Here is a 114,563-nt window from a genome sequence, read left to right on the forward strand (position 1 = left end):
GCCTCTGCCCCGAGGCTTGTGGCGGCGCCGGGGCAGTCGCAAACTTGTTGATATGCGCGACCGCGAGACCATCGACGCAGAGTTGCGGCGCATCGCTGCGCGCCGCCGCTCGGTGCGTGAGCAGGGCGGTCGACTGTCATCGCAGGAGGTCGACGAACTGCTCGACGAGCTCCTGGCCCACAACACCGGGGTGTCTTTCAGCAACTCGGTGGAGGCGCCCGAAGCCGGGGTTCGCGCCGACAACCGGTCGCCGGGCGGCAGAACCGGTCGCGGGGCACGCCGGGCCAAGCGCCCGCTGCTCCGCCAGGGTCTGTCCGCGGCGATGCCGCTGTCTCTGGTAGCCGTCGCCGCCGCGCTGATCGTGGTGGTGTTCACCGTCCACCGCCAGGATCCATCGGCGCAGCGGACCGAAGCGCCGACCGAAACCGCGCCCTCGGCCGCGCCGCCGTCCCCTCGAATGGCACCGAAAGCGCCCGCTCCGCGCGTTGACATTGCCGACACTGCGTTGATCACCGCGTTGAAGCATCAGGGCGTACCGGTTCCCAGCCAGGACTACGTGATGGCCCAAGGCCACGCGGTCTGCGACTTCCTGGCGCGCCGACCCAATTTCGCGGACGCGGTCCAATTCGTGCAGCGGTCATCGGTCTGGGACGCCGATCAAAGCGCGCAAGTGACGGCGGGGGCCATTGTCTCGTATTGCCCTCAATCTCAGCCCACCGCCGCGGACCAGATGCAGCCCGCCTATCAGAACACCCTCTCTGACCTGCAGGCCATCCAACGGCAACTGGACGGCATCCAGGGCGACCTGCGAGGCATCCAGGGCAGCTTGGACGGTATCCCGGGCCATCCGTGATCCAGGGTCGGCCCGCTGGGCCGGCGGGGGCACCGAAACTCGGAGCCCCCTGTCAGGATTGAACTGACGACCGCTCGCTTACAAGGCGAGTGCTCTACCACTGAGCTAAGGAGGCGGGGTCAAGCGGGGTTTAGCCTAATCGGTCACTCGCCGGTGTCGATCATGCGCGTTGAGCGCACCGCCCGCGACGACGGACGGCGCCGGCCCGGCAGCGGGATGCGGTCGGCGATGTTGCTCAGCGGGTTGACCACCATGGTCAGCGCGACGACGGCATCCTGCAGCGTGGCGATCGCCGGCTCCAGCGCCTCCATCCCCGGCGTCAGCCGCGCCAGGGTGTCGGCGACGTCGGCGAGCTGATCCAGCGGCCCGTTTCTCGCCGTCAGCTTGTCGACCAGGCCACCGTCGGCCAGCAGCCGATCGGCCAGCCCATCCTCGGCCAGCAGCCGCTCGATCAACCCGTCCTCTGAGACAAGCTGATCGGCCAGCCCGCCGGGCTGCAGCGTGCGGTGCAGGCCGCCGCCCTCGGCGGTCAGGCGGTCCAGCAGACCGCCATCCGAGGTCAGCATGTCGACCACGCCGCCCGGGCGCAGCAGCCGGTCGATCGGTCCATCCGGCGCCACCGCCCGCCCGAGTGGCGCGTCGTCGTCGAGCAGCCGGGCCAGCCGGTTGGCGCGAACGATCGCGTCGTCGATTCCGAGCATGGACGTCATGGCCGTCGTTCCGGCGGTACCGCCGTCACCCAGAGCCCGCTTCGCCACGCCCACCGCCGCGCTGGCGACGGTCAGGCTGGCGTCCGCGGCCGCGAGCCCCACGCGCGCCGGGGCGGTCGCGGCCGAGACGATCCGTGCGGCGAGATTCATCCCACGAGTTTATTCGCGACGCGACCACGTCAAGCTGCGCAGGTCCACGCCGCCGCCGCGATTCCTGGCAGACTACTATCAGAGTGTTGGCACTGAGCTTTCAGGAACCACACAATCTTTACATAGCTAACGTACAACAAGGGGCAGAAGAACCTGATGACCACGGCAACCCCAAGCGAAACCAAACCGGAGGCTCGCGTCCTTGTGGTCGACGACGAGGCCAACATCGTCGAGCTGCTCTCGGTGAGCCTCAAGTTCCAGGGGTTCGAGGTCTACACCGCGACCAACGGTGCCCAAGCCCTGGACCGGGCGCGGGAGGCCCGCCCCGACGCGGTCATCCTGGACGTGATGATGCCCGGCATGGACGGGTTCGGGGTGCTGCGCCGCCTGCGCGCCGACGGTATCGACGCCCCGGCGCTGTTCCTGACCGCCCGTGACTCCCTGCAGGACAAGATCGCCGGCCTGACCCTGGGCGGCGACGACTACGTGACCAAGCCGTTCAGCCTCGAAGAGGTGGTTGCCCGGCTGCGCGTCATCCTGCGGCGCGCGGGCAAGGGCGGAGCGGAGCCCCGCAGCGCCCGCCTGACCTTCGCCGACATCGAACTCGACGAGGAGACCCACGAGGTGTGGAAGGCCGGTGAGCCGGTCTCCTTATCGCCCACCGAGTTCACGCTGCTGCGTTACTTTGTGATCAATGCCGGCACTGTGCTCAGCAAGCCCAAGATCCTCGACCATGTGTGGCGGTACGACTTCGGAGGTGACGTCAATGTCGTCGAGTCCTACGTGTCGTACCTGCGGCGCAAGATCGACACCGGGGAGAAGCGGCTGCTGCATACGTTGCGCGGGGTGGGCTATGTCTTACGGGAACCGCGCTGACCCCGCGGCCGGTCAGCGATAGCGAAGCGTCGCCCCCGATGGCCAAGCAGTATCGACGTGGATTGCCGCTCCGGGTGGGGCTGGTCGCCGCCACGCTGGTGCTGGTGGCGTGCGGCCTGGCCGTGTCGGGCGTCGCGGTCACGTCGATCCTGCGGCACAGCCTGGTCTCCCGGATCGATCAGACGCTGCTCGACGCGTCGCGCGGCTGGGCGCAGGCCCCGCGCAAGCAGTCGCCGCCTCCCTACGAGGGCCCCGATCCGGGCCGCCCGCCGTCCAAGTTCTACGTGCGCGGAATCAGCAGCAGCGGCACCCCGTTCACCGCCATCAACGACCGCAACTCCGAACCGGCGTTGCCGCCGAACAACGACGTGGGCCCGAACCCGACGACGCTGCCGTCGGTCAACGGGTCGGACATCCAGTGGCGCGCGGTGTCCGTGCGCGGCCCGCACGGCCTGACGACCGTCGCGATCGATCTGTCCGACGTCCAGCACACGGTCAGCTCCCTGGTGTGGTTGCAGATCGGCATCGGGGTGGCGGTGCTCGTCGTGGTCGGCATCGCCGGCTTCGCGGTGGTCCAGCGCAGCCTGCGGCCGCTGTCCGAGGTCGAACAGACCGCGGCGGCGATCGCTGCCGGCCAGCTGGATCGCCGTGTCCCGCAACGCGATCCGCGCACCGAGGTGGGCCGGCTGTCGCTCGCCCTCAACGGAATGCTCGCACAGATCCAGGAAGCCCTGGCGTCCTCGGAGTCATCAGCGGAGAAGGCGCGCGGTTCCGAGGAGCGGATGCGGCGGTTCATCACCGACGCCAGCCACGAGCTGCGCACCCCGCTGACGACCATCCGGGGCTTCGCGGAGCTGTATCGCCAGGGCGCCGCGCGCGACGTGTCCATGCTGTTGTCGCGCATCGAGAGCGAAGCCAGCCGGATGGGGCTGCTGGTCGACGACCTGCTGCTGTTGGCCCGCCTCGATGTGCAACGGCCGCTCGAACACAACCGGATCGACCTGCTGGCGCTGGCCAGCGACGCCGTGCACGACGCGCAGGCGATGGATCCCAAACGCAACATCGCCATGGAGGTGTTGGACGGCCCGGGCACCCCGGAGGTGCTCGGTGACGAACCGCGGATCCGGCAGGTGCTGAGCAACCTCATCGCCAATGCCTTGCAGCACACCCCGACCAACGCCGACGTCACCTTGCGGGTCGGCACCGCCGGCGACGATGCGGTGCTCGAGGTGGCCGACAAGGGACCCGGCATGACCGAGCAGGACGCGTCGCGGGTGTTCGAACGGTTCTATCGCACCGACTCGTCGCGGGCGCGCGCCAGCGGCGGTACGGGGTTGGGGCTGTCAATCGTCGACTCGCTGGCGCGGGCGCACGGCGGCGCCGTCACGGTGACGACCGCACCCGGCGAGGGCTGCTGTTTCCGCGTCACGCTGCCGCGCTTCAGCGAGGTGCCGGCGCAGGAGCCGGTTCACGTCAACTGAGCCAGGGCCGCCTTGATCTTGGCCTGCGCCTCGTCCAGTGATTCCGGTGACGGGTTGCGGTCGACGTTGGCGAAGCCGAAGTCGCTGAGGCGGCGGGTGGGAAACACGTGCACGTGCAGGTGGGGCACCTCCAGGCCGGCGATGATCACCCCCGCACGCTCGGTCTTGAAGGCCTTGCACACGGCCTTGCCGATGAGCTGACTCACCGCCATGATCCGGGCGAACGTCGCGCCGTCGATGTCCTGCCACTGATCGATTTCGGCCCGCGGCACGACCAGGGTGTGTCCCTGGGTCATGGGCTCGATCGTCAAGAACGCGACGATGTCGTCGTCCTCGTAGACGAAGCGGCCGGGAAGTTCACGGTTGATGATCTTGGTGAAGATCGACGCCATGGCCCCAGCATAGGGGCGGCTGCCCGACGAGCCTCGGGCAGCGGGCCCCTCACTCCTCCTTGCCGAACTGCATGAGGTCGAGGTTCCAGTACCCGCGCATGTTGGTGATGAGCCCGGCCTCGTCGACCGCGTAGGTGAACACGCCGCGGACCGAGCTGGTGAAGCCGCCCTCGAACTTGCTGTTGAGCACCAGGATGTGGGCGATCTCACGCGGCGAACTCGACGGGAAGGTCTCCTCGCAGGTGATGGACAGCTGATTGGCCGCGATGTTGGTGTCGAAGAACGCGCCGACGGCCTCCTTGCCGCGGACCCCGGTGCCATCGGGGTTGGTCACGGATTTGCCGATCGGGTCCTCGATGACGACGTCGTCGGCCATCAGGGCCAGCCAGCCCTCCCGGTCGTGCGCTTGCACGCACCGCCACGAGGCCCGCGAGGCGGCCAGCGCCGGCGTCACCTGCGATTCTTCGGTTTGGGTCATTTGCGTTCTCCTGTCACTAGATTGCGCACGCGGCGCGCGCGCCTTCCTCGGTGGCCTTGCGGATCAGCCCCAGTCCTGTGCAGTCGCCGGCGGCATGCACCTGCGCGTCGGGCAGGGCGGCGACCAGCGCGTCGAACAACGTGGTGTCGGGTTCGACCGCGCCGGCCAGCACGACGTTGTCGGCCGGCAACTCTCGTACGGTGCCACCGGCGGGGGTGAACAGCACCGCCTCGGTGGTGATCCGCTGCACGCTCGCCCGGACGTGCACGGTGACGCCCAACCGGTCGAGTCGGTCCATGTGCTCGGTCTTGCGTTTGTTGCCCACCTCGGGCGCGAGGTTCTTGCCCGATTCGAGTACCGACACCAGCCGGCCCCGGTTCGCCAGGAATTCGGCCAGCTCCAGGGCGACCAGATCGCCGCCGACGATGACAACTCGGCGCCCCAGCGGCATCCAGGCGCGGCTGGCCAGCCGGATCGCGGTGGGCCGCACCAGCCGCTGCCGCCAGCCGCCCAGCGCGGCCGCCCCCAGGCGCTGCCAGGCCTGGCCGCCGGATTCGGCTCGCCCGCCGAGCAATTCGCGTAGCCCGGGCCCGGTGTGCACGTGCGATAGGTCGGAGCCGGGGAACCGCGGCACGGCGACCCGGCCGCCGGTGGCGACCACTACCGCGTCCGGTGCGGATTGGATGATGTCTTGGGCCGAAACATCCTGTCCGAGAACGACGTCCGTGCGGCTCCGGTTGATCTCGTCGCGCAGGTAGTGCAGGAACGGTTCATTCTCCGGGTGCAGGACGGATGCCCAGCGCAGGGCCCCGCCCAGTGCGGCGCTGCGCTCGAACAGGGTCACGCGGTGGCCGCGTTCGGCGGCCACCCGGGCGGCCTCCAGCCCCGCGGGTCCGCCACCGATCACCACCACGCGCTTGGCCCGTGCGGCGGGAGCCGCGGACAGTTCGCGCTCTTTGCCGGTGCGGGGATTGACGGCGCAGTCGACGGAGAAACGCTGTTCCATTGCGTCGATGCAGTTCTCACAGGAGATGCACCGGCGGATCCGGCGCACCTGACCGTTGCGGAGCTTGCTCGGCAGTTCGGGGTCGGCCAGCAGGGGGCGTCCCATCGCGATGAAGTCGGCCCGCCCGTCGGCCAGGATGCGCTCGGCCCTCACCGGGTCGTGGATGCGGCCGACGACGATCACCGGCACGTCGACCACCTGCTTGATCGCCGCCGCGGCGCCGACGTTGAGCTCGTCGCCGTCGTCGGCGCCGTTGACCATCCCGGTCACCAGCCGATCGATCACCCCGCCGCTGACGTGGAACGCGTCGACGCCCGCGGCCACGAATTCCGGTGCCAGCTGAGCGGTCTCGAAAATGGGCCGTCCACCGGCGACCCGTTCGTAACCGGAGATGCGCAGCGTGATCGGCAGGGTGTCGCCGATCTCGGAGCGGATCGCGGCGAGCGCGTCGAGCACCACTCGCGCCCGCCCCCGCGCCGAATCGCCGCGATAGTCGTCGGTGCGGCGATTGCGTTGCGGGGCAAGGAACGAGCCCAGCAGCATGTAACCGTGCGCGGCGTGCAACTCGATGCCGTCGTACCCGGCCTCGACCGCACGCCGCGCCGCGGTCCTGAACAAGTCGAACACCTCGCACAACTGCTGCTTGCTGATCTCGACCGACGGGCGCCCGGTGAGGTAGGACGGGATCACCGACGGACCCAGCGACGGGACACCGAACATCTCGGGCCCCAGGCCGTCGGGCCCCGCGTGCACGAGCTGGGGCTGGATCTTGGCGCCGTGCTCGTGGACCACGTCCACCAGTGCCCGATGCGCGTCGACGGCCTCGTCGTTGGCCAGGTGCAGGCCCCCGGGCGTCTCGGGGTGGTGGTGGTCGATCCCGGTGGCGCCCAGCGTGATCAGGCCGACACCGCCCCTGGCGCGCGCGGCGAAGTAGTCGCGGGTGCGTTGCGACGGCAGGCCGTCCGGCGTGCCGTACATCGTCTCCATGGGAGACATGACCACGCGGTTGCGCACCGTCATGGCGCCGATCCGTCCCGGCGCCAGCAGATGCCCGAACCCCGTCATTCGGGACCCAGCGGGTGGCTTACCGGTCGGCGTCCGTGTACCGGATGACGCCGCGAATGTTCTTGCCGTCCAGCATGTCCTGGTAGCCCTCGTTGATCTGCTCCAGGCGGTACTGGGTGGTGACCATGTCGTCCAGGTTCAGCTTGCCGGCCTTGTACATCGACAGCAGCTGCGGGATGTCGTACTGCGGGTTGCCGCCGCCGAAGATGGTGCCCTGCAGGTTCTTCTGCATCAGGGTGAGCATCGCCAGGTTCAGATTCACGTTGGTGTCCAGCAGGCTACCGATGGCGGTCAGCACGCAGGTGCCGCCCTTTTGGGTGATGTTGAGGTAGTTGTCGACGTCGGCGCCGTGCAGTTCGCCGACCGTGACCACGACCTTGTGCGCCATCAGGCCGTAGGTGACCTCCATGATGCCCATCAGCGCCGCGTCGATGTCCGGGTAGACGTGGGTGGCACCGAATTTCAGCGCCTGATCCCGCTTCCATTCGACGGGGTCGATCGCGAAGATGTAGCGCGCGCCGGCGGTGACGGCGCCCTGCAGCGCTGCCATGCCGACCCCGCCGACGCCGACGATGGCGACGTCCTGGCCCGGCCGGATGTCGGCGGTGCGGACCGCCGAGCCGTAGCCGGTGGTCACGCCGCAGCCGACCAGGGCGGCTACCTCGAACGGGACCGACGGATCGATCTTCACCACCGAGCTGCGGTGCACCACCATGTACGGCGAGAAGGTGCCCAGCAGCGTCATGGGGAAGACGTTCTGTCCGCGGGCCTGGATGCGGAACGTGCCGTCGGAGACCGCGGCACCGCCCAGCAGGCCGGCCCCCAGGTCGCACAGGTTGCGCATGCCGGCCTGACACGTCGGGCACTGCCCGCAGGACGGAATGAAGGACAGCACCACGTGATCGCCCGGGGCGATGTCCTCGACGCCCGGACCGACCTCGGTGACGATGCCGGCGCCCTCATGCCCGCCGAGCACCGGGAATCCTGCCATCGGGATTCCGCCGGTGACGAGGTGATGATCGGAGTGGCACATGCCCGCCGCTTCCATCTGGATCTTGACCTCGTGTGCCTGCGGGTCGCCGATCTCAATTTCCTCGATGGACCACGGCTGGTTGAACTCCCAGATCAGTGCGCCTTTTGTCTTCACGATGGTCCTGACCCCATTTCGCCTTTGAATCGATCAGAGCTGCCCGGCCCCTTCACGCCGGACAACTTGGTGACGGGCGCCACAGGCACCCTTGTCGCGTCAGCATAGCGCGTGGAACAAATCAAATGCTTGGTTGGTCCCCGGCCCTCGGGCGCCGCTACCAAATCGGCACCGGTGCCTGGCCGAGCGGGTAGTAGCCGGGTAGCTTCTCGCCGGCGATGCTGCGCTCGATCCGCTTCTGCATGCCGGCACTCAGGTCGCCCGACTCGATGAGGTTCGCGAACATCTTCGCGACGTGACCGAAGTCGAAGAAGTCCCGTTGCCACTCGATGAGGTTGTCGGCGTTGAGGCGGAACCAGCTGCCGCCGATGCCGTAGATCTCGTCCTGGGTGCCGTCGGACTTGTTGACGATCTGCTTCCAGAAGCCGACGATCTCGCCCTGCTTCTCGTCGATGAGCACCTTCTGGTACTCGTACACCCAGTTCTCCAGGCCCTCCATCTCCAGCCCGAGCGCGATGTCGCGGATCTCGTCGACGCCGACGCACATCACGTCTTCCTTGGGGCCGATGTTCCAGCCGTAGGTGGCGTCGGGGGCGTAGAAGTCGGCCAACGGCCGCCAGTCACCGGCCTTCTCGCAGTCCCTGTTGGCCTGCAGCCAGCGGTCGACCCATGCCTCGAGTTCTTCCCGTGACGCCATCATTGGTCTTCTTTCTCTTTGATGAACAGTGCATGCGTTGGGCACATATCGACCGCGCGCTCGACTTCGTCGCGGGCGTCTCCGGACGGTTCGGGGTCGAGGATCTCGACCTTGCCCCGCTTGGGCACCCGGAAGTAGTCGGGCGCCTCCAGTTCGCACATGGCGTGGCCCTGGCACAAATCCAGATCCACTTCGATTCGAAACCCCATGGCCTATCCGGCCTTCCGCTTGCGGTAGCGCACCCGCGCCGGCCGCGCGAGCTGGACGACCATCTTGGAGTGGTCGTTGTGATAGCTGTCTGCCGGCTGGGCCATTTCGAAGTCGTACTCGCGCAATAAAACCGAGAAGATGGCCTTGATCTGCATCTGGGCGAACGCAGCGCCGACGCAGCGATGCCGTCCCGCGCCGAACGGAATCCAGGTCCACCGGTTGACGATGTCGGCCTGCTCGGGCTTGTTGTAGCGATCCGGCTTGAAGGCATCCGGGTCGGGGAAGTCCTCGGGAATCCGATTCGAGATCGCCGGGGAGGCCGCGACGAAGTCGCCGGCGTGAATCGGGAAGCCCTCGACCTCGAATTCGCCCTTGGCGACCCGCATCAAGATGATCAGCGGGGGGTGCAGCCGCAGCGTCTCCTTGACCACGTTGTCCAGCTTCGGAATCGACCGCAGCGCATGGAAACTCACCTCCTGACCGTCGGCGTACAGCTCCTCGAGCTCGGCCAGCACCTCGGCGTAGACATCGGGATGGCGAATCAACTCGATCAGCGTCCACGCCGACGTCCCGGAGCTGGTGTGGTGCCCGGCGAACATCAGCGAGATGAACATCCCGGTGACCTCGTCGGCGGAGAAACGCGGATTGCCGTCCTCGTCCTTGATCGAGACCAGCACGTCGAGCATGTCGCGATCGGCCTTGTCCTTCGGCGGGTTGGCCAGCCGCTGGTCCATGATCTCCTGCACCAGCGCGACGAGCTTGACGCGCGCCTCGTCCCGCAGCCGGAAGCTCTCGATCGGCAGGTAGGGATCGACGTAGCACAACGGGTCGGTGCCCCGCTCCAGCATGTGGTAGTACTCGGCGAACCGGTGGTCGAGCTGCTCGCGGAACTTCAGCCCGATCAGGCAGGCCGTCGAGGTGTAAATGGTCAGCTCGGCGAAGAAGTCGAGGAGCTCGATCTCGCCCTCGTCGCCCCAGTTGGCGATCATCTTCTTGACTTCGCCCTCGATGGTGGCGGCGTGGCCCTTCATCTGTTCGCCCCGCAGCGCGGAGTTGTGCAGCATCTCCTTGCGACGCTCGGGGCTGGCGTCGAACACCACGCCCTTGCCGAAGATCGGCGTCATGAACGGGTACGCCTCGGCCTGGTCCAGATCCTCGTCGGCGGAACGGAAGAAGAACTCGTTGGCCTGCGCCCCCGACAGCAGGATGACGTGCTTGTCGACCAGCTGGAACCAGCCGACATCTCCGCACTCGTCCCGGACGCGCTGCATCAAACCGATTGGGTCGGTGCGGAACTCCTCCAGGTGGCCGTGCTCTTCCTCGCCGCCGGAAACCCGCGGCACGATCGCTGTGGTCATGTGCTCACTCTCCCCCGCCGAGCGGGAGGCGCCCCCACCTCGCCGCGCGTAACCGTGCGCCGCATCGTCGTATCGCGAAGTCATGAAGGCATCCCCTCTTCGCCGAGTGCGAGCTTCTGGCGATCTTTCTTGTCGGCCAACGGCGCTTCGGGCTGAAGCTCCATGTTCGCGATGAAGCCACCGCGCGGGGTCTCCGCGACGAACGTGATGGCGCGCGCCAGATCCGCCGCGCGCAGGAAGTAGTCGTGGCGGGCCTGGCCCCACTTGGCCCAGTCCTCGAGCGCGGGGCCGATCTTCTCGGCCGGCAGGCTCCAGCCCATCGACGTCTTCGTCGGGCCGGGATGCACGATCGAGGCCCGCACGCCGGTGCCCTCGAGCTCCATCTGGAAGTTGGTGACCATCGCAACCAGAGCGGCCTTGGCCGCGCCGTAGGCGCCCATGTGCGGCCGCTGGCGCAGGGCCACATCGGAGCCGACGAAGATCAAATCACCGCGCTGGCGCTCCAGCATGCCGGGCAGCACCGCGGCGGCCAGCCGGTTGGCGCCGACCAGGTGGATCTGCAGCTGCGACTCGAACTCGTCGGTGGTGATCTCGGCGAGTTTGCCGAAGTAGGTGTCTCCCGCGCCGGCGACCAGGACCTCGATATCGCCGAGCGCGTCGATCGATTGCGCGACAAAGGATTTCACCGAATTAGGGTCGGTGACGTCCAGGTGGAACCCGACCGCCTCGCCGCCTTCGGCGTTGATCTTGCCGACGATGTCGTTGAGTTTCTCGACCCGGCGGGCGCCGAGGGCGACCGGGAAGCCGTGCGCCGCGAGTTCGATGGCGGTGGCCTCTCCGATGCCGGAGGAGGCGCCGGCCACGATCACCGGTCGGCGTTCGGGCAGGGGGTCAAAGCGGGGCATTCAGCGGACCTCCACGGTCATGGGTAGGTGAGCGAATCCGCGGACATTGCTCGAGTGGACGCGGACGGCGTTGGCCTCGTCCACCTCATATCCGCGGATTCGCTTGAACAACTCGGTGAGCGCCACCCGGGCTTCCATCCGGGCCAGATGTGCGCCCAGGCAGAAGTGTGCGCCACTACCGAAACTCAAGAGCTTGGGGCCGATTTCGCGCCCGATCACAAAGTCGTCGGGGTTGTCGAACACCCGCTCGTCGCGGTGGCCCGAACCGGGCAACAGCAGCAGGACGTCGCCCTCGGGAATCGTGGTGTCGTAGAGGGTGAGTTCCCCGGCCACGGTGCGGGCGAGGATCTGGCTGGACGTGTCGTAGCGCAGGGTCTCTTCGACCCACAGCGGCACCCGCGACAGGTCCGAGTAGACCGGCGTCAGTTGGTCGGGATTCCTGTGACCCCAAAACGCGGCATTGGCAAGGAGTTTGGTGGTGGTCTCGTTACCGGCGATCACCATCAGGAACATGAACCCGAGGACTTCCTCGTCGGTGAGCCGGTCGCCGTCGATCTCGGCCTCCAGCAGGGCCGAGGTCAGATCGTCGGTCAGCTGCTTGCGCCGTTCGGCCACCATCCCCTGGTAGTAGACGATCAGGTTGATGGAGGCCTCGACAGCCTCCGGCGGCACGTCGGTGACGCCCTCCTCGCGGTGCATCACCCCGTCGGCCCAGGCCCGGACCTGGGCGCGGTCCGGCTCGGGGACGCCCATCAACTCGCTGATGACGTCCATGGGCAGCTTCCCGGCGAACTCGTCGACGTAGTCGACGGTGCCACCCTTGGCCCGCTCCAGCATGGTGTCCAGGTGCTGCGTGGCGATCTCCGTCACGCGCGGCTCGAGCTCGCGAATCCGCCTGGGGGTGAATCCTTTTGACACCAGGGTCCGCAGCCGCAGATGCGCGGGATCGTCCATCGCCAGAAACGACATGGTTTTGGACGCGTGCGGCCCGCGCGATGCCGGATCCAGCGAGACGCCGTACTTGTTGGACAGCGTCGTGCTGTTGCGGAACCCCTGCAGCACGTCTTGGTGCCGCGACAGCGCCCAGAACTTGAGGTCCTCGTTGCGATACAGCGGGGCCTCGTCGCGCAGCCGCTTGTAGTACGGGTACGGATCTTCGTGGAAGTCGTAGTCGTAGGGATCGAGGACCAACTCGTGGTCGCCAACGTGAACGGTCATTCGGTGCTTTTCTCCTGGCTTGTCTCGCCCGCGCCGGTGAGGATCAGCCGCACCACGTAGGCCAGCCGATCGGCGATCTCGCGGTAGGTGAATTCGCCGCTGCCGGCCTGCACCAGCGCGCCGAAGAAGGACATCTCCAGCGCGGATACGGCCGTGGGGTCGGCGTCGGGGCCCATGGCCGAGGTGATGCGGCGGTGGATCTCCGCGCCGATCCGGTCCCGCGCGGCGGCCACCGCGGGCTCGGCGCCGCCGCTGAGCAACGCCGTCGTACACGCGGCACTGACCTCGGGCTCGTCGGCGACCACCAGGGCCAGGTGCCGCAACACCTGTTCCACCCGGTTGGGCATCGGGTCGTTGACGTCGGTGAAGTAGGGGACCTGCCGTACCAGGTCCAGGTAGACCTCGGCGATCAGGTGGTTCTTCGACGAGAAGTAGGTGTAGGCGGTGGCCGGGGCGACTTTCGCGCGGGCCGCCACCGCGCGCACCGTCAGGTCGGCGTAAGACTTCTCGCGCAGCGTCTCGATGCCGGCGGCGAGCACCTTGCGGAAGGTCTCCTCCTGGCGGCGGTTGCGCGCCGGGCGACCGGTCTGGAGCTCGGCCTGCGACGTGATCGCCACCAGTGCATCGCTGGACACATGTCCAAGCTATCGGACTGACTCGGACCGAAGCAAGCCCGATCAGTAAACATGCCGGTTAATGTGCCGTTTTGCGAGTCCATACCGCAGTCGGCGAGATCGGCCCTTGCACCGCCGACGGCCCGGCGGCTATGGTTCCATCGGAGAATATCGGACAACTGTCCACTGAAATGTCCGTTGGAATTCGGGTATTCGATTTGGTCCGCACAGACGGGAGCGGGAGATGGCCTTGCTGGCCGACGGCGTGAGCGCACTCTTCATCGACGGCAAGATGTCGCCCGGCAGCGCCGGCACCTTCCCGACGATCAACCCGGCGACCGAGGAAGTGCTCGGGGTCGCGGCCGACGCCGACGCCGACGACATGGGCAGCGCCATCGACGCCGCGCGCCGCGCTTTCGACGAGACGGACTGGTCACGCAACACCGAGCTGCGGGTGCGATGCGTGCGCCAGCTGCAGCAGGCGATGCAGCAGCACCTCGAAGAGCTGCGCGACCTGACCATCGCCGAAGTCGGCGCGCCCCGGATGCTCACCAGCATCGCCCAGCTCGAAATCCCGGTCAGCGATCTGGCGTTCGCGGCGGACACCGCCGAATCCTACGTTTACAGCCAGGATCTCGGCCTAGCGTCACCGATGGGGATCCCCACCCGCCGCACCATCGCCCGTGAGGCCGTGGGCGTCGTCGGCGCCATCACGCCGTGGAACTTCCCCCACCAGATCAACCTCGCCAAGATCGGGCCCGCACTGGCCGCCGGTAACACCGTCGTCCTCAAGCCCGCCCCAGACACCCCCTGGTGTGCCGCCGTGCTGGGGGAACTCATCGCCGAGCACACCGACTTTCCGCCCGGCGTCGTCAACATCGTCACCTCCAGCGATCACAGCGTGGGTGCGCTGTTGGCCAAAGATCCACGAGTGGACATGATTTCGTTCACCGGGTCGACGGCCACCGGCCGCAGCGTGATGGCCGACGGCGCGGCGACCATCAAAAAGGTCTTCCTCGAACTGGGCGGCAAGTCGGCGTTCATCGTCCTCGACGACGCCGACTTGAGCGGTGCCGTGGGCGTGGCCGGATTCTCGGTCTGCATGCACGCCGGGCAGGGCTGCGCGATCACCACCCGGCTGGTGGTACCGCGGGCACGCTACGACGAGGCCGTCGCCATCGCGGCCGCCACCGTGGGGGGCATCAAGGCCGGGGACCCCACCGACCCCGGAACCATCTGCGGGCCGGTGATTTCGGCGCGCCAGCGCGATCGGATTCAGGGCTATCTGGACTCGGCCCTCGCCGATGGCGGGACATTCGCGTGCGGAGGCGGGCGGCCGGCCGACCGTGACGTCGGCTTCTTCATCGAGCCGACCGTGATCGCCGGCCTTGGCAACGATGCCCGCTGCGCGCGCGAGGAGATCTTCGGCCCGGTCCTGACGGTGATCCCGCACGACGGCGACGACGACGCCGTGCGCATCGCCAACGACTCGCCGTACGGGCTGTCGGGCACGGTGTTCGGGGCGGACCCGGACAGGGCGGCGAGCGTCGCCGCGCGGGTCCGCGCGGGCACGATCAACGTCAATGGCGGCGTGTGGTATTCGGCCGACGCGCCGTTCGGCGGTTACAAGCAGTCCGGAAACGGCCGGGAGATGGGCCTGGCCGGTTTCGAGGAGTACCTGGAAATCAAGACGATTGCGACAGCGGTCAACTAGAGGGGTTTGAAGCATGCGATTCGAGAACAAAGTCGCCATCGTCACCGGCTCCGGCGGCGGCATCGGCCAGGCCTACGCGGAGGCGCTGGCCCGGGAGGGCGCCGCGGTCGTCGTGGCCGACATCAAGGTCGAGGCGGCCGAGGGAGTGGCCAAGCAGATCGTCGCCGACGGTGGCACCGCCCTGGCCGTTCCGGTCGACGTGTCCGACCCGGCGTCGGCCAAGGCGATGGCCGACCGCACGCTGGCCGAATTCGGCGGCATCGACTATCTGGTCAACAACGCGGCGATCTTCGGGGGCATGAAGCTGGACTTCCTGCTCACCATCGACCCCGAGTACTACAAGAAGTTCATGAGCGTGAACCTCGACGGTGCGCTGTGGTGCACGCGGGCGGTCTACAAGAAGATGGCCAAGCGCGGCGGCGGGGCGATCGTCAACCAGTCGTCCACGGCCGCGTGGTTGTACTCGAACTACTACGGCCTGGCCAAGGTCGGCGTCAACGGGCTGACCCAGCAGCTCTCCCGCGAGCTGGGTGGCCAGAACATTCGGATCAACGCGATCGCGCCCGGGCCCATCGACACCGAGGCCAACCGGACCACCACGCCGCAGGAGATGGTCGCCGACATCGTCAAGGGTTTGCCCCTGTCGCGCATGGGAACTCCCGAGGACCTGGTGGGCATGTGCCTGTTCTTGCTGTCCGACGAGGCGTCGTGGATCACCGGGCAGATCTTCAACGTCGACGGCGGGCAGATCATCCGGTCATGACTGAGCACGCGAAGCTCGGCTACATCGGCCTGGGCAACATGGGGGCGCCGATGGCCACGAGGATGACCGAATGGCCAGGCGGGGTAACGGTTTACGACATCCGGCCAGAGGCGATGACCCCCCTGGCCGAGAAGGGCGCCGGCTTGGCAGACAGCGTCGCCGACGTCGCCGCCGCGGACATCATCCACGTCACCGTCTTGGACGACGCCCAGGTGCGCGAGGTCGTCGGCGAATTGGCGGCCCACGCCAAGCCCGGCACGGTCATCGCGATCCACTCGACCATCAGCGACACCACGGCCGCGGAGCTGGCCGGCCATCTGAAACCACGGGGCATCCATATCGTGGACGCACCGGTCAGCGGCGGCGCGGCCGCCGCCGCCAAGGGTGAGCTCGCCACCATGGTGGGGGCCGATCGCGAGGTGTACGAGCGGATCAAGCCGGCGTTCAAACACTGGGCGGCCGTCGTCATCCACGCCGGTGAGCCCGGTGCCGGCACCCGAATGAAGTTGGCCCGCAACATGTTGACTTTCACGTCCTATGTGGCAGCGTGCGAGGCCATGAAACTGGCCGAGGCGGCGGGACTGGATCTGCAGGCGCTGGGCCGGGTGGTGCGTCACACCGACGCCCTCACCGGCGGGCCGGGAGCCATCATGGTCCGCGACGACATGAACGACCTTCCGCCAGAACACTTCCTGTACCAGCCCTTCATGCACACCCGCGGTCTGGGGGAGAAGGACCTGAGTCTGGCGCTGGCGCTGGGCGAGGCCGTGTCGGTGGACCTGCCGTTGGCCCGGTTGGCCTACGAGGGGCTGGCGGCCGGCCTCGGGGTTCCGCACAAAGAGAAAGAGGCGTGATGGACGAAATTCGCCGCAAGGGCCTCGAGAAGATGAACGAGGTGTACGGCTGGGAGATGCCCAACATCGAGGGCGACGCGTACTTCGACCTGACCGTCGACCACCTGTTCGGCAGCATCTGGACGCGGCCGGGTTTGTCGATGCGCGACAAGCGCATCATGACGCTGACGGCGGTGACCGCGGTCGGGAACCGCGACCTGGCCGAGATCCAGATCAACGCCGCGCTGCTCAACGGCGAGCTCACCGAGACCGAGCTGAAGGAGATGGCCGTCTTCCTCACCCACTATCTCGGGTTCCCGCTGGGTTCGGCGCTCAACGGCGCCGTCGACGCCGTCGTCGCCAAGCGCAGGAAGGCCGCGGCCAAGGGCGCCGCCGAGGACAAGAAGGCCAACGTGGACGCCGCGCTGAAGATGCATTCCGGCGACAAGGACTGATCCGAATACGGGTGCCGTGGGCGCGCGGCGTTTTCCCGGGCTAGTCTGACGTGTCGTGCGAGTCCTGGTAATCGGTTCGGGCGCCCGTGAACATGCGCTGCTGCTGGCGCTTCGGAAAGACAAGCAGGTCACGGGACTATTCGTCGCTCCCGGCAATGCGGGCACCGCCCGGGTGGCCGAGCAGCACGACGTCGACATCAGTTCGGGCGACGACGTCGTCGCCCTGGCCCGTGACGTCCGGGCGGACCTGGTGGTCATCGGTCCCGAAGTGCCGCTGGTGTTGGGTGTGGCCGACGCGTTGCGCGCCGCCGGCATCGTCTGCTTCGGGCCGAGCAAGGATGCCGCCCGGATCGAGGGGTCGAAGGCGTTCGCCAAGGAGGTGATGGCCGCGGCGGGCGTGCGTACCGCGGCCAGCGAAACCGTCGACAATCCCGCCAATTTGGATGCGGCCCTGGACCGGTTCGGGCCTCCGGCGGGCGACCCGGCCTGGGTGGTGAAGGACGACCGGCTGGCCGCCGGCAAGGGCGTGGTGGTGACCGCGGATCGCGGCGTCGCCCGCGCGCATGCCGCCGCACTGCTCGAGGCGGGCCACCCGGTGCTGCTGGAGTCGTACCTGGACGGTCCCGAGGTATCACTGTTCTGCGTGGTCGACGGCGAGACCGTGGTGCCGTTGTTGCCCGCGCAGGACTTCAAACGAGTCGGCGAGGGCGACACCGGGCCCAACACCGGTGGCATGGGTGCCTACGCGCCGGTTCCCTGGCTTCCCGACGACGTATACCGGGACATCGTCGGCAACATCGTCGAACCCGTTGCGGCCGAGATGGTTCGGCGGGGCAGCCCGTTCTGCGGCTTGTTGTACGTCGGACTGGCGATCACCCCCGACGGGCCGGCCGTCGTCGAATTCAACTGCCGGTTCGGCGATCCGGAGACCCAGGCGGTGCTGGCCCTGCTGGAATCGCCGCTCGGGCAGCTGCTGTACGCGGCGGGTACCGGCAGGCTCGCCGACTTCGAAGACCTGCGTTGGCGCGCGGGCGCGGCCGTCACGGTGGTGTTGGCCGCGGAGAATTATCCCGGCCGCCCCCGGGTCGGGGACGTGATCGCCGGCTCGGAAGCCGAGGGGGTGTTGCACGCCGGTACGGCGCGGCGCGAGGACGGCGAGGTGGTGTCATCGGGTGGCCGGGTGCTCTCGGTGGTGGGCACCGGCGCCGACCTCGCCGCGGCCCGGGCACAGGCGTATGACCTGATGAGGTCGATCCGATTGCCCGGCGGCCACTTTCGCGGTGACATCGCGCTCCTGGCCGCCGAGGGCAAGATCAGCGTTTAGCACCCCGCGGCCTGGCCGTCGCGACGCGGATCGCTCGCCGCACAGTAGCCGGCATCGAGCCGCCAGATCGCCTGGCAGCTGCCGAACTGGTTGTAGTCGTCCACCGCGACCAGGTCGTGCCCGCGGCGGCGAAGCTCGTCGAGCGTCGCGGGTGGGAAGCCTTTCTCGCAGGCGACCTGCAGGCCCTGCACCCAGCGGAAGCGTGGGCCGTCACAAGCGGCCTGGGGGTTCTGCCCGTGGTCGGCGATGCGCACCATCACCTGGGTGTGGCCCTGAGGTTGCATCGTTCCGCCCATCACGCCGAAGCTCATCACCGGGGCGCCGTCTTTGGTGACGAAGCCGGGGATGATGGTGTGGTAGGGGCGTTTGGCGGGCCCCACCCGGTTCGGGTGTCCTTCGGCCACAACGAAATTCGCGCCGCGGTTCTGCAATGATATGCCGGTGCCGGGCACTACGACGCCCGATCCGAACCCCATGTAGTTCGACTGGATCATCGACACCATCATTCCTGCGGCGTCGGCGGCGGTCAGGTACACGGTTCCCCCGCTCGGCGTGCCCGCCGACGCCGGCTTCGCCCGCGCCCGATCGATCAGGGCCGCGCGCTGCCTCAGGTAGTCGGCATCGAGCAGGCGTTGTGGGTCCAGCGGCATGTGCTCGATGTCGGCGACGTAGGCCTGCGCGTCGGCGAAGGCCAGCTTCACCGCCTCGATCTGAAGGTGCACGCTGTCGGCGGAATCGGCTGCCAGCGAAGCCATGTCGAAGTGCTCCAGGATGCCCAGGGCGATCAGGGCCACGATCCCGTGGCCGTTGGGCGGGATCTCGTGCACGGTGTAGCCGCGGTAGGTGCCGCTGATGGTGCCCACCCAGTCGGCGCGGTGAGCGGCGAGGTCGCCGGCCCGCATCGCGCCGTCGTTGGCCGTTGCGTGCGCCTCCAGTTGGGCGGCCAGCTCCCCGCGGTAGAACGCCTCCCCATTGGTCGCGGCGATCTTCTCGAGCGTGGCGCCCTGGTCGGAGAAGCGGAACCGCTCACCGGGTTTCGGTGCCCGCCCGTCGGGCATGAACGCCGCTGCGAATCCGGGTTGCTTCTCGAACAGCGGTACCTGTGCCTTCCATTGGTACGCGACGGTCGGTGATACCAGGAAGCCGTTGCGGGCGTAGCGGATTGCGGGCTCGAAGAGTGCGTCGAACGGGAGCTTGCCGAACTTGGCGTGCAGTTCGGTCCATGCCGACACCGCGCCGGGCACGGTCACCGCGTTCCAGCCGAGCGCGGGAACGGCTCTGCCGCCGAAGTATTCCGGTGTCCAGGCGGCGGGCGAACGGCCAGAAGCGTTCAGCCCGTGCAGTTGCCGACCATCCCAGACGATGGCGAAGGCGTCCGAGCCGATGCCGTTGGACACCGGCTCGACGACCGTCAGGGCGATGGCGGTGGCGATGGCCGCATCGACCGCGCTGCCACCGTCGGCGAGCATTCGAAGGCCCGCTTGGGCGGCCAGCGGTTGTGACGTGCACACAACGTTTTCCGCCAAGATCGGCGTCCGCGGCCAGGCGTAGGGGAAGTTCCAGTCGAATGGTGCGGTCACCCTGCGATCGTCGCACGAGCCTTCGACTGCACCCAAGGCGGAAGCCCGGCGAAAGGCATTGTGTTGCCGCCGGATCTGATATCGCCCGCGCTATCAAATCCGAGCGTCGCACGGTGCCAGGGTCATGGTGTTGGAGTGACTCGTGGGGCGCGGGGTCGACGCAACATGCTCCTAGGCCGTCAGTAGCGGCGCCATCCAGGTCAGCTCGGCCGGCAGCTGCGAGCTCCAGAACTCTCCGTTGTGTCCTCCGGGCGAGAACCCGCCCGCGGGCGGGTGGGGCAGTTGCGCGATGAACTGCTTGGTCGCGGCGTAGAACGGGTCGCTGTCGCCACAGTCCACCCGGATCGGGATCGACGCCAGCGCGGGCATGCCGAACACCGAGTTCGCGGCGAAGTCGTCGGGCCCGTCGAACGCGCCCGGCGCCGCCGCGCCGGGGGAGAGCCACAGTGCGGGACTGACCGCGCAGATCGCCGCGGTGCGTGCCGGACCCAGCCGGCCGCCGAGCAGCAACGCGCCGTACCCGCCCATCGACCAACCCAGAAACGCCACCCGCGAGGTGTCCAGGTTCTGGCCGCCGAGCATCGGAATGAGCTCGTCGAGCACCATGGCCCCGCTGTCCTCGCCGGAAGCCCGCTTGTGCCAATAGCTGCCGCCGCCGTCGACGGCGACCACCGCAAACGGCGGCAGCCCCGCGTTGACGGCCTGCGCCAGACCCTGTTCCACGCCGCCGGCCATCACCGTGGAGGCGTCACTGCCCTTGCCGTGCAGCGCGACCACCGGCCGCAGCGCCTTGGTCTGGCCGGGCGGGCGCGCGATGGCCCAGTTGGTGTTGATCCCGCCGCGCGCCGCCGAGACGAAGGAACCGGTCACCATGGTGGGCGCGGGTTGTCCCGGCGGAGCGGGCTCGCGAGGCGCGCTCGGCGGCGGCGCGAGCGGCGCCTCGGTGCCGGCCGGTGACAGCGGCAGTGCTTGAGATGGCCGGGGCTTGAACAGGATGTCCAGCCCATACGTGCCCACTGCGCCCGCGGCGGCGCCGGCACCGAGGCCCAGCAGGGCGCGGCGGCTCAAGTCGGGCATGCCGGCCATCATGCCATGTTGGTCTGGCTGGCCGTTTGGCGGAAATGGCAATGCAGTACCACTTTGACTGGCACGATGGCTACTCGTGACGTCAGCAGTCACTCCCAAGGGAGAGCGTCGGCGGTATGCGCTGGTGAGCGCCGCGGCCGAGTTGCTCGCCGAAGGCGGATTCGAGGCGGTGGGTCACCGCGCGGTCGCTCGGCGGGCCGGCCTGCCGCTGGCGTCGACCACGTATTACTTCTCGTCCCTTGACGATTTGATCGCGCGGGCCGTCGAACACATCGCGATGATCGAGGTGGCGCAGCTGCGGTCACGGGTGTCTGCCCTGTCCCGGCGTCGTCGCGGACCCGAAACCATCGCCGAGGTGTTGGTCGACCTGCTCGTCGGAGACGTGTCCAGCCCGGGGCTCAGCGACCAGTTGATCTCGCGCTACGAGCGACACATCGCGTGCACCCGGCTGCCCGCGTTGCGCGAGACCATGCGTCGCAGCCTGCGCCAGCGCGCCGAGGCGGTGGCCGAGGCCATCGAGCGATCGGGCCGCACGGTGCACATCGAGTTGGTGTGCACGCTGATCTGTGCGATTGACGGTTGCGTGGTGTCGGCATTGGTGGAGGGCCGCGATCCGCGCGCGGTGGCGTTGGGCACGGTGATCGATCTGATCGAGGTGCTCGCGCCCATCGATCAGCGGCCGGTGCGGTCGGCCGGCAACGACGGCGTCACGATGCATCCGGTGGCGAAGTCGCCGTAGATGGTCACGTCCGCCGGGCAGCGTTGCGCGAACAACGCCACGTAGGCACAGACGACGGCATCGACCGGATCCTCGGCGCGGCGCAGCTCGGATTTGCGCTGGGCGGTGGTCACGCGGTGGCGGAGCCGAACCCAATCTTCGTGGCCCGCCACGTGCAAGGGCACCGCAGCGTGCGCGAGCTTTTCGACGCCGTCCATCAACACGAGCAGCTCCGCTTTGAGCTGGTCGATTCCCCGGCCGGGCTTGGCCTTGTACTTGAGCGTTCGCGCCAGCCGGAAGAACACCACGGTCGCCGGATGGGGGTAGACCTCGATGGCACGGCGCGGGGCCGATGACCGCGGGTCCAGGTCGAGCCCCATCGCGTGTGCCAGGCGCGCCGCACGCGGCCCGTCGGCGAACTCCGGTTTCGCCGTGTTGGCCGGGTGTGCGCCGGCCTCGAACCTGCGAAAGTCGCGGTTGAGCGCCGCCTCGGCGGGACGCTGGCCCGTCGGGTTGGTCACCACCAGCGGCGCGTCGAAGGCGACCAGGCAATCCCCCCGCACATAGGGGGACAACGCGGCGAGCACCTCGGCGTCGTCGCCGGCCGCGCCGACGTGCACGAGGAGTCCCCCCGAGTCGACGACCGCGACCCCGGTGGGGTTGCGCCCGGCCCAGGCCAGATCGACGCCGGCGAAGTACATCCTGCCTAGGGTAGGGCGGCGGATCGTAAGCTCTATGTCTGTGAGCATTCCGAATGTCCTGGCCGCCCGGTACGCCAGCGCGGAGATGGTCGCGATCTGGTCGCCGGAGGCCAAGGTCGTCGCGGAGCGCCGGCTGTGGGTCGCGGTGCTGCGGGCGCAGGCGGAACTCGGGGTGGACGTTCCGCAGGGCGCCATCGCCGACTACGAGCGGGTGCTCGAGGACGTCGATTTGTCCTCGATCGCGGAGCGGGAGCGGGCGCTGCGCCACGACGTCAAGGCCCGCATCGAAGAGTTCAACGCGCTGGCCGGTCACGAGCACGTGCACAAGGGCATGACCAGCCGCGACCTGACCGAAAACGTGGAGCAGCTGCAGATCCGGCGATCCCTGGAAGTGGTCTTCTCCCATGGGATCGCGGTGGCGGCGCGGCTCGCCGAGCGTGCGGTGGCCTACCGCGACCTGGTGATGGCCGGGCGCAGCCACAACGTCGCCGCGCAGGCCACCACGTTGGGCAAGCGGTTCGCGTCCGCCGCGCAAGAGACGCTGATCGCGCTGACCCGGCTGCGCGAGCTGATCGACCGCTACCCCCTGCGCGGCATCAAGGGCCCGATGGGCACCGCCCAAGACATGCTGGACCTGCTGGACGGCAACCCGGCCAAGCTGGCCGAACTCGAGTCTCGCGTGGCCGAATTCCTCGGCTTCGCAACCGTTTTGACCAGCGTCGGACAGGTGTATCCGCGTTCGCTCGACCACGACGTGCTCTCCGCTCTGGTGCAGCTCGGTGCCGGCCCGTCGTCGATGGCCCACACCATTCGGCTGATGGCCGGGCACGAGCTCGTCACCGAGGGATTCGCCCCGGGCCAGGTCGGCTCCTCGGCGATGCCGCACAAGATGAACACCCGCAGCTGCGAACGGGTCAACGGGTTGCAGGTGGTGCTGCGCGGTTACGCCTCGATGGCCGCCGAGCTGGCGGGCGCGCAGTGGAACGAGGGTGATGTGTTCTGTTCGGTGGTGCGCCGGGTTGCGTTGCCGGACAGCTTCTTTGCCATCGACGGTCAGATCGAGACGTTCCTGACCGTCCTCGACGAGTTTGGCGCCTACCCCGCGGTGATCGCCCGCGAACTGGATCGCTACCTGCCGTTCCTGGCCACCACCAAGGTGCTCATCGCCGCGGTCCGCGCCGGCATGGGGCGCGAGGCCGCGCACCATGTGATCCGCGAACACGCGGTCGCCGCGGCCCTGGCCATGCGCGAGCGCGGCGCCGAGCCCGACCTGCTGGAGCGGTTGGCCGCCGACGAGCGGCTGCCACTGGACCGGGCGGCGTTGGATGCGGCGCTCGCCGACAAGGAGGCGTTCATCGGTGCCGCCGGTGACCAGGTGGACGAGGTGGCCGCGTTGGTGGACGCATTGGTGAGCCGCTATCCGGACGCCGCCAAGTACGCGCCGGGCGCGATCCTGTGACTCTCGCCGGCGCGCTCGCGGGGATCGACTTCACCGATCTCGACAATTTCGCCAACGGTTTCCCGCATGAGCTGTTCGCCATCCACCGGCGCGAGGCCCCCGTCTACTGGCACGAGCCAACGGAGAACACGCCCGACGGCGAAGGCTTTTGGTCGGTCGCCACCTATGCGGAAACGCTTGAGGTGCTGAAGGATCCGGCGACCTTCTCGTCGGTCACCGGCGGCGGGCGGCCGTACGGCGGCACGCTGTTGCAGGACCTGGCCATTGCCGGCCAGGTGCTCAACATGATGGACGACCCGCGCCACTCACAGATCCGGCGACTCGTCAGCTCGGGGCTGACGCCGCGAATGATCCGGCTGGTCGAAGACGACCTGCGGGTGCGGGCTCGCCGGCTGCTGGATGCCGTGGTGCCCGGTGAACCGTTCGACTTTCTGGTCGACATCGCCGCGGAGCTGCCGATGCAGATGATCTGCATCCTGCTGGGAGTGCCCGAGTCCGAACGGCATTGGCTGTTCGAAGCCATCGAGCCGCAGTTCGACTTCGGCGGTTCGCGCAAGGCAGCGCTTTCTCAGTTGTCGGTCGAAGAGGCCGGGTCGCGGATGTACGACTACGGCCGGCAGTTGATCGCATCGAAGCGGGCGCAGCCGACCGAGGACATGCTGTCGGTAGTCGCGAACGCGATGGTCGACGATGCGGATGCGCCGTCGCTGTCGGATCTCGAGCTGTACCTGTTCTTCAGCCTGCTCTTCAGCGCCGGCGCCGAGACGACGCGCAACGCGGTTGCCGGTGGTCTGCTGGCGCTGGCCCAGCATCCAGATCAACTGCGGGCGCTGCGTGCGGATCTCGACGCGCTGCCGACCGCCGTCGAGGAGATCGTGCGGTGGACGTCGCCGTCACCGTCCAAGCGCCGCACCGCCACCCGCGAGGTGACGCTCGGCGGTCAGTCCGTCGAGGCGGGGCAGAAGGTTCAGATCTGGGAGGGCTCGGCGAATCGCGACGCCGCCGTATTCGAGCGCGCCGGTGAATTCGACATCACCCGAAAGCCGAACCCGCACCTGGGATTTGGCCAAGGCGTGCACTATTGCCTGGGCGCCAACCTGGCCCGGCTGGAACTGCGGGTGCTCTACGAGGAGCTGTTTTCGCGGTTCGGGGCCGTGCGGGTGGTCCGGCCGGTGGAATGGGCTCGCAGTAACCGGCATACCGGCATCCGGCACCTGGTGGTGGAACTCTTTGAGGACCCGTGAGGGTCGGGCGCGCCGATGTCGAGCCGACACCGGACGTCTTCGCCGCCGTGATGGCAACCGGGATCCTGTCGATCGCCGCCCGCGACCACGGCTACGGCCGCATCAGTGACACGCTGGGCGTCGTCGCGACCGCCGGCCTGGTCTTCCTGGTGGTTCTGGTGGTCGCGACGACCCTGGGCGGCCGTCGCAGGTCGCGCTGGGATCTGACGGATCCAGATGTCACCCTTCGGTTGTTCACCTTCGTCGCCGCCTGCGCGGTGATCGACACCCGGCTGCAGTCCAACGTGTGGGCGTTGCGGGCGCTCGGCGCGGTTGCGCTGTGCTCGTGGCTGGTGCTGATCGGGCTGAGTTCGCGGAACGTGGTGTCGCGCCGGTGGGCCACGCTGCGTTCGCACGCCCACGGGGCGTGGGAACTGGGCAGCGTGGGGACCTCCGGGCTGGCGATCGTGATCGCCCGGGCGGCGTATCACACCGGCCATCGCTGGTGGCTGGCCCCGGCCGTGGCGGTGTGGGTTTCGGCCCTACTCATCTACGCGCTGACGACCTGGCTGATCCTCTGGCGGGTCGTCAGCGAGCGGCGGTACCGGGAGGGGGGTTGGAGCCGGACAGCTGGATCCTGATGGGCGGCATGGCGATTGCGACGCTGGCCGGTGACAGCATTCACGCGCTGGCTCCGCCGTGGCTGGCCGGGCCGGTGCGCACTGTCACCGTCGTGACGTGGTTGGCGGCGACCCTGTGGATACCGCCGCTGATCTACCTCGGCCTGCGCCGCATCAGCGGCCGTCCCAACATGCTGCGGTTCGCCGGCGTGTGGTGGGCTTTCGTCTTTCCGCTCGGCATGTATTCCGCGGCCAGTTATGCCATGGCGGCCGAGCTCGGCCACCGGTCGTTGCTGACGGTTTCGCTGGTGTTCTTCTGGGATGCGTTGGCGGCCTGGCTGGTCGTCGTCGTGGCCGGTCTGCTGCTCTTCGGCCGCGCGCAGCTACATTCCGCGAATCGAGATGCCGGCCGCCCGTAATTCGAGCGCCGCCAGGGCGCGGATGGTGAGTGGGTCTTCGCGGCGCCACCCGCCGACCGGGTCCGCGCTGATCGCGGCGAGCTGCCCCGGCGGCCGGTTGGTCAACGCCCGCAGGGCCAGCAGCTGCTCCCCGGCCGGGGACGCTGCCAGGGCGCTCACCGTCAACTCGCGTCGAAAGAACCGCAGCCGCAGCAAGAGCCACGGCACATCCGCCATGAGGATCGGGACCGCGACGACGGCCATCGCGAGCAGGATCGCCAGCCAGCTCGCGGTGGAGTCCAGGTCGTGGCCCGCGCCGGCGAGGTCCAGCGCTGCCTGACTCGCGGAGTTCAACGGCTTGCTGACCGCGTCCCCGACGACCGGGATCTGCTGGGCGCCGTGGCCCGCCGACGCCAGGTTCCCGGCGATGCCGTGCGCCCCACTCTCGACCTGCCGGCCGGCCTCGGCGATCGTCGACACGGCGTCGTACACCGCCAGCCCGACGAGCAGCCACAACGCCGTCCACATGATGACGGCGACGTCGCTGAGCAGCTGGGCCATCAGTCGACCGGGGCGGGTGGAATAGGGCAGAAACCGCGGTGTCATAGTCCCGATCCCAGCACAGCTCCCGACGCATGTGCCCGCCCGAGGCGCCCGATAGGCTGACCCGATGCGCCCTGCACTGTCCGATTACCAGCACCTGGCCAGCGGCAAGGTGCGCGAGATCTATCGCGTCGACGACGAACATCTGCTGCTGGTCGCGACCGACCGGATCTCGGCGTACGACTACATTCTCGACAGCACCATCCCGGACAAAGGCCGCATCCTGACCGCGATGAGCGTCTTCTTCTTCGGTCTGGTCGACGCACCCAACCATCTGGCCGGTCCGCCGGACGACCCACGCATCCCTGACGAGGTGCTGGGCCGTGGGCTGGTGGTGCGGCGGCTGGACATGCTTCCGGTGGAGTGTGTCGCGCGGGGTTACCTCACCGGGTCGGGATTGCTGGACTACCAGGCGACCGGAAAGGTGTGCGGCATCGACCTGCCGCCCGGCCTGGTCGAAGCCAGCAAGTTCTCCGAACCTCTGTTCACCCCGGCCACGAAAGCCGCGCTGGGGGACCACGACGAGAACATCTCGTTCGACAGGGTGATCGAGTTGGTGGGCGGTGTGCGCGCCAACCAGCTGCGCGACCGCACGCTGCAGACCTACGTTCAGGCCGCCGACCACGCCCTGACGAAGGGAATCATCATCGCAGACACCAAGTTCGAATTCGGCACCGATCGCGACGGCAACCTGCTGCTCGCCGACGAGATCTTCACGCCCGACTCCTCGCGATACTGGCCGGCCGAGGATTACCGGGTGGGGGTGGTGCAGACGAGTTTCGACAAACAGTTCGTCCGTAACTGGCTCACGAGTCCCGAGTCCGGCTGGGACCGCCACGGCTCACAGCCGCCACCACCGCTGCCCGACCACATCATCAATGCCACCCGGGGCCGCTATATCGATGCCTACGAACGTATTTCCGGGCTGAGTTTCGCTGACTGGATCGGCGCATGACGGAAACTCGCGCCGACGCAGCGACCAGCGAGCGGGACGTTCCCCCCGTACCACCGGCCGCCAAGCGGCAGGACACCAGACGCGAGCATCACGGAGACGTCTTCATCGACCCCTACGAATGGCTGCGGGACAAGTCCAACCCCGAAGTCATCGCCTACCTGGAGGCGGAAAACGACTACGTCGACCAGATGACGGCCGATCTCGAACCGTTGCGGCAGAAGATCTTCGACGAGATCAAGGCGCGTACCAAGGAGACCGACCTGTCGGTGCCGACGCGGCAGCGCGACTGGTGGTATTACGCCCGAACCTTCGAAGGAAAGCAGTACCGGGTCCAGTGTCGTTGCCCGATAAGCGATCCCGACGACTGGGATCCGCCGATCCTGGATGAGGACACCGAGATTCCCGGCGAGCAGATCCTGCTCGACTCGAACGCCGAGGCGCAGGGCCACGAGTTCTTCGCGCTCGGCGCCGCCACCGTCAGCCTGGACGGGAACCTGCTGGCGTATTCGGTCGACGTCGTCGGCGACGAACGCTATACGCTGCGGTTCAAGGACCTGCGCACCGGCGAGCTGTACCGCGACGAGATCCCCGACATCGGGGCGGGGGCGACCTGGGCGGCCGACAACCGCACCGTTTATTACCTGACTCTGGATGCGGCCCACCGCCCCGACAAGGTCTGGCGCTACCGCGTGGGCTCCGGCGAGCCGTCGGAGCTGGTGTACCACGAGGCCGACGAACGGTTCTGGCTTGGCGTGGGGCTCACCCGCAGCGAGGCCTACATCTTCATCGCATCGGGCTCGTCGATCACCTCCGAGTACCGGTACGCCGATGCCGCCGACCCGCATGCACAGTTCACCGTGGTGCTGCCGCGGCGCGACGGCGTCGAGTACGCAGTCGAACATGCGGTGGTCGGCGGGCAGGACACGTTTCTGATCCTGCACAACCACGACGCGGTGAACTTCACGCTGGCCGAGGCGCCGGTCAGTGACCCGACCCGGCAGCGAACGCTGATCCCGCACCGCGACGACGTGCGGCTCGACGGGGTGGATGCTTTCGCCGGCCATCTGGTCGTCAGCTACCGGCGGGAGGCGTTGCCCCGGCTCCAGGTGTGGGGCATCGAACCCGAGGGGCAGTACGGTCGGCCCGAGGAGATCGCCTTCGACTCCGAGTTGATGTGCGCCGGTGCCGCCGGCAACCCGAGCTGGGATGCGCCCAAGCTGCGGATCAGGGCGGGGTCGCTGGTCGTCCCGGCGCGGGTGTACGACATCGACTTCGCCACCGGTGAACGCACGTTGCTCCGGGAGCAACCGGTCCTCGGTGGTTACCGCACCGAGGACTACGTGGAGCGGCGGGACTGGGCACTTGCCGAAGACGGCACCCGAATCCCGGTGTCCATCGTGCACCGCGCCGGTATCGAATCCCCGGCGCCGGCCTTGCTTTACGGATACGGCGCCTACGAGATATGCACCGATCCCAGCTTTTCCATCGCCCGGTTGTCGCTGCTGGACCGCGGCATGGTGTTCGCCATCGCCCATGTCCGCGGCGGCGGTGAGATGGGCCGGCCGTGGTACGAGCACGGCAAGCTACTGGAGAAGAAGAACACCTTCACCGACTTCGTCGCGGTGGCAAGGCACTTGGTCGACACGGGAGTCACGCGGCCCCGGCAACTGGTGGCGTTGGGCGGCAGCGCGGGCGGCCTGCTGATGGGGGCGATCGCCAACCTGGCGCCGGAGCTCTTCGCCGGGATCCTCGCGCAAGTCCCGTTCGTCGACCCGCTGACGACCATCCTGGATCCCTCGTTGCCGCTGACGGTCACCGAGTGGGACGAATGGGGAAACCCGTTGCAGGACAAGGACGTCTACTTCTACATGAAGTCCTATTCGCCCTACGAGAATGTCGAGAGCAAGCGGTATCCGGCCATTCTGGCGATGACTTCGCTGAACGACACCCGGGTCTACTACGTCGAGCCCGCCAAGTGGGTGGCGGCGTTGCGCCACGCCAACGGCAGCGGCAGCCCGGTCCTGCTCAAGACCCAGATGAATGCCGGGCACGGCGGAGTCAGCGGTCGCTACAAGGCATGGCAGGAAACCGCATTCCAGTACGCCTGGCTGCTAGCTGTCGCCTCCGGCCAGCGCGACGGCGGCGGCTGAATGCGACGATCTTGCTTCGACGGCGACGGCAAGGTCACTCGCCGGCTACGTGGCTCGGCACCTTCTTCGGCAAGAACCACGCCGGAATGATCGTCAACGCGACCAGCACCACAGCCAGCACGAACACCACCGTGTAAGCGTGCGACAGGCTGGTCATGAGGTTGCTCGCGAAATCCGGGCTGGCCGTTTGCCTCGGAATGGCGGACGGGTCGACCGCCTGCCCGCGCCTGGCGGCGTCGCCTTGCAGAGCCGCCAGCGTGTTTGCGCTGGCGATGTATGCGTTGTGGTTGAACTGATTGGTCAGGATCACCGCCATCAGCGCCGCCCCGACCGAGCCGCCTATCTGTTGGTTGACGCTCATCAGCGTCGTCCCGCGGGCGATCTGATGCGGCGCCAGCGACTGCATGAGCACCGCGTTGAGCGGCGTCGTGGTGAAGCCTATGCCCAGGCCCATGATCGTCAACCCGGCCAGCAGGGTCGGTTGGTATGCGGTCTGCTTGGCCACTCCGAAGGTGAATACGCCGAGGCCCGCGGCCATCAGCGCCAAGCCGACCACCACGATCTTGCCCGGCCCCCGTCGGTCTACGTAGGCCCCGCCGAGCGGCATCGTCACCAGGGCACCGACCCCTACCGGCACCATGTGCAGGCCGGCCTGCATCGGGGTTTCGTGGTGCACGACCTGGAAATAGCTGGGGACCAACAGCCCGGCACCGACGAAGGCGACGGCGAACACCAGCAACGTCACGTTGACCTCGGTGACCACGCTGTTTCGGAAAAGCCTCAGGTCGATCAGCGGATGATCCGCGCGGTACCAGGCATGCCAGACGAACGCGGTGATCAAGGCCAGCCCGAGGAGCGCCGGTACCAAAACGTAGCGGTCGGCCACCGTGCCCCGTCCCGGGATGGACGACACCCCGATCAGGAAGGCGGCCACGCCGGGCGACAGCAGGAGGACGCCGACGAAGTCGAACGCCTCCGAGGGGGCCGAGCGATCTTTGGCGAACATGATTGCTGCGAGCGCGAACGCCGCGAGGCCGACCGGCAGGTTGACCAAAAAGATCCATTTCCAGCCGTAAGTGTCGATCAGCCAGCCGCCCAGAATCGGGCCACCGATGGGGCCGAGCAGAATCGGGAGGCCACCGATCGCCATGAGCCGGCCGACGCGCTTCGGCCCGGCCTCGCGAGTCAAGATCACAAAACTCAGCGGCAAAAGCATGCCGCCACCGACACCCTGCAACACCCGAAAGATGATGAGCGTCAGGATATTTGGTGATAACGCGCATAGCAGCGAGCCCAGCGTGAACAGCAGGACCGAACCCATGAAAAGCCGTTTGGTGCCGAAGCGGTCGGCCGCCCAACCCGTTATCGGGATCACCGTCGCAAAGGCGAGCATGTAGCCGGCGATCGTCCAGGAGACGATGGCCTGGGTGGAGCCGAATTGCGCGAGGAAGGTGGGCTGTGCGACGAGTACGACGGTGTTGTCCAGGATCGCCATGATGCAGGCCAGCCCGCACACGCCGGCGATGCGGAGCAGCGCAGCGTCAAGTTTGTCTGGAGACTCGTGTCGGTCCGTGTCCGGTCGCGCGGTTGAAGCGGGCTCGCCCGCGGCGTCGGAAGGGGCGGAATAGGCCTTCTGCATCGTGTCCCCGAGCATATCGACTCCCATACCCGCCCGCGGAGGCTTTCAGACGTTTGGCCCCACCGGCGCTTTTTTTGCTGGCCAGGCGGGTGACCGGTGGTCGGACCGTCAACGATGTCGCTGCAGATCCAGCGCTGTGCGCGCCTCGACACCGCCCGAGCCGATGCGGCTATTCACCCACTGTTTGGCTCGCCGGCTTTTTCGGCAGAAACGACGCCGGAATGATCGTCGACACCACCAAGACCACCGCGATCACAAATACCGCCGAATAGGCATGGGACAGGTCATGCACCACGTTGGGCCAAAAACCGGTGCTCAGCGCCTGCCGCGGTATTGCCGACTGGTCGACCGGGACCCCGCTGACCGCTGCCTGCTGCCGCAACGCCGCCAGCTTGTTCGAGGCGGCGATGTTTTCACTTCGGTTGAACTCATTGGTCAGGATCATCGACATCAGCGCGGTGCCCATCGATCCGCCGACCTGGTGACTGACGCTCATCAGCGTCGTGCCCCGGGCGATCTGATGCGGGGCCAGCGCCTGCACGGACGCGACGGACAGCGGCATCATGGTGCACCCCATGCCGAGGCCCATGATCGCCAGGCCGATGAGCAAAGTGGGCAGGTAGTCGGCCTGCCTGGCGACGCCGACAGCAAAGGTGCCCAGGCCGGCCGTGATCAGCGCGATGCCGACCAGCACGATCTTGCCGGGCCCCTGCCGGTCCACCAACGGCCCGGTCAGCCGCATGGTCAGCATGGCGCCGAGTCCCTGAGGAATCATGCGCAGACCCGCCTGCATCGGGGTTTGGTGCAGTACCTGCTGGAAGTAGCTGGGCAGCAGGAGACCGGCACCGAAGAACGCGGTGGCGAATACCAGCATCGTCACGTTGGCGTGGGTGAGCACCGGGTTGCGGAACAACCGCAGATCGATGAGGGGGTGATCGGCGCGGCGCCACGCATGCACGACGAACGCGGCGACCAGCGCCAGGCCGATGGCCGCCGGTATCGCCACGTGGCGGTCGGCTACGGTGCCGCAATGCGGGATCGATGAGACCGCGAACAGGAATATGGCCAGGCCGGGTGAGAGCAGCAGCACACCCACGAGGTCGAAGGTTTCCGAGCGCGCCGCGTGGTCCCTGGGAAAGATGATCGCCGCGAGCACGATGGTCAGGAGCCCGATCGGCAGGTTGATCAGGAAGATCCATCGCCAGCTGGAGGTGTCGATCAGCCAGCCGCCCAGAATCGGACCACCGATCGGGGCGAGCAACATCGGGATGCTCAGGATCGACATCAGGCGCCCGAGCCGTCGTGGCCCCGCTTCGTGGGTCAAGATCATGAAACTCAGGGGCAGCAGCATGCCGCCGCCGACGCCTTGAGCCACCCGAAAGACGATGAGCTGCAGGATATTTGCGGCTACCGCGCACAGCAGCGAGCCCAGCGTGAAGGCCAGCACGGAGCCGATGAAAAGCCGCTTGGTGCCGAACCGGTCGGCCGCCCACCCGGTGATCGGGATTACGGTCGCCAACGCCAGCGTGTAGCCGGCCATCGTCCAGGCGACAACGGCCTGTGAGGACGCGAATTGGTCGATGAAGGTGCGCTGCGCGACGCTGACGACGGTGACGTCCACGATCGCCATCACGGTGGCCAGGATGCAGACGGCGGAAATCCGCAACAGGCCGGCGTCCAGCTTGTCCGGGTAGTCCCGCTCGCCCGCGCCCGGTTGTGGGGCGGGGACGTAAGGTAGCGGGGTGTCGGCCGCTGCGTACGGGGCCTGATCCATGGCGTTGCTTAGCATATCGAACCGATTGGCCCCACCGCCCCCCGCTGGCCCTGGCCACCAGCCGCGGATGGGGCGGCACCTGCGGAAGCGCGGTTTCGATATACGTCTGCCGTCTGCGTGTCCTTCACCATTCCGACACCTGAGCTCGTCAAACTGCGGGTGTGGCTGGAAAATTGATCGTCTCGGTCTCGGGGATTGGGGAACGCACCCTGCCCGACGTCGAGGCGTTCTGCGCGCAAATGGATGCCCGCAACGTGCCGGTGTCGCTGTTGGTGGCACCCCGGCTCAGTGGTGACTATCGACTCGACCGCGACCCCGACACCGTCGAATGGCTGAATACCCGGCGGTCCGGCGGCGACGCCATCGTGCTGCACGGCTATGACGATGCGGCGACCAAGAAGCGCCGCGGTGAATTCGCCATTCTTCGGGCCCACGAGGCCAACCTGCGGCTGATGGCCGCCGACCGGGTGCTCGAGCATCTCGGTTTACGCACCCGTCTGTTCGCCGCGCCCGGCTGGGTGGTGTCCCCGGGAGTCGTCAAGGCGTTACCGGACAACGGTTTTCGGATGCTGGCGGACCTGCACGGCATCACGGACCTGGTTCGGCACGCCACCGTGCGCTCCCGCGTGCTCGGCATCGGCGAAGGCTTCCTCACCGAACCGTGGTGGTGCCGGATGGTGGTGCTGTCCGCGGAGCGGATCGCCCGCCGCGGCGGCGTGGTACGGGTTGCCGTCGCCGCTCGTCACCTGCGCAAACCGGGCCCGCTGCAGGCGATGGTGGACGCGGTCGACCTGTCGTTGATGCACGGCTGCGAACCGACGGTCTACCGCTGGCGGCGCGACAAAGCGATTCTCGACGCGGCCTGAGCAAGCGTCCCCTCGGCTGGCCCGCCGCGGGCACTACCCTGGTCCGACATGAGCGATTCTTCGGCCGGCGCGTTTGGTGCCGACGCCATCGTCGTCGGCGCGGGACTCGCAGGCCTGGTGGCCGCGTGCGAGATGGTGGACCGGGGCCTGCGAGTGTTGATCGTCGACCAGGAGAGCAGTGCCAACCTCGGTGGGCAGGCCTTCTGGTCGTTCGGTGGCCTGTTCTTCGTCGACAGCCCCGAGCAGCGCCGGCTGGGGATTCGCGACAGCCACGAACTCGCCCTGCAGGACTGGCTCGGCACGGCGGCGTTCGACCGCCCCGAGGATTACTGGCCACGCCAATGGGCGCACGCCTACGTCGATTTCGCAGCGGGTGAGAAACGCCGGTGGCTACGTGACCGCGGCGTCAAGATTTTTCCGCTGGTGGGCTGGGCCGAACGCGGCGGCTACGACGCTCAGGGCCATGGCAATTCGGTGCCCCGCTTCCACATCACCTGGGGGACCGGGCCCGCTCTGGTCGAGGCCTTCGCCCGCCAGCTGCGGGACCGGTCGACCGTGCGCTTCGCGCACCGTCACCAAGTCCACGAGTTGATCGTCGAAGGCGGCGCGGTGACCGGCGTTCGGGGCACGGTACTGGAGCCTTCTGCTGCGCCGCGGGGCGTGGCGTCGTCGCGAAAAGCCGTGGGGCAATTCGAGTTCCGTGCGGCCGCGGTGATCGTCACCAGCGGCGGCATCGGCGGGAACCACGAGTTGGTACGCCAGAACTGGCCGAAGCGGATGGGTCGGATACCCGAGCAGTTGCTCAGCGGGGTGCCGGCTCACGTGGACGGCAGGATGATCGGCATTTCCGAACGGGCCGGTGCGCGGGTGATCAACCCCGACCGGATGTGGCATTACACCGAGGGCATCACCAACTACGACCCGATCTGGCCGCTGCACGGGATCCGGATCATCCCGGGGCCGTCGTCGCTGTGGCTCGACGCGGCCGGCAAGCGGTTGCCGGTACCGCTTTACCCCGGATTCGACACCCTCGGCACGCTGGAATACATCACCAAGTCCGGGTATGACTACACTTGGTTTGTATTGAACGCCAAGATCATCGAGAAGGAATTCGCCCTTTCGGGGCAGGAGCAGAATCCCGATCTGACGGGGCGGAGCCTGCTCGAGCTACTGCGTAATCGGGCGCGTTCCGGGCCGCCCGGGCCGGTGCAGGCATTCGTCGACCGGGGGGAGGACTTCGTCAGCGCAACCACGTTGCGGGAGTTGGTGACCGCGATGAACAAGCTACCCGGCGTCGCGCCGCTGGACTATGCGACGGTCGAGGCCGAGGTCACCGCCCGCGACCGCGAGGTGGCCAACAAGTTCAGCAAGGACGGCCAGATCACTGCGATCCGCGCCGCGCGCGGCTACCTGGGCGACCGCTTGGGGCGGGTGGTGGCCCCGCACCGGCTGACCGATCCGAAGGCCGGGCCGATGATCGCGGTCAAGTTGCACATTCTGACGCGAAAGACGTTGGGCGGCATAGAGACCGATCTGGACGCCCGCGTGCTGACGGCCGACGGCACACCCCTGAATGGGCTGTACGCCGCCGGAGAGGTGGCCGGTTTCGGTGGGGGCGGCGTCCACGGTTACCGCGCCCTGGAAGGCACGTTTCTCGGTGGCTGCATCTTCTCGGGACGCGCCGCCGGCCGCGGCGTCGCCGACGACATCGCCTAACTTGACTGGGCGAGCAGACGCAAAATCGCACTGATCAGGGAGAGATCGTGCAATTTTGCGTCTGCTCGCGCTAGAAGGCGACCGCGTCCTCCTCGGGCAACACCTGGAAGTCGGTGGTGGTCATCTCGGTCAGCCGGCCGTAGTAGATGCCCCGCGCATCCGGGGCGATGATGCCTTGGTGGATGGGCACCGCGCGCGCCGGCGCCACCGCGCGCAGGTAGTCGACGGCTTCGGAGATCTTCATCCACGGGGCGGCCGCGGGTGTCGCCAATACGTCCACCGGCTCATCAGGAACGAACAGCGCGTCACCCGGGTGCATCAGCCGGGCGCGGTGATCGCCGTCGCCGACGAGAAATGAAATATTCTCTATCACAGGGATTTCCGGGTGAATGACGGCGTGCTTGCCGCCGACGGCCCGCACTGTCAACTCACCGATCCGTAGCTCGTCGCCGACGTGCACCGCCTGGCACGGCGTGCCCAGCTGGGCGGTGGTTTGCGGGTCGGCGTACAGCGCGGCGTCCGGGTTGCCCTCGAGCAGCGCCGGCAGGCGGGTGCCGTCGACGTGGTCGGGGTGCTGGTGGGTGATGAGAATGGCCGATAACCCCGTTATGCCCTCGAAACCGTGCGCGAAGGTTCCAGGATCGAAGAGCACGCGAGTGTGGTCGAATTCCGCAAGTAGACAGGAATGGCCGAAATGCGTCAGTTGCATGACTACGATTGTGCCCTGACGGGGGTGATGCCGATGCGGGTAATCCTGGCGACCATGATCGTGGTCGGCGGCCTCGCGGTGGCTTTCATTGTCGTAGTGCCCGCCCATGCCGAGCCCCAGGCGTGCCCGCCCGTGTGTGACCAGATTCCCGATTCCGCGTGGGTCCAGCGGCGCGCCGTGCCGCTGGACCCCGTCTACGGCTGGCCCGCGCTGGCGGGGGTCGCGGCGCAGGTGACCGGGGCGACGCCCGGCCCCCGATTCCGGTTCGAGGAGCTGTGTGCCACGCCCCCGGTATCCCGGGATCCGCGTGACTCGGCGGTCGCGGCACGCGCCACAGTGACCCACCCGGACGGGCAGTGGCAGCTGCAGGCTCAGATCCTGCACTGGCGCGGCGACACGGCCAGCGGCGGCGCTATCGCGGCGTCGGTGTTCAGCAACGCCGTCGCCGCGCTGCGCTCCTGCCAGCAGCGGGTGCCGGCGCAATCACCGTCGATCACCAGCGACGAAACCAACCGGATGGCCGCGGTGATCAGCGGACCGGTTGTCATGCACACCTATCTGATCGCCCACCCGGCCAGCAGCACGATCAGCGAACTCACCCTCTGGTCGTCGGGGCCGCCGCAGGTCCCGTGGCCGTCAATGGCCGACGACCCGGTGCTGAACGCCATGACCGCCCCGCTGTGCGAGGCCTACATTGCCTCGTGCCCGTAGCGGCGAGCTGCGCTTTCGCCGGTAGAGTTGGCGCGGAAACAAACCTGAGGAGGAGCGCCGGTGGGCCGGGTAGTCGTTCATGTGATGCCCAAAGCGGAGATTCTCGACCCGCAGGGTCAGGCGATCGTCGGCGCGCTGGCCCGGCTCGGTCATCCCGGGATCTCAGATGTCAGGCAGGGCAAGAGGTTCGAGCTCGAAGTCGACGACACGGTCGACGATTCTGTGCTCGCCGACATAGCGGAGACGTTGTTGGCCAACACCGTGATCGAAGACTGGACGATCAGCCGGGAGACCCCGTGACCGCGCGAATCGGCATCATCACCTTCCCCGGGACCCTCGATGATGTCGACGCCGCCCGGGCCGCGCGCCATGTCGGCGCCGAGGCGGTCAGCCTCTGGCACGCCGACGCCGACCTCAAAGGCGTCGACGCCGTGGTGGTGCCCGGCGGCTTCTCGTACGGCGACTACCTGCGTGCCGGGGCGATCGCCAGGTTCGCACCGGTGATGGGCGAGGTGGTGGCCGCCGCGCAGCGCGGCATGCCAGTGTTGGGGATTTGCAACGGCTTTCAGGTGCTTTGCGAGGCCGGGCTGCTGCCCGGGGCGCTGACCCGCAACGTCGGACTGCACTTCGTCTGCCGCGACGTGTGGCTGCGGGTGGCCTCGATCTCGACGGCCTGGACGTCGCGTTTCGAGTGGGGCGCTGAGCTGCTGGTGCCGCTGAAGTCCGGCGAGGGCCGCTACGTGGCCCCCGACGATGTGCTCGACGAACTGGAAGGGGAGGGCCGGGTGGTGTTCCGCTACCTCGACAACCCCAACGGCTCGCTGCATGACATCGCCGGGGTCAGCTCTGCCAACGGCCGCGTCGTCGGGCTGATGCCGCATCCCGAGCACGCCATCGAAGCGCTGACGGGCCCCTCCGACGACGGCTTGGGCCTGTTCTATTCGGTGCTGGACGCGGTGCTTGCGGTCTGAACGGAAGTCCCCGCGACCGAGCGCAATTCGGCGAATGATGCGCTGATCGCGTCCGTCGCTTCGTGCGGGTCGTTGAACGTGCGGTCATCGGTGAGGACGGCGACGCCGAGCTGGTCGACGTAGCTCCACACGGTGATGTTGACCGGGGCGCCCGGCGACAACACGCCGGTCGAGTAGATCTCGCTGACCGCCGCGCCGCCGAAGTGGCCGCGTTCGCGCGGGCCCACCACGCTGGAGACCGCTACGTTCATCAGCTTGTTCGGGGCGTCGCGCCGCCCCAGCCACCGGAACGCGGCAGGGGCAACGGCCGTCGGGAGGTACGCCATCAGCCGGCCGTACAGCTGCGGTCCGAGAATTTCGTGGTCTTCCTTGGCGATTCGCGTCGCCAACGCCACCAGCCGCGCCCGCTCGGCGGGAGCGGCGACGTGTACCGGCAGCGAGATCATCAGACCGCTGATCTCGTTGCCCGTGATGCGGTCCGACCTGTCGGTGGCCGTCGGCACCGACGCGATGAGGGGCCGGTCGGCCGCGCCGTCATAGGCCAACAGCAGCGTGCGCAGGGCGCCGGCGGTCGTCGCCAGTATGAGGTCGTTGACGGTGATGCCCAGCGCCGCGGCCGCCGCCTTGGCGTCGGCCAGCGGCAGCCTTGCGCTGGCGAACCGCCGCCGGGGCGACACGACGTGGTTCAAAAAGGTCGTTGGTGCATCGAAGGCATCGGCCAGATCCGGATGGTCACCGCGTTGTTTGGACCGGCGGCGAACCCGCGTGAGCCCCACAGCGGCGTCCCTGACCAATCCCGGCAGTTCGGCGATCTGCCGGGCGTGATCGCGCGCGGCGGCGCGCAGTAGGTCAGCGGTCGAGGCGGTGGCGCCCGCCTCGTCGTTGTCACGCTCGCCGGTCGGTGCGTCTTTCAGATCCATCGCGCGGGCCAGCAGGTTGACCGAGGCGACGCCGTCGGCCAGCGCGTGGTGGATCTTGCCGATCAACGCGAACCGGCCGCCGGCCAGGCCCTCGGCGAAGTGGAACTCCCACAGCGGGCGGCTGCGGTCCAGCGGAGTGGAGGCCACCTCGCCGATGACGGCGTCGAGTTCTCGCCGGCCGCCCGGCGCGGGCACTCGCACGCGGCGCAGGTGATAGTCGAGGTCGACCTCGCAGTCCTCCTGCCACATCGGGTGATGGAGCTGCCAGGGAATGTCGACGAGCTTGTAGCGCAACGGCTCCAGCAGGTGCAGGCGGCGGCGCACATGGCCGCGGAACGCCTCGAAACCGAACTCGGGGTCGGAGGGCTCGATGACCGCCACTTTCAAGGTGTGCGTGTGCAGGTTGGGCGTCTCGCTGTAGAGCAGCATCGCGTCCATGCCATTGAGTCTTTTCACCCGCCACCTCGCTGTGCCGAAGCCACAAGATCACGAATCAGGTCGTGCTGCAGCGGTATTCGCATGGCATCGGTACCCAAGTCATCGGTCGCCGTCGGTCAGCCGAGGACGGGCAGCCGGCGCTCACTGGCCAGTCGCTTGAGCGCTGACTCCATGACCCCGCGCACATGCCTGTCGACCTCGTCGATGTCGGGGTCCGCGCCGAACCGGGCGGCGACGTCGATCGGTTCGAGCACCTCGGTCACGATCTTGGCGGGTAGCGGCAGGTTCGGCGGGAAGATCACGCTGAGGCCGAAGGGGAACCCGAAGCTCACCGGCAAGATGTCCATGCGCGCCTTGGTCAGCCCGAGCTTGCGTGCCAGCCAGTTGCCGCGGGTCAAGAAGAGCTGGGTCTCCTGGCCGCCGATCGACACGGCGGGCACGATCGGCACCCCGGCTTCGATGGCGGTCCGCACGTAGCCGGTGCGGCCGTTGAAGTCGATGGTGTTGGCGCTGAAGGTGGGCCGGTACGAGTCGTAGTCGCCGCCGGGGAAGACCAGTACCACGGCTCCCGAATGCAGGGCCGCCGCGGCATTCTCACGGCTGGCCTCGATGACCCCGAGGCGGCGCAGCCAGCCGTCCAGGGGCCCGATGAACAGGCCGTAATGGCCCAACGTGTAGACGGGGCGGTCGTAGCCGAACTGTTCGTAGAACGCCGGGGAGAAGATCAACACGTCCGGTGTCAGCATGCCGCCCGAATGGTTGGACACCACCAGGGCTCCACCGGACGACGGGATGTTGCTGATGCTGCGCACCTCGGCCCGGTACCACCGCTTGATGACCGGTCCGAGTGTCTTACTGACCTGTTCGGTGAAAGCCGGGTCCCACTTGGTCGTCTCGTGGTTGTCCGCCACCCCGACACCGCTGCTCGTCATGGCTCCCCGCCGTCGTGTTCCTGCCGCTGGCTATTGATTGCCGGTGTGACTCAGCTCTCAAACCTCCCCGCGCGGCATATTCCCTTCTTCTGAGAAGAGAATGCCATATCCGTCGATGGGGAGTTCGGCCCAGGTCAGCCGGCGTCGCGCAGCAGCGGGTGCGCCGTCGACGGCTGGGCGGCCGGGCTCAGGGCGTCGAACAGGTCGGTCGCGTCCGCGATGGTGCGGTCGACGAAGGCGGCGAATTCCTCGAACGACGTATTCCGCCGGATCCAGTGCGACCTGCGCGCCACCACGCCGATCCGCTGCGGGTCGCACGAGCCGTGCACGATGGCGGTGACTTCGTGCTCGTCGCGGTTCCACGTGTCCGAGAAGTGCACCAGCCAGGGGCGCTCGGTGGCGGGAAAGAAGCAGGCGGGGGTCACGCGAACGATCAGCACATCCCCATGCGCGGGCGAGATCTCGAGATGGACGTGCAGGCGCCCTGAAGTGCACATGCGCGCGTTGGTGACGAAGAAGTAGTCGCCGTCGTGGTGGCCGCGGAAGTATCGCCGCCCCCGGGTGCGCAGGTAGTGTTCGATCAAGTTCGCGCACATGAGCTCGTTCGCCATGAAATCATGTTGCGCCCAGTGGCTTTGCGAATGCTGGGGGGCAAGCCATGAGCCCCCGAAGAAACTGTTGAGAATTTGCTGAGCGCGGCCGGAGCCGGTCGGCCCCGCGGTCAAGATCGGGTGTTCGGTCGCCGCTCCACGATCCCGGCGCCGGACCCGGGCATGGTCCGCGGCAGCGTCACCGAGAACCGGTAGCGCTCCGGGCGGTAGTGAAACTCCACGACTTCGAGCGGCTTGTCGTCATTGCCGTAGCTGATCCGTTCGAGCACGAGCACGGGCGAGCCCAACGGCAGGTTCAACGCGGCGGCTACCTCGACCGAGGCCCCCGCCGCATGGATCTCATAGGTGGCCCGGGCGATGGGGGTGCCCAGTCGCCGCTCCCACACCGTGTAGGTGCTTTCCATCGCCCGCTCGGGTTGCGCGTCCGACACGCTCGCCAGCAGTGGCTCAACGGCCCGTCCCAGCCCCGGGGGCAGATAGGCGATCATCAGCGCCAGAGGTGCGTCTCCGTCCCGGAAACGTCGCTGGATGCATAGAACTTTGGGCAAACCCAGCGTGTCGGCGACCCGTTGTGGGGGTTCCTCGACGCGATGCGACAGAACGTCGACGTGCGGGGTGATCCCCGAACTCGCCAAGACTTCGGTGATCGTGCGCACGCCGGAACCCAATTCCTGTCTCACCGGGTTGGTCACGAAGGTCCCCAGACCCTGGCGCCTCAGCAGCCAGCCCTGCCGCTCGAGCAGTCCGACCGCCGCGCGCACGGTCACCCGGCTCAGGCCGGAGCGCTCGATCAGCTCACGCTCGCTGGGCAGGCGTCCGCCGCGGGGCAGGCGCTGCTTGATGATCGCGGCCTTGAGCGCTTCGGCGAGTTGGGTGCTCGCGGGTACGCTGCCACGCCGGACTCGGAGATCGGCGGACTCGAGGTCGAGCGACCGGCTGGTCATCGGGGTCAGAGCGGGTAGAGCGCCGGCAGGTTCACCACGACCGCCTCCTGCGTGCTGCGCGCGATGACGACCTCCGCCGGCGCGTTCGGGTCGGGGTTCTCCTCGCGGTGCGGCAGATACGGCGGGATGAAGACGTAGTCACCGGGTGAGGTCGAGATCCGCACCTCTTGGGCGCCGTCGTGAAAGACGAATTCCGGGTGGCCGCTGCGCACGTAGATGGCGGTTTCCGAGTCGCCGTGATGGTGGTTGGAGGAAACGGCCGACGGCATCGCGTGTGTCTCACCCATCCAGAGCTTTTCGGCGCCGACGGACGTGCCGCTGAGCGCGGCGAAGCGACGAAGCCCCTCCGATTGCGCGGTGTCGGAGCTGAGGTCGGACGCCTTGATGTGGTGCACCCGGTTGCCGGTGGCTTCGGTTGTTGTCTCGTCGAAGTCCGGGTGGAATCCGTCGGTGGTCGCCATCCGTCAATTATGGCGCCGTTTCTTGAGGAGTTCCTGGGTGAGCTCATGCATGTCAGCCACCACCAGGTCCGGCTGGGGCATCCCCTCGACCGGCAGCGGTGGATTGCCTGGGCGCGCGATGAGCGCCGCGCTGAAGCCGACGTTTTGGGCGCCGAGCGTGTCCCACACGTGCGCGGCAACCATCATGCAGTCGGCCGGTGCCACCCCGAGCGTTTCGCACACGTATCGGTACACGGCGGGTGCCGGCTTGAAGGCGCGGCGGGCGTCGACGCTCAGTTGGTGTTCGAAGAAATCGGCCAGCCCAGCACTCTGCAGCGCCGTCGGCCCATCCGGGTTGGGCGGTGAATTAGTGAGGGTAACCAGCCGAAAACCGTTGTCACGCAACCTGGCCAGCCCTTCCGTCACATCCGGGTGCGCCGGCATGGTGAGCAGGCCCGTCGTCAGCCGGTGCAGGTCATCGTCGGAGACGTGAACGTGGTGAATGTCGCCGACCATGCGCAGCACGCCCTGCGCGAGCGTGGAGAACGTCATGTAATGGTCCGACAATGTCGCGGACATCGAGTACATGACCAGCTGGGCGAACCACTCGCGAAGCACCCGCTCGTCACCGAATAATTCGATGAAAAGCGGTGCGAGTGAATCGATGTCGACCAGCGTCTCGTTGACGTCGAACACCAGGACGGACGGCAGATGCACGGCTAGGCCTCAATTTTCTTCAGTGTGGGGACGTCGGGCCGTAAGTACCCGATCAAACACCGGCAAATCAACGCCATCCCGAGCAACGGCCACCACAGCGCGGCGACCCCGGCCATCGTGAAGACGCCGACCGTGATGATCACCGCGAACACACCGTCGGAGAACGCTGCTACCCGCTCCGGACCCGCTTCCCGCACGGCCACTACGCCCCCTTAGATCCCAGCCCGCAGGATTGCGCCTTCGGCGGACCCCTTGTGCCAACCCGACGGTACTGCTCACTGCATCACGACGACCATCTTCCCTCCGGCCTCTCCCGCTTCCATCACGCGGTGTGCCTCACGTACCTGATCGAAAGAGAAGACGCGAGACGGTTTGGCCTCCAGCGTGCCCTCCGCGACCTGCCGCGCGATCGCTTGCAGCGGCACGTCCGACAGCGGAAAGCCAGGAGCCCCAAAGACGAAGCTGCCGAAGAAGTTCCAGTTGACGCCGCTTGCCATGCGTAACAGCGGGTTGAAATCCCCGATGGGGTCGAGTCCGCCCAGCCATCCGGCCAGGCAGGCCGTCCCGCCGCGGCGCAGCATGTCCAGGGAGTCCAAGATGGTGCTGTTGCCGACCAGGTCCAGGACGGCGTCCACCCGCTTCGACTCGGGGAGATGGTCCGCCAGGTCGCGCCGTTCCAATTCGGCGCGGGAGGCGCCGAGCTCTTCCAGCTTGGAGAACCGGCCATGGCTTCGTGCGGTGGCGATGACGCGCGCGCCGGCGGCGACGGCCAGCTTGAGCGCGGCCTGCCCGAGTGATGAGGTCGCGCCGCGCAGTACCAGGGTTTGCCCGGCCGTCAGGTCGAGGTTGCGGAAGAGGCACGTCCAAGCGACCGCGTAGGTTTCGGGCAGCGCCGCCAAATCCGACCAGGGCAGCTCGGATTCGATGACGGCGACGTTGGAGGCGCGCACACGCGTGTACTGCGCATAGCTGCCGTTGATGGTGCGGCCCAGACCGCCCATCAACGCCGCCACCCTGGCGCCCACCGGGAATTCACCGCCCGGACACGAGTCGACGACGCCGACGCATTCGATGCCGCTGACTTCCGCGGCTTCGGCCCATTCCCCCCGGCGCATGTGCAGCTCGGCGTGATTGAGGCCGAACGCCTTGACTTCGATAACCACTTCGCCGTGCCTGGGTAGCGGCTTCGGAATGTCTGCGTAGACGAGCCTGTCCAGGCCGCCGAATCCCTCGAGGATGATGGCCCGCATGGTTTCGCCGCCGGGGTGCTCGCGCACGACCGCAGGCGCGGTGGGTAGCTGGGGCGCTTCGATGGTCGACACTTGCCGCTCCTCCCAAATGCCCAGTGGGCATCCATATCTGGATGTGCGGAACGACGCCAGAGGGGCTTCGTCCATAATGGGCTAGCTAACCCATTTATTATGGGCTACCTATCCCAATCTGTCCAGTGGGATGGTGTGGCGTCACTTGGCTCGGGACCGGCCGCGGCGTCGCGCCGGAGTGGATCGTCCTTTGCGGGCGGGTGTCGTGAAGGCGTGCACGTAGTCGACGGCGGCGTTGACTGCGGCCCGCAACGGTTCCGGATTCCCGGTGGCATATGTCAACATCGCACCGCCCTGGTGCGCGACGACCAGCGATACCGCCAGGTGGCGCGGATCGGTGTCGGGGCGCAGCTCGCCGCGCCGGCGCATGGCCGCAAGGCCCGTCTCAAAGAGCTCGATCCACTGGTCATAGCCGGCGGAGAGCTCCTGGTGTAATTCGTCGTCGGCGTCGATCAATTCCCCCGCCAATGAGCCGTAGACGCAACCTCCTAAGCGGTATACGGCGTCGATGTCGGCGATGCAGGCGTCGGCCCACTTCTGCAGGGCGTCGAGGGTGTCCAGGTCGCCCAGCGGTGGCCGAGTGTGGAAGGCCCGTACGTCTTCGCGGCGGGCGGCGATCACCTGACGAGTCAGCTCGCGCTTGTCCTGGAAGTAATGCGCGATCTGCGAGCCGCCGACCCCGGCCGCTCGGCGCACCTGCTCGATGCTGGTGCCGGCGACGCCGCGCTCGAACATCAGGCGCGCGGCGACCTCGACGATGCGCGCGCGTGTCGCCTGTCCCTTGCGGGTGAAACGCGTTGGGCTGTCGTCACTTTGGTCGTGCACCTTACTTATGCGCCGAGGACGCCGGGCGGGCCGGGCGACCCGCTCGCCGGGATCGGTGGCGAAGCGGCGCAGGTGGTTGATTGCGAAGCGGACCGCGTCGGCGTGCGGCCATTCCGCGCGGTAGGTGAAGGCCAAGGTGCCACCGCCCTGATGGGCGGCGACGATCACGATCGCCAGCGCGCGCGAGTCGGCCTCAGCGACCACGACGCCGTCATCTTTCATTCGCTGGATCGCCGCGTCGAGCAGGTCGACCCACTGCCAATAACCGGCCGCCAACGCCTGTCGTATCGCATCGTCGGACTTCGCCAGCTGGGCGGCGAGGGCGTGGTAGGTGGGCGTGCCGAAATATCCGATGCGCCTGAGGTACCGCATATTGAGGTCGATCCACCGCTCGAAGTCGGCGAACGAAGCCAGACCACCGAGCTTGGGCTGCCGGTGAAAGTCGAGAACCACGCCGATCTGCCGCCGGATGACCGCGCGAATGAGGGCGTTCTTGTCGGCGAAATAATGGGTGAGCTGCGAACCGCTGACCGACGCCGCCCTGCGTACATTCTCCATGTTCAAAGCGGACAGGCCCTCGGTGACGATCAGTTGGGCGGCCGCTTCCACGATGCGATCCCGGGTGGCACGCCCCTTGGCGGTCAACCGTTGTTCGTCCTGAACATCGGGATGGGCCATCGCGTCAGGCTAACTCGCGGGCGCCCCAAACTATGGGATATCCAACCCAATGACGCGCCGGAGGCCCCGGCGGTCCCGGTCAAGCGGTCATGTCAACCCTGGCCAGGAAGCGGCGGATCAATTCGGCGACCTCGTCCAGCGCGGACTCCAGTAGGAAGTGCCCGCCGTCGAGCAGTCGGATCTCGGCATCCGGGAGGTCGTCGGCGAACGCCTCGGCGCCGGCCGGGCCGAATATCTCGTCGCCGCGACCCCACACCGCGAGCAGGGGCACCTGGCTGGCGCGAAAGTACTCGTGCAGCCGCGGATACAGCGGCGCGTTGGTCGCGTAGTCCCGCAACAGCTTCAGTTGCACCAGGTCGTTGCCCGGACGCGATATGAGCGCGTAGTCGTGATGCCAGGATTCGGGGTCGAGCAGGGTCTCGTCGGGAACGCCGGTGACGTACTGCCACCGGGTGGCGTCCAGTGTGAGGAACTGCCGTACCGCGGCCTCGGTCTCGGGCGTCTGTTCGCGTTGGTAAGCGCGCACGACCTTCCAGAAGTCGTCGACGAATCCCGCGTCGTAGCCATTACCGTTCTGGCTGATGATGGCCGTGATCGCCGAGGGGTCGCGCAGAGCAAGTCGCCATCCGATCGGTGCGCCGTAATCCTGGACGTACATGGCGTATCTGTCGATGCCGAGCGTGCGGAGCAGGCCGCCGGTCAGGTCGGTCAGCGCATCGAAGGTGTAGTCGAACTGTTGCACGGACGGCGCGTCGGAAAGCCCGAAGCCCAGGTGGTCCGGTGCGATGACGTGATAGCGGTCCGCGAGCGCCGGCAGCAGATGCCGGAACATGTAGGAGCTGGTCGGAAAGCCGTGCAACAGCACGAGCGCGGGAGCGCTGGGGTCACCCGATTCCCGGAAGAAGAGCTGGTGACCGTCGACGGTGGCGTATCGATGATGGACAGCCGGCATGACATTCCTCCTCATGGCTCCGGCCCGCAACTCAAGGTGGCGGTTGGCGGACGCTACCGCATCCACGGTTTTGATTTTGGGATGCTTAGCCCAGTATGCATCAACACGAGCTTGGCGCAACAGCCCGTCTGGGTTGCCCAATGGCGCGGCGCGGCATATTTTGGGTCAGCCAGCCCAGTTACGGGGGCCCGGAGGTGACACGGTGGGCAAGCTGGTTTCAGTAAACGTCGGTCTGCCCAGAAACGTGGAATGGCGGGGCAAGACGGTCTACACCGGTGTCTGGAAAGCCCCGGTTCAGGGGCCGGTCATGGTGCGCCGCCTCAATGTCGATGGCGACGGCCAGGGTGATCTCGCCGGTCACGGGGGTGAGCATCGTGCCGTCATGGTGTACCAGACAGAGTCATACGACTTTTGGAAGAAATACCTGCGTCGCGACGACCTAGTGCCTGGCCACTTCGGGGAGAACTTCACGATCGCCGGCTTGCCCGACGACGATGTGTGCATCGGTGACCGCTATCGGATCGGTGAAGCCGAATTCGAAGTTACCCAGCCCCGTGTTACCTGCTTCCGAGTCGGAATGCGGCTGAACGAGCCAAAGATGCCGAAGCTGCTTGTCTCCCAACACCGCCCGGGATTCTACTTTCGCGTCATCGTCGAGGGGCAGGTCAGCGCCGGTGACGAGATCGTGCGTACCCGCCGTGGTCGCCACGAACTGAGCGTCGCCGACGTCGACGCGCTGTTGTATCTGCCGGACCGTGACCGCGACCAACTCTACAAGGTCGTCGATGTCGCCGCGCTCAGCCCCGGCTGGCGGCAGTCCTTCCGGGCGCGCAACCGGCGTGGGATGGATTCCGCTCCTTGCGCGTCAGCGAAATACGCCAGGAGAGTTCACAGGTGATGTCCATCTGGCTGGAGGCTGACGACCACGCCGTCCTGCCGTCGCCGCTTCCCGGGCAATACCTGCCGGTGCGGATCCCCGGCGCGGGCATGCCGGCGCCGCTGCGCAGTTACTCCCTCTCGGGCGACCCCGCGGCAGGGTATTTCCGCATCAGCGTCAAACGCGAAGAGCACGGCCTGGTGAGCCGATGGTTGCACGAGCACCTCGAGCCGGGCTCGGTCGTTGAGGCCGCGGCCCCACGGGGTGATTTCTACCTGGCCGACGACGACGGTCCGGTGCTGTTGATGTCGGCGGGAATCGGCATCACACCCGTCTTGGCGATGCTGCACGTGCTGTCAGCGGCCCGTAGCTCCCGCGAAGTCTGGTGGCTGCACACCGCCCGCAGTCCTGAAACACACGCGTTCGCAGCCGAGGTCGCCAGCTTGATCGGGTCGCTGCCGCATGCGCGGCAGTTGGTGTTCTACACGCAGACCCAGGGACGGCTGGACCGGCAGTCCATCGCGGCACTGGGTATCCCGGTCGATGCGACGGCGTACCTTTGCGGCCCAACCCAATTCATGAGCGACATGCGCGACGCGCTGGCCGCTGGCGGGCTGGACCCTGCGCGGATCCATAGCGAACTATTCGGCGCCCTGCCGCCGATCAACCCCGGGATCGTCGACGGTACCCCTCGTCAGCCACCGCATCCCCCGGCGGGCCCTCCGGGGGCGGGGCCGGCAATCACGTTCGCACGCAGCGGCCTGACGGTCGGCTGGTCGTCCGTCTGCGGAAGCATTCTCGACTTGGCAGAAGCATGCGACGTGCCCACCCGATACTCCTGCCGAAGCGGAGTCTGTCACGTGTGCGTGACCGGCATCGTTGCCGGCAACGCCAGATATGTGCAGCAGCCCTTGGAGGCTCCCGAGCCGGGGACTGTGCTTATCTGCTCGGCGGCCCCAGAGACCGAGCTGGTGCTCGACCTGTAGCGGAAACCGTTGCTTCAGGCGGCGATCGCGCGTTGACCGCCGCTCACCGGCACGACGGCGCCGTTGACATAGCTGGCGTCGGGGGAGCTGAGGAACACGACCACGCCGGCGATTTCACTCGGCTCGGCGGGTCGGCCGATCGCGGTGCCGGCCGCCACGGCGTCCAACACACCAGGTGTAACCGCTACGCCGGGAGTGTCGGTTGGCCCCGGCGCGATCGCGTTCACCCGTACCCCCGACCGACCGAACTCATCTGCCCACACGCGGGTCAATAGCTCCAGGCCGGCCTTGGTCGCGCCGTAGATGCCCGCGCCGCTCGCCGGTGCCGATGCTGCGACGGTGCTCACGTTGACCACGGTGCCACCGCCACGCTCGATCATTGCCGGCACCAGTTGCTGGACCAAGATGTACGGGGCGCGCAAGTTCACGTTCACATGGTCGTCGAACGTTGCGTCATCGGTGTCCACGGTGGCTCCGAATTGGTAGATACCGGCGTTGTTGACCAGTATGTCGACCGGTCCCGCCTCGGCCGCCAACCGGCGCACGTCTTGGCTGTCGGTGAGGTCGGCGGCAACGAATCGCGCTCGGCCGCCGGCATTTTCGATCTCCCGAACCGTCTTCTCGCCGCGTTCGGCGCTACGGCCGTGTACGACCACCTCGACGCCACGTTCGGCGAGTTGCAGCGCGATCGCTCGGCCGATCCCTGATGTGGCTCCGGTCACCAACGCGGTGGAGCCGGCCATTGTCGTTGCCATCGCACCCTGCCTCCGGGAGAGAAGTTCATTTGCCTTCCCGTCAGCAGCGGGCCGCGGCCGTTTATTCCTAGGAGCCCAGCGGGACGGCGGCCTCCGCGGTGTAGCACAGGAAGGTCAGCGTCTCCTGCAGATACAGCCGCACGGTGTCCGCGTCGTGGCTGGTGTAGCCGATCGACACGTCGGTTCCCAGCTGCAGATCGAAGTCACCACCGCGGGTGGTCAGCACGAAAGCACCGTCGATCGCCGGCGCCCAGATGATGTCCCCGGGAACCAGCCGGTCGATGTGTTCGAGGATCGGATATCCGTGTTCGGTGGTCTCGCTGACCTTCGTGTAGACGTCCGCGGACAGCAGCACCGAGTAGGGGCCGTCGACACCGGCCAACCGCAGTTCGGAGATCGCCTGGGTGATGACATCCGGAATCTCGCGCGGGTCCGCCGGCAAGGTCAGCGGCTTGTTCGAGCTGGCGGCGCGGATGCCCTCGATCGACGCGGCGGGGTAGCCCTCGAAGATGGCGCGATCTTCGACGAATGCCAGCTTCTTGGCGGCGGCCTTGACCGGATCCCAGTCGGAGTCTTGCGCGCCGCGTTCGACGTTGTCGATCTCGTAGCGCGACAGGGTGAACGGAACCCGAAGCCGGACAAGGGGTTTACTCGCCCGCAGATGGGCCTCCACGCCGTCGGAGGGTGACGCCACGTCGAGCAGCCGGCCGGTGCTGACCGCCGCCGTGGCCGGGCCGCCGGGCCCGCTGACATCGACCACGCGGCGTCCGGCGACATGGCGTTTGAACGTTCGGGTCGCCTCCAATTCGATTTCTTCCCAGGCGGCTTCGGTGACCGGTGCCAGGTCGCGGTAGAGGTTGTTCATGAAGTGGTTCCTTTCAGGCTGCCGATCGAGAGTGAGCCGTCCTGGGCGGCGGATGTTTCCGCCACGGGCGGTGCGGGCAATGGCGGTGGATCGTCGAGGAAATCGACAGTGGGCGAGAAGAACAGGCCACCGGTGATCGCGGTGGAGAATTCGAGGATGTGGTCGGTGTTGCCGGGCGGATCACCGAGGAACATGTTGCGCAGCATCTGTTCGGTGACCTGCGGCGTGCGGGAATAGCCGATGAAATAGGTGCCGTACTCGCCCTTGCCGAGCTCGCCAAACGGCATGTTGTGCCGCACGATCTTCAGCTCGGTGCCGTCGTCGTCGGTGATGACGTTGAGGGCGATGTGGGAGTTGGCCGGCTTTTCGTCCTCGCCGAGTTCCAGGTTCTCTAGCTTGGTACGGCCGATCACCAGCTCCTGCTCGCTGACGGAAAGCGAATTCCACGAATCCATTTCGTGCAGGTACTTCTGCACGTGCACGTAGCACGAGCCCTCGAATTCGGGATCCTCTGGCCCGATGGCGGTCGCGCTGACGGCGAGCTGGCCGCCGGGGTTCTCGGTGCCGTCGACGAAGCCCAACAGGTCGCGGTTGTCGAAGTAGCGGAATCCGTGCACTTCGTCGACCACGGTGACGGCACCGGACATCGACCTCAGGATGCGGTCGGCCAGTTCGAAACACACGTCCAAGCTTTCGGCCCGGATGTGGAACAACAGATCCCCGGGCGTCGCCGGGGCGGTGTGCCGCGGGCCGTTGAGTTCGACGAACGGGTGCAGCTCGGCGGGACGCGGCCCGGAGAACAGCCGATCCCAGGCCCGCGAGCCGATGGAGGTGATCGCCGACAACCGCTTCGGCGGCTCGCGAAAGCCGATCGCGCGCACCAGACCGGAGATGTCGGGCAGCGCGTCATGAACCGTGGCTTCTCCGCCGTCGTCGATGGTCACGACCAGAAAGACCGCCGCGGGTGTCAACGGCTCGAGGATCGGCTGCGGCTGGACGGCGGGCACTCTGCCGACCCTAGCGTGGCGACGGCGAGCGCAGGAAGTGCGCGAGTGTGGAGCCGCGCAATCGGACCCGGCGTGGCGACGGCGAGCGCAGGAAGTGCGCGAGTGTGGAGCCGCGCAATCGGGCCCAGCGTGGCGACGGCGAGCGCAGGAAGTGCGCGAGTGAGGAGCCGCGCAATCGGGCCCAGCGTGGCGACGGCGAGCGCAGGAAGTGCGCGAGTGAGGAGCCGCGCAATCGGGCCCAGCGTGGCGACGGCTGTCGCCGACAGCCATGATGTTGAACATGCCGGCCAGCGCCGCAGGCCTCTGCGATTTCATCGACGCTTCTCCATCGCCGTTTCACGCCTGCGCGACGGTGGCCGCGCGGCTGGCCGCCGCGGGTTACACCGAGCTGCGCGAGGCCGAGCGCTGGCCGGACGAACCGGGTCGCTACTTCACCGTGCGGGCAGCCTCGTTGGTCGCCTGGCACTCCGCTGGGGCCGACGGCCCGTTCCGGATCGTCGGCGCACACACCGACAGCCCGAACCTGCGGGTCAAGCAGCATCCGGATCGGCTGGTGGCCGGATGGCGAGTGGTGGCCCTCGAGCCGTACGGGGGAGCATGGCTCAACTCGTGGCTGGACCGCGACCTCGGCCTGAGTGGACGGCTGTCGGTGCATGACGGCGGCGGGATCGAGCACCGGCTGGTCCGGATCGACGAGCCGATCCTGCGCGTACCGCAACTGGCCATCCACCTGGCCGAGGACCGTAAATCGCTGACGCTGGATCCGCAGCGACACCTCAACGCGGTGTGGGGCGCCGGCGCGGAAACGAGGTCGTTCGTCGACTTCGTCGCCGAACGCGCCGGGGTGTCGCCCGCCGCCGTGCTGGGCGCCGACCTGATGACCCACGATCTGACCCCGTCGACGGTGGTGGGCGCCGACGCCGACCTGCTCAGCGCGCCCCGGCTGGACAACCTGACCAGCTGCTATGCCGGCATGGAAGCGCTGTTGACCGCCGAGCCGCGGGGTTTCCTGCCCGTGCTGGTGCTCTTCGACCACGAAGAGGTCGGTTCGTCCTCCGATCACGGGGCCCAGTCCGACCTGCTGGGCACCCTCTTGGAGCGGATCGTGCTGGCGGCCGGCGGCACTCGGGAAGACTTCCTGCGCCGACTGCCCGACTCGTTGCTGGCCTCGGCCGACATGGCGCACGCCACCCACCCCAACTATCCAGAGCGCCACGAGCCCGGCCACCTCATCGAGGTCAACGCCGGCCCGGTGCTCAAGGTGCACCCCAATCTGCGGTACGCCACCGACGGACGCACGGCCGCGGCCTTCGCCCTGGCCTGTGAGCAGGCCGGCGTCGCCCTGCAGCGCTACGAGCATCGCGCCGACCTGCCGTGCGGGTCGACGATCGGGCCGCTGGCCTCGGCCCGGACCGGGATTCCCACCGTCGACGTCGGTGCCGCGCAACTGGCGATGCACTCCGCGCGGGAATTGATGGGCGCGCACGATGTGGCCGCCTATTCGGCGGCGCTGCAAGCTTTTCTGTCGCCCCGCTGACTTACGATCCGGCCATGACGCTCAACGTAGAAATGGTCACCTTCGACTGCAGCGCTCCCGCGGGGCTGGCTGGCTGGTGGGCCGAGCAGTTCGGCGGTACGACGCAGGAGTTGCTCGCCGACGAGTTCACCGCGGTGACCCTGCCGGAGGGACCCAAGCTCGGATTCCAGAAGGTGCCCGACCCCACCCCCGGGAAGAACCGCGTGCACCTCGACTTCAGCGCCACCGACGTCGATGGCGAGGCGGCGCGGCTGACGGCTGCCGGGGCCAGCGAGGTCGGCCGGCACAGCTTCGGCGACAACTTCCGCTGGGTGGTGCTGGCCGACCCCGAGGGCAACGTCTTCTGCGTCGTGGGGCAGTAGCTCGCCGCTCAGCCGCGGGCGAGGAAGAGCGGGTCGTAGCGGATGACGTTCTCCACGACGATCCCGTCGCGGGTGCGAACCCGGTCGAGCCCCCGGATCTGGAACGGCCCGTCGGGACCGGTGCCCCGACCCACATAGTGCACGAACACCAGCTCCTCGCCCTCGGCGGCGCCGGGCACGGTGGCGCTGTCCACCACCTCGAGCTTCAAATCCGGTGCGGCGTCCAGTATCTCGGCGATCTTCGCCGTGTAGGGTTCGATACCGCGGACCGGCTCGGGGTCGCCCGGCCAGTAGCCCACGATGTCGTTGGCCAGGATCTCGAAGCCGCGCGACATGCTGGGCGCGGCCCAATACGCGGCGAATACCTCGGCGCTGAATTTCGGGGCGGATTGGATGTCGGTCATCGGTTCTCCTTGGGTCGGGCGCTCCGATCGAGCGCGTTGCGCCAAGCGTGTCGCGGCGGTGTGCGGCGGCACAATTACCTCCGAGGTCATCGCTACGGGTCCGCGGCCGTGGTTAACGTGGCTTCGTGAACCACGCGGCGGTAGGTGCCCTGTTGCGCGAATGGCGCGAGCGTCGACGGGTGAGTCAGCTCGACCTGTCGCTGAGTGTGGGCGTGTCGGCGCGTCACCTGAGCTTTGTCGAAACGGGCCGCTCGCGCCCCAGCCCGGAGATGGTGCTCGCCCTCGCCGAGGGTCTCGACGTTCCGCTGCGGGAGCGCAACACGCTGCTGCTCGCGGCCGGGTTCGCGCCGCGCTACCCGTCGCGTTCGCTGGAGGATGCCGCGCTGTCCCCGGCCCGTGACGCGGTGCAGCGCCTCCTCGATGCCCACGATCCCTATCCGGGCATCGTGATCGACCGCTGCTGGAACATCGTGGGCGCCAACGCCGCGGCGTCGGCGCTTACCGCCGGCCTGCCCGACGATCTGCTCGGCCCGCCGACCAACGTCTACCGGTTGTCGCTGCACCCCGACGGCCTCGCCGGGCGGACCCTGAATTTTCCCGAATGGGCGGGCTACCTGCTGCAACAGTTGCGGCGCACGATCACGCTCACCGGCGACCCGGGATTGCAGGCGCTCGACGACGAGGTGCGCGGCTATCCGGGAGTTGAAGCGGCCGCCAAGGCATGGAACTCGCCGCACGACAACGCCGCACTGCTCGTTCCGTTCGAGCTCGATGCCGGCGGCGGGCAACGGCTGTCGATGTTCACCACGCTGACGACGTTTGGGACCCCGCTCGACGTCACGCTCGCCGAGCTCGCGGTCGAGCTGTTCTATCCGGCCGACGCCGCCAGCGCCAGCCTGCTGCGCGGCCGGTAGCGCTCTTACACTGTTCAGGTGACTGTCTCCGGGACGAGCTCGCATACCCACACCATCGACACCGTCGAGCACGCCGCCGCCAGCCCCGACGAGCCGCAGCCGTTCGCCGAGCTGGGGCTCAAAGACGACGAGTACCAGCGGATCCGCGACATCCTGGGCCGCAGGCCCACCGACACCGAGCTGGCGATGTACTCGGTGATGTGGAGCGAACACTGTTCGTATAAGTCGTCGAAGGTTCACCTGCGCTACTTCGGTGAAACCACCACCGACGACATGCGTGCGGGCATGCTGGCCGGCATCGGCGAAAACGCCGGCGTGGTGGACATCGGCGACGGCTGGGCCGTCACCTTCAAAGTCGAGTCCCACAATCACCCGTCCTACGTCGAGCCCTACCAGGGCGCGGCTACCGGCGTCGGCGGGATCGTCCGCGACATCATGGCCATGGGGGCCCGGCCGGTCGCGGTGATGGACCAGCTTCGGTTCGGCGCCGCCGACGCCCCCGACACCCGCCGGGTGGTCGACGGGGTGGTCCGCGGCATCGGCGGCTACGGCAACTCGCTGGGGCTGCCCAACATCGGCGGCGAGACGGTCTTCGATGCGTGCTACGCCGGCAACCCGTTGGTGAACGCGTTGTGCGTGGGCGTGTTACGCCAGGAGGACCTGCATCTGGCGTTCGCCTCGGGCGCCGGAAACAAGATCATCCTCTTCGGCGCGCGCACCGGACTGGACGGCATCGGCGGGGTGTCGGTGCTGGCGTCGGACACGTTCGACAGCGAGGGATCCCGCAAGAAGCTGCCGTCGGTGCAAGTGGGCGACCCCTTCATGGAGAAGGTGCTCATCGAATGCTGCCTCGAGCTCTACGCCGCCGGCCTGGTAATCGGCATTCAGGATCTGGGTGGGGCCGGATTGTCCTGCGCCACATCGGAACTAGCGTCGGCGGGCGACGGGGGTATGGCGATCGAGCTGGACACCGTCCCGCTGCGCGCCAAGGACATGACACCCGCCGAGGTGCTCTGCAGCGAGTCGCAGGAGCGCATGTGCGCCGTAGTCGCCCCGGAGAACGTCGACGCCTTCTTGGCGGTGTGCCGCAAATGGGAGGTGCTGGCCACGGTGATCGGCGAGGTCACCGACGGTGACCGGTTGCGGATCACCTGGCGCGGCGAGACGGTCGTCGACGTGCCGCCGCGCACCGTGGCGCACGAGGGCCCGGTCTACCAGCGGCCGGTCGCGCGACCCGAATCGCAGGACGCGCTCAACGCCGACCGCTCAACACGCCTCCCGCGGCCGGCGACCGGGGACGAGTTGCGTGCGACTTTGCTTGCGCTGGTGGGGAGCCCGCACCTGTGCAGCCGTGCCTTCATCACCGAACAATACGACCGGTACGTGCGCGGCAACACCGTGCTCGCCGAGCACGCCGACGGCGGGGTGCTCCGGGTCGACGAGACCACCGGCCGCGGCATCGCGCTGTCGACAGACGCGTCGGGGCGCTACACACTGCTCGATCCCTACGCCGGGGCGCAACTCGCGCTGGCCGAGGCCTACCGCAATGTCGCCGTCACCGGCGCCACCCCGGTCGCGGTCACCAATTGCCTCAATTTCGGCTCCCCGGAAGATCCCGGGGTGATGTGGCAATTCTCGCAGGCGGTGCGGGGATTGGCCGATGGGTGTGCGGCCCTTGGTATTCCGGTGACCGGAGGCAACGTCAGCTTCTACAACCAGACCGGCTCTGCGGCAATCCTGCCCACGCCGGTGGTCGGCGTCCTCGGCGTGCTCGATGACGTCGCCCGGCGCATCCCCACCGGCCTGGGCGGCGAACCCGGCGAGACCCTGATGCTGTTGGGGGAGACCCGCGACGACTTCGACGGTTCCATCTGGGCGCAGGTGACGGCCGACCATCTGGGTGGGTTGCCGCCCGCGGTCGATCTGGCACGCGAAAAGCTGCTCGCCGAGGTGTTGAGCGCGGCGTCTCGCGACGGGCTGGTGTCCGCGGCGCACGACCTGTCGGAGGGCGGCCTCGCGCAGGCCATCGTGGAGGCGGCGCTGGCGGGCGAAACCGGTTGCCGCATCGTACTTCCCGAGGGCACCGACCCGTTCGTGGCGTTGTTCTCCGAGTCGGCCGGCCGAGTCTTGGTGGCGGTGCCGCGCACCGAGGAGAGCCGGTTCAGGGCGATGTGCGAGGCGCGCGGACTGCCCGCGGTGCGCATCGGCGTCGTCGATGAGGCCTCCGACGCCATCGAAGTTCAGGGCCTGTTCACCGTGTCGCTGGCCGAACTGCGTGAGACGTCCGAGGCGGTGCTGCCTCGCCTGTTCGGATGAGCAGTAGCGAACAATCCTGATGGGTGACAGCGGCTTTCGTTGGGCCCGTGCCTTCTTGTTGGCCGCCGCCCTGGTCGGCTGGAGCTTCGTCGGCCCGCGACTGCCCACGGCTTGGCGGACGACACTACAGGCCGGTGCTGCCGGGTTGCTGGTGCTTGTGACGCGCGCACCGCTGGGGCTATCTCCGCCGCGGCTGTGGTCGGGGCTGCGGCTGGGATCGGCGGCCGGCGCGGCGGCGGCGACCGTGATCGCCGCGACGACGACGGTGCCGATGGTGCGGTCGTCCATGGCCGGCCGTGCGGCACCCGGCTCGACGCCCGGCTGGCTGCTGCTGCAGATCCCCGTCGGGACCGTCTGGGCCGAGGAGGCCGCGTTCCGTGCGGCGCTGGCCACCGCCGCTTCCGGCGCCTGCGGCGCAGCGGGCGGAAAACTGATGCAGGCGGCGACCTTTGGGCTCTCCCATATCGCCGACGCGCGGGCGACGGGGGACCCGGTGCTGGGCACCGTGCTGGTGACGGGCGTCGCGGGGTGGCTGTTCGCTTGGCTGGCCGACCGCTCCGGCAGCCTCGCCGCGCCCATGCTGGTGCACCTGGCCATCAACGAGGCCGGCGCGATCGCCGCACTTAGCGTGCGGTGGCGTCAGGGATTGATGGTGTAGTCGCCCACCTGGCGGCCCCACACGTGCTCGAGGAAAAGTGGCGATCCGAGCTCGAAGTGGTTGTAGGGAGCCATGCTTGCGCCGGTATCCATGACCAGAAACGGCGCCGGCCACAGCTGCCGGGTGATCGTCTGCCAGCAGCCCGGCCGGCCGCCGGGACCGCCCCTGGCGTTGGTGCGGGGCAGGTTCTCCGGCCAGATATACGGATTCGGCGCCCCGGCGATCGCGCCCGCGGCGTGCGCGCCCAGCGAGTAGCCGTTGTCGCCGAGGGCGTTGTGGATCCTGGGACCGACCTCGGCGAAATTGCGTATGGTGCAGAAGATCTCCGGGCTGTACTCGTCGAGCAGCTGGCTGGAGGTGAGCAAATCGTCGGCCCCCCGCGCGAGGTAGGGTCCGCCGCGGCCGAAGACGTCCGCGCCCGTGCCGCCGAGCCCGGCCGCGGCGAGCAACGCCGCATCCAGATCGACGTGCTGACGGTCGAGCGTGCGTGCCGCGGTCACCGCGTCGTCGAGCGCGGCCCACAGGTCCGGTGAGGCGTTGGCGTAGGTCTCGCCGAGGGCGGCCAACCGCGCGACGTCGCTGCGGATTTCGCCCATCCGCGGGTTCACGTCGTCGAGGATCGTGTTGCCGTTGACCACAGAGGCGCCGAACCTCGCGCCCAATCCGGTCAGGGCTTGCGCGGCCGCGCCGAGCGTCAGGTTCAACTTGACCGGGTCCACCTTCTCCGCGATCGAGACGAGCGTCTCGAACACGGTGTTGAACTCGGTGGTCACCGACGTCGCCTCGATCACCGTCGCCGGTGTGATCGGTTGCGGCGCGGGGCGGGGCGGCGGGCTCAGCGCGACGTACTTGTTGCCGAACACCGTGGTCGCCTTGATGCTGGCCGCCACGTTGGCCGGGATCCGGTTGAGATACCTGGGGGTGATGTCGAGCACCAGCTTGGCGGCCGGCTTGCCGCCACGGGTGATCTCGGAAATGCCGGCCACCCGGCCGATCTGGACCCCGTTGTAGGTGACCTTCGAACCGGGGTCCAAGATCAAGCCGGCCCGGTCGGCCACCATGGTGAGCTTCGTCGTCGGCGTGAGGTCACCCCGGAACTGCAGGTACAGCAGCGACCCGACCAGCCCCATGATGACCACCGTCACGAGCCCGACGGACTTGTACGGTGGCCCGCGCCGCACGCGCCGACGCTCCATGAGTTTGAGACCCTAGGGTATGGCCGCCCGCCAAAAGGCCGATCCGGCGAAGACTCGGCAGGCCGTGTTGGACGTCGCGGACTGGCTGCGCGACGAATCCCGGCCGGCCCCCGACCGCGAGAGCCTCGGCACCGCCGTCCGGCTCACCGCCCGCACCCTGGCCGCTGTTGCACCCGGTGCCAGCGTCGAGGTGCGGATTCCGCCCTTCGTCGCGGTGCAGTGCATCGCCGGGCCCAGGCACACTCGTGGCACGCCGCCCAACGTGGTGGAGACCGATCCGCGGACGTGGTTGCTGCTGGCGACCGGGCAGTTGTCCTTCCAGCGGGCGAAGGACACTGGCGCGCTGAGCCTCTCCGGCTCTCGGGCCGGTGAGATCCAACACTGTCTGCCCCTGTCCGACCTCAGCTGAATATAACCGTGAGCTGCAGCTTTACAGTCGGGGGCGGGAATTTTCGCCGCTCAACACGCGCTGTTAATTCGCGGTCGCGGGCGTCGGACCCGTAGACTCCGTTACGTCACCAACCGTTCCCCAGGGAGCCCCCCAATTGTGACCATCCAGGAACCCGAGCAGGACCTGAACTCCCCACGTGAAGAGTGTGGCGTATTTGGGGTCTGGGCCCCGGGCGAGGACGTCGCAAAGCTCACCTATTACGGCCTGTACGCGCTGCAGCATCGCGGGCAGGAAGCCGCGGGCATCGCCGTCGCCGATGGGTCACAGGTGCTCGTCTTCAAAGACCTGGGCTTGGTCAGCCAGGTGTTCGACGAGCAGACGCTGGCGGCGATGCCGGGCCACGTGGCCATCGGCCATTGCCGCTACTCCACCACCGGCGACACCACCTGGGAGAACGCACAGCCGGTGTTCCGCAACACCGCCGCCGGCACCGGCGTCGCCCTGGGGCACAACGGAAATCTGGTCAACACCGCCGAGCTGGCCGCCCGTGCCCGCGACGCGGGTCTGATCGCCCGGCGCTGCCCCGCCCCCGCGACGACGGACTCCGACATCCTGGGCGCGCTGCTCGCGCACGGCGCGGCGGATTCCACCCTCGAGCAGGCTGCGCTGGACCTGCTGCCCACGGTGCGGGGCGCGTTCTGCCTGACCTTCATGGACGAGAACACGCTGTATGCGTGCCGCGATCCGCACGGCGTGCGGCCCCTTTCACTCGGCCGGCTGGACCGCGGCTGGGTGGTGGCCTCCGAGACGGCGGCCCTCGACATCGTCGGCGCGTCGTTCGTCCGCGACATCGAGCCCGGCGAACTGCTGGCGATCGACGCCGACGGGGTGCGCTCCACGCGCTTCGCCAACCCCACCCCCAAGGGCTGCGTTTTCGAGTACGTCTACCTGGCGCGCCCGGACAGCACACTGGCCGGCCGGTCCGTGCACGCCACCCGGGTCGAGATCGGCCGCCGGCTGGCCCGCGAATGCCCGGTCGAAGCCGACCTGGTGATCGGCGTCCCGGAGTCGGGCACCCCCGCCGCGGTCGGATACGCGCAGGAGTCCGGCATTCCGTACGGGCAGGGTCTGATGAAGAACGCCTACGTCGGGCGGACCTTCATCCAGCCGTCCCAGACCATCCGCCAGCTCGGTATCCGGCTGAAGCTCAACCCACTTCGCGAGGTGATCCGCGGCAAGCGGCTCATCGTCGTCGACGACTCGATCGTGCGCGGGAACACCCAGCGTGCGCTGCTGCGCATGCTGCGCGAGGCCGGGGCCGTCGAAGTTCACGTGCGGATCGCGTCGCCGCCCGTGAAATGGCCGTGCTTCTACGGCATCGACTTCCCGTCGCCGGCCGAGCTGATCGCAAATGCCGTGCAGGACAAAGAGGAAATGCTCGAAGCGGTGCGGCACGCCATCGGCGCCGACTCCCTTGGCTACATCTCGTTGCGGGGCCTGGTCGCGGCGTCCGAACAACCCGCGTCGCGGCTGTGCACCGCCTGCTTCGACGGCCGGTATCCGATCGAGCTGCCCGAGGAGACGGCCCTGGGCAAGAACGTCATCGAGCACATGCTCGTCAACGCCGCGCGCGGAGCCGGGCTCGACGATCTGGCTCCCGACGAAGTCCCGATCGTCCACTGACGGACGTCCGGTGCGCCGCTTCCACCACGTTTGATCACGGCGGTCGGCGGCGCCCGGTAGCCTTTATCGCGATGACGGATCCCGGAAAAAGCCCCGGACGCAACCCGGGCAGCCACGGCATCACCTACGCATCGGCCGGGGTGGACATCGAGGCCGGCGACCGCGCCGTGGAGATGTTCAAGCCGCTGGCGACGAAGGCCACCAGACCCGAGGTGCGGGGCGGCCTGGGCGGGTTCGCCGGGTTGTTCGCTTTGCGCAACGACTACCGCGAACCCCTGCTGGCGGCGTCCACCGACGGCGTGGGAACCAAGCTGGCGGTGGCCCAGGCGATGGACAAGCACGACACCGTCGGGCTGGACCTGGTCGCGATGGTGGTCGACGACCTCGTGGTCTGCGGCGCCGAGCCGCTGTTTCTGCAGGACTACATCGCGGTGGGCCGGACGGTACCGGAACGCCTCAGCGCGATCGTGGCGGGCATCGCCGAGGGATGCGTGCGTGCCGGCTGCGCGCTGCTCGGCGGCGAAACCGCCGAGCACCCGGGTCTGATGGAACCCGACCACTACGACATCTCGGCTACGGGCGTCGGCGTCGTCGAGGCCGACGACGTGCTGGGACCCGATCGCGTCAAACCCGGCGACACGATCATCGCGATGGGATCCTCCGGCCTGCATTCCAATGGCTACTCGCTGGCCCGCGCGGTGCTACTGGAGATCGACCGGATGAACCTGGCCGGCTACGTCGAGGAGTTCGGCCGGACCCTGGGCGAAGAGCTGTTGGAGCCGACGCGGATCTACGCCAAAGACTGCCTGGCGCTGGCCGCCGAGACCCATGTCCGCACGTTCTGCCATGTCACCGGAGGTGGGCTGGCCGGCAACCTGCAACGCGTCATCCCGCACGGCCTGGTCGCCGAGATCGACCGGGGGACCTGGACGCCCGCACCCGTGTTCGCCATGATCGCCCAGCGTGGTCGGGTGACGCGGGAGGAGATGGAGAAGACGTTCAACATGGGCGTGGGCATGGTCGCCGTTGTCGCGCCCGAGGACACCGACCGTGCCCTGGCCATCTTGACGGCCCGCCACTTGGACTGCTGGGTGTTGGGGACCGTGTGCAAGGGCGGTAAAGAAGGCCCGCTGGCAAAGCTCGTCGGACAGCACCCGAGGTTTTAAACGGCCGAAGCCGGGTCAGCCCCGGCGCGAGGCGGATTGCGCCGGCATGGCGCGGTGAGTGTCAGCGGCGCCAGTCGTCGCTGTCTTCCCAGGAGTCGCCGGCGCCATCGTCCTCCAGCTCGGCGGTTTCCTCACCGCCCGACAGTTCGCGCTGAAGCCGCTGAAAGTCGGTCTGCGGAGAACTGTATTTGAGTTCTCGAGCAACCTTGGTCTGCTTTGCCTTAGCCCGGCCGCGGCCCATGGGGGAACCCCCTCGCGCAATAACGGAGCGGCCCGAATCAGGCGGCTCCGATCTCCTGGTGTCGTTATTGTCCTGCCGACAGTTTACCGTGCCTTGCGGTCGGGCGTCGGTGCCCCCTGCCGCTGTGGCGGACGTCATCGACGATTATCTCGCACCGCCCCGCAACCGTTCAACGGCCAGCCGTCCCGCACCGATCTGTTCCGTCGGCGGCAACGAATCGGCGTCGATCACCGCAGCCACCGCGCCCTGCGGACCGGTCGCCAGCTCGGTGCCGGCCGGCACCCCGCGCTTCACCAGCGCCAGGGCCACGGGCCCGAGGTCCACGTGATCCACCACGGTGCCGAGGCGGCCGATGGCGCGACCGCCGGCGAGCACCGGGTCACCCGTCGACGGCCGCTCCACTGAGCCGTCGAGGTGCAACAGCACAAGCATCCGGGGCGGTTTACCGAGGTTGTGCACGCGGGCGACCGTCTCCTGCCCCCGGTAACAGCCCTTGTCCAGGTGAACCGCGGAGCCGATCCACCCCACCTCGTGCGGAATCGTGCGCTCGTCGGTGTCGACGCCCAGTCGCGGCCGCAGCGCCGCGACCCGGTGCGCTTCGTAGGCCCAGACCCCGGCGGGTCGCAGACCGGCCTGCGCCAGACGTTCCTGCCACCGGGCGGAGTCGTCGCGCGGGACCAGCAGATCGAGTTCGATCTGTCCGGCGGGGGCGCCGGGCATCCGGCGCACGAAGCCACCGCCGGCAAGCGGAACCGCCGTCAGCTCGGCGGGCAGGGCGTCCAGGCCGAGCGCATCGAGCACCGCCCGGTCGGCCAGGCGCGGACCCAACAGCGAGAGCACGGCCAGGTCGGCGGCTGCCGGGGAGACGTCCGACCAGAACACCATTTTGCGCAGATAGGCCAGCAGCGGTTCGCCCCGCCACGGTTCGGTGTCGAGGTAGGTGGTGCCGCCGAGTTCGGTTTGGATCCAGTGGTCCTCGACGCGCCCTTGGCCGTCGAGGCTGAGGTTCTGCGTGCTGGCGCCCTCGGGGAGGTCGCTGACGTGTTGGGTGGAGATGCTGTGCAGCCATTTCTGGCGGTCCCCACCGGTCAGGGTGAGCACGGCGCGGTGCGAGCGGTCCACCACTACCGCGCCGGTCTCGGCCGCGCGCTGCTCGCCCAGCGGATCGCCGTAATGCCAAACGGCGCCCGCGTCGGGTCCGGTATCGGGTGCAGGTACTGCAGACACACATCAACTCTACGGATCGGTGCGCGGTCCATCCGACGAGCGTGCGGGCGGCTTTACGTTCGCGGCTAGGCTTTACCCCCATGGCAGGCCAGACGGGTGTGATCGTCACGCTGGACGGCGCGATCCATCCGCCCGATGTGCCGCTGCTGCACGCCGACGACCTGGCAGCGGTCCGCGGCGACGGCATCTTCGAGACGCTGTTGGTCCGCGACGGCAGGCCCTGTCTGGTCGAGTCCCACCTGCAGCGGCTGACCCAGTCGGCCAGGCTGATGGATCTGCCCGAGCCCGACCTGCCCGCCTGGCGCAGCGCGATCGGCGTGGCCACCGGGCAGTGGGTGGCGGGCACCGCTGATGAAGGCGCAATGCGCCTCATCTACAGCCGCGGCCGGGAGAGCGGAACGGCGCCGACCGCCTACGTGATGATCACCGCTGTCCCGGATCGCGTGACGGCGGTTCGGCGGGAGGGCCTGGCCGCCATCACATTGGACCGCGGGCTGGCCGCCGCCGGTACGGACGCGATGCCGTGGCTGCTGGCAGGGGCCAAGACGCTGTCCTATGCGGTGAACATGGCCGCCTTGCGTCATGCCGCCCGGCAGGGCGCCGGTGACGTGATCTTCGTCAGCTCGGACGGCTACATCCTTGAAGGCCCTCGCTCGACCGTGGTGATCGCGACCGATGCCGAGCCGGCGGGAGGCGGGAACCTGTGCCTGCTGACACCCCCGCCGTGGTATCCGATTTTGCGGGGCACCACGCAGCAGGCGCTCTTCGAGGTGGCGCGGGCCAAGGGCTACGACTGCGACTATCGCGCGCTACGGCCCGCCGATCTCAATGCCGCGCAAGGAATCTGGTTGGTCTCGAGCATGACGTTGGCGGCGCGGGTGCACACGCTCGACGGTCGTCCGCTCCCCAGGTCGCCGATGGCCGCGGAATTCGCCGCGCTGATCGACTCCGCGATCGTCAGCGATCGCTAAGCGCTGAATTGTGTTGTCGCCTCGCGGAATCGCGGGTACGGTCGGCCGTACACAAGGAAGGAGGTGGTCCGCGAATTGATAGCTTCATGGACATGTGAGGTGGCTGCGCGCTAGCAGCAGTGGCTTTCGAAGAGCCGGCGATATACGCGCGCTGGCGAATTCCCCGTAGCCACCCGGCCCCCGAGCTTCCGGTGTGTCCAACCGGTTGCCATGCTCGGGGGCCGCTCCATGTCCGGAGCCGTTACTGGCCCACCTTCGTGGCGATCTGCCGGGTCAGTTTGCCCGCTTGACCGTTCTCGCCCTCGGGGCCGCACAGCAACAGGTCTACGACCACACTGGACACCGCATGCAGCGCGTGGTGGCAGACGCGGGTGCCTGCCGCCTCAGTCCGCTGCTGGAAGATCGTCGGCACGGTTCCGGTGACCTCGCCGAACTTCCATCCGGTGGTTTTGCCGTTGGTGGCGGTCACCGTCACCGATTGCCCGGCGCAGGCTTTCCACTTCTCCGCCGACGCCTGGACGAAGGCACCGGCCTTGTCGGCGGACGGGAAAGCTATCACCGATTCGAAGACTCGGTGGGCGGGCTCCTGGCCGGGACTGTGAACTGCCTGGCCGGAAACCGCGGTGTAGCCGCTCGCCCGGTACGCGGACTCCGCGATGGGCTCGTAGGCGCCCAGGCAGTCCGGGTTGGACAGGGTCCACCGGGGCGAACGCATCCCGCTCGTCTTGTCGGACACGACCAGGTTCGGCTCGCCCACGATGGCGCTCACATCGGCGGGGCCGAGTAGATACGCGTCCAGATTCGGGAGGTTCGCGGCGGTCGGGGCACTCGGAGCCGTTGAAGCCGGGGCGCCCGTGGTGGCTTTCGGGGATGGCTTCGTCCTGCCGCCCTGCGTGGCCACTACGACGACGATCGCGATCACGGCGACGACGGCCGCGGCCGCGCCGCCGATGATCATCAGCCGCTTGCCGGACCCGCCGCCGGCACCCGCGGCCACCGCGGTCGGTGCAGCGGCTTTGGGCGGACCGCTGGTTGGCGCCGCGGCATCGGGCTGCGGCGGGGCCGACGCCGGTGCCTGCGTCTTTTGCGTGGCCGCGGCCGCCGGCGAACCGTCCTTGGCCTCGATCTCGGCCAGCACGTTGTCGATCTCGGTGCGGGTGCGGTAGGTGACGTCGTGGCGCAGGCGCAACATGCGCAGCAGCTGGCCGATGTCCCCGCGAGCGCTGGGATCGTCGCCGTCCTCATCGAGCCCCTGCCGGAGTTCGATCAACAGCTGGGTCTGCTGCTGCGGGCTGAGTTCCTTTTCGGCGAGGGTGTTGCCCAACCGGGTGATGTATCCGAACGGCACCGGCGGCTCTTCGGGCAGCGGGTCCGGCAACGGCACCGGCTTGCTCTGCAACGCGTGTACCGCCGTGACGAGTTGGATGCCTGCGTCGACGGTCGGTTCGCGATAGTCGATGATCTGCAACGAGGCAAGGGGATTCACGCGCATGCTGTCGATGTCGCCGACCCGGACCGGCAGGATCGGCCGGTTCAGCGCCCGTGCGTAACGCAACTCGGCCTGACTGGGCTTGGACTGCAGCCAGTTGTTGGACAGCGCCACGATGAACACGTCACACGAGCGAATCTGCTCAAGAATCTTGTGCCACCACGACTCACCGCCGCCGAGCTCTTGATCGAACCAAACCTGTTGCTGTCCGCGGCGAAGTGCGGTCGTCAGGGCGTCGACCGTCGCCCTGTCCTGGCTCGAGTAGCTGATGAACAGCGGCATCGCGGTCTCCTACGGGCGGGCGTAGCAAACGGACGGTGAAATCCGCGCATGCCGCTATTGGGCATGCGCCGATACCGTATCAGTGCTGGGCCGTGTCGGACCGCGCAAACTTGCGGTCGCTCGGGGCGGCGGCGACCAATCTCATCCGTGTCCGCCGTCGACCGCGGACGCTTGCTCGGGCGGGTGGAATTCGGCGTAGCGACGCGAGAATTCGTTACCGGGAACCGGCCACTGTTCGCCGGTGGATCCCCGTACGATCCAGTCGCCCTCCGCCGCGGTCGTCGGCCCCTCCAAGGTGTTCACGGTCTCCCCTGGGTAGGCCGGGCGGGCCTGAACGCGTCCCTTTCGTCGCCAGCGACCCTCGCCGGCGGGCTCGTACGTGTCCCGGAAGATGTCGTCGCGAACGGACCACACCTTGCCGTCTTCCTGGATCGCCCAGTCGCCGGCGTCGGCGCGCATCACGTGCCCCGCATCCGACGTCCATGTCCATGGGGTGCTTCGTTGTTCGGCGGTCACCGTTCCCACCCGGGTGAAGGACTGCCACAGCGGACGCGACCGGAAACCGAGCTGGCGCAGACTCCACAACGTGGCCGCCAGGCTGCGCACCGCGGCGTTGAGCAGATCCGGGTTGCTCTCGACGACCGACCAGTCCACCAGCTTGTCGTGGATCTTGCGCGAATCATCGCGCGGCGAACCGTATTTCCAGCCGTTGCGCCGGTAGTAGCGGCACCAATCCTCGTGCTCCGCACGGGCCATGCTCATCGCCGAATCCGGGTCGAAGCTCATGAGGGCGAGCTGTTCCAAGGGGGGCAGTGCCGCCATGTCGTGGCCGGACAGCTGTGCCGGTGGGCTGCCCCACGTGTTCCAGGTGTGCCCCGCGATCTGCTCGACCATCCACAGCGCGTTGCGCACCTGCCGGCGGTTGGACCCGCGGTAGAACTCGTCGAGCTCGGACCACGGCATCGCGGCGGCGGACCGCGGCGCGCCGGGAGCGATCGTCGAGACGTACCGTTCGTGGATCAGCCTGGCCGCGCGCTCCCAGGTGTCCCGCACCTGGCCCTCTTGGGTGTCCAACACCAGCGAGTAGGACTGCAGCCGGCCGACCACCTGGATCGAGTCGTCGCTGATGCTGGTGTTGAGGTCCGAGGCGTAGATCGGCATGTCAGGGAAGCGGGCCGCCAGCCTGGCGGCGGTCGTCGCCGCATGGGAGTCCACGAAGATCACGGCGCTGATCGTCGGGTCGGCGTCGCCGGTCAGCTGCAGCATCGTCGGCACCGTCGGCGCCTCCGCCGTGGCATCGATGCTCGGCCCCTCCGATATGAAGCCCGCCTGCTGCCGGTAGAACTCGTGATCCGCCAGGTACTCCTGGGCGTCCCTTTCGACCAGCGTGAGCGCGGGCAACGGCACCGCCCCCGGTGGGGTGTAGAAGTCGCGTTCCAGGGCGCGCTGAGTGAGGTCCGCGCACAGCGCAAGGGTCAATTGTGAAGTGCCGCAGACGAATACGCGTTTGATGCGCCCCGTCGCGATGATGCCGTCGAGCAGTCTGCCCGCCGTCACCTCGTACTTGCCGATCACGTCGGCAGCCCAGCGGGTATCCGATCCGCCGAACTGCTGGGCCCGCCAGGCCTGGGCCAGCCACGGGTCGTCCATCCGCACGATCAACGGCAACCGCCGCTTGTGGGCGACTTCGTCGAGCCGGCGGCCGATCAGGTCCAGCCACAGCAGGTTGATCGCCGGGTCGGGCGCCATCAGATAGAGCCGGGACAGGCGGCGCCACAGCCGCAGCGAGACCAGGGTGGACGGGTTGTTGAAGTCCACCAGGACCACCCGGGCGCCCTGTCTGCGGGCCCGCTGCACCCGGTCGTCGCTGGCGCCGGTGATGACGACCAGCGTGCCGCGTCGGTCCAGCGTCCGCGCGACCCCGCTGATCATCGACTGCGTGTCACCGTCGACGCCGACGATGGCGGTGACGGAATCGGCCAGGTTGGCCCGCATCCGGTCCACCTGGGCTCGGAAGACCCCGACCACGACGCCGCCCAGCCCGGTGAAGATCGCCGACAGCGCCGCGATGCGGGCCAGCTCCAGGCCGACCGGCGTCGGATTCGGGCAAGTCCGTCCGCTCACCGAGAAGTCGCCGGTGCCGCCCTTGACCAGACTGGCCGTCGCCATCAGCGGGGTGAAGAAGGCCGGGTGGTTGGCGTCGTGGCAACCCCAGTACGAGCTGAGGCCGAGGATCGCCGTCATGGCGACCAGGGCTGCGATCAGGGTGAACGAAACACCCACCACCCGGTGGCTACTGCCCGAGCGGAACGTCAGCACGGATGCCCAGACCAGCACCGTCACCACGATCGCGAGCGTCGGCATCGATCCGGGCCTGCCGAACCACCCCACGGCCGGCGGCAGCACGTCGATGAGCCCGGGCTGCAGGTCGAGCACGAACAGATAGGCGATGAGGAGCACGCCGACCGTGGTCACACCCCACCGCAAGAAGGGCGAGGGTGCGCTCGTCGGACGCATCCGCCGATCTCCCTTCGCGCGATATCGGCTGCTCGGACGTCGAACAGTACACGCAAAAGATCGGCCGAAAGCAATGATTCCGGGTCGGCGCGCACGACCCGGTTGCCCGGGTGGGCAATGGGTCGGCGGTTAGCCCGCGTAGCGCGAGAGCCGCGCCGAAAGATGCGGAACCAGACCGCCGTCGGCGTCGACTCGCTCCTCGACGTACGCCAGGTCGCCGCCCTCGACGATGCCGTACAGCCGCTTCGCGCCGCCGACCAACACGCCCGATCGGCTGCGGGCCAGCGCATCGGTCACCAACTCCCACGACGACTGGGTACGCGGCCGGCCATAGAACAGTTCGACGTAGCCGGCCGAATGGGCGAGCAGCAACTCGATGGCCTGAGATTCGCTGGGGTCGTCGGGGTCGCTGACGAAGCGCCAGAAGCCCGTCTCGCGCAACCCGTGTTCCTGGTAATCGCCCGTGTCGCTGATCCGCCAGGACCGGGATTCCCAATTGAGGTAATCGCCGCCGTCGTGCGAGACCACGATCTGCTGGCCGAACCGGTAATCCCCGTCGTGTCCACGGCCCTCGCCGTGTCCGCGCCACACACCGACCAGCGGTAGCAGCGCCAGCAATGCGTCGTGCAGGTTGGCGCCTTCGCGCAGGTTGGCGGTGTCGGCGGGAAGCGGCAGGTCGTCGAAGGCGGGGATGTTGCGGCCGGCGGTCAGCTTGGCGCGCTCTGCGGCTGCGGCCACCGCGCGGTCGCCGGAGCTAACAGAACTCAACGATTCGTCGGAAGTCGTGCGCCACTCTCCCCCGCAAGCGGGAGGGACCCCCACCCCATCGCTGCGCTCTGGATCGTCGCCGGCGCGGGTCACGATTCGTCAGTGATGAGCCGGTACAGCGTGTAGAGCGCAAACCATGAGATCACCACGACCGACACGACCAGCATGATCTCGAAGAAGAGCACCACGGAGACCAGTCTATTCGCCCCGCGGGATCCCGGTCGGGGCAGCGGGGGTCTCAGGCGATCTTGACATCCACCTCGTGGATGCCCGCACCCGATGGGGTCACCACGGCGGTGCCGTTACCGGCCGACGACAAGGCGCGCAGCTTCCACGACCCCGGCGCCGCGAAGAACCGGAAGTCGCCGGTGGCCGACGCGACGACCTCGGCCGTGAATTCGTCGGACGAGTCGAGCAAGCGGACGAACGCGCCACCCACCGCCTGGCCGTCGCCGTCCACGACCCGGCCGGTGATCACCGTTTCCTTCTCCAGGTCGACGCCGGCGGGCAAGGTCAGGCCTTGCTTCGGGGCAGAGCACATATCAGTCAGCTTCCCAACTCGATCGGGGCACCCACCAGGGAGCCGTATTCCGTCCAACTTCCGTCGTAGTTCGTGACGTTTTTGTGGCCGAGTAATTCCCGGAGCACGAACCGGGTGTGCGACGAGCGCTCCCTGATGCGGCAGTACGCGATCGTCTCCTTGGTGCCGTCCAGGCCGGCGTCGGCGTACAGCTTGGCCAGCTCCTCGTCGGAACGCCAGTCCAGCCTGATCGGAGACCAGGACGTCGGAGCGTGCCATGCGGGGGTCCTTTCGGTCGCTTCCTACGAGCGGGTCACGAGGCGCGCGCGGCGGCCCGGAACCGTGCGACCAAGGGGTAGAGCTGGCAGCCCAGGCAGATGCCGAAGGCGGCATTGAGGAACGCGGCGGTGAGCGCGGCGGCGGTGGCGATGACGCCGACCACGAACGCGCCCGCGGCGAACGCGGCGACACCCGCGAGCGCGAAGACGAGGCCGACGAGCTGGGCGAACTTCAAGGGTGCGACCGGTTCGCGCTCCGTCACGGGGCCGAGCCGGGGCGCCACCACGCCGGCGAATATTCGCCCGTAGGGATGCTTGCGAGGGCCGCCGACGGCGCCGAGGGCGAAGATGACGGCCTGCACCCCCAGAATCGCCGCCGCGCCCGGCGCGCTGATGGCGGATACGGCGAGCGCTGTCACCAGGACTGCGGTGGTGACCCAGGCGGCGAACCTCGGGCCCCGTACGTCGACGGTGTCTGGCTGGGTGCTGTTGTTGGTGCTCGGCACGGTAGTACTCCTGGATACGCCTGTTGCTTGTCTGCTTTTGGGAACGAACGAAGGGAGTCAGGCCACGGCAACGTTCCGGGCTGCTCCGAGTGCTACGCGCGAAGGCGCGCGCCACTCAGCAGCTACAGCGACAGCAACAGCCCGCGGTGCGGCACAGGTCGACTGCGCGGCGTTGGGTGAGCAAAGGCTCAAGGCGGGCTAGCACGTCGGCAAGCTTACCGAATGACCGCGAACGATCAAATCAACGGCGGTTGCTGGGCGGACCGCAGGCTTTGGACGGTGACGAGCTCACGACTGCTTGAACCCGTCCAGGTTGACGGTCACTCCGTAGCTGATGCCTTCGATGATGACGTCGGAGCCGCGCGCCCCCTCGGTCTTCGGCGCCACCCCGAACGGAAGCCGCTGGTTGGGCACTTTGGTGGTGAAGGCGCGCAGGACCGCGTCCCGCTTGTCGTCCGGGACGGTCTGGTCCGCGGTGTCCGGACCGGTGAGGATGCCCGTCGGCGTGATCACCAGGGTCGCCTGATCGTCCGGGGCGATGGACAGGTCCACCGACACGCTGACCCGGTGCTCGAAGTTGGCCGAGTCCGGGGTGCCGCTGAACACCAGGCCATGGCTGTCGGAAATGCCCGACGCGGTGACGCCGCCGGTTGCGGTGTTGGTTTCCCTGGGCGGCGCCTCGACCATCAAATCGCTGATGCCCATGTAGCGGCCCAGATGGGTCGAGCCGATGATGATGCGACTCTCGAGCTTGCCGACCGGCAGTGTCGCGTGGGGCCCGATCAGCCAGGACGAGTGGGTCAGGTCGACCGAGTACATGGTGGCTTCCAGCGTGGCCTCACCGACCGTCGCGTGGTCGACGGCGTTGGCCTTGATCTCCAGCTGGTTGTAGTGGTCGCGCATGGCCTGGGGGATGAAGGGGAACGCCACGATGGCGACGAACGGGTCCGACCTCAGGTTGGCGGCTTTGCGGACGCTGCACGACAGCCGGTATTCGGCGTAGATGCTGCTTCCGTAGTCGACGGCCACGGCGCCGACCGCGACCACGACGAGGGCGGCCGTCACGGCCGCCGCCCCGATCAGGACCTTGCGCACCCGCACATTGTCGCGTAGCCCCGCGCCCGCCGTGCGTCCGACCGCCCGGGTGGCGGGGCTCACACTGCCATCCTCGCCACGCCAAAATGGCAGGTGGCAAGTTATCGTTAGATGACCTGGCAACTAACGCGTCGTTGCGTTGCGAACTGTGAAGATGCCGTTCCCCCGAGCTGGAGGGGCTAGTTGGAGCTATTACTGCTGACTTCGGAGCTGCATCCCGACCCCGTCCTGCCGTCGCTGTCGCTACTTCCCCACACCGTCCGGACGGCGCCGGCGGAGCCGTCGTCGTTGCTCGAGGCGGGGACGGCGGACGCCGTCCTGGTGGACGCGCGCACCGACCTGTCGTCGGCGCGCGGCCTGTGCCGGTTGTTGAGCACCGCGGGCCGCTCGGTCCCAGTCCTGGCTGTGGTCAGCGAAGGCGGCCTGGTGGCGGTCAGCGCCGACTGGGGGCTGGACGAGATCCTGCTGCCCAGCACCGGCCCCGCCGAGATCGATGCCAGGCTGCGATTGGTGATCGGCCGCCGCGGCGGGCTGGCCGACCAGGAGAGCGCCGGCAAAGTGAGCCTGGGCGAGCTGGTGATCGACGAGGGCACCTACACGGCCAGGCTGCGGGGCCGTCCGCTCGACCTGACCTATAAAGAGTTCGAGTTGCTGAAGTACCTGGCCCAGCACGCCGGTCGCGTCTTCACCCGCGCGCAACTGCTCCACGAGGTGTGGGGATACGACTTCTTCGGCGGCACGCGCACCGTCGATGTGCACGTGCGTCGGCTGCGGGCCAAACTCGGCCCCGAATACGAGGCGTTGATCGGCACCGTCCGCAACGTCGGGTACAAGGCGGTCCGGCCGGCACGCGGGCGCGCGCCGATCGCGGACCCCGCTGAGGACGAAGCCGCCGAGGGTGCCGACGACGTCGAATCCGGTGCCGAGGGCCTGCACCAACCCGTGGGCGACGCCCTGCGCAGTCAGTGACCGCGCCCGCCTGGCGCTCGACGCTCACCGCCGACGAGCAGCGGCAAGTGCGCGAACTCGTCACGGCGGCCACGGAATTCGATGGCGTGGCCCCGGTCGGCGAACAGGTGCTGCGCGAGCTCGCGCACGACCGCACCGGCCATCTGCTCATCACCGAGACCGACGAGGTCGTCGGCTACCTCAACCTCACGCGCGATGCGGAAGCCGGGATGGCGGAACTCGTAGTGCACCCGCAGGTCCGGCGGCTTGGATTCGGGACCGCCCTGGTGCGCTCGGCGCTGGCCGAGACCGGGGGACGCAACCGGTTCTGGGCGCACGGCACCCTCGAGCCCGCCCGGGCCGCCGCCTCGGCGATGGGTCTGGTTCCGGTGCGTGAGCTGCTGCAGATGCGACGGACGTTGCGCGACACGCACGATTTGGTCCGTCCCGCGCCCGGCGTGCGGATCCGCACCTACGCGGGCACCACCGATGACGCCGAGCTGCTGCGCGTGAACAACGCCGCGTTCACCAGGCATCCCGAGCAGGGCGGCTGGACCGAGACCCAGCTGGCCGAGCGGCGCAGCGAACCGTGGTTCGACCCCACCGGTTTGTTCCTCGCGTACGACGAGTCCGACGCCGGTCAGCGGGGCAAGCTGCTGGGCTTCCACTGGACCAAGGTGCATCCCGATCAGCCCGGTCTGGGGGAGGTGTACGTCGTCGGCGTCGACCCGTCGGCGCAGGGCCGCGGGTTGGGGCGGACCCTGACAGCCATCGGTATCGAGTCGTTGGCGCAGCGGCTGGCCGGGTCCGCCGAGCCGACCGTGCTGCTCTACGTGGAGTCGGACAACGTCGCCGCCGTGCGCACTTATCAGCGCCTGGGCTTCACCACTCACAGCGTGGACACCGCCTACGCGGTCGCTCCCGAGTGACCGCGCACGCAGGCGGCGGGTCGGGTATCCCCGGCTGTTCACCTGCGCCTGCTACTCAACTGGTGCCGCGGGCCGCATCCGAGCATATTTTCGCCGCTGCGCGGCAACCTCTTGGGAGACGGCCGGCGGCGCACACGCGGGTACGAATGGTCAGGAAGCGGGATCGGTGAGGCTCGACAGGGGTGGCGGGGCGCTGGCGGCGCTGGTGGCGCTGACTGTCGGTGCGGTCGTGATGACGGGCTGTGGCAGCGATCAGAACCCTCGGGGAGCGCCGTCGCCAGCAGTCTCCGGGATCACCGGTACGGCGGGATGTGGCGGCAAGAACCAGCTCACCGCAGAAGGCTCGACGGCCCAACAGAACGCCATGTCGCTGTTCAACCAGGTCTGGGGGCAGTACTGCCCGGGCAAGAGCGTGGCGTACAACCCGACCGGTTCGGGGGCGGGGCGGGAGCAGTTCATCGCCGGCCATGTCGATTTCGCGGGCGCCGACTCCCCGCTGGCCGCCGACCAGATCGGCCCCGCCGCCGCGCGCTGCGACGGAAACCCGGCGTGGGACTTGCCGCTGGTGTTCGGGCCGATCGCATTGGTTTACAACCTGCCCGGAGTCCCGGCGCTGGTGGTCAGCAGCGACGCGTTGGGCAAGATCTTCAGCGGACGGATCACGGCCTGGAACGACCCCATCCTGGCGGCGCTCAATCCCGGCGTCGCCCTGCCCGATACCAGGATCACGCCGATTTACCGAACGGACTCGTCGGGGACCACCGACAACTTGCAGAAGTTTCTGACGGCCTCCGCGCCGCAGAGCTGGACCAGAGGCGTCGGCACCGAGTTTCAGGGCGGGGTGGGCGAGGGCGCCACGAAATCGGCCGGGGTCGTCCAGGTGGTGCGGGCCACCCCCGGAGCCATCGGTTACGTCGAGAAGGGGTTCGCCGACCAGGGCGCCATCCCCTACGCCCGGATCGCCACCAACAAGGGCGCCGTCGTCCCGCTCACCAACGACACGGCCACCAACGCCGTGAAAGCGGCGCAATTCGTGGCCGACGGCAACGACCTGGTGCTCGACCTCAACGCCATGTACAGCTCCCAGGAGCCGGGTGCCTACCCGTTGGTGCTGGCGACGTACGAGATCGTGTGCTCGAAAAGCTCCGACCCCAACACCTCCGGAGCGATCAAGTCGTTCCTCACGGTGGCCGCCGGCAGCGGGCAGACCGACCTTCCGTCGGCCGGCTACGTCCCGCTGCCCGATAGGGTCAAAGAGCGGCTCGCTGCCGCGATCGACGCCCTGCAGTAACCAGGTTGCCCCGCAGTCAAGGAGCGACAGAACCGTGCCGGGATCACCGTGACCACGCCGAACCCCGTCGACGCCGGTTCGGGCGCGACCGTCGCCGCGCCGTTTCCCGAGGCGCCGCTGATACCGATCAGCCCGTGGGGAGAGGGGCGCCCGCAGGTGGGAGATCGGGCTTTCCGTTGGCTCGCCAACGGCTCGGGCTTGTTGATCGTGGCCGTGATGGCGGCGATCGGCGGATTCCTGTTGCTGCGCGCGGTACCGGCCTTGAAACGCGACCGCGAGAACTTCTTCAGCTACGGCGGAAACTGGGCCACCACCGACGCGTCGGCGATGCACTTCGGCATCTCCGATCTGCTGAAGGTCACGCTGTTCGTGTCGGCGTTCGCGTTGATCCTGGCGATGCCGGTCGCGCTGGGCGTCGCCATCTTCATCACGCAGTACTCGTCGCGACGCGTCGCCGGCGCCCTGGCCTACGCCGTCGACCTGCTGGCCGGGGTGCCCTCGATCATCTACGGTGCGTGGGGCCTGTACGTGCTGGCGCCGGAGCTGCGGCCGTTGGCCACCTGGCTGAACCGCTCCTTGGGCTGGTGCTTCCTGTTCGCCGATGGCAACGCGTCGATCGCCGGTGGCGGCACCATCTTCACCGGCGGCGTGGTCCTGGCGGTGATGATCCTGCCGATCATCACCGCGGTCACCCGCGAAGTGTTCATCCAGACACCGCGGGAGGAGGTCGAGGCGGCGCTGGCGCTCGGCGCGACCCGTTGGGAAGTGGTGAAGACGATCGTGCTGCCCTTCGGGCGGTCTGGATACATCAGTGCGGCAGTGCTGGGGCTTGGTCGCGCCATGGGGGAGACGGTCGCGTTGCTGATCATCTTGCGGGGAACCCAGGCGGCCTTTGGTTGGTCGCTGTTCGACGGCGGCTCCACGGTCGCGACGAAAATTGCGGGGGCTGCGGCCCAATTCGACGACCAGTACAAGGCGGGCGCATACATCGCCGCCGGGTTGGCGCTCTTCGTGCTCACCTTCCTGGTCGACGCCCTGGCGCGTGGCGCCGCCGCCGGAACCAGATGGGGCGGCCGATGACCTCGATGCTGGACCGCCCGCTCAAGCCGCGCACGTTCTCCCGACCGAGCCGGCGCCGCCGGGTCGCCGATCGCCTTGCGTTGGTGCTGGTTTCGCTGTCGATGGCGATCGCGGTGACCCCCTTGCTGTTGGTGTTGCACTCGGTGTTCGCCAGGGGTTTCAGGGCCGTCGTGTCGACCGCTTGGTGGACGCACTCGCAAGCGGGCATGACCGCCTTCGTGGCCGGTGGCGGCGCGTACCACGCGATCGTCGGCACCGTCCTGCAGGGACTGGTATGCGCGCTGATCTCCATCCCGGTCGGCCTCATGCTCGGCGTCTATCTGGCCGAATACAGTGGCGGCACCCCGCTGGGCAGGTTGGCCAGCTTCATGGTGGACCTCCTCAGTGGGGTGCCCTCAATCGTGGCGGCTTTGTTCATCTACGCGCTGTTCGTGGCGACGCTGGGTCTTCCCCGCTCCGAGCTCGCGGTGTCCCTCGCGCTGGTCCTGTTGATGCTTCCGGTGATCGTGCGAGCCACCGAGGAGATGCTGCGAATCGTCCCGCTGGATCTTCGCGAGGCCAGCTACGCGCTGGGCATCCCGAAGTGGAAGACGATCGTCAGGGTTGTGCTGCCCACCGGGATCTCCGGCATCGTCACCGGGATCATGCTGGCGGTGGCCAGGGTGATGGGCGAGACTGCGCCGCTGCTGATTCTCGTCGGCTATGCGCAGTCGATGAACTTCAACATCTTCAGCGGGTTCATGGGAACGCTACCTGGCATGATGTACAACCAGACCAATGCCGGTGCCGGCGTCAACCCCGTCCCCACGGATCGGTTGTGGGGTGCCGCCCTAACCCTCATTCTGGTGATCGCCACCATCAACATCGGGGCCCGAATATTGGCGAAGTTCGTTGGCGCCAACAAGTCATAGGCAGGAGCAGTAAGTGGCAAAGCGGTTGGACCTCAAAGCCGTCAACATCTACTACGGTTCGTTTCACGCGGTCGCGGATGTGACGCTGTCGGTTCTTCCCCGCAGTGTGACTGCGTTCATCGGCCCGTCGGGTTGTGGCAAGACGACGGTGCTGCGCGCCCTGAACAGGATGCACGAGGTGGTGCCCGGCGGCCGGGTCGAGGGCAGCGTACTCCTCGACGACGAGGACATCTACGGAGCCGGGGTGGACCCGGTCGGGGTGCGCCGGGCGATCGGGATGGTGTTCCAGCGGCCGAACCCGTTCCCCGCCATGTCGATTCGTGACAATGTGGTGGCAGGTTTGAAGCTGCAGGGTGTACGCAATCGCAAGCTACTCGACGAGACGGCTGAATACTCGTTGCGCGGCGCCAACCTGTGGGACGAGGTCAAGGACCGGCTGGACAGGCCCGGCGGCGGCCTGTCCGGGGGCCAGCAGCAGCGTCTGTGCATCGCGCGGGCGATCGCCGTGCAACCCGACGTGCTGCTGATGGACGAGCCGTGCTCGGCGCTGGACCCGATCTCGACGATGGCCGTCGAGGAGCTGATCAGCGAGCTCAAACAGGACTACACGATCGTCATCGTCACCCACAACATGCAGCAGGCGGCCCGGGTCAGCGACTACACGGCGTTCTTCAACCTGGAGGCGGTCGGAAAGCCGGGGCGGTTGGTCGAGGTCGACGACACCGAGAAGATCTTCTCCAACCCCAGCCAGAAGGCGACGGAGGATTACATCTCCGGCCGCTTCGGCTAGCCGGACGCGGTTTCGCTCACTGCGAGGTTGAGTTGGTTTCCTCGTCGGGCAGCTTGCCGGTCGCCTGGAAGATGACCCGCCTCGCCACTTCGACGGCGTGGTCGGCGAATCGCTCGTAGAACCGGCCCAGCAGGGTCACGTCGACGGCGGCCGCCACACCGTACTTCCATTCGCGGTCCATCAGCACCGAGAACAGATGGCGGTGCAGATCGTCCATCGCGTCGTCCTCTTCGCGGATCCGGGCGGCTTTCTCCGGGTCGCGCGACATCACCACCTCTTGCGCGCTGTTGCCCAATTCGACTGCGACCCTGCCCATTTCGGCGAAGTAGCCATTGACCTCTTCGGGCAGCGCGTGTTGGGGATGACGGCGGCGGGCGATCTTCGCGACGTGCAGGGCCAGCGCGCCCATCCGGTCGATGTCGGCCACCATCTGGATGGCGCTCACGATGGACCTCAGATCACCGGCCACCGGTGCCTGCAAGGCCAGCAACACGAACGCACTTTCTTCGGCCCGGGCGCTCAGCGTGGCGATCTTCTCGTGATCGGAGATCACCTGTTCTGCCAGCACCAGATCCGCTTGCAGCAGGGCTTGGGTGGCCCGCTCCATGGCGATGCCCGCCAGCCCGCACATCTCGCCGAGCCGCTCGGATAACTCCGAGAGCTGCTCGTGGTAGGCGGTCCGCATACCGCCAAGCCTACGTTCTCGGCGCCGGGAAAGGGCGGTGGAGCGCCGCCAGATGCGTTTACTCGCAGCTGGTGTCGGCGGCGTTGGTGACGGTCAAGTCCTCGGGGAGCTTGGCCGGTGCACTGCCCGAGCCGCGTTCGATCTGCAAGTTGATCGACGACCCGCTCGGTTGGGGTGTGGCAACCGCCTTGAAGTCCGGTCCGAGCACCACCTGAACGACCTGCCCGTAGCCGGAGACTCGCTGGACTTTGGCATTGGCGAACGAGGAGGCCACGGTCGCCGCGGCCTGCTCGTTGCCGGGCGAGAACAACACCGTCGTCGTGGTCACCGGACTCGGATAGTCGTCCGGCGACATCACGTTGAAGCCGTCCCGCTTGAGCTCGCTGGTGGCGGTGGCCGCGAGGCCGGTCTGCGTCGTGGCATTGGAGACCCGCACCGTGACGTCGCCCGGCGTGGTGGTGGTGACCTGCTCGTGCCGAGCCTCGGGGGCCGGTGGGTGCGGCGGCGCCATCTTGGTGGCGGGCGCCTTGGCCTGCCCCGATTTGTCGTCGGAGGGCCCCAGATTCTTTGCGTTCTGGTCGTTTTCCTCGGGCAGCGGGTCGTCGTTGATGATGGCGTCGAACAGCGCCCGCATATCGCCCATGCGCGGCGGCTCGTCGCCGTTCTGGTCGGTGACGCCGGTCGGCACAGTCACGAACGTGACGTGCCCGGCGGCCATCCCCTGCAACGACTGTCCGAGTTGGATCAAGTCCTTCGACTGCACGTTGTCGACGACGGTGTCGCTGATGAACATGTTGACGACGTTGTTGAGCTTGTTGAGGTCGAGCAACGTGTCCTCGGAGATCAACGACCGCAGCAACGACGACAAGAACAGCTGCTGGCGTTTGATGCGGCCGTAGTCTCCGTTCGTTTCGGTGGTGACCTGCCGGGCTCGCACATAATTCAGCGCGGTCGAGCCGTCCAGGACCTGGCGGCCGCCGTGTTCGAGGACCGTGCCCAGCTCGTAGTCGTGCAGCGCGGTTTTCGAGCAGACCTCGACACCGCCGAGGGCGTCGACCATCTTGGCGAAGCCGGCGAAGTCGACCGCGATGAAGCGGTTGATGCTCAGGCCGGACAGCTTCTGGATCTCCTTGACCAGGCACTTCGGGCCGCCGAAGGCGAACGCCGAGTTCAGTTTGGTCTCGGTGTAGACCATCTTCGGACCCCAGGTTTTGCTCTTCGGGTCGTAGAGGGGCCCGTACTTACCCGTGTTCGGGTTCCACGCCTCGCATTGCATCGGGGTGATCGCCAGGTCGCGGGGGAACGACACGGCGACCACGCGTTTGCGGTTGGCGGGAATGTTGACCAGCATCACGGTGTCCGAGCGGGCGCCATCGGCGTCGTCGGTGCTGCCGGCGCCCATGTTGGCGTTGTCGCCGGCGCGCGAATCGAGGCCGACGATCAAGAAGTCTTCGTCCCCGTATTGTCCGTTGCGATCGCGAATGTCGTCCGACTGCGGGTCGAGCGCGCTGATGGTGTTGAGCTTGGCGTTCTTCGACGTGCTCCACTGCCACGCCCCGCCGGTCATCACGATGGCGAGTACGGCGAGCAGGGCCGCGACTGAGCGTCCGGCCAGCAGCACCGGCCGGCGACGGTGCCGCGTGGTGAGGTCGGCCTCGCCGGGGCTTTCGTCGGAGGCGGAGCCGTCGCCGTTCCGGTGGTCGGCGGTCTGGAGGTCGGGGAGCTCCGTGACCAGATCGAGGGAGTAGGCGAGGTCCTCGATCACCTCGGTTTTCTGCAGCTCGACCGGCAGGTCGGCGTCGGCGTCGGCGGATTCGATCTCCGGGTCGGCGCGGCGGTGAGTGGATCGGCCTGTCGATGGGGCACCGAGTTTCGCGATCAGGTCGGCCACGCTGACCCCACCGCCGGCGTGGGATCCGGCTCCCTCGTCATCGGCTGGTCGAGGCTGGCGGGGCCCGGCCGGCTCGACCGCATTGTCGATCTGCCACAGGTGAAGGCTGTAGTCGGACGGCGGCTCCGAGAACCGCTCCCACGGGGCGGCGCCCAGCGCGGTGCGCCGAGCGTCGGGAGTGGCGTCGCCCTCGGCGTCACTCATGTCCTACCGGCCTCCGAAGCTCTGATGCGGATCCCAGCCCGTCCGTGCGCGATGCCGGCCCAGTGCGTTGTCAGCGCTGCGGCTCGTGCCACCCGTGGGTCGCACTCCTTTGTCGCGCTCGGGCGGCGGCGCGTTACCCATCCGTCCCAGGAACGCGCACGGCGGCAAGGTCCACATCGTACTGAGTTATCGGCGCGGATGCGATTTCGAGCGGTCGGTCAGCCGCCGGAGTGCATCACGTCGGCGCCGGCCGGGACGGTGCAGTCGTCGGGGTCGGTCAGCCAGCCTTCGGGCAGCGCGACCCGCGCGGGAGAGCCCTGCCGGCCCCGTGGGCCGCTGGCCGCGTCCGGGAAGGGCACCGTGCCGTCCAATTGGCTTAGCAGCGAATCGAGTTCGTCGAGCGTCTTGACCATCGCCAGCGCCCGGCGCAGCTCGGAGCCGGCCGGAAAGCCATGCAGGTACCAGCCGATGTGCTTGCGGATGTCGCGCATGCCCTTGTCCTCGCCGAAGTGCGCGGCCAGCAACCGCCCGTGTCGACGGACGATGTCGGCGACCTCGCCCAGCGTGGGCGGGGTGGGGGCCGGGCTGTCGGTGAAAGCGGCCGAGAGCTCGGCGAAAAGCCAGGGCCGGCCCAGGCAGCCGCGGCCGATCACGACGCCGTCGCATCCGGTGGTGGCCATCATCGTCAGGGCGTCGCTGGCGTCGTAGATGTCGCCGTTGCCCAGCACGGGGATGGTGCGCACATGCTGCTTGAGCAGGGCGATCTGCTCCCAATCGGCGGTGCCGGAGTAGCGCTGCGCCGCCGTGCGGGCGTGCAGTGCGACGGCGGCGGCCCCTTCGGATTCGGCGATGCGGCCGGCGTCGAGGTGCGTGTGGTGCTCGTCGTCGATACCGACGCGGAACTTGACGGTCACCGGAATCCCGGAGCCCTCGGTCGCGCGCACGGCGGCCGCCACGATCTGGCCGAACAACCGTCGCTTGTACGGCAGCGCCGCCCCACCGCCGCGCTTGGTGACCTTGGGCACCGGGCAGCCGAAATTCATGTCGATGTGGTCGGCCAGGCCCTCGTCGGCGACCATCTTGGCGGCCGCGTACGTGATCGCCGGATCGACGGTGTAGAGCTGCAGCGAGCGTGGTGACTCGTCCGGCGCGAACGTCGTCATGTGCATGGTGACCGGGTGCCGCTCGACGAGCGCGCGCGCCGTCACCATCTCGCACACGTACAGCCCGCTGACCGTGCCAACCTTCGACTGCTCCAGCTCACGGCACAGCGTGCGGAATGCAACGTTGGTCACGCCCGCCATCGGGGCCAGCACCACCGGGCTGGCGAGCGTGATGGGTCCGATGCGCAAGGCCGCTACCGGCGGCTCATCGCCAGTTTGCCCGCAGTCTGGTGCAGCTCGAACGCCGTCGTCTTCTTGCCCGTGCGGGCCTCCCGGTCGAGCTGACGCTGCTTGGATATCTCGAACTTGTCGCAGGCCTGCTCGAGTTCCTTGATCAGCAGGGCAAGGTCGTCGCGCATAGCGGCCGCCTCGCCGGTGAAGTCCTCGCGCTCGAAGATGCGCCACTTCTTCAGCACCGGCATCACGACATCGTCGAGGTGGATGCGGGGGTCGTAGACCCCGCCGACGGCGATGAACACGGCCTTGCGCCGGAACTCCGGGACCTGATAGCCGGGCATCTGGAAATTGCGCAGCACCTTGTGCAGCTCTTTCATCGCCTGATTAGGTGCAATCTCAAACCCGGCCTCGCTGACGTCGCGGTAGAAGATCATGTGCAGGTTCTCGTCGGCCGAGATCTTGGCCAGCAGCTGGTCGGCGATCGTCTCGTTGCACGCCTTGCCCGTGTTGCGGTGCGAGATCCGGGTGGCCAGCTCCTGGAACGTCACGTAGATGACCGAGTCGAACAGGCTCTCGGCGAACAGATCGGCCCGCACCTGTTGGTTCTGGCCCGGGCTGAAGCCCCGGTTGACCACCTCGATGCGCAGCTTCTCCAGCTCGACCGGGTCGACCGCACGGGTCACCACCAGGTAGTCGCGCAGCGCGATCCCGTGTCGGTTCTCCTCGGCGGTCCACCGGTTGACCCACTGGCCCCAGGCGCCGTCCAGGCCGAAGTTCATCGCGATCTCGCGGTGGTATGACGGCAGGTTGTCTTCTGTCATCAGGTTCTGGACCATCGCCACCTGGGCGAGATCGGAGAGCTTGCTCTCCTCGGGGTGCCAGTCCTGCCCGCCCAGCGCGTAGAAGTTCTTGCCGTCCGACCACGGGATGTAGTCGTGCGGGTTCCAGTCCTTGTGCATGCTCTCGTGCCGGTTGAGACACTTCTCGACCACCGGTTCGAGCTCGTGCAGCAGCTGTAGGTTTGTCAGCTCGGCTGACATACGGCCTCCAGTTATCTGTGTCGACGGGTAGCAGTCAATATATCTGTGAACCTCAGTAGCATCAAGCTGCCTTGCCGCGCGCCGCCTAACGGATAATGCCAACTTTCTTGGGGTTTGCCGCTATGGCGCGCCCGGTAAACCGGTGGTTGTGCTACCCCAGGTCGGGGGCGACAACGTACGGGGCCGCCGTCACGTAGAGCATGTTGACGCAGTAGTCGATGAATTGTTCGCGCGTCGCACCGAGCTGCCCGTTCAGGTAGGCGGTGAACAGACCCGACAGGCCGCCGACCAGGCTGGTGGCGATCATCTTCTGCAGCACCGGATCGCCGATCCGGGACAGCTTGCGCTGCAGTAGTTCGATGAAGTTGGGCATCCACTCGGCTCCCGAGCGGGTTAATACCGGTTCCACCGCCGGCGCCAGCAGCAGCACGCGGCCGCGGACCGGGTCGTCGACCATCAGCTCGACAAACTTTTCGACGGCGTCTCGCGGGGTGTTCGCCGACGTGAGCGTGTTCATCGCGCGAGTGCACACGTCGTCGTAGACCGCCCGCACGAACTCGTCACGGTCGGAAAAGCTTTCGTAGAAGTAGCGCTCGGTCAGCGCGGCCTTGCGGCACACCGCACGTACCGTCAGCGCCGGTCGACTGTCGCCGCCGAGCAGTTGCACGCCGGCGGAGATGAGGTTGTCGCGACGGAGGGTGAGGCGATCCTCCAGGGGAACGCCGGTCCAACGGCCCCGTCGTTGACCGGACTGCACATCACTCCTAAGCTTAAAAATGACAACGCATGTAGTCAGTTTTCCAGATACCTACAGGGATTCAATAGTGACCCAACATACGTCCGGAACCCGCCCGCCGACCAGCGACGTCGTGCGCGGCTGTTCGGCCACCGCCGCCGGGACCGATCCGTCGGGCGGTGTCTCCGCCGGCTGCCCGGTATCGCCGCTGGGCTACGACGCGCCACCGATGCCGCTGGGCCCCGACTCGTTGACGTGGCGATATTTCGGTGACTGGCGCGGCATGCTGCAGGGCCCGTGGGCGGGCTCGATGCAGAACATGCACCCGCAGCTGGGCGCGGCCGTCATCGACCATTCGACGTTCTTCCGGGAGCGGTGGCAGCGCCTGCTGCGCTCGCTGTACCCGATCGGTGGTGTCGTCTTCGACGGTGACCGCGCCCCGGTCACCGGCGCTGAGGTGCGCGACTACCACACCGACATCAAGGGGGTCGACGAACAGGGCCGCCGGTACCACGCGTTGAACCCTGACGTCTTCTATTGGGCCCACGCAACTTTCTTCGTCGGCACCATTCACGTGGCCGAGCGGTTCTGTGGCGGGCTGACCGAAGCGCAGAAACGCCAGTTGTTCGACGAGCACGTCGACTGGTACCGGATGTATGGCATGAGCATGCGGCCCGTTCCCGCGTCGTGGGAGGACTTTCAGGTCTATTGGGACCACATGTGCCGCAACGTGCTTGAAGACAACTTCGCCGCCCGCGCCGTGCTCGACCTCACCGAGTTGCCGAAACCCCCGTTCGCGCAATGGCTTCCGGACTGGTTGTGGGCCGCCCAGCGTAAACTCCTCGCGCCGTTCTTCGTCTGGGTGACCGTGGGCCTCTACGACCCCCCGGTGCGCGAGCTGATGGGTTACCGGTGGTCGCGGCGCGACGAGTGGCTGCATCGCCGCTTCGGCGACGTGGTTCGCGCGGTTTTCGCCTTCGTGCCGAGCCGCTTCCGCAAGCACCCACGAGCCCGCGCGGGCTTCGACCGCGCCGCCGGGCGGATCCCGGCCGACACGCCGCTGGTGCAGACGCCGGCGCGCAACCTGCCGCCCGTGGACGAGCGCGGCGACCCCAAGCATTACTGCCCCGCGGTCTCCTGAGCCGGCACGCCCCCGCTATACCTGGGCGTGACCGTGCACGTCCTCCAGTCCGGCCTGATGCACGTGCTGATGGGTGTGCTCCGTGCCGTCGACGTGCTCGTGTTGGCGAGCGTGGGGTGCGTCGTGGGTGTGGTGCTCGGCCATCGGTGAAGCCTCCCTATGTAGATGCGCTCTGCTGATCGCCGATGGCCTGCAGGCCGCCATCCCGGCGGTGATGGCCGGGCACGCCCGGGCCCGCGTGTTCGGCGTTGAAGACCGCGTCGATGACGAGCTGACGGACGTGGTCGTTTTCCAGGCTGTAGAAGATCGTGGTTCCGTCCCGGCGGGTGCGGACCAGGCGCGCCATCCGCAGCTTCGCCAGGTGCTGAGAGACCGACGGTGCCGGCTTGCCCACATGCTCGGCGAGTTCGTTGACCGACATCTCCCCGTCGGTCAGCGACCACAGCACCTGCACCCGGGTGGCGTCGGCCAGCATCCGGAATACCTCGACCACCAGGCTCACCTGGTGATCCGGCAACCGGGCTGCGCCATTAGCTGCATGCATGCGCAAACAATAGTCAAGGGCGCCGGCGCTTCCAACGGCTGCGATCAGCGGGTTTAGGGGGAGGGGACGACCGTGGACCGGGCCTGACCATTGTTGCGCTCGTTCCAGAACCGGTAGACATCCACCGCATCGTCTCGGGGTTGGTAGCGCATGGGCAGGCGCCGCTGCTCCCAGCTCTTCGCGAACTCGTCGTAGAACGTGGACAACTCGAAGTACTTGCGGTCGTCGACGTAATACCGCTCGTATGCCTCGCGGGTGGTCAGGAAGATCACTTCCCTGGGGGAGCAGTAGTACAGCGAGCCCAGGCACATCGGACACGGATGCGCCATGACGTAGATCGTGGCGTCGACGAGGTGCTCGGTGCCCAGCTTCATGCACGCCTCGCGGATGGCCAGGATCTCCGCGTGCGCGGTCGGGTCGTTGGTCTGGGCCACCCGGTTGGCGCTCTCGGCGAGGACCTCGCCGTCGTTGACGATCACCGTCGCGAACGGGCGACCGCCCTCCGCGACGTTTCGGCGGGCCAGTTCGATCGTCCGCTGGGCGAAGTCGGTCACAGGTCGCAGGGTAGTCGCGCGAGGGTCGGGGAGGGACGCTGTGATAGTGACTAGATGGTCTATTTAATTTTCTGGATCGGGATGAGGGAGCACCATGGCACGCACCGATCGTGATCGTTGGGATCTGGCGACGAGTGTGGGCGCGACGGCGACCATGGTCGCCGCCCAGCGGGCGCTGTCCTCCGACGCGAAGCTGATCGACGACCCTTACGCGGCCCCGCTGGTGCGGGCCGTCGGGATGGACGTCTATGTCCGGCTGGTGAACGGCGACATCGCCGCCGGCGGGGAGGCGGAGTTCGACCCGCAGCGCATGGCGCGGGGAATGGCTTGCCGCACCAGGTTTTACGACGACTTCTTCCTGGAAGCGACGCGCGGTGGCATCGGGCAGGCGGTGATCCTCGCGTCGGGGCTGGACGCGCGCGCCTACCGCCTGCCGTGGCCGGCCGGCACCGTCGTCTACGAGGTCGACATGCCAGAGGTGATCGAGTTCAAGACGCTGACCCTCCACGATCTGGGCGCCGAGCCGACCGCCGAGCGGCGCACCGTCGCCGTCGACCTGCGCGATGACTGGGCCACGGCGCTGCGCGATGCCGGTTTCGATCCGCAGGCGCCCTCGGCGTGGAGCGCCGAGGGCCTGCTGGTGTACCTGCCGGAGGAGGCCCAGGACGCGCTGTTCGACACCATCACCGCGCTGAGCGCCCCGGGCAGTCGCTTGGCCTTCGATTTCGTGCCCGACACCGCCGTTTTCGCCGACCCGCGCTGGCGGGCGCACCACGACCGGATGAGCGAGCTCGGGTTCGAGGTCGACTTCAACGACCTCGTCTATCACGGCGAGCGCAGCCACATCGTCGACCACCTGAACCGGCGCGGCTGGCAGACTTCGTCGCAAACCGTCGCGGACCTGCACGCGGCCAATGGCTTCGTGTATGCCGACGACGAGGTCGCCCAGGCATTCGCCGACGTGACCTACAGCAGCGCGGTGCTCGGGTGACGAGCGCCGCGCTGGCGAGGCCAACACGCGTCGGTGCCCCCACTAGGACTCGAACCTAGGACCTGCGGATTAAAAGTCCGTAGCTCTACCAACTGAGCTATAGGGGCTGCGGAGATTCAGGATACTTGGGCCCAAAGTGCGGCTCGTTTGAGGATTGGGCCTGCGGTGACCTAAGCTGACGTGGCTCCTAACGAAACCACGTTGCGAGTACCCCGGAGTGATTCGGTTCTGGCCCCCATCGTCTAGTGGCCTAGGACGCCGCCCTTTCACGGCGGTAGCACGGGTTCGAATCCCGTTGGGGGTACGCGACGCGGTAACGCGGAGCAGCAGCAAGGCCCTGTGGCGCAGTTGGTTAGCGCGCCGCCCTGTCACGGCGGAGGTCGCGGGTTCGAGTCCCGTCAGGGTCGCCGATTCGGCGAGGCACAATGTATGCCTTCCGGCCAGGTAGCTCAGTCGGTACGAGCGTCCGCCTGAAAAGCGGAAGGTCGGCGGTTCGATCCCGCCCCTGGCCACCAAGTATCTGTGCATTTCAGCGCCCCTTTTCGCTCTGTCTACGAACTCGTCATCACCGATTCGGACTCGGCGATGGGGCCAATATGGGGCCAAAAACGAGGTGCCGTCGCTGCCAACTCTGTATCGGATCCGTCCCCCTCGACTCTCCGCTGTCTTCGAGCGGAGCCCTACGCGACATGCGCGTGGCCAGTGGCGATTGCACTAGCACCTGCGAGGCACAATTGCGTCGTGCCCGTTCGCTGGTCAGTCGTGGCTGCCGACGACTGGGCTGTCGCTGGCCTCGAGAGCCAGGGCCAGCATCCGCACGACTGGCTCAAACATCCGTCGAGAGAGCGTACCTGGCTGTTCAAACCCGCACGGCCAGAGCGCGATCGTTCCCTCGGGGAAGACACTGTGGAGAAGCTCGGAAGCGAGATGGCTCGGCTGGTCGGAGTGCCGGCGGCCACGGTCGAACTAGCCACTCGGGGCGGGGTGCGTGGCGCATTGGTTGAAGACGTGCGATTGCCAGAGTGGGAATTGCAGGCAGGGCAGGCGCTAATGCCAGAGGTGGTTATCGATTACGACCCGACTGATCCTGAAGCGCGCGGATACAATGTCGGCTCTATCAGGCAGGCACTCACACGGTTTGGATCACCGCCAGGCTCATCGATGCCTACGTCGTTTCGGGCTTTCGATGCGTTCGCAGGATATCTCCTGTTTGACGCGTTGATCGCGCATGGAGATCGCCACGACCGCAACTGGGCCGTCCTTGTGCCGCCGCCGGACGTATCCGAGCCCTCTTTCGACCACGCAGCTAGCCTCGGCTTTACGTTGAGCGACGAACTGCGCGCCGAGCACTTACGCGACGGAACAGTGATGAAATGGGCAGAACGTGGGCACGCGAGCCGATTTGAGCATCGCAAGGGCACGCGTTGGCAGACACTCGTGGACCTGGCAGGCGACGCCATCAGACTCTGTGGACCGAGCACCCGCGAGTACTGGCGTGAACGGATACTGTCGCTTGAACGGCGGACCGTTGAGGACCTATTTGCTTCTGCCCCAGGGATGACGGAGACTGCGCACCGTTTCACGGTCGAACTCGTCAAGATTAATCGAGAGAGGTTGCTCGATGTCCTCGCCTGAATTGCTGTTATCGCGGACGTCAATGGCCACGCGACGCTTCGCTGTCGCATGGCGGAACCGGCGGCGACGCTTAAATTACGCCGGTGGCCGTACTAGACCACGGTGCCAAAGGCTATCGATTCCAGTACCTAGTTGCGTCCAGCAGAGTGGTGTACGAGCCGGTGATGACCGGCGTGTCGTAGCCGGATGAATGAAGGTCATCGCGTGATTCTTCGAGGGACCGACCAAAGTCACTCGAGCAAAGGAATCAACGCGATGACCATTGCCCACGATATCGACCTGTCTGCCGTGCTGGCCGAACGACTCACCACCACGCACCCTGATGTGCTGCGCGAGTTGTTGGCCGCCTTCATTCACGCCCTGATGGGCGCCGAAGCCGACGCGGTGTGCGGTGCCGGCTACGGCCAGCGCAGCAGCGAGCGCACCAATTCCCGCAACGGGTATCGGCACCGCGAGTTTGACACCCGCGCAGGCACATTGGATCTGGCGATTCCCAAGCTAAGGCAAGGTTCGTACTTCCCGGACTGGCTGCTGGAACGGCGCAAACGCGCCGAGCGGGCCCTGACCACGGTGGTGGCTACCTGCTACCTGCTGGGCGTTTCGACGCGGCGGATGGACAAACTCGTCGAGACTCTGGGCATCACCAGCTTGTCGAAGTCCCAGGTCAGCGTGATGGCCAAAGAGCTCGACGCCGCGGTCGAGGCGTTCCGGACCCGGCCACTGGATGCAGGCCCGTACACGTTCATGGCTGCTGACGCCCTGGTGCTCAAGGTTCGCGAAGCAGGCCGGGTGGTCAACGTGCACGCGCTGATCGCCACCGGGGTCAACGCCGAGGGCTACCGCGAAATCCTGGGCATCGACGTCACCACCGCCGAGGACGGGGCCGGCTGGCTGACCTTCCTGCGGTCGCTGACCGCCCGCGGCCTATCAGGGGTCCGTCTGGTCACTTCCGACGCCCACGCCGGTCTGGTGGCCGCGATCGGCGCCACCCTGCCTGGGGCATCGTGGCAACGGTGTCGCACCCACTACGCCACCAACCTGATGGCCATCACTCCGAAATCATCGTGGCCGTGGGTACGCACACTACTGCATTCGGTCTTCGATCAACCTGACGCCGGTTCCGTTGCAGCCCAATATGACCGCATCATCGACGCACTGGCCGACAAGCTCCCCAAGGTCGCCGACCACCTCGAAGACGCCCGCGCCGACCTGCTCGCCTTCACCGCCTTCCCCAAACAAATTTGGCGGCAGATCTGGTCCAACAACCCACTATCCGTTAACCGGCTCTCCGGGGACACGGTTCGGGCTGCAGCGTGAGGTTCACGCACAAGCGCTGAGCACGGATGGATGCTGTCTGCATCTCGGTGGGGGAAGGCGGAGCGGCGATGCGGGTACTCAAGAGCGACAGCGGATATGTCCTGGAGGGCGACTGGGACGGGCAGGACGCGGTGAACGCGTTTCTCAACCATTTGGCGGGACGGGGGTTCAGCGCGGCCACGGTGCGGGCCTACGCATTCGACGTCGCCAATTTGAGCCGGTTCCTCGTCCAGCAAGCGGTCGGGCTCGCCGCGGTCGATGCGCCGTTGGTGTTCGACTGGATCGACTGGCAAGGCGTCCGCCGAACGGACCAGCCCACCGGCGGTCACCGCTCGTCGACCCCGCCGGCAGCTTCGACGGTGAACCGCCGGGTCGCGGCAGTGCGCGCGTTATTCGAGTATCTGGTGATGACCGGTGTCTGCACCGACAATCCGGTGCCGTCGCCGCGGCGGGGACAGGGGCTGCGCCAGTCGCAGCGGGGGTTGCTCGGTCATCTGGGTCCCGGGCGTGCACGCAGTGGCGGTAGGTTGGTGCGTCAGCCGCAGCGTCTTCCGGAATCGTTGTCCACCAACGATGTCGACGCGTTCCTGGCGACACTGGCAACGCACCGGGACCGGGCGATGGTGCTGGTGATGCTACTCGGAGGGCTGCGTTCGGCCGAGGCGCGTGGCCTGCTGCTCGCCGACGTCGATATGGGCCGGCGCCGGCTTCGGGTGATCGGCAAGGGCGGCAAGGAACGTCATGTCCCGGTCGATGCGGCGTTCTTCACCGAGCTCGCCGCCTACCTGCGATGGGAGCGGCCGCCGGGGTTGGCGACGCCGCAGTGCTTCGTAGTGCTGCGCGGCCCGACGACCGGTGCACCGGTCAGCGAGGCCGGGCTGCGCAGCCTGTTCCGTCGGCACCGGGAGACCTCTGGCGCCACAAGAGTCCGCCCGCACCGTTTACGGCATACCTACGGCACCGAATTGTCGGCGGCCGGAATCGATCTGCTGGCGTTGCGGGCGTTGATGGGGCATGTCTCGCCGGAGACCACGGCCCGCTACGTGCATTTGTCGATCGAGCAGCTCGCCGCCGAATACGGTGCTGCTCGTGCGACGTTGGCCGGAGCCCGGCAGTGACCACGGTGTTGGTCGGCCAACCCGTAGGCGCCGACGAGGTGGTGGCGGATTATCTCGACCACGTCGCCACCCTGGGTTTGAGCGGGCGGGCGGTACGCGACCGGATTCGGATCGCTCGCGACTTCACCGCACGCCACCGCGACCTGCACGCCTGGATGACGCTGCCGGCAGCCGAGCGGATCGCCGAGATACGGGACACCGGGGCGTGGCCGCTGATCTGTCACACGATCGGCACCGGCCGGTTACGGCTGGACGTCGAGCTGGCCGCGGTCAAACAGTTGACCGGGCTGGGCCGCGCAGTGGAGGACCGGGATCCGAGCGGATTCGCCGCGTTGCGGAATGCGGGAATTCGGTTGGGCTGGAGGAGTTCCTGGGTCGAGACGGTCCTCGGCGAATGTCTGGCGGTAGTGCTGGCACACCACGGCGGAATGGTCGCCGACCTGACCGGCGACGCGCTCGACGACTTCGACGCCGCGCTGTCACGTACCGTGGTGCCGCCATCGTCGCGGCGGGCATACAGGGGGCGGCTGGCCAGCCTGCGGCAGCTGTTGTTCGAGACCGCGGTCATCGACACCGCGCCGAAACGCCGGCGGTGGGCCCGTAGCCTCGAGCAGCGCTTCACCGAGGTGGAGATGCCCGACCCGATCCGTCAGACGTTGCTGCGCTACATCGGCGTGCGCGCGGCGGTGCTGCGGCCCAAATCGGTCGAGTCGCTGATCAACGACCTGCTGCCCTTCGCCGAATACCTCACCGCTCACCATCCCGACGTCATCAGCCTGCGTGAACTCGACCGGAGCTGCATCGAGGGCTACCTGAAATGGAATCGCACCCGGGGCTGGCGTGGTCAGCGCGCCGCCGCGGGCGCCGGGCGCACCGTCTCGGCCGCGGTGGCCCAGTCGGCAGTGCTCAGTCTGCGCAACCTGCTCGACGACATCACCGCCTGGGGCTGGGCGCAGGCCCCACCACGGCGGTTGGTATTCGCCGCCGACGTCCCCAAACTCGACCAGCCGTTGCCACGCGCGCTAGCACCCGATGTGGACGCGGCAGTGATGAACGCCGTTGCCCACCTGCAGGATCCGTTCGCCCGCATCGGCCTGACCGTGCTGCGTGGTGCCGGCCTGCGGGCGGGGGAACTGCTCGACCTCGAACTGGGCAGCATCATCGACTACGGACCGGCCGGAACCTGGCTGAAGGTGCCACTGGGCAAGCTCGCCACCGAACGCATGGTCCCGCTCTCCGCCGCGACCCTCGCCGCGCTCGACGAGTGGGTCGCCCTCCGCGGCACGCACCGGCCGCTGCCGCACCCACGCACCGGCGTGCTCACCGACTTTCTGTTCACCCGGCACGGACGCCGCCTGGGCTACACCCGGCTGCGCAACGGGCTGCTCACCGCCGCTGAATCCGCCGGGTTGCACCGTCCCGACGGCGGCGTCCTGATGGTCACTCCACATCAGTTGCGCCACACCTGGGCCACCGAACTCGCCAACGCCGGGATGAGTCTGCAGGCCTTGATGTCCTTACTCGGGCACGTCACTCCACAAATGACGATCCGCTACGCCACCCTGGCCTCGCCCACCCTGCGCGCGGCCTACGACGAAGCGATGGGCAAGATGCGCCGCCAGTTCACCCTCACCCCGGTCGGCAAACCGATCCTGCCCGACAAGGTCGGCTGGCTGCACAGTGAAATGCTGAAAACCCGCGTTGCACACGGATACTGCGCTCGCCACGAATCCGCGGGCGCGTGCCCTTATGCCAACATCTGCGAAACCTGCGACAACTACGTCACCGCCCCCGAATTCCGCGACACGCTCACCGACCAACTCGCCGACGTCCAGGCCCTCAGAACCGACGCCGAGTGCCGCGGCTGGACCGACGAAGCCGCCCGCCACGACCGCGTCGCCCACGCCCTTACCGACCACCTCCAGCGCCTCGATCGATGAACATCCCACCCCGACGGGTTGACCCGCCCCCGAGGGCCGGATAAAAGAACGACTCAACAAGGAAATCCGCCGGCGCACCGACGTCGTCGGAATCTTCCCCGACCGCAACGCCCTAATCCGCCTCGTCGGCGCGGTGCTGGCCGAACAACACGACGAATGGGCCGAATCCCGCCGCTACCTCGGCCTCGACGTCCTCAGCAAATCCCGCGCCGACCACACGCCATCAACAGAACAGGAGGACACCCCGGCGGCACTGACCGCCTAAACCACCAAGTCGAAGAATCACACGACGACGTCGTACACCACGTCCCTGGACTTGACCGTCGCATAACCCCGGGGTCGGCTGTGTTCAGCGGGGGCGTGTGGCCTCCGCTCAATTGGGTTTGAGTCCTTTACACTTGATGAAGTGCGCTCCGATGCGGCCGGTTAAACAAACGGCTTCGGGACCAGCGTTGGGGATGACCTCCGGGTCTGCGCTCTAGTCGAATGGCCCCGGCCTCGCCAACCTGGCTTGAGGCCGGGGTCTAACGATTGGGTCTCCCTTCCCGTGCGATTGCCAGACAGCCTTGCCGCCACCTCGATCCCTGAGAAATGGGACGAAACAGGGCCAAACCGGATCAGCTGCGGCCCGCACGAAAAGTATCGTCGAGCGAGTCAAGCGCGGTTGCGATGTCGTCAAGCTCGTCGTCGAAGAGATCCGCGTAGGTGTGTGCGGTCACGGTGATTGATGCGTGGCCCATTGCCTTTTGCAGGAGTCGCAAGTCGGCGCCGGCCCGTCGTGACAGCGATGCGTAGGTATGCCGTAGGTCATGCACACGCAAGTTGTCCCGGCCGATCTCAGTCACAGACTTCCGCCAGTTGACCGCACGCTTCCAGTTCTCCAGGCTCAGCCGGGAACCCTTCGGCGACGCGATCGCCGGCGCGCCACAGGGTCGTGCGTCGAGCCGCGCCTTAAGTGCCGGCATCAAGCGCTCGGGGATTGGGACAGAACGTCGGCCGGCTTGCGATTTCGGGTTCCCTTCAACGAGTTTGCCGCCGACTTGGGTCATCGACCGGCGAACACGGATTCGACGAGCGCCCAGGTCGACATCCTCGACATTGAGGCCGGTGAGTTCACCGAATCGTAGGCCTGTGTAAGCCAGGAGCAAGACGACGTCACCTTGAGCGCCGCATGTTTGGGCAAGTGTTGCGACTTCGCCGACGGTTAGATAGACGTGTGTGGCTTGCCGCATCGGTGGGAATTTGGTGCGTGATGCGGGGTTCTTGCCGAGGAGCTGGTCTTCCTCGACGGCGCGGTCAAGGGTCATCTTGAGGACCGAGTGCGTCCACCTCACGGTCCGCGGTCCGAGACCCGACGCTGACATGGCATTCACCCATCGTTGGATCGACTCGTGGTCGATTCTTGCGATCGGCCACGAACCAAACTGTGGCTCGATACGCAGCCTCCAGTTGTCTTCGTATCCGCGGCGGACTTTCGCGCTCAGGTCGGGTCGGGAGGCTAGCCACGATCGATAGACGTTGCGGAGCAGGATTTTGCCGCCGCGTGGGTCCACCCTGACGCCCGCGGCGCTGTCGGTGACGAGCCTTGCTTCGAACTGGCGCGCCTCCCGCTCTGTTCGGAAGCTCTTCTTGCGCTTCGAACGATCCGGTAGGCGCCATTGGACGTCATAACGCACGCCGTCCTTCGTCTCGCGGCGCTTTATGGCCAAGATTCCTCCGGAATGACGTTGGGGGAATTGAGGATCAGTGCCTGCAGCCAGCAGTGAGCGTGTGCAAGCTTGATCGTTAGCTCAAAATTTGCGGTTGTGCTAAGTCGTGGGTGAGGGCGAATCGCTCTACACCCGAGTCGATTCCAGCCAATCTTTGACGTCATCCAGTAACCATCGACGGTGCCGATCGCTAAGCCTGAGGTGATGTGGACCAGGCGCATCAATCCCACGTTCCCGCCTGGCCGCCCAATCATGCAGCGTTGAGACCGGAACTCCGGTCATTGCTCGAACTTCATGAGCGGTGAGCATGACCGACGCATTTTCTATAGTCATCGTCTCCAACCCCGTCTCCCGCCGTTGGTACTGGCCGGCAGGTCATACCGAGATCATGAGGCATAGTTCTCGATTCCCGCTACCAGCAGTGCGACATTCGATCGGAAATGCACCGTCGAGTGCGGTCAGGGGGTCGAATCTGCGAGACCGGCTTTAGGAGAGCGGTCAAGCCCTTCTGGTTGAGGTCCAGAAGGGGTGTCTGAGCTGGTCATATAGCGCCATCGCACACCAAGCGAAACCACCGCGTGCCGACCAGTGCAGATAGCGGGTTTCAGGCTGCTGTGGTACGGGTCTCGTTGGCATAAGTGTGTCGTAGCGCGTGAACGAGCGCACCCGACCGTTTCCCGGATCGGACAGGTGGTTGTGGTGAGTGGTGCGGATCGGTGCGGATGTGTTGCATTGGTGGGCAGTTGATTTGGCGACAGTGGGTGCGGACAAATGGGGACACAGATGATGTTGGTCAGGTTGGTAGAGCGCGACGATGGGTGTGTCCTATGGTTCCCACGTGGTGAACATCAATTCGAAATCGGCGGCGCGCAAGCGTGTCCGGGAGGCGCAGCATAAGGCCAACGAGGCACGTCTGGAGCGTGAGCGTCAAAATGTCGATGACGCTGCGTCGTTTCTCGTCGAGATTGGGCGGCTGGTCGCCGTCGACGAGTGGGAGCGCAACCGTATCCTCGAGATACGCGCAGAGGGGGAGCGGCGCCGTCACGAACACCGCCAGGCTGGCGCGACAGCGGTGGCCCGGATGCAAGGCCGTGGTGAAAGCCTCACTGCGATCGCTGAACTGGCGGGAGTCAAAGTCGGTGAGGTGCGCGCGGTGTTGAAGTCTGCCGACGCGCAGGCAGCGCCACGCGCGGATGCACTAGGCGCGGAAGGCAGCGCGGCGCGGGGCGCAGGAGAGGGCGCGGTGCCGGAAGCCGGCGGTGGCGCAGCCACCGACGCCGCGGCGCAAGCACTAGGTTCGGTAGACGCCGCCGCGCGAGAGGTCGGCGGTGGCGTGCCCAACAACGTGGCGGCACAAGCACTAGGTGCTGGTGCGCCGTGAACCGTCGACCGACGGTGTCGGTGAGGTCGTCAAGCGTCGGTGCACGTGCGAACGACTATGGGGGCGCTTTGTGGGTGGACCCGGTTGTGCATGCCAGCGGATGCCGCCGGTTCGACTCCTACGTCGTGCGGGGCCCCGGCGCAATCAACGCCCCGATCCACGAGTGCCCGAGGAAGTGGTCACCCTCTCGGCGGCGGCTGCCGGCCAACGTCATGATGTGGCCGGATGCCATCGGGAGCGGCGAGTCGATGAGGCGCGCGCACAACTCACTGCCGCGGCGGAATCGCGTGACTTTTGGGGTGATGATCTGAGCCCGGCATGTCCAGTTTTCCGCGGAAAACTGGCCTGTCGCTCGTCAATCGACGCAAGTCATGGACTCGCTGATGTGATTGACGGACCGGGAAGGCGCGAAAGACGGCATGCGATCTCCGGTTGGATCTGGGCAGTTTTCCGCGGAAAACTGGCGAGATGTAATGCACAATTCAGCGTGTCTGAGGGGCGGTCGTTCGGTCAGCGACGTATTTCCTGGCGGCCGGTTCCCGGAGTGGGCCGCAGCCGCGGCCCAAGCGCACCAAGGTCTTCTCCCCATGACTAAAGTTGTCACTGTTTTGAACCAAAAAGGCGGTGTCGGCAAGAGCACCGCGACCGTCAATCTGGCCGCCGTACGAGCCCAAAAACTGACCGCATATCTCGAGCCCGACGCGTTCTCGCCGGTGGCTGCGGTCTCGATAGACCCGCAGGGGTCGGCAAAATGGTGGGCCAACCGGGTCGACGCACTCCCCTTCCATCTTGTCCAAGCGCACGACGATCCCCTCGAATGGCTGCAGCAGCTCAACAACCTGCCCGGTATTGTCGAGGTCTACGTCGATACCGCCGGCTGGTTCGACCTCGACGCGGACTCCTCTCGAGATGGTCTAGGTGACGGATACTCCGCCGATGCACTGCGGACCGTCCTCGACGTCACCGCCGAAGCGATCGTCCCGGTGCTGCCGGCGCCGATGTGCTTCGACCCAACCGCGCGCACGATCCGTAAGCTTCTCGAACCGCGCAACATCCCCTACCGGGTCTTCATCAATGATTGGGACCCGCGCGATGGCGAACACTGGTTAAAGCAAACGCAGAAGTTCATTCGCGGACAGGGATGGCCCTTAGCCGAGACGGTAGTGCGGCACTACAAGATTCACACGAATGCCTGCAGCGAGGGCGTCGTGGTCACCCAGTACAAGAAGAGTGGCTCGGCGGCCAACGCGGCGGCTGACTTCTACAAGCTCGCCGACGAACTGAACATGGTAGGAGTCCGGTAATGGGGCGCGGTGGTGTCAAGACATTCGATGATCTCGTCGATGCTGTTGGCGACAACTCATCTGTTGACGGAAACGCGAAGATTCCCGTCGTCGCCCCACGGTCGGGCCTGTCGCGGTCGGTGGCTCTACGAGACCTGGTCGGCAACCCACACAACCCGCGCGATTCGGTCGGTGACCTCGACGAGTTGGCCTCCATCGTTGACTTCCAACTACAGCCCGTAGTTGTTGTCACCCGAGGAGCATTTCAAAACATCTACCCCGAGACCACGATTTCGGCGCGGTGGGTAGTAATCATCGGCAACCGGCGGTTGGCCGCCGCGCACAAGTTCGGCCGACCCGAGCTCGACATCGTGATCAAAGACGAACTCGCCAATGATCGCGCAACGCTGCTCACGGCTGTAATCTCCGAGAACGTCGACCGCTCGGGATTCGACGTGATCGAGGAAGCCAAAGCTGTCGAGAGGCTAGTGGGGGAGTACGGCAGCGCTGACGCCGCGGCCGAACATCTTCGTAAGAGCAAGACGTGGGTGTCACATCGGCGCGCGCTACTCAAACTGGCACCCGATCTTCAGGAAGCCACCCGCAGGGGCGATCTGGCGATTCGCGAAGCGCGTTCACTTGCCCAGGTTCCGCTCGCACAGCAGGTGGCCCGGTGGAAGGCCGCTCGCGGCCGGCGCAGTGAAGGGGCCAACACCGCCAATGAAACCGAAGACGGCAATTCGGATTCGGCGGCACGAGACGAACCAACGGCGCCGCCGCTGCGCTCGGTGACGCGGGCGCTTCGAAAGTTCGACGCGGATCCACGCGCCCTGGCGATAGCGTTGCGCGATCAACTTGGCGATAAAGGAGCCAGGACACTGGTCGGCCAGCTCAGGAAGTTGCTCACATAGCATCGCGAGGGTCAGTTTTCCGTGGAAAGCTGACCCATCCATCGAGGTGGCGTGGCATACTGCACGCTCAGCCACACTCAATTATGTTGGGCGTCAAGCGGTTTCGGTGGCACCGTTCGATATCGCAGGTGGTGGTTGTCGGCGTCAACACCGGCGAGCCGAAAGCCAAACGCACCCCACGGCAACGCTCACAGCTGGGAGCGCTGGGAGGCGTGAGCGGCGAAGTTGGTGCTGGTGATAGCCGCGTGGGCGCGGTTTAGGTGATACTGCCGGGTATGTCGCTCGATGAGGTGGTGGCTGAGGCTGGCCGTGTATTGGGCGATGCGCGCAGGCTTTTCGGGGCGGCGCCGATGATTAACGGGGGTTGGTCATCAACGTCGGGACTGGTGACGGGTCGCCAGGTTGTGGCAGGCGCGGGACAGGCCGCCGCCGCAGGCTGGGGTGGTGCGGCGGCCACCGGGTACGGCGTTGCCAACACTGGGCAGCTATTTTCCCTGGATCACACCATCGCCGCCGACGCGGGGACCGGCCCGCCGCTGACCGGCGTGGGAGAGGCTGCTGCCGCGGGTGGCGGGGGCATGGATGGGGTGATCACCGATACCCGTTCGGGGGTGGCCGCGATCGCTCCTGCCACCGGAACCCCGGCAGGCAAGCGGGAATTGGTGACGCATTTGCAAAGCCAGCTGGATCGGGCCAAGGCCCTGTTGCGCATCTGTGAGCGGCGCAATATGGAGCTGGCGGCGTTGATCGGGCGAGGTGCCGGCGGCTACGGCGCAGGGATGGGCGCGATGCCGATGGGCGCCGGCGCCATGACCGGTGGCATGCCGATGGGCGGCCTGGGCGCCGCCGGCGGGGGAGTGGGCAGCCCACTTTCTATCCCCGGCCTCGACACCGCCCTGTCCGGGCTTACCCGAAACCACCACCACACCAACCCCGAGCCGGATCAGGGATTGAACCTGGCCGCCGAGCCCGCAGGTCCAGGGGCCGACCGCGTCCGCGCGGCGATCCGCAAAGCCCTCGACATCGAAGGCGTTCATGATCCCGTAGCACGTGCCCGGTGGGAAGCCGGGATGATGCTGGTGGCTAAACGTGAATCCGGATACCGCAACGACGCCATAAACCACACCGATGCCAACGCGCAGAGGGGAGATCCCAGCGGAGGGTCGTTCCAATTCACCGGTGCAACGTTCCGGCAGTATCACCAGCCGGGCACAGCAAGTAGCCGATTCGACGACGTATCCGAAGCGTGCGCGTTCATCAACTACGCCCGCGGCCGCTATTGCGTCGCAGCTGACGCGTCGAATCTGGCAGCCAACATCCAGCAGGCCGATCCCACACGACCGCCGAAGGGTTACTGAGCGGCGAAGTTGGTGCTGGTGATAGCCGCGTGGGCGCGGTTTAGGTGATACTGCCGGGTATGTCGCTCGATGAGGTGGTGGCTGAGGCTGGCCGTGTATTGGGCGATGCGCGCAGGCTTTTCGGGGCGGCGCCGATGATTAACGGGGGTTGGTCATCAACGTCGGGACTGGTGACGGGTCGCCAGGTTGTGGCAGGCGCGGGACAGGCCGCCGCCGCAGGCTGGGGTGGTGCGGCGGCCACCGGGTACGGCGTTGCCAACACTGGGCAGCTATTTTCCCTGGATCACACCATCGCCGCCGACGCGGGGACCGGCCCGCCGCTGACCGGCGTGGGAGAGGCTGCTGCCGCGGGTGGCGGGGGCATGGATGGGGTGATCACCGATACCCGTTCGGGGGTGGCCGCGATCGCTCCTGCCACCGGAACCCCGGCAGGCAAGCGGGAATTGGTGACGCATTTGCAAAGCCAGCTGGATCGGGCCAAGGCCCTGTTGCGCATCTGTGAGCGGCGCAATATGGAGCTGGCGGCGTTGATCGGGCGAGGTGCCGGCGGCTACGGCGCAGGGATGGGCGCGATGCCGATGGGCGCCGGCGCCATGACCGGTGGCATGCCGATGGGCGGCCTGGGCGCCGCCGGCGGGGGAGTGGGCAGCCCACTTTCTATCCCCGGCCTCGACACCGCCCTGTCCGGGCTTACCCGAAACCACCACCACACCAACCCCGAACTCGCCGGTGACCACGACGCCGCGATCGCTGGGGGAGGGCCATTAGCGCGCATCGCGGTCAAAGCCGCACTAACCCGCTTGGGGTGCCCCTATGTCTGGGGGGCCAAGGGGCCCAACCAATTTGACTGCTCCGGCCTGGTTCACTGGTCCTACGCTCAGGCCGGCATCACCTTGGGTCCCGACACATACACCCAGATTCACCAGGGCGCCAAGGTAGCTCATGGAAACGTCGAAGCCGGAGACCTGATCTTTCCCGAAGCAGGGCACGTCATGCTCGCCATCAGCCCAACGCAGTGCGTAGAAGCCCAGCAATCCGGTGTGCCGGTCAGGATTTCGCCGATGCCAGCCTCGTACGTGGCGCGCCGGCCGATGGCGTAGCAGTTTCGGTCGAGGCCTGCGCGTCCCCGGCGGCGTCGCGGATGACGTCGCGATACTCGTGCAGCTCGGTCAGCGCCGACATGGTCTCGCTAAACGACTTTCCGCGCACGTGCGGCAGACTCGCGACAATGAGCGACTCTAACTGCAACAGTTGATCGTCGAGGTCGCGCAGCGTTGCCTTCGCCTGTGCACTGTTGCTGTGGCGCACCAGAATCTGTGCGCATATCGCAGATATCGCCGCTATCGCCTTAGCGATTCCCAAGGCCTGCAACGTGGTGCGCGGATCGGTCGACACCGACTCGAACGAGGGCTGCGCCGTGAGCGCCGCTGCCGGGCGCGGTTGGGTCTGCGGGATGGGCTCACCGCGGCGTAGCGCATCGAGGGTGCCGCGCGGCCACTGCAGGGCATCTTCGAACTTCACGCGGTTGATCCGATGAGGAAATGACTTGCCGCGCTCAAGCAACGCGGCCGTGTTCAGCGACACATTCGCCGCGTCAGCTAGCTCTCGCTGCGTTTCCAGCCCAACTTCGACTCGGCGGTCGGCAACGGCCTTGCCGACCCGCTCTAGCGGGCTCTCGCCAGGTGGAGTCGCCTTGGTGCTCACCGTGTCCTTCGCCATCGTCGCCGCCGTCGTCGACCGACGACCTCTCGGATACTTGCAAGTTAACTATAGAAGTTGACCACGTTCAGCCACGGTCGGACACGGGATCCCAACAGATGTGCCACGCGAGAGATGCACAGAAATAGCCTGTTTAAGGCAGAAAAGCATGGTTTCGCGCAGCAGATGCGCAGGGGTGCCAATACGCTGTACGCCCTTGAACTGTGTCGACTTACTCTGCCGAAACCTTCATCTGCACTGATGTTGCCTATCAGCGCATGAGCAGCTATAAACGTAGTCAGTACACAACATACACAATATGATGCACAGGTATAATTAGGAATGGAGAGCGCCGTGACCACCATCCGACCCTTGCGAGCCGACACCGGCCTGTGCGAGTACGAAGACCCCGACACCTGGTTCAGGGGATATAGCGGGGAGCGAGAGTCGGCAGCGATCTGCACCAACTGCCCCATCATCGTCGCCTGCGCCCAGAACGCCCTCAGATTTGGCGCTACCGATGGGGTGTGGGCGAGCGTGGCCATGCCCGGCGCCCGTGACGTCGCCGCCCTCAAGGCCGCTCGAGCGCAATTACGCGAGGTCATCGCCCGCTACCGAAACCAACCCCCAGCGCTACGGCTGCGGTCCCTGCAAATCCGTCAGGCCGTGCACTTCGCGGCCACCCAGCGCGACCTGCGCCGCCGACAAGCGGCTAAACCCGCGTCCAGGGCAAGTGCGACGCTAAGGGAGAAGGCCAGTGCCTAGCAGCAGCGCAGCCACCCGCGTCCTGCGCGACGACCTGCTCGCCCAACTCCGCATCGCGCAACGGCCCCTCACGACGGCACAGTTGCGCCTGCACGCGCCTGACGTGCCGGTCGCGGGGGTCGCGATATCCTGCGCCCCGATCCACGAGCAGATCTACCGGGTGCTGTGCGGCCTTGAGCGTCAAGGCCTGCTGACCCGCGGTGGCCGTGAAGGCCGCGAGGTCACCTGGACGGCGGCCGCCAACCCCGCCGACCGCGAAATCGCCGCCCTGGAAGCCGCTTTCAGCGCCTCGGACGGCCAGCCGGCGCCACGTTGAAAGGGCGCCATCCGATGATCACATGTCCCGTTCGAGCGGCGCTGACAGCTCGGGTGCCCGAACTGGCCAACGGCTCCGTCGAAATCATTGCGGTCGCACGCGAGCCCGGACTGTTGGCTAAAGTCGCGGTCCGATCACGTGTTCGCGGGATCAACGCGGTCGCCGTCTGTATCGGGTGGGGCGGCCTGCGTATCGCCGACGTCGAAAAGCGCCTCTGCGGCGAACATGTCAGCATCATCGCCTACGACAGCGACACTGCCAGGTACGTGATCAACGCACTGGGAATCAAGTCTGCGATCGCCGAAGTCATCAACCCTGAACAGCGCCGCATCCGCGTTTACGTCAACCCCGATGACTATGCGCGCGCACTAGGCAAGGTTGGTCACAACTTGCGCCTTGTCCGGCAGCTGACCTCCTGCAGCATTCACATCCGCACCGCCACTGGCGCAAATCGTGCCCCCATGGTTGCACCACCAGGCAGTTGCCCCCGATCCCAGTAACCGAAAGGCAACCCAATGAGCGCAAACACCCTGTATGACATCGAGCTGCGCGACTGGGACCGAGTCGAAATCCTATCTGCCACATCGCAAAGCGGCGCCTACGCGGCGCGTACCGAGGTCTCGTGGTCCAACCGGAAGATCTTCACCCCGACATTATTCGACTGCGGCACAACGACATGACCTCCCCCGATGCACGCTCGGCTGCGGCACGAAGACGGGTCGCTGAGCGTCGGCTGCGCCAGTTTATGGCTAACCACGGTTACCCCGACCCCGACTCGAGCCGATCGGAGCGCACAATATGGCACGGAGGACGCGGCCAGATCCACACCAGCCGGGTCTGTTCGACATCTTCGGCGGGGACGGTGGTGGTGACGAGCCCAGAGATACGCCAGATCGTGGCGGAGGCCTACGCGGGCCCGCTCGAGCTGCCCCCGCAGTGGAGCCCAGCCCAACGCGAGACATTCCTGGACAGCCAGGCGGCCAGGATCAGCTACCAGGTCGCCGAGCTGGCGGCCGAGATGGGCGCCCAGGCGGTAGGGGCGTGGACCCGCAGCCGCGGCGAGCATCCGGATTACCTGACCAAGGCAGGGATGCTGAACACCGCACGCAGCCAGGCGATGGAGATCGTGCTCAACAACGAGCTCTACGAGCAGATCCCGACCGAGGACGGCCAGCCCAGCAACCTGTGGGGGGAGCACAACGACCCAGCGCCCGATCGCAGTCAGGTGCCCTGGGATCAACGCTGGACCCGGCCCCAGTATCGCAGCGACCCCAGCCAGAACATCGAGGCGCTGATCGCGGATCTGTGGCCGGACCCGAATTACTCGGCGGTGTTTCGGATCAAGGCCGGATACCTGCTAGCCGCCCGGGCCGAGGATGGCCTGCCCCTACCGAGCGGCCCGGACGATCCGCTCACGAGCACGCTGGCTCAGATGGTCTACACCGATCTGCGCGACGACGGCATACCCGAGCGGTAAACGCCCAGCCCTCACTGTTCGATGAGGCCGATCAGCCCACCGATCCGCGCTCGATTGACCCCGGCGGCGCCCCGCTGCCGCGGCCGAACCCGCGCACACCAGCCCACCAGCCAATCGACCCGCCGGCGGGCACCGTACAAAGCCCGGCTGTATCAGACGAACCGACTCCGGCCGCCGAGCAGCGGATAGAAGAATTCACCAGCCCCACCGATTTTCCGGCAAGCCTCGACACCCTGGTGCCATCGGGGTCCAAAGCACGCATCCGCGCCAACATTGCCGCCGTCCAGCTGCTGCGCGCCCTGCAAGACGCGCAGCGGCCGGCCACCCCAGCCGAACAACGTGTCCTGGCCACCTGGTCAGGCTGGGGTGCGGTACCCCAGGTGTTCGACCCCCGCGCCAGCGACCTCACCGCCGAACGGGACACCCTGGCCGAGTTGCTCGATCGCGACCAATACCGCCAGGCAGAGGCCTCCATCCTCAACGCCCACTACACCGATCCCGCCATCGCCGCCGTGGTGTGGGAAGCACTAGGTCGGGCCGGGTTTAGCGGTGGCAAGGTCCTCGAACCAGGTTGCGGAGCAGGAACATTCATCGCTCACGCCCCCGATGAGGCAGTCATGGTTGGTGTGGAAAGTGACGCCACCACCGCAGCCATCGCCGCCCTGCTCTACCCATCGGCCCAGATCCGCCACGAAGGTTTCGAATCCACTCACGTCCCCGAAAACAGCTTCGCCGCCGCCGTCGGCAACGTCCCCTTCGGCCGCTACGCGGTCACCGACCCCGCCCACAACCCCGCCCGTCACTCCATCCATAACCACTTCATCGTCAAATCCCTCGCGCTGATTGCCCCCGGTGGATACGTGGCTGTGCTGACCAGCCGCTACACCCTGGATGCGGCGAAATCGGTCGCCCGGCGTGACATTTCGGCCAAAGCCGACCTCATCGGCGCGATCCGGCTCCCGTCGAAGGCGTTTACGCGGGTGGCCGGCACCGAGGTCGTCACCGACCTGCTCATCCTGCGCCGCCGCGATCCCCGAACCCCCTCCCCAGACGAACTGCCCGCCTGGATCAACACCGAAGCCATCGAACTCACCGACCCCGACACCGGCGCCGGCGAAACCCTGCACATCAACTCCCATTTCGTCGCCAACCCCCACAACGTGCTCGGCCAGATGCACCTGGGCCGCGGACTCAACGGCTCCCACCAACTCGTCGTGCGCGGCACCAGCGGCACCAGCGGCACCAGCGGCACCGAGCTCGCCGAGCAGCTGCACGACCGGCTACACCTGCTCATCGACTCGGCCATGAAGCACGGGCTCGGATTAACCGCCACGCCGGCTGAACTCACCGAGGTCTCCGCAGACGTCTTCGACCCCGGCCTGATCACCGCGGCCGACCGCGGTGAGGACACCCCGCTCTACACATTGCGCTACAGCGAGGCCAACCGCGGCATCGAATACTGGGCCGGACACCAATGGGAACCCCACAAAACCCCGAAAACGCTGCTAGCAGAAACCCGCGAACTCATCGGCCTGCGCGACGTCGCCGTCAGCCTCATCGCCTCCCAACGCGACGGCCAGCCCGCCGCCGAGCGCGACCAGCTCCGCGGACACCTCAACACCCTCTACGACAACTACGTGCGCCAGCATGGCCCCCTCAACCGGTTCACCTGGGTCTATCCCACCGTCACCCAAGAACGCCACGATCAGCGCTTGGCCGCCGCCGAAACCGCCTGGCGCACCGCCGAAGGCACCCCCGAGCGCCCCTACACCGGGCCCGTGCCCGACGACGTCGCCGCGCAATGGGACACCGAGGCCTCCGAAGCGCCCGCGCCCTACAAGAAGCGGCGTCACCTCGACGGCGGAATGCGCCACGACCCCGGATGGGCACTGGTCGCCTCATTGGAAATCTTCGACGAAGACACCGGCTCCGCCCAGAAATCGCCCATCTTTTCCACCGACCTGCTCACCCCGCCGCTGGAGCGCGCCACCGCCGACACCCCCGAAGAAGCGTTGGCGGTGTGCCTGGACCGCACCCAGCGCGTCGACGTCGACCTAATCGCCAACCTGCTAGAAGTCGAAGTCGACGACGCCCGTGACCTGATCGCTGGACTGGTCTATCCCAGCCTCGACGACCCCGACGAACTCGTCCCCGCCGTGAGTGCCCTGTCCGGCAACGTGCGCACCAAACTCGCCCGCGCGCTCGATGCGGCCGAAACCAACCCGATCTACAACGACTACGCCGCCGCCCTGCAACAGGTGCTGCCGCCCCAGCGTGAAGCCCAAGACATCAAAATGCGCCCCGGGGCACCGTGGATCCCGGCCCAAGTCGTCGCCGCCTTCGCCGAGAAAACATTCGACGCCACCGGTGTGGTCGCCGAACACATCGGCGGGCGCTGGGTCGTCGACGTTGCCTCCTACAAACGCCACGGCCGGCTGATGACCGACGAATGGGGAACCGACCGACGCGGCTGCGACGCGGTCAGCCTGCTCGAGGCCGCCTGCAACTCCAAAGCCGTCCTCGTCAACAACGACGACGGTGTCCTCGACCTGCAGGCCACCTTCGCCGCCCAAGCCAAAATGGCCAAAATCAGCGAGGAATTCACCCGCTGGCTGTGGTCTGACGAGACCCGCCGCGACACCCTGGTCGCCGAATACAACCGGCGCTTCAACTCGCGGCGCGCGCCTGCCTACGACGGCTCACACATGCGTTTTCCTGGCATGTCGGATCACTTCACGCCGCACTTCTACCAGCGCAACGCCGCCGCGCGCATCATCTCCGAGCCCGCCGTTCTCTTGGATCATGTTGTCGGAGCGGGCAAGACGGGAAGCATGGTCGCTGGAGCGCTGGAACTGCGGCGCCTGGGGTTGGTACGCCAACCCTGGCTCGTGGTACCCAATGCGATCACCGAACAAGTTGGCCGCGAAGCCCAACAGTGGTATCCGGCCGCCAAGATTCTGCTCGGCTCAGCGGCCACCACCGCTGATGGACGGCGCCGCTTCATCGCCCAAACCGCCTCAAGTGATTGGGATCTCGTTGTCATCCCGCAGTCGGCGTTCACCGCGATCAACGTCTCCACGGATATGCGCGTCGACTACATCGAAAACCAGCTCGATACATTGCGCGAACAACTCCAATCCGCCGAAGCCGACCGCAGCAAAAAGCGCATCGAACTCGCCATCAAAAGCGCCAAGGCGCGGCTAGAAAAACTTGTAGCCGCCAACACCAAAGACACTGGGTTGCGGTTTGAGGAATCCGGTTGTGACTATCTGATGATCGACGAGGCCGACACGTACAAGAACTTGGGCCGCACCTGCAACATTGAAGAATTATCGTGCCCCAACGCATCGCAACGTGCCGAGGACCTCGCCCTCAAACTCACCGTGTTGCGCCAGCGGCGCCGCGACGAGGCGCTGGCCAAAGGCATTCCCGCGCACCGGGTTGTCGAACGGGTCGCGACCTTCGCCACCGGCACACCGATCAGCAACTCATTAGGCGAGCTATGGGTCATGCAAACCTACTTGCGGCCAGACCTTTTAGAGCACGCCGGGGTCGCTGACCTGGGGGACTGGGGTGCGGCGTTTACCGCGACCACCACCACCATCGAGGTCAACACCACGGGCACTAAGCTGCGGCCCGTCACGCGAGTAGGGAAGTTCACCAACCTGCCCGCCCTGCTGGCGCTGTCCTCGGTCTACACCGACGTCGTCACCCGCGACCAAGTCCCCGTCGAGCTGCCGCCGCTTCGCACCGGGCAACGCCAAATCATCAGCTTGCACCCCGACATCGAAGTCGTCGACTTCATTACCGACTTGGGCTACCGCCTCGATCATCTCGACTCACGCAATCCCCGACGCGACAACCCACTCAAAATCAGCAACGACGGGCGCAACGTGTCGTTGGATCCACGGTTGGCCCACCTGCCCAAACCCCGACACAGCCGCGCCTGCGCAGTCGCCGACGCAGCCATGCGTGTCCATTACCGCCACGCGCATCGCGCCTATACCCATCCCGACACCGGCGCGCCGGCCGGCACCGGGGCACTGCAGATCATGTTCTGCGACCGCGGCACCCCATCCAAAGACCCCGCCCAGTTCACCATCTATCAGGCGATCAAAGACGAACTCGTGGCGCGCGGCATGCCCGCAGCCGCGATCCGCTTCGTCCACGAGGCAAAAAATCTTCAAGAGATCAAAACGCTGTTCGCCCAGTGCATTAGGGGAGACGTCTCAGTGCTGATCGGTAGCACCGAGAAAATCGGCGCCGGGGTCAACGTGCAAGCCCGAGCCGCCGCCCTGCATCACGTCGACGTGCCATGGCGCCCGCGCGACCTTGAACAACGCGAAGGCCGCATTCAGCGCCAAGGCAACCAAAACCTCGACGGCATCGACATCTTCATCTACGTCACCGAAGGCTCCTACGACACCGTCATGTGGCAAAAAGTCCAAGCCAAAACGCTGTTCATCGAACAGATGCGCCGCAACGAGGTCCTCGATATCGAGATCGACGACCTTTCCGGCGGTGACATCGGGACCGCCGCCGCAGAAACCAAGGCCATCGCCACCGGCGACCCGCGCTACATACACCAAGTTGAACTCGACGACACCGTCAAACGCCTCACCGCCCTGCAGCGCGCACACAGTCAATCGGTGCGCAACCGCGACTGGCAAGTCAGTGTGCTCGAGCGCGCGATTCCCAACAAACAACGCGCCATCGACGAGCTCACTCCATTCGCCAGGGCAGCCGCCGCGCATGCCTCCGCCGGCGGGCCACCACGGCTGACCGTCGCAGACACCACCTACACCGAGCGCGTCCCCGCCTCCCACGCACTGGCTGCGGCCTGCCGGCGCGCCTACACCGCCGGCAAAGACCGCGGCGCCAGCCGCTTCGAACCCATCGGCGCCACCATCTACGGCATCGACATCCTGGCCGCCCGCGACCTCACCCACGACCAACTGCTACTACGACTAGCCGTGCCGTCGCGCACCGCAGAAATCTCCGGCCTTGAACTGTTATCCACCGGCGCAGGTCCAGGCTCCGACGTCAACGGCCCCAAACAACTCGGACTGCTGCGCCGCGTGGAAAACCTCTACACCGGCCTACCCGAACACCACGCACGACTGCAGCACGAACGCGACCGCGACCAGGCCGCCCTCGACGACTTTGTAACCAACCCCCCAGCACCGTTCGAACACGCCGACGAACTGGCCACAAAAGACGCAGAACTTAAAGCCCTCACCCTCGAGCTGCGCATGGCCGCCCAAAGCCCCGAAGCCAAAGCCAAAGCCGCCGCGGCCGAACAACGCATGGCCGCCCGCGGCCGCAAACCCGGATGGAGCCTGCTCCTGAACCCCACACCGGCCCTGGTCGAAGAACTCGGCTACCCCAGCGCCGATGCCCTACGCAAAATTGTCCGCGCCCGAGAACGCCTCGCCCTCGAACAACACGACCACCAGCAAGGCCTCGCCGGTCCCGAGCACGACTTCTGAATATCCAAACCGGAAGTTAGACACTACATTCGAACGGTCCCTTGTGTGGCGCTGAAGTTCCCCGTGCCCTTTCATCGCGGCATATTCGAGCCGTCGCCACCGCATGCCGACACATGGCGAAACCTCGCAGCCTTTGTCGCGCGGCACAGCCCCGCGGTTTACTGTGCGGCATGCCCGAATCCGGACCTTCGGCTCAAGCCCAACAAGACATCCGCGCCGCGCAAGCCTTGCCCGACAATCTCGCCCGCCGCGAGCACGTCCATGCCGTCCAGCAACGCGCGCGGGCCCTCCTTCTGGATGCCACGAGCACGCCCGAACAAAAGTCCGCCGTCCGGCTCGATATCAGACAAGCGCGCGCACTCACTAGCGACCTGTGCACGCCGCGCACCCCAGCACCCCTGACCTGGATCGCAGCCCCAGCATTGAATAAAGCTGCGACGCCGCTCGTACGCCAGCACGTGCATGCCGGAGACCGAATGAACGAGCAGTTGGCCGATCCGGTCGCCGACGCCCCGCACACCACATGAGCACGAAGTCGGAGACGGCGATAGAAGCCGCACTGGATCTGGGTAATACTGGCCAGTATGTCGTCACTCGATGGACTGGTGGCCGAGACAGGTCGCGTGCTCAGTGATGCTCGCCGGCTTTTCGGCGCGGCGCCCCTCGAAGCGTCGTTGCCTTCGGCGCAGCAGTTGATGGCGGGCCGAGCAGCTGTAGCGCCAGTGGGGCAGGCCGCAGCTGCCAATTGGCAAGGCGAGGCAGCGACGACCTACGCTGCGACCAACGCCGATCAGGTCCATGCGTTAGACCGCACGGTAGCCGCCGATGGCCAAGTCAATCCGGCGCTGACCCATGCCGGACAGGCCGCCGCGGCGGGAGCACGAAGCATGGACAACCTGATCGCTCAGACCCGCGCGGGGGTTAGCGCACTGGCCCCCAGCACACGTAGCGCCGCAGGGCAGCAGCAACTCGCCAGCTTTTTGCAGGGTCAGCTCAACCAGGCGAAGGGATTGCTGCAAAACTTCCAGCAGCGCAACGCTGAAATAGCCGGCACCATCCAAAGCGCTGACTACGGGCGCCTTTCCGGTAGCCACGGCAAGGAGTCACCACCTGCTGCGCCGCTGGATTCGCGCACGTGGAAGCCGGGTGATAAGCGGCATATGCCCTATGACGCCGGCCCGGGTGGGATGGGCCCGCCCAACTTTCCTGATTCGCCGCCGTGGGTTGATATATGGGACCGGTCAGGAGCAGACGACCCCGACAAAGTTCCGCACTACTTTGTCAGATCCGATGAAATCCCCGGCTACAAGGTGTATCCGCCCGGAGCCCTAGGGCCACCAACGGTCGTCGACGAACGCGGCAATCCAGACCCATATGTCCAGTTGGGCCCAAACACAGGCGTGTGGGTACCGCAGTCGGCCTTTCCGGGAGCGAAAATCTATCCGCCTGGCTCTAACCCACTGCCACCCTACGGATACGACGAATGGTTACCAGGGTCCGGGATTTATATGTGGCACAGCGATTTAACCCCCGAACCGTACAACCCTTCCGGTCCTCTGGGGCCACCAACCTATCCGCAGGAAGGCCACTAACTACTAACTAGAAGCCACACCCGGGGGACGGCCTGCCAACAACGGGCGGCGTACAGCCCCCATGGCCCGTCGCGATGCAGATCTACCCCAAGGCCGGCGATCAACCTTCGCGCGTCAAAGTTCTGGCGGGAATTTTGACCGTGACCGTCGCCTAGGCCGATAAGTTGCCCTAGCGTTGGTGGAAAGTGCAGCGCTCGAAGGGATTTAACATTGGAACCAAAGGGGTGCAGCGCCCGGATCGCTGATAGAGGTGTCAGGTTGGCCTCGCGGGCGATGCCACTTGTCGAAGGCGACCAGTTCGCATCGCGTCGAATAAAGTGGATCGCCGACGAGCTGGCCAGCTTGCGCGACGGTATCCCCGCTAAGCTAGCCGACGATCCGGGCATCACGCACGCAGTCGTGCAAGACGTCGACATGAAGATTGCGGAAATCCAGGACGTACTTACTGCCAGCCGCAAGGCCGCTTCTTCGGCGCCACCGGTCAGATGATCGGCGCCCGCCCGGGTTGCAATAGCGCCCCGTGCGCCAGGCTGATTCGTCACCGTGACAATTTGACCCTGCTCTTGTCCAGGCTGGTCCTGCTAGAGGTGCGTCGGCTTTCGCGCGCGTATGTCGGTGTTGGCGGCTACTGCTTGTGCAGCCGGGGATTCCACTGCGGGGAAGGGGCGTGCGGCGAGAAGTATCGAGGAGGCGCAACCCGTGATGGGCCCGCTGCGAACCCGAAAGTCATTGCCGCCGATGGATATGCGCGCGGTGCTCGATGCTACCGATGTAGAGCACGCGATCGTTGCCGGTGGAGCTTGCAGCTAAGATCGCCGATTGGCTCGCCGGCTACGCTCACAGTCGCGAGGCTCCCCGGCTTAAGGCACTCCTGTGTGCCGTATCTCCGGACTGATTGACGCAGGTGTGCGAAGTTGCAGGACGCATCTGGTGCGGCGTGTCTTGAAAGAAAACAAAAGTCGACAAGCCGTGTGGACATGCTGGCGTAGCCGGTTTTTGGTGAATGTGGCGTTGTTGGTAGCGGCTAAAGCGACTCGGGACTTATCGTCCCGAACATGACGGGCTGGACCGATGTAGCGCTGTCCCAGGTGCTCGGCGGAGTATCCGAGGTATTGGGGTCACCCTTCCCTCAAAGCCCGGCGCCCGGCGGCCCGATGCCACTAGACCCGGCCCCAACGGCTCCGGTCACCTCACGCGATCAGCTCACCAAGCTCGACCGAGCCAAGCTCACTTACATGGGCATTAACCCGGATACGGCTCCGATGCCCGAAATCAACCAGGCGCTGGGCCGCGACCAACCCGCAGCGCCTCCGCCCCCGCCGCCCCCGCCGGAGTCGCCGGCGCCGACCTCCCCGGCGGGCACGCCACCGCCACCGGGACTGAGCGGGGCAGGGGCAGAAGCAGCCAAACGGCTCGACGAGGCACTGGCCAAAAATCATTCGGCGCTCAATGACGCTGACGACAAACTGGCCGACGCTCTGCTTAAAGCGTCGAGCTCTAGCGCTGATGGTCGTCAGCGGCTCCAAGCTTTGCAGCAAGACATCATCGACCAGGTCAACAAGCTGGGGTCATCGCTGGATACTGCGACCGGCCAACAGCAGCTGGCAGAGTTCTTGCAGGGAAAAACCGACGACATCCTCAACGTCCTGAAAAACGCTGGGCTGGACTCAGATTCACAAGCGCGGGTGTTGGATGGTCTCTCGGCGCGCTATCAGGCGTTGCAAGACAAGAAACCCGGCGATGACCCGCACACCAAGGGTTCGAGCGGCGACGGCACTGGCAGCGGCAACCCGGACTCAACCGGCACTACACCGGGTGGTGGTGCCGATTCTCCGGCCGGGACCGGTGACGGCACTGGCAGTGGCAATGACCCGCTACTGGACGGGCTGGCCTCAGATCCGTTGATGTCGCGGTTGGGCATGATGGGCGGGCCTGCGATGGGCGCTCTTGGCTCGCTGCCAGGTGCGCTCGGTTCAGCGATTCCCTCGCTCGGCGGAGGCGGTGGCGGCGGGCTGGGGGATTTGGGTTCGGCGATCGGTGGGGCGCTACGCGATGGCGGCCACGATCCGGACCAGGCCTCTGATGAGCACGTCGATTCGTTGAAAGACCCGTCCGGATCGCACACCGGTGACGACAAACCGCGAGATGGCACCCAGCCGGCCGGACTGCACGACCCAGGGGACAAAGCAGACAAAGGGGACAAGGCGGGGACAGAAAACGCTGGCAGCGGATCCACCCCGCCGCCGTCAGCGCCGGCAGCGCCAGGTCAGACGCCAACACCGTCGACTCAGGTCCAGCTGCCCGACCAATCGGTGCGAACCGCGGCCAATGGCGCACTCGCGCAGGCCGGACGCGCGGTGCTCTCCGGTGACAGCATCGACGACGCGTTTGCAGGGGCCAATCTTCAGTTGCCGCCGCTGGGTTCGCCGGTGAGTTCACCCATGGCACCCTCGCGGCTGCAATTCGGCGATGTGGGCCAATACACCGATCATCGGGTCATGGCTCTAGACAAAGACCATGTTTGGCTCAATGGCCAGGTCACGCCGATTGACCAGCTCGACACTGGCCCGAATTTCTTGGGGTGGACACGCGTGTCGGCCCCAACAGCGACAACGGTGACTTCGGCGGCCGTCGCCCCGGCACCGGCCGTGGCGCCCGCACCGGCGCCGCCGACCACTTAAGCGAACTTTTACTGCAACGTGAGGGAGTACCGTAATGACCGTGAATGAGCAGGCCTTGCAGGTCAACACCGATGACCTGATCCGATGGGCGATCGCCCACGAACGCGCCGCCGAGGCGTGCGGGCAGGCCCGTGCTGACCATGCCCGCACCGTGGCTGCGGCCGAATCGTGGGGACCGCTGTTTTACGAGGCGCGTCGTGCTGCAGTGGCCGCGGTCAACGACCGCGAGACCGCATTGCGCGACCAACAAGAGCGGCACGGGGCCATGGCGCAGCAGCTTCGCGCCGCCGCGGCGCGCATGGCGGAGATGAACGCTGACAACCGTGCCAATTTGACGATTTCCACGGATTAGCAACATGTCTGAAGCGCCGTCGACCGACTACGACACCGTGGTGTTCGAGGTCGCAAGCCGCGATGAGTCGATCGTGGTGGCGGTGGGCCGCAGCGGCAACTCGTTAGGCGTGGAGCTTCAGGCGGCGGCGATGCAGCTCAGCGACGCCGAACTGGCTAACCGCATCATCAAATTGAACACGCTGGCTCATTTACGCTCGCAGTTGGCGCTGCGTCAGGAGTGGGAGGCTCAACACGTGACCGTGTCCAGTGCGTTGCCCACCAAGGATCAGGTTGCCAGCTATGAGGCCCTGATCGATTTCTGAGAGAACTCGTCGCAACGTCAGCTAGAACACGGAGGGAGGACCGCAGTGCTGCAGGTCGATGTTGCCGGACTGCAGAGTGCGGTCGCGGGGCTGGTCGCCGCCGCTAACAGCCTTGCCAGGCTCGGCGCGCAGTCGCCGGTGCACCCTCCGCTGGCCACCGATGAGACATCAACGAGCGTGGCTGCCCGCCTCAGTGAGCACGCGGCGGTGATGGCATCGCGAGCTGCTGACGGGTCGACGGTCC

108 protein-coding genes, 5 tRNA genes and 5 pseudogenes (1 of these 118 running past the window's edge) are annotated in these 114,563 nt (G+C 67.1%); 63 read left to right on the plus strand and 55 right to left on the minus strand.

Annotated features, from left to right (window positions below):
• Positions 1-52 precede the first annotated feature (52 nt).
• Positions 53-853: a DUF732 domain-containing protein gene (locus U8D42_RS25450; RefSeq protein ID WP_322860482.1), complete on the plus strand. Its 801-nt coding sequence runs from the start codon at positions 53-55 to the stop codon at positions 851-853.
• A gap of 43 nt (positions 854-896) precedes the next feature.
• Here the strand turns inward: U8D42_RS25450 and U8D42_RS25455 are convergent.
• Together U8D42_RS25455 and U8D42_RS25460 are read right to left on the minus strand one after the other, a co-directional pair.
• Positions 897-968, minus strand: a tRNA-Thr gene (locus U8D42_RS25455).
• A gap of 28 nt (positions 969-996) precedes the next feature.
• Positions 997-1,713, minus strand: a complete 717-nt coding sequence (locus U8D42_RS25460; RefSeq protein ID WP_090418544.1) for a hypothetical protein — start codon at positions 1,711-1,713, stop codon at positions 997-999.
• 156 nt (positions 1,714-1,869) lie between these two features.
• Between U8D42_RS25460 and phoP the strand changes: the two genes are divergently transcribed.
• The gene (gene phoP / locus U8D42_RS25465; RefSeq protein WP_067947794.1) at positions 1,870-2,589 is read left to right on the plus strand and encodes a two-component system response regulator PhoP; all 720 of its coding nucleotides are present in this window, start codon (positions 1,870-1,872) and stop codon (positions 2,587-2,589) included.
• Positions 2,590-2,627: 38 nt separating this feature from the next.
• A complete protein-coding gene (locus tag U8D42_RS25470) occupies positions 2,628-4,070 on the plus strand; it encodes a sensor histidine kinase (RefSeq protein WP_085243048.1) in 1,443 nt (480 codons plus the stop codon).
• On the opposite strand, the gene U8D42_RS25475 is transcribed toward U8D42_RS25470, so the two are convergent.
• From U8D42_RS25475 to U8D42_RS25520, 10 genes are all read right to left on the minus strand, one after another.
• Positions 4,058-4,462, minus strand: coding sequence for an HIT family protein (locus U8D42_RS25475; protein WP_085243047.1), 405 nt, complete (start codon positions 4,460-4,462; stop codon positions 4,058-4,060). The two genes, U8D42_RS25470 and U8D42_RS25475, sit on opposite strands and share 13 nt — an antisense overlap.
• A 49-nt stretch (positions 4,463-4,511) precedes the next feature.
• Complete coding sequence (locus tag U8D42_RS25480) at positions 4,512-4,940, minus strand: ketosteroid isomerase family protein (protein WP_322860483.1); 429 nt, start codon at positions 4,938-4,940, stop codon at positions 4,512-4,514.
• A gap of 16 nt (positions 4,941-4,956) precedes the next feature.
• Positions 4,957-7,011: an FAD-dependent oxidoreductase gene (locus U8D42_RS25485; protein WP_322860484.1), complete on the minus strand. Its 2,055-nt coding sequence runs from the start codon at positions 7,009-7,011 to the stop codon at positions 4,957-4,959.
• A gap of 19 nt (positions 7,012-7,030) precedes the next feature.
• On the minus strand, positions 7,031-8,158 hold the full coding sequence (locus tag U8D42_RS25490) for an NDMA-dependent alcohol dehydrogenase (protein WP_085243044.1): 1,128 nt from the start codon (positions 8,156-8,158) through the stop codon (positions 7,031-7,033).
• Positions 8,159-8,315: 157 nt separating this feature from the next.
• Positions 8,316-8,855: a hypothetical protein gene (locus U8D42_RS25495; protein WP_085243043.1), complete on the minus strand. Its 540-nt coding sequence runs from the start codon at positions 8,853-8,855 to the stop codon at positions 8,316-8,318.
• Positions 8,855-9,064: a ferredoxin gene (locus U8D42_RS25500; protein WP_322860485.1), complete on the minus strand. Its 210-nt coding sequence runs from the start codon at positions 9,062-9,064 to the stop codon at positions 8,855-8,857. Before U8D42_RS25500 ends, U8D42_RS25495 begins: the two co-directional genes overlap by 1 nt.
• A gap of 3 nt (positions 9,065-9,067) precedes the next feature.
• The gene (locus U8D42_RS25505; RefSeq protein WP_085243041.1) at positions 9,068-10,423 is read right to left on the minus strand and encodes a cytochrome P450; all 1,356 of its coding nucleotides are present in this window, start codon (positions 10,421-10,423) and stop codon (positions 9,068-9,070) included.
• 80 nt (positions 10,424-10,503) lie between these two features.
• Positions 10,504-11,328: an SDR family oxidoreductase gene (locus U8D42_RS25510; protein WP_322860486.1), complete on the minus strand. Its 825-nt coding sequence runs from the start codon at positions 11,326-11,328 to the stop codon at positions 10,504-10,506.
• On the minus strand, positions 11,329-12,546 hold the full coding sequence (locus U8D42_RS25515) for a cytochrome P450 (RefSeq protein WP_322860487.1): 1,218 nt from the start codon (positions 12,544-12,546) through the stop codon (positions 11,329-11,331).
• Complete coding sequence (locus U8D42_RS25520; RefSeq protein ID WP_085243038.1) at positions 12,543-13,181, minus strand: TetR/AcrR family transcriptional regulator; 639 nt, start codon at positions 13,179-13,181, stop codon at positions 12,543-12,545. Before U8D42_RS25520 ends, U8D42_RS25515 begins: the two co-directional genes overlap by 4 nt.
• A gap of 223 nt (positions 13,182-13,404) precedes the next feature.
• On the opposite strand from U8D42_RS25520, the gene U8D42_RS25525 reads away from it, so the two are divergent.
• The 5 genes from U8D42_RS25525 to purD are packed head-to-tail and all read left to right on the plus strand — an operon-like array spanning position 13,405 to position 18,249.
• Positions 13,405-14,874: an aldehyde dehydrogenase gene (locus tag U8D42_RS25525; protein WP_322860488.1), complete on the plus strand. Its 1,470-nt coding sequence runs from the start codon at positions 13,405-13,407 to the stop codon at positions 14,872-14,874.
• Positions 14,875-14,887: 13 nt separating this feature from the next.
• Complete coding sequence (locus U8D42_RS25530) at positions 14,888-15,637, plus strand: SDR family oxidoreductase (RefSeq protein WP_322860489.1); 750 nt, start codon at positions 14,888-14,890, stop codon at positions 15,635-15,637.
• Positions 15,634-16,491 (plus strand): NAD(P)-dependent oxidoreductase, encoded by an 858-nt coding sequence (locus tag U8D42_RS25535; protein ID WP_085243035.1) that lies wholly within the window; start codon positions 15,634-15,636, stop codon positions 16,489-16,491. Before U8D42_RS25530 ends, U8D42_RS25535 begins: the two co-directional genes overlap by 4 nt.
• Complete coding sequence (locus tag U8D42_RS25540) at positions 16,491-16,925, plus strand: carboxymuconolactone decarboxylase family protein (RefSeq protein WP_085243034.1); 435 nt, start codon at positions 16,491-16,493, stop codon at positions 16,923-16,925. The genes U8D42_RS25535 and U8D42_RS25540 overlap by 1 nt, the downstream gene beginning before the upstream one ends.
• Before the next feature lie 55 nt (positions 16,926-16,980).
• A complete protein-coding gene (gene purD, locus U8D42_RS25545) occupies positions 16,981-18,249 on the plus strand; it encodes a phosphoribosylamine--glycine ligase (RefSeq protein ID WP_322860490.1) in 1,269 nt (422 codons plus the stop codon).
• Here the strand turns inward: purD and U8D42_RS25550 are convergent.
• Together U8D42_RS25550 and U8D42_RS25555 are read right to left on the minus strand one after the other, a co-directional pair.
• Complete coding sequence (locus U8D42_RS25550; protein ID WP_322860491.1) at positions 18,246-19,829, minus strand: gamma-glutamyltransferase family protein; 1,584 nt, start codon at positions 19,827-19,829, stop codon at positions 18,246-18,248. The genes purD and U8D42_RS25550 overlap by 4 nt on opposite strands.
• A gap of 171 nt (positions 19,830-20,000) precedes the next feature.
• Positions 20,001-20,918 carry an alpha/beta hydrolase-fold protein gene (locus U8D42_RS25555; RefSeq protein WP_322860492.1) on the minus strand — a complete coding sequence of 306 codons (918 nt, stop codon included), beginning with the start codon at positions 20,916-20,918 and terminating at the stop codon, positions 20,001-20,003.
• 73 nt (positions 20,919-20,991) lie between these two features.
• Here U8D42_RS25555 and U8D42_RS25560 point away from each other — a divergent pair, with 73 nt between their 5' ends.
• Positions 20,992-21,654: a TetR/AcrR family transcriptional regulator gene (locus tag U8D42_RS25560; RefSeq protein WP_085243030.1), complete on the plus strand. Its 663-nt coding sequence runs from the start codon at positions 20,992-20,994 to the stop codon at positions 21,652-21,654.
• Here the strand turns inward: U8D42_RS25560 and U8D42_RS25565 are convergent.
• Positions 21,588-22,334, minus strand: coding sequence for a DUF429 domain-containing protein (locus U8D42_RS25565; protein ID WP_322860493.1), 747 nt, complete (start codon positions 22,332-22,334; stop codon positions 21,588-21,590). The genes U8D42_RS25560 and U8D42_RS25565 overlap by 67 nt on opposite strands.
• 40 nt (positions 22,335-22,374) lie before the next feature.
• Between U8D42_RS25565 and purB the strand changes: the two genes are divergently transcribed.
• The 3 genes and pseudogenes from purB (at position 22,375) to U8D42_RS25580 (ending at position 26,055) form a co-directional block, all read left to right on the plus strand.
• Positions 22,375-23,793 (plus strand): adenylosuccinate lyase, encoded by a 1,419-nt coding sequence (gene purB, locus U8D42_RS25570; protein WP_085243029.1) that lies wholly within the window; start codon positions 22,375-22,377, stop codon positions 23,791-23,793.
• Entirely contained in the window at positions 23,790-25,037 is a 1,248-nt protein-coding gene (locus U8D42_RS25575; RefSeq protein ID WP_322860494.1) for a cytochrome P450, read from the plus strand. The genes purB and U8D42_RS25575 overlap by 4 nt, the downstream gene beginning before the upstream one ends.
• A 50-nt stretch (positions 25,038-25,087) precedes the next feature.
• Positions 25,088-26,055: pseudogene (locus U8D42_RS25580) on the plus strand (tellurite resistance/C4-dicarboxylate transporter family protein).
• Here the strand turns inward: U8D42_RS25580 and U8D42_RS25585 are convergent.
• Positions 26,020-26,640, minus strand: a complete 621-nt coding sequence (locus U8D42_RS25585) for a hypothetical protein (RefSeq protein WP_322860495.1) — start codon at positions 26,638-26,640, stop codon at positions 26,020-26,022. The pseudogene U8D42_RS25580 and the gene U8D42_RS25585 sit on opposite strands and share 36 nt — an antisense overlap.
• 64 nt (positions 26,641-26,704) lie before the next feature.
• On the opposite strand from U8D42_RS25585, the gene U8D42_RS25590 reads away from it, so the two are divergent.
• Together U8D42_RS25590 and U8D42_RS25595 are read left to right on the plus strand one after the other, a co-directional pair.
• Positions 26,705-27,592, plus strand: a complete 888-nt coding sequence (locus tag U8D42_RS25590; RefSeq protein WP_085243025.1) for a phosphoribosylaminoimidazolesuccinocarboxamide synthase — start codon at positions 26,705-26,707, stop codon at positions 27,590-27,592.
• Positions 27,589-29,742, plus strand: a complete 2,154-nt coding sequence (locus U8D42_RS25595; RefSeq protein ID WP_085243024.1) for a S9 family peptidase — start codon at positions 27,589-27,591, stop codon at positions 29,740-29,742. The genes U8D42_RS25590 and U8D42_RS25595 overlap by 4 nt, the downstream gene beginning before the upstream one ends.
• Positions 29,743-29,776: 34 nt before the next feature.
• On the opposite strand, the gene U8D42_RS25600 is transcribed toward U8D42_RS25595, so the two are convergent.
• Complete coding sequence (locus tag U8D42_RS25600; RefSeq protein ID WP_085243023.1) at positions 29,777-31,396, minus strand: DHA2 family efflux MFS transporter permease subunit; 1,620 nt, start codon at positions 31,394-31,396, stop codon at positions 29,777-29,779.
• Positions 31,397-31,550: 154 nt separating this feature from the next.
• Positions 31,551-33,170, minus strand: coding sequence for a DHA2 family efflux MFS transporter permease subunit (locus U8D42_RS25605; protein WP_322860496.1), 1,620 nt, complete (start codon positions 33,168-33,170; stop codon positions 31,551-31,553).
• A gap of 146 nt (positions 33,171-33,316) precedes the next feature.
• Between U8D42_RS25605 and U8D42_RS25610 the strand changes: the two genes are divergently transcribed.
• Positions 33,317-34,021, plus strand: a complete 705-nt coding sequence (locus U8D42_RS25610; protein ID WP_085243021.1) for a DUF2334 domain-containing protein — start codon at positions 33,317-33,319, stop codon at positions 34,019-34,021.
• Positions 34,022-34,069: 48 nt separating this feature from the next.
• Positions 34,070-35,737: an FAD-binding dehydrogenase gene (locus U8D42_RS25615; protein ID WP_322860497.1), complete on the plus strand. Its 1,668-nt coding sequence runs from the start codon at positions 34,070-34,072 to the stop codon at positions 35,735-35,737.
• A 70-nt stretch (positions 35,738-35,807) separates the two neighbouring features.
• Here U8D42_RS25615 and U8D42_RS25620 read toward each other — a convergent pair whose 3' ends face one another.
• A complete protein-coding gene (locus U8D42_RS25620) occupies positions 35,808-36,446 on the minus strand; it encodes an MBL fold metallo-hydrolase (protein WP_322860498.1) in 639 nt (212 codons plus the stop codon).
• Between U8D42_RS25620 and U8D42_RS25625 the strand changes: the two genes are divergently transcribed.
• The 3 genes from U8D42_RS25625 to purQ are packed head-to-tail and all read left to right on the plus strand — an operon-like array spanning position 36,423 to position 38,128.
• Positions 36,423-37,157 (plus strand): ATPase, encoded by a 735-nt coding sequence (locus tag U8D42_RS25625; protein WP_322860499.1) that lies wholly within the window; start codon positions 36,423-36,425, stop codon positions 37,155-37,157. The genes U8D42_RS25620 and U8D42_RS25625 overlap by 24 nt on opposite strands.
• Positions 37,158-37,217: 60 nt before the next feature.
• Entirely contained in the window at positions 37,218-37,457 is a 240-nt protein-coding gene (gene purS / locus U8D42_RS25630) for a phosphoribosylformylglycinamidine synthase subunit PurS (RefSeq protein ID WP_085243017.1), read from the plus strand.
• On the plus strand, positions 37,454-38,128 hold the full coding sequence (gene purQ / locus U8D42_RS25635; protein ID WP_090418508.1) for a phosphoribosylformylglycinamidine synthase subunit PurQ: 675 nt from the start codon (positions 37,454-37,456) through the stop codon (positions 38,126-38,128). Before purS ends, purQ begins: the two co-directional genes overlap by 4 nt.
• Here purQ and U8D42_RS25640 read toward each other — a convergent pair.
• From U8D42_RS25640 to U8D42_RS25685, 10 genes are all read right to left on the minus strand, one after another.
• The gene (locus U8D42_RS25640) at positions 38,095-39,504 is read right to left on the minus strand and encodes a WS/DGAT/MGAT family O-acyltransferase (RefSeq protein ID WP_322860500.1); all 1,410 of its coding nucleotides are present in this window, start codon (positions 39,502-39,504) and stop codon (positions 38,095-38,097) included. The genes purQ and U8D42_RS25640 overlap by 34 nt on opposite strands.
• 98 nt (positions 39,505-39,602) lie before the next feature.
• A complete protein-coding gene (locus U8D42_RS25645) occupies positions 39,603-40,418 on the minus strand; it encodes a lysophospholipid acyltransferase family protein (RefSeq protein WP_322860501.1) in 816 nt (271 codons plus the stop codon).
• A 134-nt stretch (positions 40,419-40,552) separates the two neighbouring features.
• Positions 40,553-41,029 (minus strand): hypothetical protein, encoded by a 477-nt coding sequence (locus tag U8D42_RS25650; RefSeq protein WP_322860502.1) that lies wholly within the window; start codon positions 41,027-41,029, stop codon positions 40,553-40,555.
• 110 nt (positions 41,030-41,139) lie between these two features.
• Positions 41,140-41,973, minus strand: a complete 834-nt coding sequence (locus U8D42_RS25655; RefSeq protein ID WP_322860503.1) for a GntR family transcriptional regulator — start codon at positions 41,971-41,973, stop codon at positions 41,140-41,142.
• 5 nt (positions 41,974-41,978) lie between these two features.
• Positions 41,979-42,434 (minus strand): cupin domain-containing protein, encoded by a 456-nt coding sequence (locus tag U8D42_RS25660; RefSeq protein ID WP_085243011.1) that lies wholly within the window; start codon positions 42,432-42,434, stop codon positions 41,979-41,981.
• Positions 42,435-42,437: 3 nt separating this feature from the next.
• Positions 42,438-43,130 (minus strand): haloacid dehalogenase type II, encoded by a 693-nt coding sequence (locus U8D42_RS25665; RefSeq protein ID WP_322860504.1) that lies wholly within the window; start codon positions 43,128-43,130, stop codon positions 42,438-42,440.
• A 2-nt stretch (positions 43,131-43,132) separates the two neighbouring features.
• Positions 43,133-43,333, minus strand: coding sequence for a hypothetical protein (locus U8D42_RS25670; RefSeq protein ID WP_322860505.1), 201 nt, complete (start codon positions 43,331-43,333; stop codon positions 43,133-43,135).
• Positions 43,334-43,405: 72 nt separating this feature from the next.
• Positions 43,406-44,380 carry a zinc-binding dehydrogenase gene (locus U8D42_RS25675; RefSeq protein ID WP_431523893.1) on the minus strand — a complete coding sequence of 325 codons (975 nt, stop codon included), beginning with the start codon at positions 44,378-44,380 and terminating at the stop codon, positions 43,406-43,408.
• 213 nt (positions 44,381-44,593) lie between these two features.
• A complete protein-coding gene (locus tag U8D42_RS25680; RefSeq protein WP_322860507.1) occupies positions 44,594-45,955 on the minus strand; it encodes a TetR/AcrR family transcriptional regulator in 1,362 nt (453 codons plus the stop codon).
• 79 nt (positions 45,956-46,034) lie between these two features.
• The gene (locus tag U8D42_RS25685; RefSeq protein WP_322860508.1) at positions 46,035-46,907 is read right to left on the minus strand and encodes an alpha/beta fold hydrolase; all 873 of its coding nucleotides are present in this window, start codon (positions 46,905-46,907) and stop codon (positions 46,035-46,037) included.
• Between the two features lie 202 nt (positions 46,908-47,109).
• Here U8D42_RS25685 and U8D42_RS25690 point away from each other — a divergent pair.
• Positions 47,110-48,770 (plus strand): annotated as a pseudogene (locus tag U8D42_RS25690) (MOSC domain-containing protein).
• Between the two features lie 14 nt (positions 48,771-48,784).
• On the opposite strand, the gene U8D42_RS25695 reads toward U8D42_RS25690, so the two are convergent.
• The 3 genes from U8D42_RS25695 to U8D42_RS25705 form a co-directional block, all read right to left on the minus strand.
• Entirely contained in the window at positions 48,785-49,525 is a 741-nt protein-coding gene (locus tag U8D42_RS25695) for an SDR family NAD(P)-dependent oxidoreductase (protein WP_090418493.1), read from the minus strand.
• A gap of 67 nt (positions 49,526-49,592) precedes the next feature.
• A complete protein-coding gene (locus tag U8D42_RS25700) occupies positions 49,593-50,390 on the minus strand; it encodes a family 1 encapsulin nanocompartment shell protein (RefSeq protein WP_085243004.1) in 798 nt (265 codons plus the stop codon).
• Positions 50,387-51,397 (minus strand): Dyp-type peroxidase, encoded by a 1,011-nt coding sequence (locus tag U8D42_RS25705; RefSeq protein WP_085243003.1) that lies wholly within the window; start codon positions 51,395-51,397, stop codon positions 50,387-50,389. The genes U8D42_RS25700 and U8D42_RS25705 overlap by 4 nt, the downstream gene beginning before the upstream one ends.
• A 280-nt stretch (positions 51,398-51,677) precedes the next feature.
• Here U8D42_RS25705 and U8D42_RS25710 point away from each other — a divergent pair, with 280 nt between their 5' ends.
• Together U8D42_RS25710 and U8D42_RS25715 are read left to right on the plus strand one after the other, a co-directional pair.
• A complete protein-coding gene (locus U8D42_RS25710; RefSeq protein ID WP_322860509.1) occupies positions 51,678-52,934 on the plus strand; it encodes a M18 family aminopeptidase in 1,257 nt (418 codons plus the stop codon).
• Positions 52,935-52,948: 14 nt separating this feature from the next.
• A complete protein-coding gene (locus U8D42_RS25715) occupies positions 52,949-53,296 on the plus strand; it encodes a VOC family protein (protein WP_322860510.1) in 348 nt (115 codons plus the stop codon).
• Between the two features lie 8 nt (positions 53,297-53,304).
• On the opposite strand, the gene U8D42_RS25720 is transcribed toward U8D42_RS25715, so the two are convergent.
• Complete coding sequence (locus U8D42_RS25720; protein ID WP_322860511.1) at positions 53,305-53,700, minus strand: nuclear transport factor 2 family protein; 396 nt, start codon at positions 53,698-53,700, stop codon at positions 53,305-53,307.
• A gap of 125 nt (positions 53,701-53,825) precedes the next feature.
• Between U8D42_RS25720 and U8D42_RS25725 the strand changes: the two genes are divergently transcribed.
• From U8D42_RS25725 to U8D42_RS25735, 3 genes are read left to right on the plus strand one after another with little or no spacing between them, the layout of a single operon-like run.
• Positions 53,826-54,614 (plus strand): helix-turn-helix domain-containing protein, encoded by a 789-nt coding sequence (locus U8D42_RS25725; protein WP_322860512.1) that lies wholly within the window; start codon positions 53,826-53,828, stop codon positions 54,612-54,614.
• An 18-nt stretch (positions 54,615-54,632) separates the two neighbouring features.
• Positions 54,633-56,930 carry a phosphoribosylformylglycinamidine synthase subunit PurL gene (purL, locus tag U8D42_RS25730; protein ID WP_322860513.1) on the plus strand — a complete coding sequence of 766 codons (2,298 nt, stop codon included), beginning with the start codon at positions 54,633-54,635 and terminating at the stop codon, positions 56,928-56,930.
• 19 nt (positions 56,931-56,949) lie between these two features.
• Positions 56,950-57,588, plus strand: a complete 639-nt coding sequence (locus U8D42_RS25735) for an Rv0804 family intramembrane glutamic endopeptidase (protein ID WP_322860514.1) — start codon at positions 56,950-56,952, stop codon at positions 57,586-57,588.
• Here the strand turns inward: U8D42_RS25735 and U8D42_RS25740 are convergent.
• A complete protein-coding gene (locus tag U8D42_RS25740) occupies positions 57,570-58,784 on the minus strand; it encodes an MCE family protein (RefSeq protein WP_322860515.1) in 1,215 nt (404 codons plus the stop codon). The two genes, U8D42_RS25735 and U8D42_RS25740, sit on opposite strands and share 19 nt — an antisense overlap.
• A 19-nt stretch (positions 58,785-58,803) precedes the next feature.
• Between U8D42_RS25740 and U8D42_RS25745 the strand changes: the two genes are divergently transcribed.
• From U8D42_RS25745 to purM, 3 genes are all read left to right on the plus strand, one after another.
• Positions 58,804-59,193: a sterol carrier family protein gene (locus U8D42_RS25745; RefSeq protein WP_085242996.1), complete on the plus strand. Its 390-nt coding sequence runs from the start codon at positions 58,804-58,806 to the stop codon at positions 59,191-59,193.
• 138 nt (positions 59,194-59,331) lie between these two features.
• Complete coding sequence (gene purF / locus U8D42_RS25750; RefSeq protein ID WP_322860516.1) at positions 59,332-60,858, plus strand: amidophosphoribosyltransferase; 1,527 nt, start codon at positions 59,332-59,334, stop codon at positions 60,856-60,858.
• A 71-nt stretch (positions 60,859-60,929) separates the two neighbouring features.
• Complete coding sequence (gene purM, locus U8D42_RS25755; RefSeq protein WP_085242994.1) at positions 60,930-62,024, plus strand: phosphoribosylformylglycinamidine cyclo-ligase; 1,095 nt, start codon at positions 60,930-60,932, stop codon at positions 62,022-62,024.
• Between the two features lie 61 nt (positions 62,025-62,085).
• Here purM and U8D42_RS25760 read toward each other — a convergent pair whose 3' ends face one another.
• A complete protein-coding gene (locus U8D42_RS25760) occupies positions 62,086-62,265 on the minus strand; it encodes a DUF3073 domain-containing protein (RefSeq protein WP_085242993.1) in 180 nt (59 codons plus the stop codon).
• 144 nt (positions 62,266-62,409) lie between these two features.
• Positions 62,410-63,492 carry a YgfZ/GcvT domain-containing protein gene (locus U8D42_RS25765; protein ID WP_322860517.1) on the minus strand — a complete coding sequence of 361 codons (1,083 nt, stop codon included), beginning with the start codon at positions 63,490-63,492 and terminating at the stop codon, positions 62,410-62,412.
• Positions 63,493-63,590: 98 nt separating this feature from the next.
• On the opposite strand from U8D42_RS25765, the gene U8D42_RS25770 reads away from it, so the two are divergent.
• Positions 63,591-64,463 carry an aminodeoxychorismate lyase gene (locus U8D42_RS25770; protein WP_322860545.1) on the plus strand — a complete coding sequence of 291 codons (873 nt, stop codon included), beginning with the start codon at positions 63,591-63,593 and terminating at the stop codon, positions 64,461-64,463.
• 241 nt (positions 64,464-64,704) lie between these two features.
• Here the strand turns inward: U8D42_RS25770 and U8D42_RS25775 are convergent, their stop codons facing one another.
• The 8 genes and pseudogenes from U8D42_RS25775 to lmeA form a co-directional block, all read right to left on the minus strand.
• Positions 64,705-66,234 (minus strand): sensor domain-containing protein, encoded by a 1,530-nt coding sequence (locus U8D42_RS25775; RefSeq protein WP_322860518.1) that lies wholly within the window; start codon positions 66,232-66,234, stop codon positions 64,705-64,707.
• Positions 66,235-66,375: 141 nt separating this feature from the next.
• On the minus strand, positions 66,376-68,751 hold the full coding sequence (locus tag U8D42_RS25780; protein WP_322860519.1) for a hypothetical protein: 2,376 nt from the start codon (positions 68,749-68,751) through the stop codon (positions 66,376-66,378).
• Between the two features lie 129 nt (positions 68,752-68,880).
• Positions 68,881-69,519 carry an FABP family protein gene (locus U8D42_RS25785; protein WP_085242988.1) on the minus strand — a complete coding sequence of 213 codons (639 nt, stop codon included), beginning with the start codon at positions 69,517-69,519 and terminating at the stop codon, positions 68,881-68,883.
• A gap of 238 nt (positions 69,520-69,757) precedes the next feature.
• Positions 69,758-70,060, minus strand: a complete 303-nt coding sequence (locus tag U8D42_RS25790) for a DUF1416 domain-containing protein (RefSeq protein WP_322860520.1) — start codon at positions 70,058-70,060, stop codon at positions 69,758-69,760.
• Between the two features lie 5 nt (positions 70,061-70,065).
• Positions 70,066-70,278 (minus strand): annotated as a pseudogene (locus U8D42_RS25795) (sulfurtransferase); the annotation flags it as partial.
• Positions 70,279-70,352: 74 nt separating this feature from the next.
• Positions 70,353-70,823, minus strand: a complete 471-nt coding sequence (locus tag U8D42_RS25800) for a DUF4395 domain-containing protein (RefSeq protein WP_322860521.1) — start codon at positions 70,821-70,823, stop codon at positions 70,353-70,355.
• 115 nt (positions 70,824-70,938) lie between these two features.
• The gene (locus tag U8D42_RS29415) at positions 70,939-71,028 is read right to left on the minus strand and encodes an Ms5788A family Cys-rich leader peptide (protein WP_368730642.1); all 90 of its coding nucleotides are present in this window, start codon (positions 71,026-71,028) and stop codon (positions 70,939-70,941) included.
• A gap of 83 nt (positions 71,029-71,111) precedes the next feature.
• The gene (lmeA, locus tag U8D42_RS25805; protein ID WP_085243132.1) at positions 71,112-71,924 is read right to left on the minus strand and encodes a mannan chain length control protein LmeA; all 813 of its coding nucleotides are present in this window, start codon (positions 71,922-71,924) and stop codon (positions 71,112-71,114) included.
• A gap of 177 nt (positions 71,925-72,101) precedes the next feature.
• On the opposite strand from lmeA, the gene U8D42_RS25810 reads away from it, so the two are divergent.
• From U8D42_RS25810 to pstB, 6 genes are all read left to right on the plus strand, one after another.
• The gene (locus tag U8D42_RS25810; RefSeq protein ID WP_322860522.1) at positions 72,102-72,887 is read left to right on the plus strand and encodes a winged helix-turn-helix transcriptional regulator; all 786 of its coding nucleotides are present in this window, start codon (positions 72,102-72,104) and stop codon (positions 72,885-72,887) included.
• Complete coding sequence (gene mshD / locus U8D42_RS25815) at positions 72,884-73,795, plus strand: mycothiol synthase (protein ID WP_322860523.1); 912 nt, start codon at positions 72,884-72,886, stop codon at positions 73,793-73,795. Before U8D42_RS25810 ends, mshD begins: the two co-directional genes overlap by 4 nt.
• Positions 73,796-73,961: 166 nt before the next feature.
• Positions 73,962-75,086 carry a phosphate ABC transporter substrate-binding protein PstS gene (pstS, locus tag U8D42_RS25820; RefSeq protein ID WP_322860524.1) on the plus strand — a complete coding sequence of 375 codons (1,125 nt, stop codon included), beginning with the start codon at positions 73,962-73,964 and terminating at the stop codon, positions 75,084-75,086.
• A 48-nt stretch (positions 75,087-75,134) separates the two neighbouring features.
• Positions 75,135-76,166, plus strand: coding sequence for a phosphate ABC transporter permease subunit PstC (gene pstC, locus U8D42_RS25825; RefSeq protein WP_420845691.1), 1,032 nt, complete (start codon positions 75,135-75,137; stop codon positions 76,164-76,166).
• A complete protein-coding gene (pstA, locus tag U8D42_RS25830; protein WP_322860525.1) occupies positions 76,163-77,077 on the plus strand; it encodes a phosphate ABC transporter permease PstA in 915 nt (304 codons plus the stop codon). The genes pstC and pstA overlap by 4 nt, the downstream gene beginning before the upstream one ends.
• Positions 77,078-77,090: 13 nt before the next feature.
• Entirely contained in the window at positions 77,091-77,867 is a 777-nt protein-coding gene (gene pstB / locus U8D42_RS25835) for a phosphate ABC transporter ATP-binding protein PstB (RefSeq protein ID WP_085242980.1), read from the plus strand.
• 16 nt (positions 77,868-77,883) lie between these two features.
• Here the strand turns inward: pstB and phoU are convergent, their stop codons facing one another.
• The 5 genes from phoU to U8D42_RS25860 all read right to left on the minus strand — a co-directional run bounded on the left by phoU (position 77,884) and on the right by U8D42_RS25860 (position 83,784).
• Positions 77,884-78,552: a phosphate signaling complex protein PhoU gene (phoU, locus tag U8D42_RS25840; protein ID WP_085242979.1), complete on the minus strand. Its 669-nt coding sequence runs from the start codon at positions 78,550-78,552 to the stop codon at positions 77,884-77,886.
• 58 nt (positions 78,553-78,610) lie between these two features.
• Positions 78,611-80,647, minus strand: coding sequence for an LCP family protein (locus U8D42_RS25845; RefSeq protein ID WP_322860526.1), 2,037 nt, complete (start codon positions 80,645-80,647; stop codon positions 78,611-78,613).
• A 218-nt stretch (positions 80,648-80,865) separates the two neighbouring features.
• Positions 80,866-81,951 (minus strand): tRNA dihydrouridine synthase DusB, encoded by a 1,086-nt coding sequence (gene dusB, locus U8D42_RS25850; protein ID WP_348636984.1) that lies wholly within the window; start codon positions 81,949-81,951, stop codon positions 80,866-80,868.
• A 53-nt stretch (positions 81,952-82,004) separates the two neighbouring features.
• Positions 82,005-83,027, minus strand: a complete 1,023-nt coding sequence (locus U8D42_RS25855) for an acyl-ACP desaturase (protein WP_085242976.1) — start codon at positions 83,025-83,027, stop codon at positions 82,005-82,007.
• Positions 83,028-83,178: 151 nt separating this feature from the next.
• Positions 83,179-83,784 (minus strand): TetR/AcrR family transcriptional regulator, encoded by a 606-nt coding sequence (locus U8D42_RS25860; protein ID WP_322860528.1) that lies wholly within the window; start codon positions 83,782-83,784, stop codon positions 83,179-83,181.
• A gap of 67 nt (positions 83,785-83,851) precedes the next feature.
• On the opposite strand from U8D42_RS25860, the gene U8D42_RS25865 reads away from it, so the two are divergent.
• Entirely contained in the window at positions 83,852-84,904 is a 1,053-nt protein-coding gene (locus U8D42_RS25865; RefSeq protein WP_322860529.1) for an oxygenase MpaB family protein, read from the plus strand.
• A gap of 15 nt (positions 84,905-84,919) precedes the next feature.
• On the opposite strand, the gene U8D42_RS25870 is transcribed toward U8D42_RS25865, so the two are convergent.
• From U8D42_RS25870 to U8D42_RS25880, 3 genes are read right to left on the minus strand one after another with little or no spacing between them, the layout of a single operon-like run.
• Positions 84,920-85,048 (minus strand): zinc transporter Slc39a7, encoded by a 129-nt coding sequence (locus U8D42_RS25870; RefSeq protein WP_322860530.1) that lies wholly within the window; start codon positions 85,046-85,048, stop codon positions 84,920-84,922.
• Positions 85,049-85,061: 13 nt separating this feature from the next.
• Positions 85,062-85,448, minus strand: coding sequence for an ArsR/SmtB family transcription factor (locus tag U8D42_RS25875; RefSeq protein WP_322860531.1), 387 nt, complete (start codon positions 85,446-85,448; stop codon positions 85,062-85,064).
• Positions 85,449-85,501: 53 nt separating this feature from the next.
• The gene (locus U8D42_RS25880; RefSeq protein WP_322860532.1) at positions 85,502-86,002 is read right to left on the minus strand and encodes a nucleoside deaminase; all 501 of its coding nucleotides are present in this window, start codon (positions 86,000-86,002) and stop codon (positions 85,502-85,504) included.
• Between the two features lie 94 nt (positions 86,003-86,096).
• On the opposite strand from U8D42_RS25880, the gene U8D42_RS25885 reads away from it, so the two are divergent.
• A complete protein-coding gene (locus U8D42_RS25885) occupies positions 86,097-86,993 on the plus strand; it encodes a class I SAM-dependent methyltransferase (protein ID WP_322860533.1) in 897 nt (298 codons plus the stop codon).
• A 34-nt stretch (positions 86,994-87,027) separates the two neighbouring features.
• Here the strand turns inward: U8D42_RS25885 and U8D42_RS25890 are convergent.
• Positions 87,028-87,100: transfer RNA gene (locus tag U8D42_RS25890), tRNA-Lys, on the minus strand.
• 124 nt (positions 87,101-87,224) lie between these two features.
• Here U8D42_RS25890 and U8D42_RS25895 point away from each other — a divergent pair.
• The 8 genes and pseudogenes from U8D42_RS25895 to U8D42_RS25930 all read left to right on the plus strand — a co-directional run.
• A tRNA-Glu gene (locus tag U8D42_RS25895) sits at positions 87,225-87,297 on the plus strand.
• Between the two features lie 29 nt (positions 87,298-87,326).
• Positions 87,327-87,400: transfer RNA gene (locus U8D42_RS25900), tRNA-Asp, on the plus strand.
• 31 nt (positions 87,401-87,431) lie between these two features.
• Positions 87,432-87,508 (plus strand) — tRNA-Phe (locus U8D42_RS25905).
• A 247-nt stretch (positions 87,509-87,755) separates the two neighbouring features.
• On the plus strand, positions 87,756-88,628 hold the full coding sequence (locus U8D42_RS25910) for a hypothetical protein (RefSeq protein WP_224113137.1): 873 nt from the start codon (positions 87,756-87,758) through the stop codon (positions 88,626-88,628).
• 255 nt (positions 88,629-88,883) lie between these two features.
• Positions 88,884-89,897 (plus strand): annotated as a pseudogene (locus U8D42_RS25915) (IS256 family transposase); the annotation flags it as partial.
• Between the two features lie 116 nt (positions 89,898-90,013).
• The gene (locus U8D42_RS25920) at positions 90,014-91,063 is read left to right on the plus strand and encodes a tyrosine-type recombinase/integrase (protein WP_007172498.1); all 1,050 of its coding nucleotides are present in this window, start codon (positions 90,014-90,016) and stop codon (positions 91,061-91,063) included.
• Positions 91,060-93,003: a tyrosine-type recombinase/integrase gene (locus tag U8D42_RS25925; RefSeq protein WP_007172497.1), complete on the plus strand. Its 1,944-nt coding sequence runs from the start codon at positions 91,060-91,062 to the stop codon at positions 93,001-93,003. The genes U8D42_RS25920 and U8D42_RS25925 overlap by 4 nt, the downstream gene beginning before the upstream one ends.
• Before the next feature lie 46 nt (positions 93,004-93,049).
• Positions 93,050-93,268, plus strand: a pseudogene (locus tag U8D42_RS25930) (transposase); the annotation flags it as partial.
• Between the two features lie 352 nt (positions 93,269-93,620).
• Here U8D42_RS25930 and U8D42_RS25935 read toward each other — a convergent pair.
• Positions 93,621-94,712 carry a tyrosine-type recombinase/integrase gene (locus tag U8D42_RS25935; protein WP_007172599.1) on the minus strand — a complete coding sequence of 364 codons (1,092 nt, stop codon included), beginning with the start codon at positions 94,710-94,712 and terminating at the stop codon, positions 93,621-93,623.
• Between the two features lie 838 nt (positions 94,713-95,550).
• On the opposite strand from U8D42_RS25935, the gene U8D42_RS25940 reads away from it, so the two are divergent.
• The 5 genes from U8D42_RS25940 (at position 95,551) to U8D42_RS25960 (ending at position 100,745) form a co-directional block, all read left to right on the plus strand.
• The gene (locus tag U8D42_RS25940; RefSeq protein ID WP_174814220.1) at positions 95,551-96,093 is read left to right on the plus strand and encodes a hypothetical protein; all 543 of its coding nucleotides are present in this window, start codon (positions 95,551-95,553) and stop codon (positions 96,091-96,093) included.
• Between the two features lie 587 nt (positions 96,094-96,680).
• On the plus strand, positions 96,681-97,397 hold the full coding sequence (locus U8D42_RS25945) for a ParA family protein (RefSeq protein ID WP_007172118.1): 717 nt from the start codon (positions 96,681-96,683) through the stop codon (positions 97,395-97,397).
• Positions 97,397-98,287 carry a ParB/RepB/Spo0J family partition protein gene (locus U8D42_RS25950; protein ID WP_007172119.1) on the plus strand — a complete coding sequence of 297 codons (891 nt, stop codon included), beginning with the start codon at positions 97,397-97,399 and terminating at the stop codon, positions 98,285-98,287. The genes U8D42_RS25945 and U8D42_RS25950 overlap by 1 nt, the downstream gene beginning before the upstream one ends.
• A 386-nt stretch (positions 98,288-98,673) precedes the next feature.
• A complete protein-coding gene (locus tag U8D42_RS25955; RefSeq protein ID WP_085075104.1) occupies positions 98,674-99,645 on the plus strand; it encodes a hypothetical protein in 972 nt (323 codons plus the stop codon).
• A 170-nt stretch (positions 99,646-99,815) separates the two neighbouring features.
• Positions 99,816-100,745, plus strand: coding sequence for a C40 family peptidase (locus U8D42_RS25960; protein ID WP_269467003.1), 930 nt, complete (start codon positions 99,816-99,818; stop codon positions 100,743-100,745).
• Here U8D42_RS25960 and U8D42_RS25965 read toward each other — a convergent pair.
• Complete coding sequence (locus U8D42_RS25965) at positions 100,693-101,364, minus strand: helix-turn-helix transcriptional regulator (protein ID WP_007172122.1); 672 nt, start codon at positions 101,362-101,364, stop codon at positions 100,693-100,695. The genes U8D42_RS25960 and U8D42_RS25965 overlap by 53 nt on opposite strands.
• Before the next feature lie 333 nt (positions 101,365-101,697).
• Here U8D42_RS25965 and U8D42_RS25970 point away from each other — a divergent pair, with 333 nt between their 5' ends.
• The 13 genes from U8D42_RS25970 to U8D42_RS26030 form a co-directional block, all read left to right on the plus strand.
• On the plus strand, positions 101,698-102,108 hold the full coding sequence (locus tag U8D42_RS25970) for a WhiB family transcriptional regulator (RefSeq protein ID WP_072501167.1): 411 nt from the start codon (positions 101,698-101,700) through the stop codon (positions 102,106-102,108).
• Positions 102,101-102,424 (plus strand): hypothetical protein, encoded by a 324-nt coding sequence (locus U8D42_RS25975; RefSeq protein WP_007172124.1) that lies wholly within the window; start codon positions 102,101-102,103, stop codon positions 102,422-102,424. The genes U8D42_RS25970 and U8D42_RS25975 overlap by 8 nt, the downstream gene beginning before the upstream one ends.
• A gap of 53 nt (positions 102,425-102,477) precedes the next feature.
• The gene (locus tag U8D42_RS25980; protein ID WP_007172125.1) at positions 102,478-102,924 is read left to right on the plus strand and encodes a transcription elongation factor NusA; all 447 of its coding nucleotides are present in this window, start codon (positions 102,478-102,480) and stop codon (positions 102,922-102,924) included.
• Positions 102,925-102,939: 15 nt separating this feature from the next.
• Positions 102,940-103,104, plus strand: a complete 165-nt coding sequence (locus U8D42_RS25985; protein ID WP_007172126.1) for a hypothetical protein — start codon at positions 102,940-102,942, stop codon at positions 103,102-103,104.
• Between the two features lie 188 nt (positions 103,105-103,292).
• Positions 103,293-103,901, plus strand: a complete 609-nt coding sequence (locus tag U8D42_RS25990) for a hypothetical protein (RefSeq protein WP_033717261.1) — start codon at positions 103,293-103,295, stop codon at positions 103,899-103,901.
• Between the two features lie 236 nt (positions 103,902-104,137).
• Complete coding sequence (locus tag U8D42_RS25995; protein ID WP_007172128.1) at positions 104,138-109,390, plus strand: hypothetical protein; 5,253 nt, start codon at positions 104,138-104,140, stop codon at positions 109,388-109,390.
• Positions 109,391-109,560: 170 nt separating this feature from the next.
• The gene (locus tag U8D42_RS26000; protein ID WP_132160395.1) at positions 109,561-109,917 is read left to right on the plus strand and encodes a hypothetical protein; all 357 of its coding nucleotides are present in this window, start codon (positions 109,561-109,563) and stop codon (positions 109,915-109,917) included.
• A gap of 57 nt (positions 109,918-109,974) precedes the next feature.
• The gene (locus tag U8D42_RS26005; RefSeq protein WP_007172130.1) at positions 109,975-110,982 is read left to right on the plus strand and encodes a DUF4226 domain-containing protein; all 1,008 of its coding nucleotides are present in this window, start codon (positions 109,975-109,977) and stop codon (positions 110,980-110,982) included.
• A gap of 273 nt (positions 110,983-111,255) precedes the next feature.
• Complete coding sequence (locus tag U8D42_RS26010; RefSeq protein ID WP_007172131.1) at positions 111,256-111,471, plus strand: hypothetical protein; 216 nt, start codon at positions 111,256-111,258, stop codon at positions 111,469-111,471.
• A 566-nt stretch (positions 111,472-112,037) separates the two neighbouring features.
• Entirely contained in the window at positions 112,038-113,663 is a 1,626-nt protein-coding gene (locus U8D42_RS26015) for a DUF4226 domain-containing protein (protein WP_047324037.1), read from the plus strand.
• Between the two features lie 34 nt (positions 113,664-113,697).
• Positions 113,698-114,015 carry a type VII secretion target gene (locus U8D42_RS26020; RefSeq protein WP_007172134.1) on the plus strand — a complete coding sequence of 106 codons (318 nt, stop codon included), beginning with the start codon at positions 113,698-113,700 and terminating at the stop codon, positions 114,013-114,015.
• Between the two features lie 4 nt (positions 114,016-114,019).
• A complete protein-coding gene (locus U8D42_RS26025; protein ID WP_007172135.1) occupies positions 114,020-114,319 on the plus strand; it encodes a DUF2694 family protein in 300 nt (99 codons plus the stop codon).
• 45 nt (positions 114,320-114,364) lie between these two features.
• A protein-coding gene (locus tag U8D42_RS26030; protein WP_007172136.1) for a PPE domain-containing protein crosses the window boundary here: on the plus strand, positions 114,365-114,563 show its 5' end (the start). Its footprint extends 1,547 nt past the window's final position; the window shows 199 of its 1,746 coding nt (coding positions 1-199); it begins with the start codon at positions 114,365-114,367; the stop codon falls past the right edge of the window.

The sequence above is a fragment of the Mycobacterium europaeum genome, from assembly GCF_034555895.2.
In the GTDB taxonomy this organism is placed as follows: domain Bacteria; phylum Actinomycetota; class Actinomycetes; order Mycobacteriales; family Mycobacteriaceae; genus Mycobacterium; species Mycobacterium europaeum.

Excerpts from the sequence above, each read along its gene's own strand:
- U8D42_RS25450 (WP_322860482.1), top strand. The coding sequence starts at position 53 with ATGCGCGACCGCGAGACCATCGACGCAGAGTTGCGGCGCATCGCTGCG.
- U8D42_RS25460 (WP_090418544.1), bottom strand. The coding sequence starts at position 1,713 with ATGAATCTCGCCGCACGGATCGTCTCGGCCGCGACCGCCCCGGCGCGC.
- phoP (WP_067947794.1), top strand. The coding sequence starts at position 1,870 with ATGACCACGGCAACCCCAAGCGAAACCAAACCGGAGGCTCGCGTCCTT.
- U8D42_RS25470 (WP_085243048.1), top strand. The coding sequence starts at position 2,628 with ATGGCCAAGCAGTATCGACGTGGATTGCCGCTCCGGGTGGGGCTGGTC.
- U8D42_RS25475 (WP_085243047.1), bottom strand. The coding sequence starts at position 4,462 with ATGGCGTCGATCTTCACCAAGATCATCAACCGTGAACTTCCCGGCCGC.
- U8D42_RS25480 (WP_322860483.1), bottom strand. The coding sequence starts at position 4,940 with ATGACCCAAACCGAAGAATCGCAGGTGACGCCGGCGCTGGCCGCCTCG.
- U8D42_RS25485 (WP_322860484.1), bottom strand. The coding sequence starts at position 7,011 with ATGACGGGGTTCGGGCATCTGCTGGCGCCGGGACGGATCGGCGCCATG.
- U8D42_RS25495 (WP_085243043.1), bottom strand. The coding sequence starts at position 8,855 with ATGGCGTCACGGGAAGAACTCGAGGCATGGGTCGACCGCTGGCTGCAG.
- U8D42_RS25500 (WP_322860485.1), bottom strand. The coding sequence starts at position 9,064 with ATGGGGTTTCGAATCGAAGTGGATCTGGATTTGTGCCAGGGCCACGCC.
- U8D42_RS25505 (WP_085243041.1), bottom strand. The coding sequence starts at position 10,423 with ATGACCACAGCGATCGTGCCGCGGGTTTCCGGCGGCGAGGAAGAGCAC.
- U8D42_RS25510 (WP_322860486.1), bottom strand. The coding sequence starts at position 11,328 with ATGCCCCGCTTTGACCCCCTGCCCGAACGCCGACCGGTGATCGTGGCC.
- U8D42_RS25515 (WP_322860487.1), bottom strand. The coding sequence starts at position 12,546 with ATGACCGTTCACGTTGGCGACCACGAGTTGGTCCTCGATCCCTACGAC.
- U8D42_RS25525 (WP_322860488.1), top strand. The coding sequence starts at position 13,405 with ATGGCCTTGCTGGCCGACGGCGTGAGCGCACTCTTCATCGACGGCAAG.
- U8D42_RS25530 (WP_322860489.1), top strand. The coding sequence starts at position 14,888 with ATGCGATTCGAGAACAAAGTCGCCATCGTCACCGGCTCCGGCGGCGGC.
- U8D42_RS25535 (WP_085243035.1), top strand. The coding sequence starts at position 15,634 with ATGACTGAGCACGCGAAGCTCGGCTACATCGGCCTGGGCAACATGGGG.
- U8D42_RS25540 (WP_085243034.1), top strand. The coding sequence starts at position 16,491 with ATGGACGAAATTCGCCGCAAGGGCCTCGAGAAGATGAACGAGGTGTAC.
- U8D42_RS25555 (WP_322860492.1), bottom strand. The coding sequence starts at position 20,918 with ATGATGGCCGGCATGCCCGACTTGAGCCGCCGCGCCCTGCTGGGCCTC.
- U8D42_RS25565 (WP_322860493.1), bottom strand. The coding sequence starts at position 22,334 with ATGTACTTCGCCGGCGTCGATCTGGCCTGGGCCGGGCGCAACCCCACC.
- U8D42_RS25585 (WP_322860495.1), bottom strand. The coding sequence starts at position 26,640 with ATGACACCGCGGTTTCTGCCCTATTCCACCCGCCCCGGTCGACTGATG.
- U8D42_RS25590 (WP_085243025.1), top strand. The coding sequence starts at position 26,705 with ATGCGCCCTGCACTGTCCGATTACCAGCACCTGGCCAGCGGCAAGGTG.
- U8D42_RS25595 (WP_085243024.1), top strand. The coding sequence starts at position 27,589 with ATGACGGAAACTCGCGCCGACGCAGCGACCAGCGAGCGGGACGTTCCC.
- U8D42_RS25600 (WP_085243023.1), bottom strand. The coding sequence starts at position 31,396 with ATGCTCGGGGACACGATGCAGAAGGCCTATTCCGCCCCTTCCGACGCC.
- U8D42_RS25605 (WP_322860496.1), bottom strand. The coding sequence starts at position 33,170 with ATGCTAAGCAACGCCATGGATCAGGCCCCGTACGCAGCGGCCGACACC.
- U8D42_RS25615 (WP_322860497.1), top strand. The coding sequence starts at position 34,070 with ATGAGCGATTCTTCGGCCGGCGCGTTTGGTGCCGACGCCATCGTCGTC.
- U8D42_RS25625 (WP_322860499.1), top strand. The coding sequence starts at position 36,423 with ATGGCCGAAATGCGTCAGTTGCATGACTACGATTGTGCCCTGACGGGG.
- U8D42_RS25620 (WP_322860498.1), bottom strand. The coding sequence starts at position 36,446 with ATGCAACTGACGCATTTCGGCCATTCCTGTCTACTTGCGGAATTCGAC.
- U8D42_RS25645 (WP_322860501.1), bottom strand. The coding sequence starts at position 40,418 with ATGACGAGCAGCGGTGTCGGGGTGGCGGACAACCACGAGACGACCAAG.
- U8D42_RS25650 (WP_322860502.1), bottom strand. The coding sequence starts at position 41,029 with ATGGCGAACGAGCTCATGTGCGCGAACTTGATCGAACACTACCTGCGC.
- U8D42_RS25655 (WP_322860503.1), bottom strand. The coding sequence starts at position 41,973 with ATGACCAGCCGGTCGCTCGACCTCGAGTCCGCCGATCTCCGAGTCCGG.
- U8D42_RS25660 (WP_085243011.1), bottom strand. The coding sequence starts at position 42,434 with ATGGCGACCACCGACGGATTCCACCCGGACTTCGACGAGACAACAACC.
- U8D42_RS25675 (WP_431523893.1), bottom strand. The coding sequence starts at position 44,380 with ATGCGGGCCATCATCCTCGAGGGATTCGGCGGCCTGGACAGGCTCGTC.
- U8D42_RS25680 (WP_322860507.1), bottom strand. The coding sequence starts at position 45,955 with ATGGCCCATCCCGATGTTCAGGACGAACAACGGTTGACCGCCAAGGGG.
- U8D42_RS25685 (WP_322860508.1), bottom strand. The coding sequence starts at position 46,907 with ATGCCGGCTGTCCATCATCGATACGCCACCGTCGACGGTCACCAGCTC.
- U8D42_RS25695 (WP_090418493.1), bottom strand. The coding sequence starts at position 49,525 with ATGGCAACGACAATGGCCGGCTCCACCGCGTTGGTGACCGGAGCCACA.
- U8D42_RS25700 (WP_085243004.1), bottom strand. The coding sequence starts at position 50,390 with ATGAACAACCTCTACCGCGACCTGGCACCGGTCACCGAAGCCGCCTGG.
- U8D42_RS25710 (WP_322860509.1), top strand. The coding sequence starts at position 51,678 with ATGCCGGCCAGCGCCGCAGGCCTCTGCGATTTCATCGACGCTTCTCCA.
- U8D42_RS25715 (WP_322860510.1), top strand. The coding sequence starts at position 52,949 with ATGACGCTCAACGTAGAAATGGTCACCTTCGACTGCAGCGCTCCCGCG.
- U8D42_RS25720 (WP_322860511.1), bottom strand. The coding sequence starts at position 53,700 with ATGACCGACATCCAATCCGCCCCGAAATTCAGCGCCGAGGTATTCGCC.
- U8D42_RS25735 (WP_322860514.1), top strand. The coding sequence starts at position 56,950 with ATGGGTGACAGCGGCTTTCGTTGGGCCCGTGCCTTCTTGTTGGCCGCC.
- U8D42_RS25740 (WP_322860515.1), bottom strand. The coding sequence starts at position 58,784 with ATGGAGCGTCGGCGCGTGCGGCGCGGGCCACCGTACAAGTCCGTCGGG.
- U8D42_RS25745 (WP_085242996.1), top strand. The coding sequence starts at position 58,804 with ATGGCCGCCCGCCAAAAGGCCGATCCGGCGAAGACTCGGCAGGCCGTG.
- purM (WP_085242994.1), top strand. The coding sequence starts at position 60,930 with ATGACGGATCCCGGAAAAAGCCCCGGACGCAACCCGGGCAGCCACGGC.
- U8D42_RS25760 (WP_085242993.1), bottom strand. The coding sequence starts at position 62,265 with ATGGGCCGCGGCCGGGCTAAGGCAAAGCAGACCAAGGTTGCTCGAGAA.
- U8D42_RS25775 (WP_322860518.1), bottom strand. The coding sequence starts at position 66,234 with ATGCCGCTGTTCATCAGCTACTCGAGCCAGGACAGGGCGACGGTCGAC.
- U8D42_RS25780 (WP_322860519.1), bottom strand. The coding sequence starts at position 68,751 with ATGCGTCCGACGAGCGCACCCTCGCCCTTCTTGCGGTGGGGTGTGACC.
- U8D42_RS25790 (WP_322860520.1), bottom strand. The coding sequence starts at position 70,060 with ATGTGCTCTGCCCCGAAGCAAGGCCTGACCTTGCCCGCCGGCGTCGAC.
- pstA (WP_322860525.1), top strand. The coding sequence starts at position 76,163 with ATGACCTCGATGCTGGACCGCCCGCTCAAGCCGCGCACGTTCTCCCGA.
- phoU (WP_085242979.1), bottom strand. The coding sequence starts at position 78,552 with ATGCGGACCGCCTACCACGAGCAGCTCTCGGAGTTATCCGAGCGGCTC.
- U8D42_RS25845 (WP_322860526.1), bottom strand. The coding sequence starts at position 80,647 with ATGAGTGACGCCGAGGGCGACGCCACTCCCGACGCTCGGCGCACCGCG.
- dusB (WP_348636984.1), bottom strand. The coding sequence starts at position 81,951 with ATGGCGGGCGTGACCAACGTTGCATTCCGCACGCTGTGCCGTGAGCTG.
- U8D42_RS25855 (WP_085242976.1), bottom strand. The coding sequence starts at position 83,027 with ATGTCAGCCGAGCTGACAAACCTACAGCTGCTGCACGAGCTCGAACCG.
- U8D42_RS25870 (WP_322860530.1), bottom strand. The coding sequence starts at position 85,048 with ATGGCCGAGCACCACACCCACGACGCACCCCACGCTCGCCAACACGAG.
- U8D42_RS25875 (WP_322860531.1), bottom strand. The coding sequence starts at position 85,448 with ATGCATGCAGCTAATGGCGCAGCCCGGTTGCCGGATCACCAGGTGAGC.
- U8D42_RS25885 (WP_322860533.1), top strand. The coding sequence starts at position 86,097 with ATGGCACGCACCGATCGTGATCGTTGGGATCTGGCGACGAGTGTGGGC.
- U8D42_RS25920 (WP_007172498.1), top strand. The coding sequence starts at position 90,014 with ATGCGGGTACTCAAGAGCGACAGCGGATATGTCCTGGAGGGCGACTGG.
- U8D42_RS25945 (WP_007172118.1), top strand. The coding sequence starts at position 96,681 with ATGACTAAAGTTGTCACTGTTTTGAACCAAAAAGGCGGTGTCGGCAAG.
- U8D42_RS25950 (WP_007172119.1), top strand. The coding sequence starts at position 97,397 with ATGGGGCGCGGTGGTGTCAAGACATTCGATGATCTCGTCGATGCTGTT.
- U8D42_RS25965 (WP_007172122.1), bottom strand. The coding sequence starts at position 101,364 with ATGGCGAAGGACACGGTGAGCACCAAGGCGACTCCACCTGGCGAGAGC.
- U8D42_RS25985 (WP_007172126.1), top strand. The coding sequence starts at position 102,940 with ATGAGCGCAAACACCCTGTATGACATCGAGCTGCGCGACTGGGACCGA.
- U8D42_RS26000 (WP_132160395.1), top strand. The coding sequence starts at position 109,561 with ATGCCCGAATCCGGACCTTCGGCTCAAGCCCAACAAGACATCCGCGCC.
- U8D42_RS26005 (WP_007172130.1), top strand. The coding sequence starts at position 109,975 with ATGTCGTCACTCGATGGACTGGTGGCCGAGACAGGTCGCGTGCTCAGT.
- U8D42_RS26010 (WP_007172131.1), top strand. The coding sequence starts at position 111,256 with ATGCCACTTGTCGAAGGCGACCAGTTCGCATCGCGTCGAATAAAGTGG.
- U8D42_RS26015 (WP_047324037.1), top strand. The coding sequence starts at position 112,038 with ATGACGGGCTGGACCGATGTAGCGCTGTCCCAGGTGCTCGGCGGAGTA.
- U8D42_RS26020 (WP_007172134.1), top strand. The coding sequence starts at position 113,698 with ATGACCGTGAATGAGCAGGCCTTGCAGGTCAACACCGATGACCTGATC.
- U8D42_RS26025 (WP_007172135.1), top strand. The coding sequence starts at position 114,020 with ATGTCTGAAGCGCCGTCGACCGACTACGACACCGTGGTGTTCGAGGTC.